The organism is Hymenobacter properus, from assembly GCF_015694735.1.
GTDB lineage: Bacteria > Bacteroidota > Bacteroidia > Cytophagales > Hymenobacteraceae > Hymenobacter > Hymenobacter properus.
Genome location: NZ_JADQDP010000002.1, coordinates 1,036,562 through 1,151,904, shown reverse-complemented (window position 1 = coordinate 1,151,904; position 115,343 = coordinate 1,036,562). Strand labels below are relative to the sequence as shown.

Sequence of the window (115,343 nt, the reverse complement as noted above, 5' to 3'; positions counted from 1 at the left end):
CGAAACGGTGCCGCCCTGTCCAGGCGTTTCGGAAGCTTTGCCTGCTTGAGCCTGGCCCACAGGCGCCGTATTCTGGGCGTCGCGGGTTTCGGTAGAGTCGCTGGTGACGGTACTGCTGGGGCCGCTAGCCACCAGCTTGCTCAGGGCATCTGGACCTTCGCCACGCTGAAGCACGCGCACATACATGGCGATTTTCCAACGCTCCTCAGGGTTCACGATGGAACCGTGCGGCATCATACGGTTGCGGCCCCACTGGATGACGTGGTAGATGTGGCCGTCATTCATTGTCTTGTAAGCGCCTGCCGAGTAGTTCGGCACACCTTTGAACTTGGCGCCTACCGGTCCCTGGCCATCACCTTGCTCACCGTGGCAGTGCGAGCAAATGCGCGTGTAGAGCACTTTGCCTTCTTCCAGATTGGCTTTGGTGTAGGGGAATGGGTTGCGGAGCATCCGTTCGGCCATCCGCACGCTGTCCTTCGGAATGTGGTCGAAGTAGTTCAGCTTGCCGCGCGGAATGGTGCCGTTGGCCGGCGTGCGCTCGTTGATGCCGAACGAGTTGATGGTGTTAAAGCTGGTTTGGCGCAGAGGCTCGTACGGGATAGACTCGTACATCTCCGGGGCGTATTCCACGCCGGGGTCGTTTCCGTCGTGGGTGCAAGCCGTCGTGGCCAGCCCCAAAGACAGCAGCAGCGCCGAAACGCGCAGGCTCAGGTTCAGCGAATGCGTCATTAGTTATTGGTCATTTCTTTTTGGTTGACTTCCGAAGCGCCGTTGTCGCGCAGCAGCTGAGTCAGCCGAGAATACTGCGAGCCGGTTTCATCCAACTCGATGGCCATGACAAACTTGTCGTCGGTGGCGCGCACGTCCATCACCGGCACCTTGAAGCGCGGGTACAGACCAGTAATCGTGAAGAAGGTAAGGGCCATGCCGTGGCAGGTGAAGAACACCGTGAGCTCGAACGCTACAGGCACGAAGGCCGGCAGGCTGATGTGGGGCTTACCACCGATAATCATCGGCCAGTCGACTCCCAGCATGTAAATCTGCATCCACAGCGCGAACGACAAACCGGTCAGGCCGAAGAAGAAAGCGGCGATAGGCAGGCGCGAGCGTTCGATGCCAAGGGCATCATCGATGCCGTGCACCGGGTAGGGCGAAAACACGTCGTAGATTTTCACTCCCGCCGCGCGCACGTTTTCAACGGCGTGCAGCAGCACATCTTCGTCGTCGAAGATGCCGAGGGCATATTGCTTAGTCATGCTGGTTGTGGGTTACAGGTGCCGAAGCCGGAGCCCCGTGTGTGGCCGGATGATGAGCGTGGGCAGCGTGGGCCTTGGGATTGTATGTGGGGCCGTTGTCGCCGGTGTACTTCAGGATGGTTTTCACTTCAGCCATGTTAATCACAGGGAAGAACTTGGCGAAGAGCAGGAACAAGGTGAAGAACAAGCCCAGCGTGCCGAGGTACAGGCCGATGTCGATAATGGAGGGCGAGAACATAGCCCAGCTCGACGGCAGGTAGTCGCGGTGCAGCGAAGTCACGATGATTACGAAGCGCTCGAACCACATCCCGATGTTCACGATGATGGACAGCACGAAGGTGAGGCCGATGCTGTAGCGCACGCGGCGCAGCCACACCAGCTGCGGCGTAATCACGTTGCAGGTCATCATCGACCAATAAGCCCACCAGTAAGGACCGGTAGCGCGGTTGATGAAGGCGTACCCTTCAAACTCTACCTGCGAGTACCAGGCAATGAAGAACTCCGTGATGTAAGCCACACCCACGATGGAGCCGGTCACCATCATGATTTTGTTCATCAGCGCAATGTGCTCCAGCGTAATGTAGTCTTCGAGGCGGAACACCACGCGGGTAATCAGCATCAGCGTGAGTACCATGGCGAAACCAGAGAAGATAGCCCCGGCAACGAAGTAGGGCGGGAAGATGGTAGTGTGCCAACCCGGTACCACCGAGGTAGCAAAGTCCATCGATACGATGGTGTGTACCGAGAGTACCAGCGGAGTCGAAACGCCGGCCAGAATCAGCGACACGGTTTCGTAACGCGACCAAGCTTTTGCCGAGCCTTTCCAGCCGAAGCTCAGCATGGAGTAGCTGAAGCGAGCGATGGGGCCCTTTGCGCGGTCACGAATCGAGGCGAAGTCGGGAATCAGACCGATATACCAGAACACCAGCGACACGGTGAAGTAGGTCGAGATGGCGAATACGTCCCAGAGCAGCGGCGAATTGAAGTTGGCCCACAACGAACCGAACGTGTTTTGCAGCGGGAATACCCAGAAAGCCAACCACGGACGGCCCATGTGCAGCACCGGGAACATGGCGGCGCAGATTACGGCGAAGATGGTCATTGCCTCGGCGGCACGGTTGATGGAGCTCCGCCACTTCTGACGAAACAGCAGCAGTACGGCCGAAATCAGGGTGCCGGCGTGGCCGATACCTACCCACCATACGAAGTTGGTGATGTCCCAGGCCCAGTTAACTGTTTTGTTCAGACCCCACTCGCCGATGCCGTACCACACGGTGCGGTACACCGAGTAGAAGAAAACGCCGAGGAAGAAGAGGGCCACGCTCAGGGCCGCCATCCAACGCAGGTTGGGTTTGGCCTCTACCTGATAGCAAATGTCCTGCGTGACGTCGTGTAACGTCTTACCGCCGGTTACGAGCGGCTCGCGTAAGGATGATACGTGCTGCATATATGGTAAGAATTAAGCGTTTTCTTTAGCGAAGAACTCCGACTCGGCGTTGCGAATCTTCGTCAGGTACGTCACGTTCGGCTGCACGTTGATGGAGTCGAGCGAGTGGAAGGCGCGCTCCCCGTCTTCACGGCGCAGCAGTTGGCTGATGCGGCTGTTGGGGTCCTTCATGTCACCAAATACGATGGCTTCAGTGGGGCAGGATTGGGCGCAGGCCGTCACAATCTCGCCGTCTTTCGGACGACGCTTCTGCTTCTTGGCTTCGAGCTTGCCGAGCTGAATGCGCTGCACGCAGAACGAGCATTTCTCCATCACACCGCGGGCACGAACGGTTACGTCCGGGTTCAGCACCATGCGGCCGAGGTCCGTGAACATGTGGCCGTTCACGATTTCGAACTTCTCATTCGAGTAGTACGAGAACCAGTTGAAGCGACGCACTTTGTACGGGCAGTTGTTGGCGCAGTAGCGCGTGCCGATGCAACGGTTGTAGGTCATCTGGTTGAGACCTTCCGAGCTGTGCGTGGTAGCCAGTACGGGGCACACCGTTTCGCAGGGGGCGTGGTTGCACTGCTGGCACATCATCGGCTGGTGAATCACCTGCGGGTTTTCCGAAGGGTCTTCCATGGCCGCGTAGGTGTCCAGCTTGCCTTTGGTTTCGAACGAATCCTTGTGCGTGTCGGAGCTGTAGTAGCGGTCGATGCGCATCCAGTGCATTTCGCGACGGTTAATCACCTGCTGCTTGCCCACTACGGCCACGTTGTTCTCCGTCTGGCACCCAATCACGCACGAGCCGCAGCCGATGCACGAGTTGAGGTCGATGGCCATGCCCCAGTGGTGGTTGTTGTACTGGTAGTCCTGCCACAACGACACCTTGTTCGGAGCTTCCAAGCCATCAGGCGTGGAAATTTTCTCGTACTCGGTTACCTCCTTGGGGTTCTCTTTGTACTTGGCCAACGTGTTTTCCTGCACCACCGGGCGGCGGTCCATCAACGTCTGGTGCGTCTGGGTCTGAGCGATTGGCGAGGTAGCACCGGTCTTGGCCAGCGTCACCACATTCATGTACTGAATGCCGTTGTTGGTCATAGCCAGCACAGCGGCGTTCTCCCCTACTTTATCGCCAGCCTTGCCAGCCAGCGTGCGACCGTAGCCGAGGGCGATGCTCACCGTGCCATTGGCTTGGCCGGGCTGAATCAGCACGGGCAGCTCGATGCTGCGGCCGTTGGCCGTAATCTTCAGCACGTCGTTCTGCTCCCACTTCTGCTCGATGGCCATCTTGCGCGGCACGGCCACGTAGTTGCCCCAGGTCGCTTTCGAAACCGGGTCGGGCAGCTCTTGCAGGAAGGGGTTGTTGGCTTCGCTGCCAGCAGCGCTGATGCCTACTTTCTCGTACAGTGCCAGCTCTACACCACTCGGCTTGGCAGCACCGCTGAGTTGCGAAGCGGCGGCGGCTGGGCTCATGGCCGGTGTGGCTGGAGCCTGGGCGGCGGGCAGGGCGGTGCCCATCAGCACGCCATCGTGCACGGCCTTATCCCAGGCGGCATCCGTCGGGGTGATGCCACGCCAGTTGGCGCGCAGGTATTTGTAGTAAGAGGTGTTGTTGCCGGCCCATTTCAGCAGGCTTTCCTGGGCCTGACGCGTAGTGAAGATGGGCGTGATAACCGGCTGCGATAGGCTGAGGTAGCCTGCTTTGGGCTCGAAGTCGTTCCACGACTCCAGCCAGTGGTTGTCGGGAGCGGCGTATTGGCAGAGGCTGCCGGTTTCGTCCAGACGGTCGTTGAGCGAAATGGTCAGCGGCACTTTGGCAATGCCCGACTTCACTTTGTCGCCCAGCGGATGGTTGTATACCGGGTTTGCGTTGTAGAAAATAACGGCGCCTACAGCCCCATTATTCATGTCATTCACCAGCGCAGCCATGCGAGCATCGTCGCCTTGGCGCACGTTGCTGGCGGCGGTACCAATGGTGGTACCAGCATTGCCCAGCGACTGGTTGATGGCGGTAACCAGCGTTTGAACAGCCGGGTCGTTCGAGCCCGATACCACCAAGCCGGTGGCACCAGCGGCTTTCAGCTCGGCGGCGGCCATGCCCAGTTTGGTTTTGGGGTCGGCACCGGCGCCGCCTACTACGGCGTTATACAGGGCCAACGCGGTGGCGCCCATTTCCGAAGGTTTCACCGGGACGCGCACGTCGGCGTTGGTGCCGGTGAGCGACATGTTGGTTTCGAACTGGAAGTGGCGCGACATCGTGCGCTTGTTCGTGTTCACCTTGCGGTTTACCACGTACTGCTTAGCGTACTCAACCGGCGAAATCCAGGTACCGAGGAAGTCGGCGCCGAGGCTCACAATCACCGTGGCTTTGCTGAAGTCGTAGCCGGGTACCACGCCGCCGTTGGCTTGCAGCAGGGCGCTGGCCGACTGCGCATCGTACATCACGTGCGTGGTGTTCGGGTAGCGGCTGGCGAACTCGGCAATGGCCTTCTTCGTGCTGGGGCTGATGATGGTGGGCGACACGATGGCGATGCGACCCGTGGTGCTGGCCAGCTTCGTGCGGATTTCCTGGTCTACTTGACTCACCTCGGCCTTCTGGCCCTTGATGGCGAAGTGTTGCAGGCGACCACCATCGTAGAGGCTCAGCACAGCAGCTTGCGCGCGGGCCGATAAACCACCTTTGGTGATGGGCGACTCGGGGTTGCCTTCGAGTTTGATGGGCCGACCTTCGCGCGACTTTACCAACACGGAGTTGTAATCCGCTCCCGTGAAGTAAGTAGAAGCGTAGTAGTTGGCAATGGTCGGGTCAATTTCCTCCGGCTTGTTCAGGTAAGGAATGGCTTTGCGGACGGGCGTCTCGCACGAAGCCAAGGTGGCGGCAGCCACCCCGAAACCCATGAGCTTGAGGAAATCGCGGCGGGGAGCCGACGTCGCATCTTTGCTTTCGTGGCTCTCCTTCACCGGCATGAACTCGGCGAATGCCGACTGCATGAACTCCGGGGTATTGTCCAGTTCCTCAATTCCTTTCCAGTACTTCATTTGAAATGGTAATCAGTAGTCAGTAGTGGGTAGTCAGTAATCGATATCAAGTAGTTTCAATACTGACTACCCAGTACTGATTACTAAGAAAATGATGCTTAGTAGTGGCACTTCGAGCACTCGGTGCCGCCGTTCGACGACACGGTGAAGGGCGCACCGGCGTTCTTGGTGTCGTGCAGCTTCACGAGGTTGTCGTAGTACTTGTTGTCCTTCGTGTTGAGGGGCATCTCGCGGTGGCAGTTGATGCACCAGCCCATGGTGAGGGCCGAATACTGGTATACCACTTCCATGTTCTGGATGGGGCCGTGGCAGGTCTGGCACTGGAGGCCGGCCACCTGCGTGTGCTGCGAGTGGTTGAAGTAAGCCAGGTCGGGCAGGTTGTGCACGCGCACCCACTGGATGGGCTGCTTGCGCTCGATGGCGCGGTAGATTTTCTTGATTTCGGGCGACTCCGTCTTAATCTGCGAGTGGCAGTTCATACAGATGTTGGCCGAAGGAATGTTGGCCGACTTGGCCTTGTAAACCGAAGTGTGGCAGTACGCGCAGTTAATCTGGTGCTCGCCGGCGTGCAGCTTGTGCGAGAAAGCAATGGGCTGGGTGGGCTGGTAACCTTGGGTCAGGCCCACGGCCATTACGCTTTGCACACCTTCATAAAGTAAAACCAGAGCGAAAACCGTCCCTACAATACCGCGCATCACGGGCGAGCGGTACAGCTTGCCCCAGTCGAAGCGCTGCTCCAGGATTTCGATGTCGCGGCCGTCGAGGTCCTTGCGGCCACGCAGCACGTCTTTCATCAGGTTGCCAATGATAACCAGCGTCACCACCAGCACAATCAGCACTACAACTAGGACAATCAGCAAGATGTCTACATACTTGCCAGCACCTTCTTCGGCGCCAGCTGCATCAGCCTTGCCGTCGGCAGCGGCTGCGTTGCCAGCAGTTGGGCCACCGGTTGCGGCAGTAGCTTGGCCTTCTTGCGAAGTCACATAAGCCAGAATCGAGGTGATTTCCTTGTCCGACAGGGCGAACGAAGGCATCTGCTGCTTGTTGAACTTGTTGAATAGGGCCACGGCGTAGTCATCGCCGCTGGCCACCACTTTGCTGGAGTTCTTTACCCACGGAATGAGCCAGGAAACGGGGCGGCGCTTGGTGATGCCAGCCAGGGCAGGACCTACTACTTGCTCGTTCACGGCGTGGCACTGGGCGCAGTTGCCTTTGAAGAGAGCATCGCCGGCAGCAATGGCAGCGGCGTCACCACCGCCAGCGGCGGGAGTAGTGGCCGTTGCCGGGGTGGCAGCAGCGGTCGCACCAGGGGCAACCCCTTTTTTATTCACGTCGGCGGCAGCACCTTGGGCCGAAGCCTGCTGAACGCCGGCAAAAGTGAGCACGAGGGCCAGCAACAGATGAGGTAACGAACGGAGTCGAAGGCTATTCATACGGGAAATAGACGGTAAAACGAAACGCTAGGGGCATTTCAAGGCCACAAATGTAGGTCAGGAATCGTAGGCGGCAAAAAGCAGGATGGCATTTTTGGCTCTAGCGCATGCCTTGAAAGCTTATTTAGAATGATGCTAAATAGCTCACTGCTGCATCTTCCTGAAATGCTTATTGATAGTTAAATCAGCACTCCCCTATGCTATGAACGGCGCACTGCCTGGTGCTGATGCTGTTTGGGTTGGTGCGCCGTTGGGATGGATTACCTATGCTTCCGGCCAAGTGCGACTCTGGCAAGCATAGAGTATACCTTATAAGTATAGGGTGCGGAGTTCGAAGCTTTAAAAGCAAATACCTCCCGGGTGCACTTGGCAATCTAACGGAATGTCAGTACATTTGCACCCCAATTCATTTTTTCAATCCCCACAATTCACCACCATCGTAATGGAAGTTAGAAATTACGAGACGGTCTTCATTGTGACTCCCGTGCTGAACGAGAGCCAAGTGCAAGAAACGGTCGAGAAGTTCACCCAGGTGCTTAAGGAAAATAGCGCCGCCATTGTATCCACCGAAGCCTGGGGCCTGCGCAAGCTGGCTTACCCGATTCAAAAGAAGAGCACCGGCTACTACTTCTGCGTCACCTTCACGGGTGAAGGCAACGTGGTAGACACGCTGGAGCTGGCTTTCCGTCGCGACGAGCGGGTTATCCGCTTCCTCACGACCGTGCTCGACAAGCACGCTGTGGAGTACAACAACCGTCGCCGCAATGGCGAAATGAACCAGCAGAAGGCGGCCAAAGAAACCGAAGCCGTAGCCCAATAATCTAGCAACGACATGGCATCTCCCGCATTCAACCGCAACAACGACCGCGGCGCTACCAACAAGCCCCAGGACAACCGCAAGAAGTACTGCCGCTTCAAAAAGAACGGCATTAAGTACGTGGACTACAAAGACCCGAACTTCCTGCTGAAGTTTGTGAACGAGCAGGGCCGCGTGCTGCCCCGTCGCCTCACCGGCACCAGCCTGAAATTCCAGCGCAAAGTGACCCAGGCCATCGCTAAGGCCCGTCACCTCGCCCTGATGCCGTACGTAGCCGACGCCCTGAAATAAATTTTGAATGTTGAGGGTTGAGTGTTGAATGTTGAGCGTGGATTTTCCAACTCAACCCTCAACATTCAACACTCAGAATTTCTGCAAGACATGGAAATCATCCTCAAAGACGACGTTAAGGGCCTCGGGTACAAGAACGACATCGTGACCGTGAAATCCGGTTATGGTCGCAACTACCTGCTCCCGCAGGGTCTGGCCATGCTGGCCGACAAGACTAACAAGAAAATTACGGCCGAGAACGTGCGTCAAGCCGCTCACAAAGCCGACAAAATCAAAGGTGACGCGCAAGCCATTGCCGACCAAATCGGCGAAACCGTGCTGGAGATTCCGGCTAAGGTGGGCGAAAGCGGCAAAATCTTCGGCCGCGTGACCACCCTGCAGCTGGCTGACGCCCTGAAAGCCAAAGGTGTGGACGTGGACCGCAAGCGTCTGTCGTTCGACCAGGAGCCTTCGGCTGCTGGCGACTACACCGCTACCGCCAACCTGCACAAGGAAGTGAAGCACACGGTGAAATTCCGCGTAGTAGCTGAGTAGTTTCAGCGCTGCACTTTGTTTGAAAAGCCCTGCCAGCCGGCAGGGCTTTTTTTATGCTGCCCCGGCGCTATATGGCCCGGCGGGCTATTTTTGCTTTGATGTTTAGAACTGAACTTTCTATTGCCCCGGCCACCGACCAGCTTGCGCGCACGGCGCGGGTCCTGACCATGGGCTCCTGCTTTGCCGACAGCATCGGCTCACGCCTGCTAGCCAATAAGGTGGATGCACTGGTGAACCCGTTTGGCACCGTGTTTCAGCCGCTGGCGCTGGCGCAGCTCTTGCGCGCAGCTGCTGGTGAGGATGTGGACTGGCAGCAGCACATAGTGGAGGCACGCGGCCGCTGGCAGAGCTACGACCTGCACGGCAGCATTGGGGCCGAGTCGCCGGTGGAATTGCTGCAGCACATTCAGGAACTGGTGCGGCGCACTAGTGAGTATGTGCGCAACGCCGATGTGGTACTCCTGACACTGGGCACGGCCTGGGCCTACCGCCTGCGCGAAACCGGCGAACTGGTGAATAACTGCCACAAGCAGCCCGCCGACCTGTTCGTGCGCGAGCTGCTGACGCCGGATGAAATTATCAATGCGCTGGCTGAAACCCATGCTTACCTGCGCCGCATCAATCCCAAAGTGCGCTTTGTGCTGACGGTGAGCCCGGTGCGGCATTTAAAAGAGACCTTGCAATTGAATGCAGTTAGCAAATCGGTGTTGCGGGTGGCCACGCACATTGTGAGCGACCTGCTGCCGGGCGTGGCTTATTTCCCGGCGTATGAACTGCTGGTGGACGACTTGCGCGACTACCGTTTTTATGCGGCCGACATGCTGCATCCGTCGGAAGTGGCGGAGGATTACATCTGGGAGAAGTTTGCGCGTGCGTATTTCGATGCTGATTTCGGTCGCTTCCGCAAGGAATGGGCTTCGGTGCGGCAGTCGCTGGGTCACCGGCCGCTGCATGCGGGGGCGCCCGAGCACCGGCAATTCCTGGAAAGCACCTTGCAGAAGCTGGAGCAGCTGAGCCTGCGCCGGGTAGAAGTGAGCGACGAGCTGCGCACAGTGCGTACGCAGCTGGCAGCCTTGCCCGAGCCGCGGCAGCCAGAGCTGGTGGCCGAACTGGAGGACGACGAAGAGCGGATTGATATCGGCGAGGGCTCCCAAGTATCGGCGGTGGAACGCAGCAGCTCTGATGCGACAGAAGTAGCCAGGGCCGCTGATGCCACGTTGGCCGCCGCAACCCAACCGGCCAGCTCAGAAAACCGCCCGCGCTTGTCGCCGGAAGAGTTTCGGGCACAACGGGGGCAGCGCCCGGAGCGGGGACGGCGCGATGGACGCGGCCGAAATCGGCAAGGTCAGCCCACGGAGAACGAGCAGTTCCAAACGGCCGCTTTTGCTGGCGAAACGGCAGATGCGCCGGTTATTGTGCCGGAGGCACGGGCAGAAGCCGTGGCTGCGCTCGAAGCGAACCTGATGGAGCTGGCACCTGCGCCTTTGGCGGCTGATTTGGTGGCCGGGGCTGACACGGCGGCCAACGCCGAGCCGGCGAAGAAAAAGAAACGCCGCTCGCGGGGTGGGGCCAAGCGCACGGCGCGCAAGCACGCGCTGCGCCTGGCGGCTGAAGCCGAAAACCAAGCACTGAGCAGTGCCATGCCAGGAGACGACTCGGCTGAGCCGGACAGCCCGGCGGCAGCTGCTGCCGTTGGCCAACCGTCTGAGACAACAGAGCCAAAGAAATCCAGCGTCATTGTTAAATCGGTGCCGGTGAAACGGGGGGGCCGTCGGGGGCCGCTGTTTGCGGCACCGTTGGAGCCCAGCGCAGAGACCACAGCGCCCGTGGATGCGGCGCTGCCGTTGCCGACGCCTGCCATTCCGCCGTTGGAAATACCTGCAGTATCGAACGAGCCCTCTCCTGCCCCATTGGCTTCTGAGGCTAACGCACCGGCGACGCGCAACAGCCGCAACCGGAAGAAGAAAAACGCGGCAAAGGCCAATCCGGCCATGGGCACTGCCGCACCAGCAGCAGAAGTCACTGAAAACGAAGCACCAACCCCTGCGGTTGGCAGCGCAGTAATTGAGACTACCAGGCAGCCGGCCGGCGAAGAAGTGGCTCCCGCCATTGCGTCCAACGAGCTTGCTCAAACGGAGAGCCCTGTTTCGGCAATAAATGCTGACGTAACGCCCTCTGGCGACGGCAATACGCCTGCTCGCCGCTCGCCGCGCCGGGCCAAGGCCCGTGCAATCAGCGGGGCGCGGACGGAAAAGCCGGCAGTCGACACGCCGGTTGTGCCCGTGCCCGATGCCTCCCAGGTACGCACGCAAGTGGCCGCAGGCCGTATGAAAGGCTCATCGGCTTCTTTGGTGGCGCCTGCGGCGCCGTTGGAAACACCAGACGCTGCCACAAACGCTAACCCCACCAAGGCGGAGCCCAAAATGAAGGCGGCAAAGAAGCCAACGGCCACAAAACCCAAAGCCAAGCCGGCGCCCCTGGCACCATTGCCGGAAATAGTGGAGGCAACTTTGGAGATTGCACCGCCTGTTTCGGCTGCAAGCGCCGCTCCTGAGCCTAAGCCGGCGGCTAGAGCTAAAAAGGCGCCCAAAGCTCCTGTGAAAGCGCCGGCCAAGCCCAAAGCGGCTAAAACGGGTACTAACAACGAAAAACAAGCCGCCAAACCCAAAGCGGCCAGGAAGCCAGCCAAATCCGCTGAATAAATTACAAACCCGGCCCTTTCCGCCGGGTTTGTCGTTTTAAGGCTCTCCCCTTCTTTTTGCTATGACTCACGCTTCGTTCTTCTCCAATCGTCTTGCCCAAGAAACCAGCCCTTACCTGCAGCAGCATGCCCACAACCCCGTGGACTGGTATCCTTGGGGCCCGGAGGCGCTCAACCGGGCCAAGGCCGAACAGAAGCCCATTCTGGTGAGCATTGGCTACGCAGCCTGCCACTGGTGTCACGTGATGGAGCGCGAATCCTTCGAGAATGTAGCGGTGGCCGAGGTAATGAACCAGCACTTCGTCTGCATCAAGGTAGACCGCGAGGAGCGTCCCGATGTAGACCAGGTGTACATAGAGGCCCTGCACGCCATGGGCCTGCAGGGCGGCTGGCCGCTAAATGTGTTTTTGACCTCAGAAGCCAAGCCGTTTTACGGCGGCACGTATTTCTCGCCGGGCAACTGGACGAAACTGCTGGCCAACATCGGCGAAGCTTACGCGGGTGAGCACCGGGCTGAATTGGAACAGTCGGCCGAGCGGTTTATGGAAGTCATCGGCGCCAGCGAACTGCAGAAATATGGCGCGTCAAACGGGCACGCAGCGCAGGAAGCCCTTGGCGGCACGCCAGAAACCGGTCCGGCCGGTGTATCGGACGACGAATTCAAGCTACTGGTGTACAACCTCAGCACGCAGTTTGACCGGGAACGCGGCGGGATGAACCGCGCGCCGAAGTTTCCAATGCCCGGTATCTGGCGGCTTTTGCTGCGGGCCTACGCCATCAGCGGCAGCCCGGCGGTGCTCAACCAAGCGGTACTGACGCTGCGCGAAATGGCCTGGGGCGGTATTTACGACCAGGTGCACGGCGGCTTTGCGCGCTACTCAGTGGATGCCGAGTGGCTGGCCCCGCACTTCGAGAAGATGCTGTACGACAACGGGCAGCTGGTGAGCTTATACAGCGAAGCCTTTCAACTCACGCAAGATGAGCTGTTTCGGGAGGTGGTTTACGATACCATTGAGTTCGTTCGGCTGGAGCTTACGAATGCGGAGGGCGGCTTCTATTCTTCCCTCGATGCCGATAGCGAGGGCGAGGAGGGTAAGTTTTACGTCTTCACGAAGGACGAGCTGCGCGATATTCTGGGCGACGAGGAGCCGCTGTTTTCGGCTTACTACAACTGCACGGCGCTGGGCAATTGGGAGCACGGGCGCAACATCCTGCACCGCCGCCAAAGCGACGCCGATTTTGCCGCCGCGCACCAGCTCACGGCTGGTATCGTGCCCGAACTGATGGCCGGCTGGAAGCAGAAGATTATGGCTGTGCGTGCCACCCGCGTGCGCCCCGGCCTCGACGACAAGGTGCTCACCGGCTGGAATGCCCTAATGCTGCAAGGCCTGACGGACGCCTACCGCGCCTTCGGCGAGCCCGAATTCCTGGTAATGGCGGAGCACAACGCAGCATTTATCCAAAAAAACCTACGCAACGGCGCGGGCTTGTTCCGCACCTGCAAAAACGGCCGCGCCAGCATCAACGGCTTTTTGGAGGATTTTGCGCTGGTCATCCAGGCCTACATCAGCCTCTACGAAGTCAGCTTCGGGGAAAGCTGGCTGCGCGAGGCGGAGGCCCTGACTGAGTACGTGCTAGATAATTTTTTCGACCCCGCCGAAACGCAGTTTTTCTACACCGACCGCCGGGCCGAAGCCCTCATTGCCCGCAAAAAGGAGCTAATGGACAACGTCATTCCAAGCTCCAACTCGGTGATGGCGCACAACCTGCGCCGCTTGGGCCGCCACCTCGAAAACCCGCGCTACACCGATTTGGCGGCCAACATGCTGGCCCAAGTGCGGCACTTAGTGGTGAGGGAAGCGCAACACCTGGCCAATTGGGCCTCGCTCTACGCGGCACTGCTGCGGCCGGGCGCCGAAATTGCTATTATCGGCCCCGACGCCGAAGATTTCCGGCAAGAGCTGAGCCGGCATTTTTTGTTTGATGCGGTGCTGGCCGGTGCCGAAAAATCGTCGGAACTGCCCTTGCTCAAGCTGCTAAAGGCCCCCGAACAAGGTCGCACCGCCATTCATATCTGCCGCAATCAGGCTTGCCTAGCGCCGGTCTATAGTGTGGCAGAGGCTCGAAAGCTCCTGGCCGAATTTTAAATACTTTTCAATAAAGCAAAGCACAAAAAAAGAGCCGGCCTTGGGGCCGGCTCTTTTCCATTTTCTGCTGGCTCGTTTATTCCAGCACCACTTTGCGGGTCAGCACTTCATCACCTACCACCACGCGCAGCGTGTAAAGGCCAGTGGCAAAGCCTCGCGTGTTCAGCACCTGCTCGGTGGTGCCGCTGGGCAGGCGCTGCGTGTACACTACCTGCCCCAAGGCATTGAGCAAAGTAGCTTGCATGGTGCCGCGCAGACCCCTGAGGCGCAGGGTGAGCTGGCCGGTATTGCTGGGGTTGGGGAACACCAGCAGGCTGCCCGACTCGGCCTGAACACGCCCTGCCGTGACCGTAGCGCCGGCAATGGTGAAGGCTCCCGGCGTGTCACTGTTGCCGTAGCCGCTCACAGCCACGTAGTAGCGTTGGCCCGCCGTGAGGCCGGTTAGGTTCACGGTGCCCACAGTGGTGTTGGCGGCCCCGCTGCTCTGGCAGCTTACCAGCGTAAACGGCCCACTCGTGCAGTTGGCCGCCGTGAATACCCGCACCATGCCCGCCGGGGCCCCAGTGAGGGTGAGGCGAACCGACGTGATGCCCGCTGCGGGCGTCATGCTGAACCAGACATCGCCGGGCGCGGTGGCTGGCGCGCAAGCCGGCAGCGAGATACCCGGCTGAGCGCTGGTGGTGGCTCCCACAGTGGTACCCGACACCGGCTGCAAGGGGCCGCCCGAAGCCGACAGCGTTAGCGTGACGGCACCGCAGGGGTCGTCGTTGGCGGGCGCAGGTGGCGTGGCCGTAGTTTGGAAACAGAACGGCCCGGCGAAGGCGCTGCTGCCGGACGGGGCCGGGCAGTTCTGCCGCACGTAGAAACAATACTGGGTGGCAGCTGTGAGGCCGGTAATGGTCAGAGTCGTGCTGAGGGCCGTCACCGTTGTGCCCGTGCCCTGCGTGAAGCCCTGCGGACCGAACTCAACGGTATAGGTGGTGCCTGCCGCAGGCGTGCCACCCGGCTGCCAGCTCAGCACCGCCGAGTTGAGGCTGCCTGCCCCTGTGCCACCGGTGGGCACCGCGCACGGCAGCGCCGTGGTGGTGAAGCAAGTAGGCCCAACTTGGGTGCTGCTGCCGTTGCCGCCAGGGCAATTTTGGCGCACAATGAAGCAGTAAGTGGTGCCAGGGCTCAGAGCCGTGAGTTGGGCACTGGCGCTAGTGAGGCCACCAAGGAATGTACCCGTGCCGGGCGTGAAGCCTTGCACGCCATATTCAAGGGTGTAGGTGGTGCCCGTGGCGGGTGTGCCGCCGGGCTGCCAACTCACCTGGGCCGTGGTGGTGGTGATGTTGCTCGAAGCTGGCGCCGTGGGCGCCGCGCACACCGGGGCAGCAGTGGTGAAGCAGGTGGGGCCTACCTGGGTGCTGCTGCCGTTGCCGCCGGGGCAGTTCTGCCGCACGTAGAAGCAGTAGGTGGTAGCAGGAGTCAGCGCGGTAAGCTGGGTGCTGGCGGTGGTGAGGCCGGTGACGGTGGTGCCCGTGCCGGGTGTGAAGCCCTGCACGCCGTATTCCACGGTGTAGGTAGTGCCCGCGGCAGGCGTGCCACCCGGTTGCCAGTTCAGCTGCGCGGTGTTATTCGTGACATTGCTCGAGGCCAACGCGGTGGGCGCGGCGCATACCTGCGGCGTGGTGGCGCACACGGCATAGGTACCCACAGCATTGACATTGAATGCCCATACACGCACGTAAAGCACTTCGCCGGGCGTGCGGCCATTGAGGGTGAGCAGCGACTTGAGCGCGCCGCCCTCGTCGTCGCTGCAGCCCAACAGGCTCAGGTTGCTGCAAGTACCCGAGTAAATGGCCATGCCCGTGTCGCCCACGTCGGTGCCCGTGGTGGGCACCACGGTGCGCACCGTAAGGGTGCCCGTGGCCGGCACGGTCACCTGGAACCACACGTCGCGGCTCTGGGTGTTACCGGCACAGCCGGGCGCGGGTGCACCAGTACTGGCGGTGGCGGTGGTGTTGTCGGTTGTGGTTTGGCTGGTGCAGGTGGTGCCCACCTGTACGGGTAGGGTCAGGGCGCCGGCGCAATCGTCGTTGGCGGGCGGCGGGGGCGGCGTGGAGAGGCACAGCGTGAAGCCGGCGGCCGTGCCCGTGGGCGGCGTCAGCGCAGTAGAATACACCCGAATAAAATAAGTTTGGCCGTTCGTTAGGCCGCTTACGGTCACGGGCTGGGTGCCATTGGTAAATACCGTATTGCACGACAGGTTGGATGAGGCCGCGCACGTGCCCGAGCGCACCTCAAACGTGAGAATACCTTGCGTTGGCGTGAGCAGCACGGTGTGGGCCGAACTACTAGCCACGAAGCTGTACCACACATCGCCGGCGCTGCCCGAGCCCCCGCCACAGCCGGCGGTGCCCGGCAACGACTGCGAGGCATTTTCTACGGTGCCGCTCACAGAGGTGCCGCAGCTGGTAGTAGTCGACGCCGTCACCGGCACAGCGTTGGCGCACTCATCGTTGGCGGGCGGCGGCGGGCCAGGGCTGATGCACAGCGTAAACGTAGCGTTTATGGCAGTGGGCTGCGCGGTGCCAGCGGCGTACACGCGCAAGAAATAGGTTTGGCCATTGGTCAGGTTGCCCACCAGCGTACCCACGGTCACGGTGGCCAAGGTGGTGTAGCACGTTACGCTGGTACTGGCCGCGCAGGTGCCACTGCGCACCTCTACGACGGCGGTGAAACGGGAATTTATGGTAATCAACTGGGAGCTGCCACTGGCCACGAAGCTGTACCACACGTCCTGGGCAATGGGCGTGTTGGCGCTGTTGCAGCTGGCCGGAGCCAACGACTGCGACGCTGCATCGACGGTGCCACTCACCGGCGACGCGCAGGTAGTAGTAACGGGCACGGCCACCGCGTTGGCGCACTCATCGTTGGCGGGCGGCGTGGGCGCCGGGCTAATGCACAGCGTGAAGGTGGCATTGGCCGGCAAGGGCTGAGTGGCCCCGTTGGCATAAATGCGGATGTAATACTGCTGGTTGGTCGTGAGCCCCCCCACCACTGTGCCACTGGTTGAGCCGGCAAACACATTGGTGCAGAGCAAGCTGGTGGAGCTGGTGCAATTGCCCGAGCGAATGTCCATCACGGCGCCGAAGCGCGTGGTGAGGGTGATGAGCTGGGTGGGAGCGCTGGCCACGAAGCTATACCACACGTCGGCGGCCGTGGTCACGTTGGCCCCGCAATTGGCCGTGGGCGGCAGGCTCTGCGTGGCATTGGCCACCGTGCCGTTGGTGGAAGTGGCGCAGCCCGCCACCACCGCCACGGCCACGGCCGTGCTGCAGTCATCGTTCACCGAAGGCGGTGGGCCGGACGTAATGCACAGCGTGAAGGCCGAATTGGTCGGCGGCGTGATGGCATCGGCGTACACCCGAAGGAAATACGCTTGCCCATTTACCAAACCCGTCGCCGTCACGCTTTGCCCCCCAAAAGTAGAGGTGCAAAACACGCTGGTCGAATTGGCGCACGTGCCCGTGCGCACATCCAGCACGGCCCGGAAGTTTCCGGCCACCGCAAGCGTTTGGGAAGTGCCATTAGCCACGAAGCTGTACCACACATCGTTGACCACGGTGGCCGACAGGGTGCAGTTAGCAGTGGACGGCAATGACTGCGAGGCCCCAACCAGTGTGCCGCTCACCGGCGCAGAACAGCTAGCGCCAACGGACACCGCTACGGCGCCCGTGCACTCGTCGTTGGCCGGGGGCGTGGGGCCGGGGTTGATGCACAGCGTGAAAGCCGGGTTGGCGGGCGTAAAAGTGCCGTTCAGGTACAGGCGCAAGTAGTAAGTCTGGCCGTTGGTCAGGCCGCTCACCGTCAGGGGCTGCGCGTTGAAGGCGGTGCCGCAGAACACGCTGGTAGAACTGGCGCAGGTGCCCGAACGCACGTCGACAAGGGCCGAGAACCCGGCCGTGAGCGTGACAAGCTGCGTGGCGCCGCTGGCCACAAAGCTGTACCATACGTCGTTGGCGGCGGTACTACCTCCGCAGTTGGCAGTGGGCGGCAGCGACTGCGTGGCGCCCTGGATGGTACCGCTTACCGGCGCGGTGCAGGCCGTGGTAACGGGCACCGGCACGGCCCCGGCGCAATCGTCGTTGGCCAAAGGAGGCGGCGAAGTAGCGCACAGGGCAATGTAGCCGCTGCGGTTGTTGTTCCACGACCACACCCGCACGTACAGCACCTCGCCCGGTGTGCGCCCCGTGTAGGCCAGCATGGATTTGGTGCCGCCGCCCTCGTCGTCGCTGCAGCCCAGCTGGGTGAGGCTCCCGCAGGTGCCCGAATAGATGCTCATGCCCGTATCGCCCACGTCGGTGCCGGTGGTGCTCACCACGGTGCGCACGGTCACGTTGCCGCTGGCAGGCACCGTCACCGAAAACCACAGGTCGCGGCCGTTGTAGTTGGCGCAGGTAGGCTGGGGCACGCCGGCGCTGGAAGTGGCCAGGGTATTGTCGGCACTCACCTGGGTGGTGCAGGTGCCGGTGGTGCTCACCGGTATATCGATGGCACCGGCGCAGTCGTCGTTGGTAGGCCCCGTGGTGCCCTGCCCAATGCACAGCGCAAATGTGCTGCTGATGCCAGTGGGCGGCGTGTTGCTGGCCGGGTATATCCGCACAAAGTAGGTTTGGTTGGCAACCAAGCCACCCACCGACACCGCTGCGGTGTTGTTGTTGGCAATAGTGGTGCAATACACGCTGCTGCTACTGGCGCAACTCCCGCTGCGCACGTCCAGAATGGCCGCAAAGCGCGGGGCCAGCGTTACTAAATGGAGGGAACTGGTGGCGGTGAAGCTGTACCACACGTCGGTGGCGGTGGTGAGGCCCACGCCGCAGCTGGCCGTGGGCGCGAGACTTTGGGTGGCGCCGGCCACGGTGCCGTTCACGGGCGTGGTGCACACGCTGGACGTGGCCAAGGGCACGGCCCCACTACAATCATCGTTGCTTACCTGCGCCAGGGCCCGGCCGCCGCTCAGCAATAAGAGAAAGGTCCACACCAACGGGAGCCGTTGGAGCAGCAAGCGTATCATTTGCTTCATAAGTGAGGAGGAAAAGGGTGAGAGAATAGGGTGAATGCAAGCGTGCGGTAGCTAGACCAACCAGCTGACGATTAGGCTGCTCAAGCTATAACTTTTCGCGCAAAAATCCAGCCACAACCTAAATATTTAAACACTTATACATTTCAGACCCGGCCCGGCTGTATTGTTTTGGGCAAGTGCTGCTAAAGCTGTGAGCGGGGCACCCGTGGCCGGCTCTCCCCGCCAGCTAGCCCATGCGGCGGGCAACTTATGCTCCTGCTTAGGGGTTGGGCTACGGGAGCCGGCGGCTTTATCTTTACTATTCGCCCCACTCCTGTTGCTGTTTTGAATCTCGCGCTTGATTTTATTTCGCCCGCCGCGGCCCCGTCGGCCGACCGGGTGACGCTGTTTGCCGACGTCATTTTGCCCCTACCCCTGCCCCGGCTCTACACCTACCGGGTGCCGTATGAGCTCAACGACAACGTGGTGATTGGCGGGCGCGTCATCGTGCAGTTTGGGGCCAAAAAAACGCTCAGCTGCATTGTGGCCGCCGTGCACGAGCAGGCGCCCAAAGACTACCAGGCCAAGTACATTCTGGAATTTATCGACGACGCCCCCGTCGTGACGCAGCCGCAGCTCAAGCTGTTTCGCTGGATGGCCGACTACTACCTCTGCACCATCGGCGAGGTCATCAACGCGGCCCTACCCTCGGCCCTGAAGCTCAGCTCGGAGTCGCGCATTCAGCTGCACCCTGGCTTTTCGGCCGAGGAAAACGAGTATCCGCTTTCGGCACAGGAGCAACAGATTGTGGACGCGCTGGGCACCGTGGAAGAAGGCAAGGCAATGACCTTTACCGAAGTGGGCGAGCTGCTCGGCATTACGTCCTTCCACAAGGTCATCAAGTCGTTGATGCACAAGGACGTCATCTTCCTGTTCGAGCACACGGCCGACAAGTACGCGCCCAAGGTGGTGAAGAAGGTGCGGCTGGCCCACCACTTCGTGTCCGAAGCTTCGCTCGAGCAGCTGTTTATGCAGCTCAGCACCAAGCCCAAGCAGCTCGACGTGCTGATGAAGTACCTGCAGCTCGTGCCCGTGTACCAGAACGAGCACGCCAATCTGGCCGGCCTCGAAAAGCCCTACCTCACCAGCAGCCCCCACCTCTCGGCTTCGGCTGTGAACACGCTCATTAAGAACGGCGTGCTGGAGCAATTCGACCAGATTGTAAGCCGCTTTCCGTTGGAAAATGAGGGTGCTATTCAGATCCCTTTCAGCCTCAGCGAATCGCAGACGGCGGCGCGCGATGAAATCATGGCGCACTTCGGGCAGAAGGATATCGTGCTGCTGCACGGTGTGACGGGCGCCGGCAAAACGGAAATCTACATCGACCTCATCCGCACGGCCTTAGATAGCGGCGGGCAGGTGCTCTATTTGCTGCCCGAAATTGCCCTCACCGCCCAGATTGTGACGCGCCTCATGCGCGTGTTCGGCTCGCGGCTGGGCGTGTACCACTCCAAATTCTCGGATAATGAACGGGTGGAAGTGTGGAATGGTGTGCTCTCGGGCCGCTTTCAGGTGGTGATTGGGGTGCGCTCGGCGGTGTTTCTGCCGTTCGACAACCTCTCGCTCATCATCGTTGATGAGGAACATGAATCTTCCTACAAGCAGTACGACCCCGCCCCGCGCTACAACGCCCGCGAGGTGGCCCTGATGATGGCCAACTTCCAGGGCGCCAAGACACTGCTGGGCTCGGCCACGCCAGCCGTGGAGACGTATTACCAGGCCAAGCAGGGCCGCTACGGGCTGGTGACGCTCAGCAAGCGCTTTGGCGAAGCCGGCATGCCCGACATTGAACTGGTAGACACGCGCAAGGCCCGCGAGCACAAGACCATGCACAACCACTTCTCGGCCGATTTGCTGGGCGAGATTGAGCGCAAGCTGGGCGCCAAGGAGCAAGTGATTCTGTTCCAGAACCGGCGCGGCTACGCCCCCGTGGTGGCCTGCCAGGACTGCGGCTGGATTCCGAAATGCACCAATTGCGCCGTGAGCCTGAGCTACCACAAGCACAGCCACGAGCTGCGCTGCCACTACTGCGGCTACCACGACAGCATGGTGACCAAGTGCCCCGCCTGCGGCTCGCGCGCCGTGAAAACCCAGGGCTTCGGCACCGAGAAGATTGAGGACGACCTCAAAATCATGCTGCCGCAGGCCAACGTGCAGCGCATGGACCTGGACACCACCCGCGCCAAAAACAGCTACCAGCAAATCATTGCCGATTTTGAGAAGCAGGCCACCAACGTGCTGGTAGGCACCCAGATGGTGACCAAAGGCCTCGATTTTGCCAACGTGAGCCTCGTGGGCATCATCAACGCCGACAGCATCATTCACTACCCCGATTTCCGGGCGCACGAGCGGGCCTACCAGATGTTTGTGCAGGTGAGCGGCAGGGCCGGCCGCAAGGGCAAGAAAGGCAAGGTCATCATTCAGACCTCCGACCCCACGCAGGTGATTTTCGACAAGGTCATCCGCAACGACTACGTGGAGTTTTACAACTACGAAATCGTGCAGCGGCACGAGCACGGCTATCCGCCCTTCATGCGCGTCATCAAAATGACGGTGAAGCACATAGACCAGAACGTGGGGCAGGCTGCGGCCATTATGCTGGCCCAAGAGCTGGTGGAGCGGCTGGGCCAGGCCGCCGTGTTGGGGCCGGAGGCGCCTTATATCTTCCGCATCCGCAATTTCTTCCTGCAGGAAATCACCATCAAGCTCGACCGCGCCCACACCGTGCTCAAGCATGCCAAACAGCAGATTCTGGAAGCCATGGACGTGGTGCGCGACCAGAAGGAGTTCAAGCAAGCCCGCCTGGTGGCCGACGTGGACCCCATGTAATGCGCATGATTGCGCCATAAAAAAAGCCCCGCTCAGCAGCTGAACGGGGCTTTTTTTATGCTGAATCCGGGGGTTATGCCTGGTCGAGCACCCAGAGGAGCAGGAACAGCACGCCCACGATGAAGACGATGAGGCCCAGCACGCGGAACAAACCGGGTAGCAGCGCGATGAGCGCACCGATAACCATGAGAATGATGCCCAGCCGCAGGTTGCCGCTGACGCCACCTTTGGCCGTCGAAGCCGTGTTGTCGTGCTGGCGGGCAGCTGCTTTCTGCACCATTTTATCTACTTTTTTCGTCACCTTATTCAGCACCAGGCGCTGAATGCCGGTCAGCTTGCGGGCGGATGCGGCGTCGGTGCTGGCCGTGCTGGCTGTGGTGATTTCCGCTGGCGTAGTGCTCAGCTGAGCTGCGGCTGCAGGTGCAGGGGTTGCCACTTTGGCGGGAGCAGGCGTGGAATGGGCTGCTACAGCGGCGGGCGCTACGGCGGCAGGCGCTACAGTGGCGGTTTCGGCGCTTGCGGCTGCTTCGGTGGTGGCAGCAGCGGCTTCTGGCTTGGCCGGTACGGGGGTGGCCGCGCGCGTCACGCCATGGTAGGAGGCGCCTTTGGGGAGCATGGCGTACTCGGCGCGGTTGCAGCTGCCAAACGTGAGGGCGCAAAGGGCCACGGCCGCAGCTTTGGCAAACGAGGGAAACAGGTTTTTCATAACTGAAAAAGGTAATTGGGTAAGCGGAATGCGCGTTCTACGGCGAAAGTCGGAAGCAGGTGGCTGCTTTGCACCATTTTCCCGGTTTAATCAATTCTCTTCTTTCTTTTCACCCCTGCCGGCCGCTACCCGCGATGGGCTTGATAATTGCTGAACGCACTGCCGGGAATTGCTGTTGATGCCTTGGGTGTGCTTACTTGCGAATTGATATGAAGTATCGTTTTTCATCCTGGCAACGGACCTTGAACGCCGTGGGAACCGGCAGCAGTGCCGGTTTGCTGCTGTGGGGCTGCACCCAGCTGCCCGCCGAAACACGGCCGTCGGCTTTTGCCACGCAGCGCCTGCAGGCTGTGGTGCAAGCCGATACCAGCGGCTACGAAACCGCGCCACCGCGCGACCCCAACGGCATTGGCACCTATTACATGGGCCGCCAGATTGCCCACGTGATGGGCCACGAGGGCGCCAGTTGGCTGGAGCGCACCGGCCGCCGCCAGGAAGAAGGCACCGACCTGCTGCTGAAAGAGCTCCAGTTGAAGCCCACCGACGTGGTGGCTGATATTGGCGCCGGCACGGGCTTTTTCTCGTTCCAGCTGGCCAAAAAAGTACCCAAAGGCGAAGTGCTGGCCGTCGACATCCAGCCCGAAATGATAACGGCGCTGCAAGCCAACAAGCGCAAGCTGAAGGCCGCCAACGTGCGCCCCGTGCTGGGGACCACCACCAGCCCCGCCCTGCCTGCCGACAGTGTGGACCTCGTGCTCATAGTGGACGCCTACCACGAGTTCGACCACCCACGCGAGATGGGCCGGGCCATCCGCCGCGCGTTGAAGCCCGGCACTGGCCGCCTGGCCCTGGTGGAGTACCGGGCCGAGGACGCTAACGTGCCCATCAAGCGCATTCACAAGATGAGCGTGGAGCAGGCCCGCAAGGAAATGGCCGCCGTGGGCCTGGAATTTATCGAAACCGTGGAAACGCTGCCGCAGCAACACCTGCTGCTGTTCCGGAGAAAGTAGCCGTCTTTTAAAAGATAAAAAGCCCGCCTGAATCGTCAGGCGGGCTTTTTATCTTTTAGCACTCAACTTTTAACGGCACCCAACCCGACCTTTGCGGGCCTATGACGACCCCCGACCCGCGCCAGCTTTCCATCCACGACTTCACCTACCCCCTGCCGGCCGAACGCATCGCGCCCGAGCCCCTGCCCGACCGGGCTGCCAGCCGCCTGCTGCTGAGCCGCCACGGCCACATTGCGGATAAGCAATTTCGCGACCTGCCCGGCGAGCTGCCGCCCGGTGCCCTGCTCGTTTTCAACGACACGCGGGTGGTACGGGCGCGGCTGCTGGCCCGGCGCCCCACAGGTGGCCAGGTCGAGTTGTTTTGCCTGGAGCCGGTAGCACCACACCGCAGCCTGGAACTGGCCCTGCAGCAAACCAACCACGCTACCTGGCGCTGCCTCGTGGGCAACGGCCGCCGCTGGAAAGAAGGCCCCGTGACGCTGGAATTCACCACTGCCGACGGCCAAACCGCCACCCTCACCGCTGTGCGCCAAACCCAGGAGGCGGGCACCGCCCTGATTGACTTTAGCTGGGAGCCCGCTGAGCTACCCTTTGCCGAGGTGCTGCGGGCAGCCGGCCACTTGCCCCTGCCGCCCTACATCGACCGGCCCGACACCGCTGCCGATGCCGTGCGCTACCAAACCGTGTATGCCGCCACCGAGGGCGCTGTGGCAGCTCCTACCGCCGGCCTGCATTTCACACCGGAAATACTGGCCGAACTGCAGGAGAAAGGCTTCGAAATTGGCCACGTCACGCTGCACGTGGGGGCGGGCACTTTCCAGCCCGTGAAGGCCGACCGCATGGCCGAGCACCCCATGCACACCGAGCCCATTCTGGTGACGGCTGCGCTGCTGCGGCAGCTGCTGGCGCACCGCCCGCGGCCAGTCATCGCGGTGGGCACCACCAGCCTGCGCACCCTCGAAACGCTGTATTGGCTGGGCGTGGGCTTATTGAAAGAACCGGCTGCCCGCCACGCAGAGCTGCTGGTTACGCAATGGCAACCCTACGACTGGGCGGATGAAGCCGCCAGCATTACGGCAGAAACGGCCCTAACGGCATTGCTGAAGCATCTGGAGCAAAGAGGAACCGACACGCTAGAGGCGCGCACGCAGCTGCTCATCGCGCCGGGCTACCGATTCCGGCTCATCGACGGGCTCATCACCAACTTTCATCAGCCCGAAAGCACCTTGCTGCTGCTGGTAGCCGCGTTGCTGGGGCCCGGCTGGCGCCAGGTGTATGAGCACGCCCTGGCCCACGGCTACCGCTTTTTGAGCTACGGCGACAGCTCGCTGCTGCTGCCGTAGCACCTGGCAGCCGCTTCCAACCGCGGTTGTTGGGCCGACAACTATTTGCGGCACGGCTCTTGTCAGAACCTTTGAAAACGGGGCCCGTACAACGCCCCACTTACCCTTAATTCAACTTCTGACCATGAAAAAAGTAACCTTGCTGCTCGCCCTGTGCGCTTTCGCTACCGCCAGCTTCGCACAAACCACGCCCTCGACCGAAGTGAAGGTGCGTGACAACGGCACCACCAAAGTGGTAACCAAAACCGGTAAAACCAACGTGGGCCAGGCCCTCGACAACACCAAGGACGCCGCCGGCAACGTGGCTCACAAAACCGGCCACGCCATCAAGCGCGGCGCCAAAAAGACCGGCCATGCTGTGAAGCGCGGTGCCAACAAAGTAAGCGGCAAAGCCGCCGAAGGCTCGGCCAAAATGGAAGCCAAAACCGAATAGGTTCGACTAGCTTAAGCTTTTCCTTTCGCATTTCCCAAAAAGCCCCGACCTTAGTAGGCCGGGGCTTTTTGTGTCTTCAAGGGTAGAGCTAAGGAGGTGTTAAGCTTCCTTCGTTTTCTCGCGCACCTCGTGCAGCACCCGCTCCACCACGCCCTGCCCAAACAGGCTGACGCCCGCGTTGAACACCGTGAGAGCTGCCGTGCCGGCCAACACCCAGTCTTTGGTGGGCGCGCCTTTTTCTTTCAGATTGCCGGCCCACTGCACCAGGCAGGCGCCCGCGCCAATGGTGACCAGGCCCAGCGGAGAAAACAGCAGCCATTTGGATTTATGTGTCATCAGAGAATATGGTTGGAAGTGAAGAAATAACCTGCGTTTGCGGTGGATGTTGCGGCCGCAGAAGGTCGAGGGCCCGGCTGTGGCGCGTACCTTGCGGCTTTTAGCTTACGCACCGAACAAGGCCTTGTTTCGGCCCCTGCCCTTCTCTATGTCGCCCTACGAACAGCTGCTGCACCTCGCCTTCACCGCGCCCAACGACGTGCGCTACTACCTCACGCCCACGGCCCGGCAGGCCCACGACCAGCTGCGCACCGCCCCGCCGGCCCAGCGGCCGTTCCGATTTGAGCAGGTGCGCCTGGGCCTGGCCATGAGCCTGCTGAAACTAGTGAGTGAGCTGGGCGACCACGACGCCAGCCGCCAGGTGCTCGACCTGCTGCACCGCGCCCTGAACGAAGCCCGCTCGCCCGAGGACATCGACCGCATTGTGAGCCGCGACGCGAAACTGTTCGACCGCATGTACGAAAACCTGTACGTGAACGAGGAGGGCGAAGAGCTGCTCAACCTCTTCGGCCGCACCCTGGACGCCGACGCACCGGAGCTGCTGGAAGAAGTGGCGCAGGAAGGCGTTGACTTGGCCCGCACGCTCGACTTCTCCCGCGACGAAGACGAAGAGTAGGAAGTCGCAACCCAACAAAAGCCACGCGCCGGCCGCGGGCGCGCAACGCCCCAAACCAATTAGCCGCCGGTAGCTGTTGGCATATCGGCCCGCGGCGTCGTTTGCCTGCCGCCGGTGCCTACCTTTACCGCGCCAGCCGGGCCCGGCCCGGTACCGGCTCCGCCGCTTTGCTTTCTATTTCAATGCCCACCATTCATTACCTGACCACCGCCGAGGCCGTTGTTTCCGCGGCGGCGCACTTTGCCACCCTGCCGCGCATCGGCATCGACCTGGAGTTTGACGACATGCGCCACCGCTACGGGCGGCACCTGGCGCTCATTCAGGTGTTCGACGGCCTGGAGGTTTACCTTATCGACCCGCTGCCCCTGCCCGACATGGCCGCCGGCCTGGAGCCGCTGTTTGCCGTGCTGCGCAATCCGGCCGTGGCCAAGGTGTTTCACTCGTGCAAGTCCGATATTCTGCTGCTCGATGAGCTGTTCGGCGTGCACTGCCGCAACATCGTGGACACCAGCGTGCAATTCACGCTGCTAGCGGCTGAAGACAACAACATTTCGCTGGGCCGCCTCATTCAGGCCGAGCTGGGCTTTGAAGTGGACAAGGGCGAGCAAAAGTCGAACTGGCTGAAGCGCCCGCTCACCGAAGCCCAGAAGGAGTACGCCGCCAACGACGTGCTCTACCTGTTCGAGCTCACCGACCGCCTCAGCGCCCGCCTGGCCGAACTGGGCCGCTCCGATTGGGCCGCGCAGGAAAACATTGCCCTCGAAGCCGTGCGCTACGGCCGCGACGACCCGCGCCCGTGGTCGCGCAACGCCGCCAAGTATCGCATCACGCCGCAGGAAATGCCCATTTTCCGCGAATTGTATTTGCTGCGCGACGCCGTGGCCCGGCAGCTCGACCGCCCGCCCTACCACGTGCTCAGCAACGACAAGCTGGCCGAGCTCACGCGCAACCCCATCGAAACCACGCTGCAGCTGCGCACCGCCAACGGCCTGCACCCCGAGCTGAAGCGCCCGCCTTATGCCGAGCAGCTGCTGGCCATCGGTACCACCGACCTGGCTCCCGAGGCCCCACTGCCGGCCGACCAACGCAAGTTCCCGTTCCGCCGCCGCCTCAGCGGCCCTGCCGCCACCCGCGCCGAGGCCCGCGAAACCCTGCTCAACGCCCTCAAAGCCCATCTCGCGGCCGACCACGGCACCACCATGGCCAACATGGTGCTCAGCAACCGTCTCATTGCCGACATCATCGAGCTGGGCGCCGACGCGGCCCTGCGCCCTTGGCAGCAACAACTCCTGCGCGAGTCGGCCGAGCGCCACGGCGAGAGCTACGAGCAGATTGCCGCGCCATTTCAGTCTTAATAAACCGGCGGCAAATTCCGCCTCTACGTCATGCTGAGCGCAGCCGAAGCATCTCTACCGCGTAACTAATCAGATTTAGTGTTGCAGTAGAGATGCTTCGGCTGCGCTCAGCATGACGTTCTTTTATTTTGTTCAATCAAACTGCGGATAGACCTCCTTTGCACGTTACAAGTCCGATTTCTAATCAACGCCGTTCTTAATGCAGAAAGGCTGGCTCATAAGCGGGATTTTGCTGCTGGTGCTGCTCGCCGGGTCCTATGCGGCATGGCGCGTGGCCTACCGGCCCAACGTGCGCGCCTTTGCCGAGGGCCCGGCCTACCTCTACATCCGTACCGGTACGGGCTATGCCGCCGTGCTGGACTCGCTGCAGAAGCACGACCTGTTGCTGGAGCCCGCCACGTTCCGCTGGGTGGCCGAAACCCACGACTACCCGGCCCATGTGCAGCCCGGCCGCTACCGCCTCGACCCCGGCCTGGGCAACGTGGACCTGGTGCGCCGGCTGCTGCGCGGCGAGCAGGACACGGTGAAGTTCGAGCTGAACTCGTTTCACTACCTCGACAAGCTGCCGCGCCAGGTGACGCGGCAGCTTGAGGCGGATTCCTTCAAGCTGGAACTGCTGCTCGGCGACAACGCCGGCCTGCAGCGGCGCTATGGGCTCGACACCTGCACCATTCGCACGATGTTCATTCCGGGCACCTACCGGCATATGTGGAACACCAGCGCCCAGGTTTTTCTGGATTCGACAGCGGCCCGCTACCGCCGGTTCTGGACCAGCCAGCGCCAGGCCCGGGCCGATTCGCTAAAGATGAGCCGCACCCAGGTGAGCGTGTTGGCCAGCATTGTGCAGCGTGAAACGGCCCAGCCCACCGACAAGCCCCTCATCGCCGCCGTGTACCTCAACCGCCTACGCAACGGCCAGCCCCTGCAGGCCGACCCCACCCTGCTGTGGCCCCTGCACGGCTTGGGCACCCGCAAGCGCGTGCTGAACGTGGACAAAAAAGTCAACTCGCCCTACAACACCTACCGACACAAGGGGTTGCCGCCCGGTCCCATCACCACGCCGCGCCCGTCGAGCCTGGACGCGGTGCTAAAGCCGGCCCACAACAAGAACCTCTTTTTCTGCGCCCGGCCCGATGGCAGCGGCTTTTCCGACTTTGCCGAAACCTACGCCCAGCACCTGCGCAATGCCCGCCGCTACCAGCGCCGCCTCGACAGCCTGGGCGTGAAGCGGTAGAAGAATTGGGCAGCCCGATAATCATTTCATAACCAACGCCCAGACCTTGCAGACGCACGGTTTGGGCGGTTGGCCAGGTTATGGCGAGCATGGGGGTGGGCCGCTTGCGCCCGGCTGCGTACTTTTGTAGTCCCAATTTTCCGCCAAACCGTCCGTATGCGTGCACGTCTGCTTTTTTTACTTCCTCTCTTCTCCGGCCTGACGGCCACGGCCGGCGGTTTCGACTCCGGTCCGCAGGGCGCCCGGGTGCTGGGCCTGGGCGGCGCCAGCACGGCTTACATCGGCAGCATTGCCGGCCTGAGCGTGAACCCCGGTTTGCTGGGCCAGTGGGGCGACTCACTCACCCGCCTCAGCTTTGGCGGCTTTGGCCAGGTGCGGCGTTCTTCCTTCATTGGCCAAGACACCTACCGCCGCACCGACCAGGACCTGGCCGTGCTCCCCGGTGGCTACTTCTACGCCACCCGCGCAGTGAGCAAGCGCGTGAGCGTGGGCCTGGCCCTCACGTCGCCCTACGGCTACCACACCAAGTGGCCCGACAACTGGGAAGGCCGCTCCGTGATTCAGGAAAGCCAACTCAATACCTATTTTGCCCAGCCCACCGTGGCCTTTAAGCTGAACGACAACTTCAGCGCCGGCGTGGGCTTTGTGTATGCTTTTGGCAAGTACAGCCAGCGCCGCGCCCTGGGCCAGTACGACGATGCCAACGCCAGCTACCGGCTGAGCAGCAGCGGCTCGGGCTACGGCGTGAACCTGGGCCTCTACGGCCGCTCCGGCGACAACCTGGCCTTCGGCATCAGCTACCGCAGCGGGGTGAAGCTGAAAATGAACAACGGCACAATCAGCACCACCGGCGTGCCTACCCGCGACGGGGCCCTGTACCCGGAATCGGCTGGCTTCAAAACCCAGATTAACCTGCCGAGCTCGCTGTCGGTGGGCCTGGCCGACCGCATCACCAAGAACCTGCTGCTCACCTTCGACTTCACGCTCACCGGCTGGAGCACCCTCGATTCGCTGAAGCTCGACGTGGCGGCCAGCGGCGCCGCTCCCGCCCAGCGCCTCAGCACCGCCCGCCGCTACGAAGACGCTCTGGCGTTCCGCGTGGGCGCCGAGTACCAGGCCAGCCCCAAGCTCACGCTGCTTGGAGGCCTGAACTACGACGAGAGCCCGATTCGGGACGAATACATCAACCCCGAGTTTATCGACGCCAACCGCATTGGGGCCTCGGCTGGGGTAAGCTACCAGCTCACGCCGCGTTTTGCCCTGGAAGCTGCCTACGCCTTTAGCTACGGCCAGCAGCGCCTGGCCCGCGCCAACCCGCTCAACCCGACCGTGTCGAACATCGGTGGCTCTTACCGCACAGCCACCAACACGGCGTCCATTGGCTTGGCAGTGGCCTTCTAAAACAGGTCTGCTTATCATTCCGGCTACCGAAAAACCTGAGTGAATACACCCGAGAGCTATTTCTCAGATTCCTTCGTTTGTCGGAACGACAGGCCTTTCCCCTTCAACTTTTCTCGCTGATTTCGTTTTCTGAGATGAAGAATTTTTGCCTGAATACGTGGAGCCGCACGGGCCTCGCTGCCGTGGCTGCCCTGGCGCTGAATGCCTGCGCCCCGGGCCAGGACGCGCCCACGCCCACCGTGGGCACCATCAACGTGAGCCGCTACCTGGCCGTGGGCGACAGCTACACGGCCGGGCTGAGTGCCGGCGGCCTCACGCTGGCCAGCCAGCAATACTCCTACCCCAACCTGCTGGCCCAGCAGCTGCAGGGTGCCCAGCCCGGCGCGACCTTCAGCCAGCCGCTGCTGGCGGCCGGGGCAGGCACCGGTTACTTCGACCTGGCCGGCTTCTCGACGCTGGGCTTTCCGCGCACGCGCCGCGTGCCGGGGCCAGCCGTGCGGCGCCAGGTCATCAACCCCGCGGCCTGCGGCGGCGCCGACACCGTGCGCCTCTTCACCCGCACCGATGCCCCCAACAACCTGCCCCAGAACCTGGGCGTGCCCGGCCTGCGCCTGGCGCAGCTGAATGTGGCCAACCTGGGCAACGAAACCAGCGCCACGCCCACCGGCGCTTTCAACCCCTACTTCGAGCGCATTTTGCCGGCCAACGACAGCCGCACTTACCTGCGGGTGGTGACGGATGCGGCCGCGTCGGCCACTTTCTTCACGTATTTCCTGGGCCTCGACGACCTGATGCCCTACGTGCGCAGCGGCGGCCAGTGCGGCACGGCGCCCAATAGTACGCTCACCAACCAGCTGCGCACCAATGCCAAGACGCTGCTGGATGTGCTCACGGCCGGTGGCCGGCCGGGCATCATCGCTAGTCTGCCCGACCTCAACACGCTGCCGCTGCTACGCACCGGCCGCGGCTTCAGCCTGCAAAAACGCCTGCAAGACAGCTACCATGACAATGCCCTCCTGTACATCGAAGACCCCTTCGGCAGCGGCGTGGGCCAGCCCATCACCAACGATGACTACGTGCTGGCTACCACGCTGCCCCGCATAGGCCAGCTGACGCCCGTGGTGGTGGGAGGCTCGACCCTGATGCTGCCCTACGGCCGCGACGAGCGCAACCCGCTGCGCGATGCCGACGTGATGGACTACGACGAGATGAACCGCGTGAGCGGCGTATTGAGCAGCTACAACAACGAATTGAACCGCCTGGCTCGCGACGTTTACAAAATGCCGAGCCTGAATACCAGCCCCCTGCCCTACTTGCTGGACACGAGCGGGGTAATGCCCGGCTACGTAGGCGAGTCCATTTCGGTAGGCGGCGTGCAGTATTCGGCCGAGCCCGTGCGCGGCAACTTCTTCTCGCTGGATTACTACTCGCTCACGCCCCGAGGCAACGCCTTGTTGGCCAACGCTTTCATTTCGGCCCTCAACCGCGCCTACAACGCCAAGATTCCGGCCATCGATACCAACAGCCTGCCCTCTGTAGCCCAATAGCCGGAGGCACGTTTAAGCCGGGAGCCGTTTCAGCGCAGCCGGTAGAGCCGCAAGGGCAGCGAGTCAGCTGCCGCGGCTCTACCGGCTGCCAGCGTTTCGGCGAAACCCCGCCCGGTGTACTCGGAGTGCTCCAGAAACAAGAGCGGTTGCTGCAGCTGCGGGGCCGGCCAGGCAGCCACGGGCACTTGGCGGCGTAAGGAATCGAAGCGCGCCACCCCGGCCACGCGCCAGTAACCGTCCAGCAGCACGTAGTCGTAGCCTTCCTGGCGCAAACGCGACAACGCTTTCTCGTCGTTAATAACGGTCAGCTGCACTTTGTCATTTAGATAGGGCGCCAAACCCAGCCCCACCGTGCTGGCCACTTTGCGGGCGCCGTGTTGCTGCAGCCAGGCCGCCACCTGCGCATAAGGCGTGGGCAGCGATGCATAAATAGTCTGTTCAATCCTGAACACGTTCAGGCACACCGCGGCGGCCAACACCGCTAGCAGCGCCCAACGCGGCAGCACCCGCCGTCCCGCCAGCACGGCCAGGGCCGCGAGAGGCAAGTAGGCAAACAGGAGCCCGCGCGGGGCTTTCAGGAGCAGCGACATGCCGGCCAGCAGGCACAGGGCCCAGAACAACAGATAAGGCAGCAGCCACGGCCGGTCCTGCGGCCGCCAGCCGCGGCGCCACTCGCGCCACACCAGCCAAGCCGCCAGCGCCAGGCCCGCCAGCAGCAACGGCGACTCGAATTCGGCTAGATAGCGCAGGTAGTAGGTAAAATCGATTTTGAGCGTGGCTTGGCGCCCCGCCGCGTTGGCCGTCGTGGGCGCCACGGTGCGCACGTAGAAAGCCAGCCAGCGGTACCACGGCAGCCCGGCCGCCACGCCCACCGTCCCAAACAGCACGTAGGGTGCGGCCAGCACGGCAAGCACGCGCGCCCACACCCGGGGGGTGCGCCATAGGCCGTCGGCCTGTAGCACTTCCAGCACCAGCAAAATGGGCAGCGCAAACAGAAACTTGTAGCTAAAGCTCAATCCCAACGCTAGCCAGACGGCCACCCGTACCAACGCCGCCAGGCCGGGCCGCGCCAGCCGCGCCAAGTGGCTCCGAAACAGGCCCGCGCACAGCAGCAGGCTCACGGAATTGGGGGTAAAATCGCGCCCGGCGAAGGTGAGCAGCAGGCCAGTGCCGCCCAGCAGCACCAAGCCGGCCGCCTCGGGGCCCGAAAGGCGGGCTTTGCGGGCAACCCACGTGGCAAAGAAGCCCAGTCCCGCCACGCCCACCAGCGCGTTGATGGTTTGGAATACTAGAAAGCTGCGCGTGAACAGCGCCACCAGCGCGTACGACAGTAGAAAAGCCGGGCAGCCAGGCACGAACAACCGCGAAAAATCGCCTTGCGTCAGGGCCAGCACGGCCTGCCAGTTGCGCACCGAGTCGTAGTCGGGAGCGCCGGCTTCGGGCAGGCGCCACAGGCGCAGCCCGGCCACCACGAGCAGGGCCGCCACTAGCCACCAGCGGCGGCTTGACGGACTGTGTTCGTTCTTTGTGGCGTTGGCGGGAGACATTCGCGGGATTGGGACTGGCGCGAAGGTCGGCAGCCCCCGGCGAACATTCCTCCCCTGCCGCGCGCCGCCATGAACATTCTGCTGGTAGAAGACGACCCGCGCCTGTCGGCCCTCATACGCCGGGGCCTGGAAGAAGAGCAGCTAACCGTGCAAGTCGCCTCCGACGGCCAAACGGGCCAGGAGCTGGCCCTCGCCCAGCCTTTCGACCTCGTCATTCTGGACGTGCTGCTACCCCAGCGCAGCGGCCTGGAGGTGCTGGCTGCCATCCGCCAGCATAACCTCGAGGTGCCCGTGCTCATGCTCACTGCCCTGGGCACCACCACTGATAAGCTCAACGGCTTCGACGGTGGCGCCGACGATTACTTGGTGAAGCCCTTTGATTTCGCCGAGCTCGTGGCCCGGGTGCGGGCCCTCACGCGGCGCGGCAGCACCAACCCTAAGGGCTCACGCCTCACCTTTGCCGACGTGGTACTGGACATTCCCAGCCGCACCGTGACGCGCGCCGGCCAGCCACTGCGCCTCACAACCCGCGAGTTCAACCTGCTGGAATTGCTCATGCGCCACCCCGGCCGGGTGCTCAGCCGCAGCCAGATTGCCGAGCACGGCTGGGACGAGGCCTTCGATGCCGGCAGCAATGTCATTGACGTGTACGTGAGCTACTTGCGCAAGAAAGTAGACCACGGCTTTGCCTCCAAGCTCATTCATACGGTGACGGGCACGGGCTACGTGTTGCGGCAAGAGTAATGATTTATCGTGAAGTTTTTTCAACTTATGTCATCCTGAGCGCAGCGAAGGACCTTTTCACCACTGAACAGTTCCGGTAAATCAAGCGGCGCAAACAGGAGAAGGTCCTTCGCTGCGCTCAGGATGACAAAATTTAAAAGCTCCCCCACGCCCATGACCATTCGTAATCGCCTCATCTGGTTGTTTGTGGGGCTGGTGGCGTTCATTTTGCTGGTGGTGCTGGGCACGGCTTTTCTGTTGCAGCACGACTACAGCCAGCGCGAGTTTCGGCAGCGCCTGCGCGACCGGGCCGAAGTGGCGGCTTACATTTTCTTGGAAAAAGACGAGCTGCGCAGCTCTGTTTTTCAGGAATTTCAGAAGCGCTACCAGCGCACACTCACCGAAGAAATCATTCAGATTTATGACGTGAAAGGCGAAGTGCGCTTCGTGCGCGAAGACGTGCGGCTCGAAGTGCCGCCGGCGGTGCTGGCCCGCATAGTAGCCGGACACGAGGAATATTTCACCGATGGCTCGCGGCAGGCGGTGGGCATTTTCTATCGCGACAACCAGGGCTCTTTTGTGGTGGTGGCCGGGGCCGAAAACCTCTCGGGCCAGGCCAGGCTGCGCTACGTGGCCTCCATCCTGGCTTCGCTGTTTGTGCTGAGCTTGCTGCTGATTTACGTGGCGGGGCGCGTATTCGCGGGGCGGGCGCTGGCCCCCATTGCCGCCATGAATGACCAGCTGGAGCGCATCAGCGCCCACGACCTGCACCTGCGCGTGGCCGAAGGCGCCCCAGACCGCCCGAAAGACGAGCTGGCGCGCCTGGCCCAAACCTTCAACCGCCTGCTCGACCGCCTCGAAGGAAGCTTTGAGGCCCAACGCTCCTTTGTGCGCTACGCCTCGCACGAGCTGCGCACACCGCTGGCCGCCAGCATCGGCGAGGCGCAGCTGGCCCTGGCCCGCGAGCGGGAGCCCGCCGCCTACCGGACCTCCCTGCGCGACCTGCTCGCCGACCTCACCCAGCTCAACGCCCTGCTCAACCACCTGCTGGAGCTGGCCCAAGCCGACGTGCATTTGCCCGAGCACGACGCCTGCATTCGCGTGGATGAGCTACTGGCCGAGGCCTGCGCGGCCGTGGACCCCAGCCAGCGCCCGCGCCTGCAGATGTACACCGGCCGCCTGCCTGACGAGCCTGAGCAGTTGGAGCTTACCGGCAACCGGGCCTTGCTCGTGCGGGCGCTCAGCAACCTGCTGGAAAATGCGCTGAAGTACTCGTCTCCCCACCCGGTACGCATTGAGCTGGCCTACGCGCCGGGCGAGGTGCAGCTGCGCATCCGCGACGAAGGCATTGGCATCGCTCCAGCCGACCTGCCGCAGGTGTTTCAGCCGTTTTATCGGGCAGCCAATGCGCGGCCCGTGGCCGGGCACGGCGTGGGCCTGGCGCTGGCCCGCAAAATCATTGAGCAGCACGGCGGGCAGCTGCACCTGCATTCCGAATTGGGGCGAGGCACCACCGCGCTGGTGCATCTGCCCACGGCCTAAGCAGCTGGTGGAACGGTATAGAACCAGCGCCCGCGCCCATGTGCCCGAGCGCCCGAGCTGCCACCACGATTCCGTTCGCCGAGGGCGAGATGAGCACCGCCCCTGCCTCGTTCAAAAGTCAAAAAAAAGTACACATTTAAGGTTTTCTAATCAGATTCTAATACCTCGCCAGTAGTCTTGCGGCTGTCATCAACGCCGCAACACTATGAGAAAGCCTAATCTACTGCCGGGTTTTGCCTGGAAACCGAGCCTGCGAAATGTGGGCTGGCGCGGGCTGCTACTAGGCGCTTTGGCCTTGGGCGCCTGTTCCTCGCCACAGTCCGAAGCGGCCGAAGAAATCACGCCGGCCCTGCCGGTATCGCAGCGCCAGAAGGCCGCCCCAACTGCCGACTTAGCCACGCCAGTGGAACTGGTGCTTAGCGGCGAAATAGCCGCCGACGCCGACCATACGGCCCGGGTGTTTCCGCGCGTAGGCGGCGAAGTGCAGCGCATGGGCGTGGACCTTGGCGACGAAGTGCGCCAGGGGCAGGTGCTGGCCGTGCTGAAAAGCAGCGAAATAGCCGACTTCCAGAACCAGCACACCACCGCTAAAGCAGACTTGGCCGTGGCCACCAAGAACCTGGCCGTGACCGAGGAGTTGCACCAGGCCGGCCTCAGCGCCGGTCAGGACGTGTACAAAGCCCGCAAGGAAATGGAGCGCGCCGCCAGCACGGCCGCCAACAGCCGGCAGCAGCTACGAACCTACGGCGTGGCCCCCGGTACCACCTATAGCCTCAAAGCGCCATTGGCGGGCTTCATTATTGAGAAAAAGCTGAGCGCGGGGATGCGCTTCAACGCCTCCGACATGGACGCGGCTTTCACCGTGGCCAACCTGGACAAGGTGTGGGTGCTGGCCAACGTGTTCGAATCGGACCTGAGCCGGGTTCACGAAGGCCAAGCCGTGGAAATTACCACCCTGAGCTACCCCGATGCCCCGCTGCGCGCCACCATCGACCGGGTGTACCACGTGCTCGACCACGAAAGCAAGGTAATGAAAGTGCGCTGCGTGCTGGCCAACCCCGGCCACCGGCTCAAGCCCGGCATGCACGCCCAGGTGCGGGTACTGCCCGAAGCCGCCACCTTGGATGCCGCAGCGGCACTGTAACGCTATCCGTCAACCAACCCTTTTTGCAATGGAAGTTCTCTTAGTTGAAGCAGAGGCGCGGCCGCGGCAGCAGCTGCACCGCTTTCTGCAGCGCGCCCAATACGGGGTCGACATAGCTACTACCATGGCCGAAGCCACCGCTTGCCTCGACCGCCGCCCCTATGACTTTGTGCTCTTGGCGCAGGACCTGCCCGACGGCGACGGGCTGGACCTCATCTGCTTGGCCACCCGCCACGAAGCACACCCCACGTCGTGCATCGTTTTCACGGCCACGCCCGACGTGGAGCCCCGCCTGCGCGGCTTCGCCCTGGGCGCTGACGAGTGCCTGGCCAAACCCGTTTCGGTGGCCGAGTTGGAGCGCCGCATGCGCGTCATCATCAGGCAGCGGGTGGGGCACAAAAGGCCCGCCATTCACTTCGGGCCGGGCTTTGTGCTCGATTTGGCCGCCCGCCGGCTCTGCCATCAGGGACAGTATGTGCACCTCAGCCGTATGCAGTTCGACGTGCTGCACCACTTGCTTTCGCACCGCGGGCAGGTGCTCACGCGCGAGCAGTTGGGCGCCTACATCAGCCGCCGCCCGGTCGCAGCGCTGGAATCATCGAACTTCATCGACGTCCACATCATGAACGTGCGCCGCGCGCTGGCCCCCTATGCGCCCACCGATTTTCTGGAAACGGTGAACGGCGTGGGCTACCGGGCGGCTTAGCCCGGTTCCGAAATGCGCAAAACAGACCATGGGCGCCGTAGCTTCGCGGGCAATTGCCACCATTGGCTATTCACGTCTACCCTTATGCGCCTCGTCATTCAGCGCGTCCGCAGCGCCCAGGTCACGGTCGATGCCCAGTTTACCGGCCAAATTGGCCCGGGCCTGCTGGTGCTGGCCGGCTTTGCCCCCACCGATACCCCCGCGGCCCTCACCTGGATGTGCCGCAAACTGGTGCAGCTGCGCATTTTTGGCGATGAAAACGGGCAGATGAACCGCAGCGTGCAGGACGTGGGCGGCCAGGTGCTGGTGGTGAGCCAGTTTACGCTGCTGGCCGATGCACGCAAGGGCAACCGCCCCAGCTACATCGGGGCCGCCCCGCCGCCCATTGCCGAGCCGCTATATGAGCAGTTCGTGGCCATGGTAGCCGCCGAACTGGGCCAGCCCGTACCCACCGGCATCTTCGGGGCCGACATGCAGGTGAGCCTCGTGAATGACGGACCGGTGACCATCGTGCTCGACTCGCCGGCTTAACCCATCAGATGAACCTGTCCCCATGACCATCGAAGAAGCCCAGCAAACCGTCGACAATTGGATAAAAACCAACGGCGTGCGCTATTTTAATGAGCTCACCAACATGGCCATGCTCACCGAAGAGGTGGGCGAAGTAGCCCGTATTATTGCCCGTCAGTACGGCGAGCAGTCGTTTAAGGACTCCGACAAGGGTAAGGACCTCGGCGACGAGCTTGCCGACGTGCTATTTGTCCTTATCTGCCTCGCCAACCAAACAGGCGTGAATTTGACAGAAGCTATGACCCGCAACCTGGCTAAGAAAACACAGCGCGACAGCCAGCGCCACCACGACAACGAAAAACTGAAGTAGCCCACCTGTCATTGCGAGGCCGCAGGCCGAAGCAATCCGTCCTGTCAAACTTAGACGCGCCCTTTTACCAGTAAGCCCCGGCATCACTATGAAGCCGGGGCTTACTGGTAAAAGGCTTTATCACAACTCTGGGTTAGTCGCGCTTGAGAGGATGGATTGCCACCGCTGCGCCTCGCAATGACAGACAACTGCGACAGACCGTTCTCACCCCTGCGCCACCAGCCGGTCCTCCTGCCAAACGGGCAGCACGTTGGCGTAAGCATCCACCCGCAGGCAAAACTCAAAATCCTTACTGGCCTCCAGCGAATTCAACCGGCGCACATGCGCCGATTGTAGCAAATAAGCCGACAAATCCTTTTTCCCCTGTTGCCATAGATGCAGCCCCGCCAGCGTGGCATCGGAGCTGCGCACGTCGAAATCCGGCGCCAGCCGCTCGGCCAGCGCGCCCCCAAACACCGTGTCTTCGAGGCAGAACTGCCCCTTCCAACCGGCGCATACCACCAGCACGTCGCGCTGCTGCTGACGCGCAAAAGCGGCTACGGCTTCCAGGTTGAGAAAGGAGCCCACCACCACGGCCTCGGCGGCCAGCGAGCGGCGCAGCGCCGCCGTGCCGTTGGTTGTGCTGATGGTGAGGGCGCGGCCGCGCACCGGCCGCGCCGCGTCCAGAAAGCCGAAAGGCGAGTTGCCGAGGTCGAAGCCAGGGGCGGGCAGGCCTTCGCGCTCGGCGGCGGTCATACAGCCGTGCTCCTGGCCGTAGGCCGTACACTCATCCAGCGAGGCCACGGGAAAAACGTGCGTCACGCCCTCCCCCAGCGCCGTAACAATGGTGCTGGAAGCCCGCAAAATGTCGACGATGACGGCCACTTTGCCGCGCAGGTCATACAGCGGAAGCAACTCGGGCGAGAAGCAAATATCTACTTTGGGCACTTGTTGAGTTAAGTTAATTCAGGTGTTAAACTGTCATGCCGAGCGGAGCCGAGGCATCTCGCGTGCAGCAGCAACTCCTAACTTCAGGATTACCACCACACGCGAGATGCCTCGGCACCGCTCGGCATGACGTTCTTTTTAGAGCTACTCTTCCGTGCCTTTGGTCAGCGGCAGCTTGCTCACCGTTGCGGGCAGGTTTTTGCCGCGAATCTGCACGAAAATCTGGGTGCCGGGGGCGGCAAACTCGGTCTTCACGTAGCCCAGGCCGATACCCTTGCTGAGCGAGGGCGACTGGGTGCCGCTGGTCACGTCGCCGATTTTCTGGCCGTCGGCGTCCACCAGCTCGTAGTGGCCGCGCGGGATGCCGGGGCCGTCCATCACGAAGCCCACCAGCTTTTTCGTCACGCCGGCTTCTTTCTGTTTCTTCAGATTGTCGGAGTTGGTGAACTCCTTGGTAAACTTCGTAATCCAGCCCAAGCCGGCTTCCAGGGGCGAAGTGGTGTCGTCGATGTCGTTGCCGTAGAGGCAGTAGCCCATTTCAAGGCGCAGCGTATCGCGCGCGCCCAAGCCAATGGGCTTGATGCCGTAGGGCTGGCCGGCCAGCATGATTTGCTCCCACACCTGCGCCGCGCTTTCGTTCGGGATGTACAGCTCGAAGCCCCCCGCGCCGGTGTAGCCGGTGGCCGAGATGATGACGTCGGGCGCGCCAGCGAAGGTGCCCTGCACGAAGGAGTAGTAGGGAATGCTGCTCAGGTCCACATCCGTCAACTTCTGGAGCGCGGCAGCGGCTTTCGGGCCCTGCACAGCGAAGAGGCTGGTGCGGTCCGAAATGTCTTCCATTTCCACGCCTTTGGTGTTGTGGTGCTGAATCCAGTTCCAGTCTTTTTCGATGTTAGAGGCATTCACCACCAGCAGGTAGTCCTCGTCGGCCAGCTTGTATACCAGCAGGTCGTCCACAATGCCGCCATCGTGGTTGGGCAGGCAGGAATACTGCGCTTTGCCGTCGGCGAGCTTGCTGGCGTCGTTGCTGGTCACGCGCTGAATGAGGTCGAGGGCCTGCGGGCCGCGCAGCCGGAACTCGCCCATGTGCGACACGTCGAAAATGCCCACCGCGCGGCGCACCGTGTGGTGCTCATCGAGGTCGGAAGAGTAGCGCACCGGCATGTCGTAGCCGGCAAAAGGCACCATTTTGGCACCCAGCGCGCGGTGCGTGTCGTTGAGGGTAACGGTTTTCAGGGAAACAGTCATGGGTGGAGTGGCGGGTTGGTGGGTTAGCGGATTCTGGCTACAAAGGTGGGGCAAAAAAGAAAAGCCGCTTCAAGGCGAAGCGGCTTTATCAAAACTTCTGTCATTCTGAGCGCAGCGAAGGACCTTATCATGACTGAACGTCCTGCAGTAATTCAATCGATGCAACCGTGAGAAGGTCCTTCGCTGCGCTCAGGATGACGAATGGCTACACCCGCACCATCCAGTTGTGCACGTCGGCACCTTCGCCGGTGCGGATGGCATCCAGGGCCGCGGCCACGCGCTTCGAGAAGGCGTTGGAATCGGTAGCGGGCAGGTCGTAGTCGTGTCCCTCGTAGCCGATGGTGGCAATGGGCGCGATGGTGGCAGCCGTACCCACACCAAAAGCCTCCTGGAGCTTGCCAGCGGCCAGGGCGTCCATCACCTCCCGGCTGCCCACTTTGCGCTCTTCCACGGTCATTCCCATGTCGCGGGCCAGTTCCAGCACGCTGCGGCGCGTGATGCCGTCGAGAATGCTCGTGCTCAGGGCGGGTGTCACCACCTTGCCGTCCATCACAAAAATGGCGTTCATCGTGCCCGACTCCTCCACGTACTGGTGCTGCGAGGCATCGGTCCAGATGAGCTGGTTGTAGCCTTCGTTTTGGGCCACTTTGGTGGGGTACATGGCCGCGCCGTAGTTGCCGGCGTTCTTGGCGTAGCCCGCGCCGCCCTCAGCCGAGCGCACGTACTTCTGCTCGAAGCGCACGCGCAGCGGCTTGCTGAAGTACAAGCCCACCGGGCAGGTAATTATCATAAAGCGGTAGGTATCCGAAGGGCGCACGCCCAGCAGGCCGTCCGTGCCGAACATGAAGGGCCGGATGTAGAGCGCCGAACCCGGCTCGGTGGGTACCCAGGCCGCGTCGAGCTTAATCAGCTCGCGCAGGCCCTGCATAAACAGCTCTTCCGGGATGGTGGGCATGCACATGCGCTCAGCCGAAGCGTTGAGACGAGCCCAGTTATCGAGCGGGCGGAACAGGGCCACGCCGCCGTCAGCCTGGTGGTATGCCTTCATTCCCTCAAAAATGGCCTGGCCATAGTGCAGGGCCGAGTTGGCCGGGCTCACGGCCATGTCGCCGTAGGGCACTATCTGGGGCTCCTGCCACTCGCCGTTGACGAAATCAACAACAAACATGTGGTCGGCGAAAACTTTGCCGAATTCCAGCTGCGAGAGGTTGACCTGCGACAGGCGCGAAGCCGTGGTGGTCTGGGTCCGAATCGGAAGAATGTCAATCATGAGCGAGTGCGTTCAGGAAACTATGAGTGGGTGGGATTTTAGGGGGGAGTGCAGAAGTGCTGCTAAGCACCAGTAAGTTATACGGAGAATATCGAGGCACGCCCGATGCGTGCAGCCTGGCTCTATCAGCCAGACACCGTTTCGGTCAAAGTCGTGCCTGCCAGGTCACTTCTTCTACGCCCAGCTCGTGGGCCATGGCCCGGCTCAGTACAAACAGGAAATCGGACAGGCGGTTCAAATACACGACCACTAATTCGGCTACGAAGGACTCTTCGCCCAGGTGAATGGCTAGCCGCTCGGCCCGGCGGCACACGCAACGGGCCACGTGCGCGTGGCTCACAGCCGGGTGCCCGCCCGGCAAAATGAAGGCGCGCAACTCGGGCAAATCCAGGTTCATGCGGTCCATTTCGGCTTCCAGCAGTTCCACATCGGCGGCGTGCAGGTCAGGCAGCTTCATGCGCGACTTTTCCGGGTCGGCGGCCAGAGCCGAGCCGATGGTAAACAACCGGTCCTGAATTTCCTTGAGCAAGGGCCGGCGGGCGGCATTCACCTCTTGGTCGCGCACCAAGCCAATGTGGGCGTTCAGCTCGTCCACGGTACCGTAGCTCTCGATGCGCAAGCTGCTCTTGGGCACCCGCGTGCCCCCAATAAGCGAGGTAAGGCCCTTGTCGCCGGTCTTGGTGTAGATTTTCATGCGGTGCAGGAATGGATTTTAGAGCGTCATGCTGAGCGCACCCCAAGCATCTCTACTGCTAGAGTATTTATTTACTGCTGCGGTAGAGATGCTGCGCTCTGCACGACGGGCTTTTTCAGCTTAAGACTTAATTAGTGCCCGGCCACGGCGTGGCGGGTGATTTCGTGGTTCACCTCATCCGTCTCAATCAGTCCGTCGCGCAGGCGCACGATGCGGTGGGCGTAGCGGGCAATGTCCTCCTCGTGCGTCACCATAATGATGGTGTTGCCTTTCGAGTACAGTGCCTCGAAAAGGTCCATGATTTCGTGGCTGGTTTTGGAGTCGAGGGCGCCGGTGGGTTCGTCGGCCAGCAGCACGCTGGGGTTGTTGACGAGGGCACGGGCAATGGCCACGCGCTGGCGCTGCCCGCCCGAAAGCTCGTTGGGCCGGTGCGAGGCGCGGTCGGCCAGGCCTACCGACCGGAGCGACTCCAGGGCGCGCTCGTTGCGCTCTTTTTTGCTCAGGCCGGCGTAGATGAGCGGCAAGGCCACGTTGTCGAGGGCCGAGGCGCGTGGCAACAGGTTGAAGCTCTGAAACACGAAACCGATTTCCTTATTGCGCACCTCGGCCAGCTGGTTGTCGCTCATGCGACTCACGTCCTGCCCGTTGAGGATGTATTGCCCTTTGCTGGGCGTATCGAGGCAGCCCACGATGTTCATCAGCGTGGACTTGCCCGAGCCCGACGGCCCCATGAACGCCACGTACTCGCCGCGCGGAATCTGGATGCTGACCGAGCGCAGGGCGTGAATAACCTCGGTGCCCATCACGTAATTTTTGGCGATGTCCGTGGTTTCGATGACGTTGGAATTCATGGCGCGAAGAACTTATTGCAGAGAAGGAATGGTGGGAGCAACGGAAAAGGCATCGGAAGCCGCAGCCCGGGCCGCCCGGTGCGCCGCATATTCCGCTGCTAAAGTAGCATAGGCGGCCGCTGGCAGCCGACGTTGCAACTCGGCCAGCGCATCAGCTGCGTATTCGGTCAGGCCCGCGTCAGCAGCCGCCAACACGTAAGCCCTCAACAGCGGCAAGGAAGCCGGGTTTTCATCGAGCCCAGCCCGCAGCGCTTCGTAAGCCGCGGTGAAGTTTCGTTGGGCCGTGTAGTAGCGTCCTGCAGCCAGAATGGCTGGCTCGTTGAACGGAGCCTCGCGCACGATGCGCTGGTAATTTTTAGTGGCAGCTCCCGCGTTTCGGGCTTGCTCAGCCTGCTGCGCCTGCGTCAGCCAATTGTTACCGAGTCGTTCGGCAGGCGAACCATCCAAGGTAAGTTTGCCGCTGGCTAGCTGCGCTTGCAGGCGGCGCCCAGCTTTTTGCGAGGCGGTATCGGGGGAGCTAGTCAAGCGGCTGGCCACTGCCTGAGCTGAATCCAATTGCCCGCTCAGCGCCAAAGCATAAGTACGTGCCTCTGGTGCCAGTCCGGCCCCGTGCGAGGCGGCCAAAGCCAGTTGGTCGGCAGCTGTGGCGTACTGGCCTTGCTGCAGCTGCCACAGCCCCAGCAGCTGCTGGAAGTAACTCGCCGTGCCGGAGGTGCCCGCCGCCAGCGGCAACAGCAGCTGCCGCGCCGCCATTTCCTGGCCCAGCGCGTGCCGCCCCAGCGCCTGTAGAAACTGCAGCTGCTCCGCGTAGGGGGCGTTTGCTTCGGCAGCGGCCAATTTGGCGAGCTGGGGTAGCTGCTGTTGGATGCTTAGATGATTGCGAAGGCGAATGTTGGTGAGCGTTTGGTGATAGAGCTGCGCAAACGTGGCATCATTCAATACCGTCGGCGTTGCCGGGCTAGCAGCACTCGCGGGCTTCGTGAGCAGCCCGAGCAGCAGCTGGTTCGCAGCCAGGGCCGGCTCGGTTTCCGGGTTGCTGCCCGGTTTCTGCTTTTGCGCCACGTCCAGCAGGTTCTGGCTTATCAGGAAGCCTAGTTGGTTGGTGCGACTGGAGTAGCTGCCCGGCGCCAGCCGCTCGGCTTGGTCGAGGTAGAAGCCGACGGAATCGTTGAGAGCCGTTTGGGTGAACAGTTGGGCCAGGTCGCCGGCTAGGGCGGCACTGTGCGGCTGGGCTTTCAGCCCACGTCGCAGAATATCGAGGCCATTGAATAAATCCTCGGGCGCGCTGTTGAGGGCCGCCAGACGCAGCGACACTTTCTCGTTGGTGCCGCGCTGCAGGGCCCGATTCAGGGCCACCAGTTCGTTGCCGCGCTGCTGCCGGAAGCGGTAGAGCGCCGCCCGGCCAAACTGTGCGTGCAGGTTGGAGCGGTAGAGCACGTCGCCGCTTTCGGCATAGTAACGCTCGGCCAGGCCGGCCAAGCCCAGCTGGTCGGGCTCGGCCTCGCTTTGCTGGCGAGCCAGGTCGCCGAGGTTGTTGTATTGGCCGGCTTGCACCTGGTCGGGCAGCGGGTAGCCCGTGCGCAGCTGAATGGCAATCAGCCCGCCAATGCCCAACACGTACACTACATAAAGCGGTAACCGGCGCGGCTCGAACACCACCCGATACACCCGCAGCCGCTGCTCGATGAGCGGCATGAAATTGATGAGCACATACAACCAAAACAAACCACCGACTAGCAGGAGCGCCTGCCCGCTGAAGCTGCGGGCTGCCGCTAGCAGGGGCGTGTTATCGGTAGCAAATGCATAGGCCAGCGCGGCCGCTGCAGCCGTTACGGCCAACGCGTAGAGCACGCGGGCATTGGCATAGGGCACCCAGGCTGCATAGCTGGGCGCGCGCAGACGCAAACCCAGCCCGCCAGCCAGCGCGGCCGGCAGCAGCATCACCAGCGGGTCGAGTTCTAGTCCAGCTAGCAGGGGCACGCTGCCATTCCACACGTACAAAAACAGCACACCGAGGTACAGCAGGCTCACCGCCGCGAAGGGCCAAAACCCAAACCGGCCGCTCGGCTGCTCGGCCTGGGTGTTGAACCACAGCAGCCCCCGAATATTCTCTACGCTTACCCACAGCACCACCAGCGCCACCAGCACCGCGCCACCCGGCGTGGCATAAGCCGCCAGCTGCAGCACCGTTTCGGAAGCCGACAATTGGCTTTGTGAGAATAGTACGCCGCACACAATGGCTACTACACCGGCCATTACCCCCACACGCCGTGCCAGGGACATATTTTCGGCAAAGGCGTGTAGCACGTAAGCCCCCCCTCCTATCAGGGCTAGCATCACGTACAGGAAATACCGCTCGCTGGTATTGAAAATTCCCAGCGACTCGGTATTAAGGGAGAGCAGCAGGAAAATAACCGGGACCATGCCCACCACGAAGGGCAGGCGCGCGAGCGCGCTCACGGCCGCCGTCCAGCCCGCCAGTGCCACCACCAGCAGCGCCAGGAAAATAGCCGCCGCCACAGGCTGTGTAAATGGCCCGGCCACGTCATGTGTCAGACTCACCGCGTAGCCGCTCACCTGTACGGGCAGCTGCACCGGGCCAGCCGCCACTTGCTCCAGCGTAAGCGGCACGGGCTGCAGATGCGGCACCAGCTGAATGGGCAGCGTGCTGTCGGCCCCCGTGAAATAATAAAAAACCGCCAGCCCTACGGCCAGCGTGGCCAGCACGCCCAGCCAGCTGGGCCGCCAGGTGCGCGTCGAAGCAGGTTTCGGATTCAACTATTCCAGCACTTTGGGCACCCGGAAGTAGTCCGAATCTTTGCGCGGGGCATTGCGCAGGCCATCCTGGTGGCTCACGGTGTTGCGGGCCTCGTCGTCGCGCAGCACGTTCACCTCCTGCGAGAGGTGCACCAGCGGCTCCACGCCCGTCGTGTCGAGGCCTTCGAGCTGGGCCACGAAGTCGAGGATGTTGTTCAGGTCGCCGAGCATCTGCTGCTCGCGGGTGGCGTCAAATTCGAGGCGGGCCAGGTGGGCCAGGCCACGCAGAGTGCCAAGGTCAGTGCTCATATTGAGTAAAGAGTTATGAGTTTAAAGTTAAGAGTTGACGCCTTGCGGCGCTTCTTCGGCCACAACGTTGGCGGGGTTGCGCCAAGTACTTGGGCCGGGTTTCACGGCGCCCTCGGGTAGAAAATCGCCGGTGAGCAGGGCTGCTACCCGCTCCTTCAGGGCCGGGATGTCGGCCAGAGTGAGGCCTGTGGTGGGGATGGGCTTGTGGAAAACGATTTTGAGGCGGTGGTAGCGCACGCGCAGGCTGCCCTTCACATCGGGCATGAACATGTGGTTCAGGGGCTGACCTACGGGCACGATGGGCACCCCGGCCTCGATGGCCATTTGGAAGGCGCCATCCAGCAGCGGCAGCAGTTCCTTGCCGGGCAAGGGCGAAATACGACCCTCGGCAAAAATGGCGATGCTTTTGCCCGCCGCCAGACTGCGCTTGGCCTGCACCATGGCTTTGCCCCGGCTCACAGCGCTGGCCCGGTCCACGGTGATGTAAACGCGGCCGAAAATGGGGCCCCACACGGGCGTTTTAGCTAACGAGGCCTTGCCCATCATGTTCAGAAACCCCGGAATGTACTTGAACATCATCATGATGTCGATGTACGAGCCATGGTTCGACACGTACACGCAAGGCTGCGGGTTCGGCGCTGTAGTTTCGCGCACCACTTCTACGGGCACGCCCCACATGGTGATGGACAGCCACGACCACCAGCGGTTGATGGCGTGCACCACGTATTCGCCCCCCGGCCGGCGGCTATAAAACCACTGGATGGGAAACGTGAGCACAAACGGCAGCACAAACCAGAATGTGGCCCACGTAGTGTAGAGGCGCTGGCCGATATAACGAAGCAGATGGCGCATGCCCACAAAGGTAGGTTATTGGTGATTCGCATGTCATCCTGAGCGGAGCGAAGGACCTACAGACGTTAGAACATTAATTGCTCAGACTTGAGAAGGTCCTTCGCTCCGCTCAGGATGACATGGGTTTCCTATCCTATTTTCCTCGCTCCGCTAGCACACGCTCGGCCTTGAGCAGGCCCGCCACGCTGATGGCGTCTGTAATGCGGTCGGTCATACACATGCGCACGGCCTCAGCCAGCGGCAGCTTCCAGAGGCGCAGGTCTTCGGTTTCTTCGGGCTCCACGTCGCTCTGGGTCAGGTCTTCGGCCAGGAACACGAAACCCTCCTCATCCGTCACGGAGTTCGACGTGTGCAGGCGCGCAATGCGCGTCCAGCGGGCAGCCAGCAGTCCGGTTTCTTCCTTTAGCTCGCGCTGGGCCGATTCCAATACGTCGCGCGCCACGGGGCCGCCGCCCATCGGAATTTCCCAGCTGTACTCGTTCAAGGCGTAACGGTACTGCCCCACCAGCCAGGTGTTGCCCTCGGCATCGAGGGGGATGATGCCAATGGCTTTGTTTTTCATGCTCACCACGCCGTAGATGCCGCGGCCGCCGCTGGGGTTCAGCACCTGGTCTTCGCGCACCGAAATCCAGGGGTTGTGGTACTTCACCTCCGTGCTGAGGGTCTGCCAGGGGTTGTGGGTTTCGTCAACGTTAGGCGCAGCGGGTAATGACATAGCGAAAAAGCGATAAAAGGGCGCGTAAAAGTACGCCGGAGCACGCCGGGGCGGCCGGTCAATCGTCGTCTGGATGCCGTCATCCGCCGTGTCAAAGGTTTCGTTGGGCGACTAATCGGCATCATTAATCCAAAAAATCTTGCGCTCGGCCCTCCCAGCCTAGTATCTTTGACCCATAAGTACCCCCGCACGGGCTGGAAATGTGGAAAGGAAGGACCTCTCGTGCGGCGGCGCTCTGGCTGAACAGGTGGGGTAGACACCTCTAAGCCGGACCCGCCACTTTAAGGCCGTCGCACTTGTGCGGCGGCCTTTTTTGTTGGTTTCAGCCGTCCGCCACGGCGGCGCTTTCAACCCGAAGCCGGCCGCCACCGTACCACCTGGTACCCCGGCCGCCCACATCCCGGCCGGCACCTACCCTCCCATGGCCCAGTCCAATTCGAAGCCCAACCAAAACTCCAAGCAAGACGAGCACGACCCGCTGTTCAACCTCAAGCATGCCCAGGCCGAAGCCGACCTGGCCCAGAACACTAACGGCCTCGGCCCCGTTACCAACGAATACGTAACCACCGACGAAGACTCGGAACTTGATGAAGGCCCGCGCGACAGCCAGGGCCAGCGCCGGGGCGAAAATGACCCGACCGCGGACACGGGCAGCACCGCCGGCCGCCACTAAGCTGTCCGACGCGCTAAAACGCGCGGAGCGCAAATCCAGCCTTTATTTTGGGCTGGATTTGCGCTCCGCGCGTTTTTTATTCGATATGCTACTTGCCAATTACTCCGGCTTTGCCCTCGAAGCGGGTCTCGACGAAGCCGGGCGGGGCTGCCTGGCGGGCCCGGTTTTTGCCGCCGCCGTCATCCTGCCGCCCGATTTTAACCCGCGCTTTCTCAACGATTCCAAGCAACTCAGTGCCAAGCGCCGTGAGGCCCTACGGCCCGTAATCTGTGCCGAAGCGGTGGCCTGGGCCGTGGGCCAGGCATCGGAAGCCGAAATCAGCAGTCTCAACATTGCGCAGGCCAGCTACCTGGCCATGCACCGCGCCGTGGCTGCCCTCAGCATCCGCCCCGAGCATTTGCTGGTAGATGGCAACCGGTTTCGGCCGCTGCCCGGCTATGAGCACACCTGCATCATCGGGGGCGACGGCTTGTACCGCAACATTGCCGCCGCATCGGTGCTCGCCAAAACGTTTCGCGACGACTACATGAGCGCGCTGGCGGCCGAATTTCCGGAGTACGGCTGGGCACAGAACGCGGGCTACCCCACGGCGCAGCACCGCCAGGCCATTCGCACGCACGGGCCCAGCCCACACCATCGCATGGGCTTTCGGCTGCTGTAGAAAGCTGAAAAATGGCGCGAGAAGCTAGTTTTTCAGCTTCAACAAGTCCAGAAAGAGGCTAAAGCCGTCGACGCTGGTGCCGCCTTCGCCAAACTTGTCAAAGCTCAGCGGCTTGATGATGTAACCACTCACGGCCAGCTCCTGGGCTTTGAGGCGGTCCGATTCCAGGTCGGAAGTCGTCATAATGAACACGTTCAGGCTCACAAACTCGGGGTCGGAGCGCAGCACTTCGAGCAGTTCCAAGCCGTTCATGCGGGGCATGTTGATGTCGAGCATCACTAGGCTGGGACGGGCAATTTTAGGCTCGCCGCCTTCGCCGCGCAGCATTTTGAGCGCATCGCGGCCGTTGCGGGCATGAATGAGGGGCACATCAATATTCTGGCGGCGCAATTCGCGCTGCACGTTCATGACGTCCATCTGGTCGTCTTCCACGAGCAAAATGCTGGGCGTGGGATAATCGGCGGACATAAGCTAAGCACTAATCAACGCGGGAATATGCCCGCAAGAACGGTCGAACGCGGCCGTTAGGTAGCAACAGATACGGAAGAACTGGCAGTGGCGGCCACCGTCGCGCCGGCTTTTTTGACTTTAGGCGGCACCTTGGGCCAGGTGAAGATGAACTTAGCGCCCTGGCCTTCCGCCGATTTCACGCCAATTCGGCCGCCTTGGCGCTCCACAATTTTCTTCACAATGGCCAGCCCCACGCCCGTGCTTTCAATGGTGTCGCGCTCGGTCAAGGTCTGGAAGATGACGAAAATACGGTCGTGGTACTCCGGGGCGATGCCGGGGCCATTGTCGGCCACGGAAAAAAGGTAGAAGTCGCCGGCGTCGTCGCAGCTGATGTGCACGACGCCGGTTTCGGGGTGGTCGTGGTATTTAATGGCGTTGCTGATGAGGTTGGTGAACACCTGCTGCAGCTGCACGGCATTGGTGGTGAGGGTGGGCAGGAAGAACGGCAGCTCGACCTTGAAGCCCCGCGGCGGATTCAGCGTGTCGATGACTTCGCGCAGCAGGGTGCGCACAAATACCGTTTCGTCGGCCTGCGCCACCCGGCCGATGCGGGCCAGGTCCAGAATGCCGGTAATGAGCTTTTCCATGCGGTGCACGCGCTGCCGCATCAGCCCCAGAAACTCACGGATGTGGGGCGGTAGCTGCTCGGTGCCCATGTCCTCCTCAATCCAACGGGAGGCACTTTCGATGCCGCGCAGGGGTGCTTTCAAGTCGTGCGATACCACGTAGGCGAACTGGTCGAGCTCCTGGTTGCGGTTTTCAAGCTGGCTGATGTTGGCGCCCACGGTGCGGGCCATCACGTTCAGGGCCGAGGTCAGCTCGCTCACCTCATCCTGTTCGGTATCCAGAATCTGGCTGGTGTAGTCGCCATCGGCCATGCGCCGGGCCAGGTCGAGCATACTGCGCAGGCGGCGACTGAACACGCGCACAATGTAAATGGCCCACAGCAGTCCCAGTATGAGCGCCGCAATGGCCAGCCCTGCCGACAACCACTCAGCCCGCACAATGCTGGCGTCCAGTTCGTGGCGCAGCCGCGCGCGAGTGTCGGATTCGCGGCTTTCGAAGGCCGCCAAGCGTTCCCGGATGTTGTCCATCACCTGCTTGCCGGTCAGGCCCTCGGTCAGCCGCCGATGGGCCAGGCCATCCAGGCCCGTCTGGGCAGGCAGGCGGCGACGGGCTTCGCGCTTTTCGGCCACCATCAGGTGGCTGTAGCCCGACCATTGCTGAAAAAGCCGCTGCGTTTGCTCAATCAGCTTTATCTGTTCGGGCGAGTCCTGTACCAAGTCGCGCAGCTCCGAAAAACGCCCGATGAGCTGCCGTTCGCCATCATAGTAAGGCTCCAGGGTTTGCTCATTGCCAATGAGCAGGTAGCCCCGGAAGCCGGTCTCCATGTCGATGATGTTGCGTAGCAGGTTCGACGCCCGGTTCGTTATTTTTTGCGAGGCTTCTACCCGCTGCGAGTTGCGCAGCACTTGCCCGGCCAGTTGGTAGTAAAACACCACCACCACCGCAAACAACGCCAGCAGCAGCACAAATCCCGCAAAGAGCTTGGTGGTAAGCGTAATTTTCATGCAAAGGCGTCCGGGCGCGTGGTTTAGGCCTCCCTACGCATCTTGGCTTCCATTGTTTGCAGAAGGGCCTGCATTTCGTCGGCAATGGCCTGCACCGTGCCAAGGCCCGCGCTGGCTTCGTCGGTACGCCCCGCTGCTTGCAAGTCCATCAAACGGTTGGCTTCCTGGTGCATGAGTACGTGCTGGCGGTCGAACTGCCGCGCTTCGGGCAGGTGCGCGTAGGAACCACGGCCGCGCAGGCGGTCGGCTATCCACTGGCCGAGGCTACAGGCTTCGGGGTCGCGCAAAGGACCTTCCTCGCCCCCGTTGCCAAACATGTACGAGCGTAGCCGGCTCTTGAAGTGAACGTGCCTGATGCGCGCCGAATCAAAATCCTGCTTCAATTCCTCAATTGTCATACACAAAGTTAGGCACCGCATCCGCTCATCCGGGCAGCTATACGGCTGAGCTTTCCAAACCGCCGGGTTCCATTCGGGTCGGGCTTGGTTTGGCATCAGCGCCAAGCTATTTCCACCTTCCGGCGCAGAAATAGGTACTTTTGCGCTTCACTTTTTGCCCGGCAGCGGTGTTTGCGCATTTCGCGCCCTGCACCCTGTCGCGCTTTTCTTTATTTCCCCACCCATGACCCAAGACCAGATTAAGGACTTGAAGGGCCGCGCTGAGGCCCTGAGGAGGTATCTTTGACTACGATGCCCGCAAAGAACAGCTAGCCGCCTACGAGGCCAAAACCACTGCGCCCGGCTTCTGGGACGACTCCAAGGCTGCGGAAGCCACGCTGCGTGAAATCAAACCCATCAAAACCTGGACCGATGATTTCGAAGCCGTGCAGCAAACGCTGGCCGACACCGAAGTGCTCTACGACTTCTACAAGGAGGGCGAGGTGACCGAGGCCGAAATGCAGGCCGACTATGACGCCACGGTGCAGAAAGTGGAGGCGCTGGAGTTCAAGCGCATGCTTTCTGACGAAGAGGACCAGCTTTCGGCCATCATCGAAATCAACCCCGGCGCCGGTGGCACCGAAAGCCAGGATTGGGCCGAAATGCTCATGCGCATGTACATCATGTGGGCCGAAGGCCACGGCTTCGGGGTAAAGCAGCTAAGCTACCAGCCCGGCGAAGGCGCAGGCATCAAGTCGGCTTCGCTCGAAATCGACGGTGATTTCGCTTACGGCTACCTCAAGAGTGAAATTGGGGTGCACCGGCTGGTGCGCATCTCCCCCTTCGACAGCAGCGGCCGGCGCCACACCTCGTTTGCCTCCGTCTTCGCCTACCCTGTGATTGATGACACCATCAACATCGAAATCAACCCCGCCGACATCTCCTGGGACACGTTCCGGGCCGGCGGCGCCGGCGGGCAGAACGTGAACAAGGTGGAAACCGCCGTGCGCCTCACGCACGCGCCCTCCGGCATCATCATCGCCGTGCAGATTGAGCGCAGCCAGCTCATGAACAAGGAGCACGCCCTGCGCATGCTCAAGTCGCGCCTCTACCAGATTGAGATGGACAAGCGCCACGCCGAGCGCGACAAAGTGGAAGCCTCTAAAAAGCGCATCGACTTCGGCTCGCAGATTCGTAACTACGTGCTGCACCCCTACAAGCTCATCAAGGACCTGCGCACCGGCATAGAGCGTACCGACGTGCAAAACGTGCTGGACGGCGACCTCGACGAGTTCATCAAAGGTTTCCTGATGCAGAGTTAGATGGCGCTTGCTGTGGCGAAGTAAGCCGGCTACGTTGCGTAACAACAAAAAAGGGCTGCCCAATTTGGGCAGCCCTTTCTTATGCATCTAAAACGGGTTAGTCAACCACGTCCCAGAAAATCTTGGTGTATTGCGTCACACCAGCCGGCACGTTGCCCGAGTTGGTGCTGGCCTCGCTCAGCGGGTACAGCAAACGCGTCGGGAATTTGCCCTGAGCCGCCGTAACGGGCAGCGGAATGCGGGGCAGGCCGGTACGACGGAAGTCATCCCATGCCTCGGTGCTGGCCACCGAGTTCAGAGCCAGGTACTTCTGGAAGATGATAGCAGCCTGTTTGCCCAGCGCACCGTTGGTGGTGGCAATGTCATAGTTCACCAGCGGGTTGGCGGTGTTAGCAGCGATGTAGGTGTCGTACTGCGTAACGCCGGGCGTAGCCGACGTAGTGGTGGCCAGCGTCGAGGAGTTGATGGCAGCCAGCGACGTGGTGCCTGCACGGTAGAAGTAAATGAACGACGCCTTGATGCCATTGAGGAAATCCTGCTTGGCATCGCCAGTGAACAAATTGCGGGTTTCAACCTCGGCTTTGTTGAACAGGTGCTCCGACAGCAGCATCAGCGGGGTAGGCGCCGAAACGCCCTTGAAGATGCCACCGGCCGTAGCTGCGCCGGGCGAAGTGGTTTCGGCACCGCGGAAGCGCGAAGCCTGACGGGTGCTGGCCGTGGCCGTGCCCGTAGTGGGCGGGTTGGCCTCGCCCAGCACAGCCCCTACGTAGCCGGGGGTGTTCACGCCAGCAATTACCCGGGCGCCCATCGTGTAGAGCTGCGACACGCGGGGGTCGTTGTTGGTGGTATACTGGTCGAGAATGAACTGCGTGGGCACTTGGTAGTTACGCTCCGTGGCGCTGGTACCAGCGGCGGTGTAGCCGTAACGGGTGAAGAAGGGGTTCTGCTGGCCCGTGTTCTGGGCATAGCCGGGCTGCACCACTACATCGGACGTAATGAAACCGTCGGGAGCGGTTTGCAGAGCCTGCAGTTGGGCGCGCACGTCGGAGTCGATAGCCGAGTTGCCGGTTTGCGACTCGCGCAGCAGGATGCGCAGCTTCAGGCTGTTGGCAAACTGCTTCCACTTGGTCATGTTGCCAGCAAATACAACGTCTTCAACACCTACCGAGCGTGCCCCGGCCGGAGCGGCGTTGATGTCGGCGATGGCACCCGTGAGCTGCACCAGCAGGTCTTTGTAGATGTCCTGCGCCTTGTCGTACACTGGCGTTACGTTGGAAGCGCCCTGCAAAGCTTGGGTGTAGGGAATGTCACCGTACTGGTCAACCAGCAGCAGGAAGCCGTAGGCTTTCATGATGCGGGCAATAGCAGCGTGACGGGGGTAGTTGGCCGCACCGCGAGTCTGAATGATGTTGTAGTCATTCAGGTTGTCGTAGGTGTTGTCGAACAGGCCCGCGTAGTAGGAAGTCCCGTAGTTGTAGGTCTGCTCCTCGCCATAGCCGCTGACGGTGTTGGTTTTGGACCAGTAGCCCACTGCCCAGCTGGAATAGCTGTTGTAGCTGGGGGTGTTGCCAGAGTAGATAGCGGCCGTGTTGGTCAGGGCCTGGGCCAGCACTACGTCGGGCGTTACCGATTCCGCCGTGAAGGCGTTCGGGTTTTGGTTGATGTCGAGAAACTTCTCGCAACCGGTCGTAGCAGTCATCAATGCTGCCGCGAACAGGGTTCTATACAGTAATTTCATGGATGAATAAGCGGCTTAGAGAGTTACGTTCAGGGTCGCGCCGTAGAACTTGGTCGGCGGCGTGTTCAGGTTCGAGTTGATTCCTTGAGCGTTGGAGCTCGAAGTACCAAAGCTAAATTCCGGGTCGGTGTAGATGTTCTCTTTCGGCACCCAGGTGAAGATGTTACGACCGAAGAAGTTAATCGAAGCACCTTTCACGAAACCAGTTTTCGTCATCAGCGAAGCCGGCAGGGTGTAGCCCAGCGATACCTCACGAATCTTGAAGAACTTACCCGAAGTCACGTAGTTCTCAGCTACCGTACGGTTCCAGGTCGAGTTCTGGGCCCAGAACTCAGCACCGCCGGGGGTCAGGCCCGACGTGTTGGGCACGTAGGTAACAGCACCCGTGGTCGGGTCGGTACGGGGGATAGCCGAGTTGGGGTACACAAAGTTCTGACGGTCATACATGGTGCTGCGGGCGCCGCTGCCGGTGAAGTCGAGGTCTTCGCCGATGGCGTTATAAACCACATAGCCCGTGCGAAGTTCCCCTTGGCCAGCCAGCGTGATGCCTTTATAGCTGAACGAGGTGTTGAAGCCGTACTTGTACTTGGGGTTGGTGGTGCCGAAGGTCATCAGACCAGCGTCTTTCACCGGGTAGTAGTACTGAGTCGGGTCGCCCGTGGGGTCAGCCGTGTTCTTGGTCGGCGCCATCACGATGAGGTTGCTGCCATCGGTGGTGCGGGTGTAGAACGAGCCACGCAGAACCGGGAAGGGCTGGCCGGGAATGGCATACAGCTGAGCGTTGCCACCCGTCGACAGGGCCAGTTGGGTCAGGCCGTCAGGCAGCGAGATAACCTTGTTGCCGTTGTAGCTGAAGTTGCCGCCTACCGTCCAGGTGAAGCCGTTTTCCTGGCGGATGGGCGTCAGGTTCAGGTCGATTTCAACACCTTTGTTTTCCACTTCACCAGCGTTAATCGTGCTCGAAGCATAGCCCGTAGCACGCGAGATGCTGGTCGGAATCGTTTGGTTCTTGCTGTTCTGCTGGTAGAACGTCACAGCCGTCGACACCCGACGCTTCAGGAAGCTCAATTCGAGGCCAGCCTCATACGAGAGCGTGGTTTCCGGCAGCAGCGCGGGCGTTACCAGGCCGTCGCCAGCCGTGTACGAAGCCGTAGCACCGAAAGGATAGCCAGCACCCAGACCAAATACGGGTTGCAAAGCGTAAGCACCGAAAGTGGAGTATACACCAATGGTGCTGTTGTAAGGCTGCGAAGTAGTGCCGCCCAGGTTAACCTGGCTAACCTTGGTTGCACCAGCGCGAATCTTACCGTAATCCAGGAACGAATTCTCTTTCAAAGCCGGAATGGCATTGGTGAAGATGAAAGATGCGTCGATGGCGGGATAGAAGAAGCTGTTGTTGCCGGAGCTCAGGGTCGACACGTTGTCGTAACGGCCCGAACCGTGCACATACAGGAAGTCTTTGTAACCCACGGTAGCGTCAGCGTAGAACGCGTAAGAGCGCACGCGGGCGCTAGCATCAGCACCCGACAGGTTGCCTACGCGGTTCGACAGGTTGTACAGGCCCGGGGCCGACAGGCCGGTCGAGGCCACGTTGCGGTAGTTCGAGCTGAACTGCTGCACGTTGTTACCCAAAATGGCCTGCACCGAAATGTCGCCGAAGGTCTTGTCGAAGCTCAGGTAAGCATCGGAGTTGATGCGGTTCTGGTTGCTGGCGATGTCGCGCACAAAACCACCCGGCTGGTAGGTTTTGTAGGTGTTAGCCAAGGTATAGGCGCTCAGGTTGAGCTTGTTCTGGTACTGCAGGCTCGACTGGTCGATGTTGGTGATACCAATGCGGTAGATGGCGCGCAGCCAATCGAAAACTTTGTAATTCAGGTCAACACTGCCGATGAGCGTATTGCGCTTGTCGTTGGTGCGGTTGTTGTCGAGAATGTAGTAGGGGTTGTGGTAGAAGTTGTTGTAGTAGCCGTCGGGCGAAGCGTACTTGTTGTTCTGCCAGTCTTTGTACTCGGTGAGAGGCACCTGTACGCCGGTGTTGAACCAGTTCCAGTATACCGTTTCGTCACGGCTGATGTTCGACGTAGCGTCGGTACGGGCCAGCGTGTACGAGATGTTGGTGCCCACCGTGAGGCGGTTGAACTCGTGCGAAGCGTTGATGCGGAACGTGTTGCGGTCGAACACGTCCTTGGGCACGATGCCGGTGTTGTGCAGGTTCTGGTACGAAGCGTAGTACTTGGTTTTCTCATCGCCACCCGAGAACGTCACCGAGTTCTGCATCTGGTAGCCGGTGTTCCAGAAGTTGCGCTTCTCATTGGGACGAGCAACGTAGGGCAGCAGCTGCGTGGTGCCGTCCGACAGCACGTTGCCCAGCGGACGCGTCACGCCGTCGAAACGGGGGCCGAACTGCTGGTTTTCGAAGCTGTTGTACTGGTAGTCTTCGTTCGTGTCAACTGCGTTGTTCGGAGCGAAGGGCTCGCGGGTCTGGTTCCAGGAGTTGGCACCCAGGCCAAATTGGTCCTGGAACTTGGGCAGGAACGAAACCGATTCGAACTGCGAGGTTTGCGAGAACGTCACCTGCGACGTGGTGCTGCCTTTCTTGGTGGTAATTACCATAGCACCGTTCGAAGCCTGCGAGCCATAAAGAGCGGCGGCGTTAGCACCTTTCAGCACCGAGATGCTGGCCACGTCGTCGGGGTTCAGAGCGAGCAGGGCGTCGTTGGTCGAGATGTTGCCGTCGATAACGATAAGGGCTTCGTTGTTGCCCAGCAGCGAGCGGTTGCCACGCAGCGTCACGCGTACCTGGGGGTTGATGCCCGAGTTCACGGTCTGAATTTGCAAGCCCGATACCTTACCAGCCAGGCCGTTGGTCACGTTGGTCACGCGGGCCTGGTTGATTTCTTTGGTGTCGAGCGTAGCGGTGGCATAGCCCACCTGGCCCGACTGGCGCTGAATGCCCAGCGCACCCGTTACCACAACTTCGCCGAGTTGCTTCACATCGGGCGCCAGGGCTACGGTGTAGGTGGCGCTGCTGCCAATGGCCTGGTCAACCGAAGCATAGCCAATGGAGCTAATGGTGAGGGTCGTGGCCGAAGACGGGACGCTCAGGCTAAAAGCACCGTCTGCATTTGTTGAAGCTCCTACCGTGGTGCCCTTCACCAGCACGGTAGCGCCGGGCAGGCCCTGACCGGAGGCCCGGTCAGTAACACGCCCGGATATCGTCCGGTCTTGGGCATAGACCTGCTGCAACAGGCCGGTCATTAGAAGCATGACCATACATAAGAGTTTTTTCATTTGACTGTTTGGTTGGTGAGTGAAAAGGTTGAAGAATGAATGGTGAGTGAAGCGGCAATTATACAAGAAAATTAGCTTCAAACAGGGCAGCAGGCGGAGCAAAAGCATATTCCGCCTGGCCGAATCACCCGTTTGGCAGCAACAAAGCCACTGGTTGCGAAGGGCTCAACGCCGAAGCCAGGGTCCTGCCACGCAAGCGTGCTTAATGGCATTTTAGGTCAAATCGGGTCGGTATGGGGCATAGGCAAATGGTATAAATGAATGAATGTTACTGCTTTAAAGAGCAGAAGGAATTGCTACAGAAGCCCAAACGCAGTCCGCTTCGCAAATCCAATTTTCGGCAAGGTATCACAGGTTTGCATTACCGGGCCATTACGCAAATAAAACCTAAATATGATTTATGGATGAATTATGCGAAAAAAGCTGCGCTCAAAAAACGCCCGCAAAAGTCATCTAAACTAGGTTTTTCGCTTGTAGCTACTGCCTGAATGCCCCCGCGGCATTCTGCAGCATTAAAGTAATAAACCAATTTATACAGGAAAAATCAATTTTAAAAGCCCGTAAGTCACATTTCAGCAAAATCTAAAAGGAGTTGCCGAGCATTAATTCATAGTAATACATGCAGCAATTTGTTTTCATTTTAGCAAATGAAATGGTTTTAGCAGTGCATGGTTCGCAATTGGGGTAACCAACCTATGGGAACATCGGCATAGCCAAAGCCTGCCATTGGTCAATAAAGTCGCTGTGCGAGATTGACTATCGGCCTTGTGTAATCCGGCCATCTCTGGCATCATCAGAGTCGAAAGAAGGGACCAAGAAGAAGGCTGCCGCTTTAGGAGAAATTCTGATTTATAGTGGAAATTTTCGCGGGCGGCAGTACTTTCAACTTTTAAAATACCACCCTTCTGTTTCTTTTTCCCTTTTTCTCAATCACACCCACTTTACACAACTCAATGAAGAGAACCTTACTAATGAGCCTGCTTCTGCTCCTGACCCTGGTTGGGCAGAGCTGGGCCCAGAGCCGTTCCGTATCTGGACGCGTGCTCGACAAAAGCACCAACGAAGGCTTGCCGGGGGTAAGCGTCATCGTGAAAGGCACCAACACCGGCACGGCTACCGACGCCGACGGTCGCTTTACGGTAACGGTGACGAACTCGACTACCGTGTTGCAATTCAAATACCTGGGCTACCTCACCACCGAGCAGGCGGTGGGCAGCTCCGATAAGGTAGACGTTGCCATGGCTGTTGACAACAAGCAGCTGGACGAGGTGACCGTAACGGCCCTGGGTATTTCGCGCGAGAAGCGCGCCCTGGGCTACGCCGTGTCGGAAGTAAAGTCCGAACAAGTGGTGCAGAAATCCGAGCCGGACATTTTGCGCACGCTCACGGGCAAAGTGCCGGGCGTGAACATTGTGAGCTCGAGCGGCGTCCCAGGGGCGTCGTCGCGCATCACCATCCGGGGCAATACGTCGTTCTACGGCGAAAACCAGCCCCTTTTCGTGGTAGACGGCGTTCCGTACGACAACTCCCAGACCGAGTCGGACAACCCCATCACCAACGGTGCCTCTTATTCGAGCCGCACCGCCGATGTTGACCCCAACAACATCGCCTCCATCAACGTGCTGAAAGGCGCAGCTGCGGCAGCGCTTTACGGCTCGCGTGCAGCCGGCGGCGTTATCGTTATTACGACCAAAACCGGCGGTGGCGGCCAGCGCGGCCCCAAAGGCATTCAGATTGGCTACACCACCGGCTACTCGATGGAGAAAATTGCCGGCCTGCCCGACTACCAGAACAAGTACGGCGCCGGGGCCAACTTCGTCAACTCCAGTGCAAACGGCTCGTGGGGCCCGGAGTTTGGCAATCACGACCAAGGCGCGCCCGATTCCATTGCGCACCCCCAAGCCGGTGACCCCAACTTCCCCAATATCCCCCTCGGCACGAAGATTCCTTATAAGGCCTACCCCAACAACGTAAAGGACTTCTTCAAGACGGGCCACGTGTTTGAGAACTCAGTATCGTTGAACAGCACCAGCGACAACGCAACGTTCACCACCATTCTCTCGCGTGCCGACCAGCAGGGCATCATCCCCAACTCGTCGTTTGTGCGTAATAACATCAGCACCGGCGGTTCGGGCAAGTTCAATAAGTTCACCATCAGCGGCAACGTTGCTTACACCAACACCAACCAGCAAGGCCCTCTGGGGGGCGCCAACAACCTGCTGGCCGGCAGCGCTTCGGCGTTTTCGCGCACACTGTTCCTGACCCGCAGCCTCGACCTGCAGGGCCTGCCCTACATCGACCCGGTGACGCACGCCTCGACCTTTGCGTGGCTTTCGCGCCAGGCCGACAACCCGCTGTGGTCGGTTGAAAACGCTATCTATACCTCGCGTGTCGACCGCGTAGTGGGCAGCGTGGGCCTGTCATATGCCATCAAGGACTGGTTGACGGTGACGTACACCGGCGGCTTCAACACCTACACCGACAGCCGCCGCACCACCATCCGGCCCGGCTCCAACGCCAACTTCCGCATCAGCTCGGTGCTGGAAGACAACCTCCAGAACCTGGAAATGGAGCAAACCCTGCTCCTGAACTTCAACAAAAACATCACCGAAGACCTGAGCCTGACCGCCAGCGTGGGCCAGAACATCAACGCCCGCAAGTTTGACGGCCGCTCGAACATTGGCTACGGCATTGTGACATTCGGCATCGACAACATCGAAAACACCAAGGAGAAGAGCACCTACGGCTACGCTTACTCGGAGCGTCGCCTGATGGGCCTGCTGGGCAACGCCACCCTGGGCTATAAAAACTTCGCCTTCCTGACGCTGACGGGCCGCAACGACTTCTCGTCGACGCTGAACAAAGACGGCGTGATTGGCAACACGGGCCGCTCGTTCTTCTATTCGAGCGCGGCCGCTTCGCTGGTTCTCAACGAAGCACTCAAGCTGGACTACCGCTGGCTGGACCTGGCCAAGTTGCGCGTGGCCTACGGCCGCGTGGGCCGCGATGCGCCGGCTTACCGCTCAGGCCCCACCACGTACTACATTCCTTCGGGTAGCTTCCCCTTCCTGGGCCAGCCCGGCGTTTCGATTAGCAGCACCATCAACAACCCCGGCCTGACGCCGGAGTTTACGAACGAACTGGAACTTGGCGCCGAGCTGGCCCTGTTCCGCAACCGCATCTCGTTCAACGGTACTTATTATAACCGTCGCTCAACCCAGTTGATTGCACCGCGCATTCTGCCGGCAGCTACAGGCTACAGCGACTACTGGACCAACTTCGGTGCGATTAAAAACGAAGGCACTGAAATAGCGCTGACGGTGGTTCCGGTCGAAACCTCTGGTTTCCGCTGGAGCAGCACTTTCAACTTCACGCTCAACCGCAATATTGTGAAGCAGACTCTGGACGGCGACACCCTTACGCTCGGGGGCGCTTTCAACCTCTTGTCGCTGCTCATTCCCGGCCAGCCCTACGGCGTGCTCTATGGCACTACCCCCAAGCGCACCGAAGACGGCCAGCTGCTGGTTGACCCCGTCAGCGGCCGCTTGGTGCCCGGCGGCAACAAGATTATTGGCAACCCGAACCCGGATTTCATCATGGGCTTCATCAACCAGTTCACGTACAAAGGCTTCACGCTGAACACCCTGATTGACTACCGCAAAGGCGGCTCTATTTACTCGACGACCCTGCAGGAAGAGCTGGGCCGCGGCGTAACGAAAGACACTGAGGACCGCAACCGTCTGGTTATCATCGACGGCGTGCGCTACAACCCCGTGACCAAAGGTCCGGCTACGGATACCAACGGCAACTTCATTCGCAACACCACCGCCATCAGCCTCAACGACTATTACTTCTCGAGCGCTGGCGTGGGTGGCGGTGCCGCTACCAACGGCTACAACGAACAGTCGATGTACGACGCCACCACCGTGCGCTTGCGCGAAGTGACGCTGGGCTACGACCTGCCCAAGTCCATTCTGGGCAAGACGCCGTTCAGCGTGGTCAACATCTCGGTATCGGGTCGCAACCTGTACTGGTACTCGCCCAACCTGCCGAAGCACTCCAACTTCGACCCCGAGACGAACACCTTCGGCTCGAGCAACGTGCAGGGCATTGAGCTGACGAACGCGCCCAATACCCGGCGCTACGGTGTGAACCTGCGGGTGACGTTCTAATTCTGACTTACGCCTCTGGGCTCCAATTTCATCCATGAAAATTCATCAGATTTGCGCGACGCTGGCCTTGGCCGGTACGTTCGCCGTCGTTTCCGGCTGCAAAGACTTCTATGCCGTCAACGTCAACCCGCTTTATCCTACGTCCACCACGCTGAACACGCTGCTGCCCGTGGCGCAGGTGAGCATGGCCAGCGACCTGGGCGACAACGTGGGCGGCCTCAGCCAGTACACAATGGGCTTGATGCAGCAGCTTTACAGCACCCGCGGCATCGGCAACTTTGCCCAGACCGGGGGCTCGTTTGGAGGGCCGTGGTCGGACCTGTACACGTCGATGCTCACCAACAACCAAATCATCATCGACCAGGGCACCAAAGAAGCCCAATGGGGCTACGTGGGCGTGGCGCAGCTGCAAAAGGCCTACGTGTTCAGCCAGATGGTGGACCTGTGGGGTGACATTCCCTACTCGGAAGCTTTGAAAGGCGCGGCCAACCTGGCACCTCGCTTTGATAAGGATTCTGACATCTACAACGGCTCGGCCGATGGCTCGATTCAGGGCTTGTTTTCGCTCATCGACGAAGCCCTGGCCAACCTGGCCAAAGCCCCCAGCAACGCTACACTGAACGATGCCGACCTGATTTACAAAGGCTCGCTCGACAAGTGGGCCCGTTTTGGCCGCACGCTGAAGCTGAAGCTTTACAACCAAATCCGCAAAACGAATTCGAACGCCACGGTCATCAGCCAGGTTACGCCCCTGCTGAACTCGCAGCTGATAGAGGAAGGTGGCGACCTGCAGTTGGCGTATTCGACCAGCATCAGCCCCGACAACCGCAACCCCGGTTACGTGATTGATTACAACTCCAACCCGGAGAACCACATCGGCCGCTACTTCTACGAGGACATGAAGACGAAGAACGACCCGCGGGTGCGTTACTACTTCTTCAACCAGCTCAAAGACAACGCGACGACGACCAACCAGGACTACATCAACGGCAACTTCGTGACGGTGCGCCCCGGCTCGACGGGCCAGTTCACGAGCTCGGCCTCGACGGCAGCGGTTCAAACCCTACAGGGCCTCTACCCCATCGGCGGCCGCTACGACGACGGCAACGGCAGCACCGGGGTGCCCACTGCCAAGGGCGTGGCACCGCAGCGCCTGCTCACCTACTACGCCCGCAAATACACGGAGGCAGAACTGCAGCTCATGGTGCTCAACAACACCGCTGCCGCCCGTGCCGCGCTGGTAGAGGCCCTCAACGCCTCGTTCAACAAAGTCAACACCATTGCTGCCGTCGATGGCAGCCCGGTTATGACTACGGCCCAAATCAATGGCTACATCAACCGCGTGGCCACGCCGCTCAGCAACTCGGGCCCGCTCGACCGCTTCGACCGCGCTACTAATAATGAGGACCGTTTGGAAGTGATTATGTACGAAAAGTACGTGGCCAGCTTCGGCTATGGCGTCGATGTGTACACCGACTTCCGCCGCACGCACCACCCGCAAATTCGCGTGTCGCAGCAAGCCGCCGACCCCAGCCGCGGCCTGCTGCCCGATGATGGGGGCACGCTGTCGCAGGGCATCTTCCCCTACCGCTTCTACTACCCCACCAGCGACCTGATTCTGAATCCGAACTCGCCGCGGACGCAGGCGCCCCTCACCAGCCGTATTTTCTGGGACCGCTAGGCCGTTCCGTTCATTCACCAGCCTTTGAACATCCCCATGAACAAGTATTTCACCCGTTTTTTCCTGCTTCTGGTGGCGGTAGGCTCCCTAGCCTCCTGCCGCGAATCCAGCAAGATACCCGCTCCGGCCATCGAGAGCGTTCCGCTGATTATCCCGGTAATCAACCCCCAGAAATCGTACTTCGACTACACCACCAGCCGTCCATCGACGAACACCATCAAGGCTTCGGGCGCTTCCCGGCCGGTGTTTGAGTTTGTGGTTAACCCCTCGGAGGGTTACGCTGAGATTCAGACGGTAGAGGTTTACAAAAGCATCCGCCGCGGTACCATTCTCGGCCCTCGGGTGAAGTTCAGGGAACTGACGTCCTTTCCAGCAACAATCACGATTGACAGCCAGGAAGCACTCAGAGACCTGTATTACACGAGCCCAATTGCCCCAACCCCTGCAAACCCCAATCCTACTGCTCCGGTTGCAGCGCTCGCGCCCAACGATGCCACCATCAACCGGATACTGAACGGCGACGCGGTGGTCTTCACCTTTGAGTACGTGATGAAAGACGGCCGCCGCATCATCCTTACCCCCCTCTCTACTTCGTCGGGGTCGGTAGGTGCGCCCACGGGCACGCAGGTAAACGCTCCCTACGCCGCTATTGCGGAATTCCGAATCTAATCAAATCACACCGGCCTGAAGCACAGGTCTAACTGCAGCGGCAGTAAGAGGACTTCACCGTCCTTTTACTGCCGCTTTTTTGTAGTTCAATGCAAGACAGCCTTTTATAAAATGAGTTACTTATTACAATTTCAACTCATTTGTGAAATTTTCATGAGTAAAGCTTGTTTTCATTGCGTTTATTTAACTAGCCTGATGTATTTTTGAAATGTAAACTCACCATTACCATTTTAATTTTTAACCTTTTGTCCATGAAAAAAATCTTACTCATGAGCCTAATGCTCATGTTTACTCTTCTACACGGGGCGATGGCACAGACGCGCACCGTTACTGGCCGGGTGACCGACCAGGCCACTGGAACCGGCCTGCCCGGTGTCACAGTGTTGCTTAAAGGCACCACCAACGGTGTATCCACGAATTCGGACGGTGCTTTCAGCCTTTCCGTGCCCGAATCTGGCGGCACGCTTGTGTTCAGCTCGGTGGGCATGACCACGCAGGAACGCGCCATTGGCTCCGATTCGCAGTTCTCGGTGGCGCTGGTAACGGATACTAAGCAACTGAACGAAGTAGTGGTAACCGGCTACGGCGCCCAGCAAGAGCGTCGGAACGTGACCGGCGCCATTGCTACGGTGAGCTCGGCTCAGTACCGCGACCAGCCTATCATCGGTGTTGACCAGGCTTTGCAGGGCCGGGCCGCTGGTGTTCAGGTGACGCAGAGCTCGGGCACGCCCGGCTCGGGTATCAGCGTGCGGGTGCGCGGCGCGGCATCGATTGGTGCCAGCAACGAGCCGCTTTATGTAGTGGACGGTTTGCCCGTTATCACCGGCAACACGACCCAGCTTGCATCGGGCAACCAGCTGACCAACGGCCTGAACGACATCAACCCCAATGATATTGAGTCGATTGAGGTGCTGAAAGACGCCTCTGCGGCGGCCATTTATGGCTCGCGTGCCTCCAACGGCGTAGTGCTGATTACCACCAAGCGTGGCAAGTCCGGCAAAGCCCGCATCGACTTGGATTACTACACGGGCGCCCAGTCGGTGTGGAAAAAGCCGCAGGTGCTGAACGGTGAGCAGCAAACCCAGCTGTTCCTGGATGCCGCCGCCAACCGCTACCCGGCCAACGCCAACGGCAACTACCCTGCTTTCGGTTATGTATTCCGCACAAACGCCGACCTAGCCGCATATATCTACGGCCCTGGCGACGTTGGCCCCGCTGACGCCGCCGGCATCCGGAACTATGTGACCCCGGCTGGCAACCCCATCCGCCCGCTGACCCAGTTCCAGAACCCCAGCACGGCCATCAGCACCAACTGGAGCAACGAGGTGCTGCGCACCGCCCCCATTAGCAACTACGGCCTGACCTTCTCGGGTGGTTCGGACGCCAGCCGCTACCGTTTGGCCTTGAACTATTTCGACCAGCAAGGCACCGTGGTTGGCTCGGGCTTCTCCCGCGGCAGCGCCCGTTTGAGCGTGGATAACAAGTTGTCGGAGAAGGTTCGGATGGGTACTACCCTCGGCCTGACCCAGAGCGTGAACAACCGCATCAACAACGACAACAGCATCTACGGTGTGCTCACGACGGCCCGCCTTACGCCTGCCGACTACCCCATTTACAATGCGAACGGCACCTACTACAAGGATGCCAGCTCGTTGGAAAACCCGGTGGCAGCTGCTAAAGAGCCTTACATCAAGTCGACCAACAACCGCTTGATTGGCAGCCAGTACACCGAATTCGAACTCATCAAAAACCTGAAGTACCGGGCCACCTTCGGCATTGACTTTACCTATGGCCGCGATGACCGTTTCTATTCGACGCTGACCCGCGCCGGCGCCACCTCGAGCGGCGACGCCACGGCTGCTACGCTGCAAGACCTCAACTACAACCACATCAGCGCCTTCAACTACTCGAAAACCTTCGGCGAAGACCACACGCTGAGCGCTTTGTTGGTAGCTGAATTCCAGCGCGACCGCGAGAGCGACATCTTTACGAACGTGACGGGCTTCCCCAGCAACTCCATCCGCGAACTGGCTGCCGGCGCTACGAAAGTGACCTCGACTTCTTCTACGACCGGCAACGCGCTGTTCGGCACGCTGGCTAAAATCGATTATGCTTTCAAGGGCCGCTACCTGCTGAGCGCATCCGTACGCCGTGACCAGTCGTCGCGCTTCGGTGCCGACAACCAGGTGGGTTACTTCCCGGCTGGCTCGGTGGGCTGGCGTGTGCTGGACGAGGCATTCCTCAAAGACCAGACGGTGGTGAGCGAACTGAAGCTGCGCGGTAGCTACGGCGAAACCGGCAACCAGCCCACGGCCAACTTCGGTTCGCGCGGCCTGATTGGCCCCGGCGCCAACTACCTGGAGCGTGGCGGCCTGGCCTTCACGCAGCTGGCCAACCCCAACCTGAAGTGGGAGCGCACCCGCCAGACCGACATCGGTATTGACCTGGGTTTCCTGCAGAACCGTTTCTACGTCTCGGCAGACGTTTACGAGCGTAAAACCGATGACCTGCTGCTGAGCCAGAACCTGCCCTCCGACACCGGCTTCCTGAGCTACAGCTCGAACGTGGGTGCCATTCAGAACAAAGGCCTCGAATTCGCCCTGACGACCATCAACTTCCGCAACGAAGGCACGGGCTTCAACTGGGAAACGAACTTCAACATCAGCTTCAACCGCAACGAGGTAACGAAGCTGTCGGACCCCAACCCCCTCGGCTTGGCGCAGGGCTTCGCCAGCCGCCTCATCGTGGGCCAGCCGCTGGGTGCGTTCTACGGCTACCGCGTCGACCACATTTTCCAGACCCAGGAAGAAATCAATAACCTGGATGCCGCTGCCCGCGCCGCTACCGGCCTGTCTAGCGCAACCTACCAGACGGCCCTCACGCGCCCTGGCGACATCAAGTTCAAGGACCTGAACGGCGATGGCCGTATCACGGTTGCTGACCAGGAAATCATTGGCACCGCCCAGCCCAAGTTCTACGGCGGCATCACCAACACCCTGCGTTTCAAAGGCTTTGACTTCAACGTGTTCCTGCAGTACAACGTGGGCAACAAAATTCTCAACGCCTCGGCTACCAGCACTCAGGGCATGAGCACGAGCTACGGCCAGGACGCCATTGTACTGAACCGGTGGACGCCCACCAACACCGATACCAACGTGCCCCGTGCAGTATACGGCGACCCCAACACCAACGCCCGTTATTCGGACCGTTTCCTGGAGGATGGTTCTTACGCCCGCTTCAAGAGCGTGACCCTGGGCTACACCCTGCCTAGCACCCTCACCACCCGCGCCCACTTGCGCACGGTGCGTATCTACGCGCAGGCGCAGAACCTGGTGACGTTCACCAAATACACGGGCCTCGACCCCGAAGTAAGCACATTCAGCAGCTCTAACACCTCGCTGGGCACGGACTTCTTCACCTATCCGCAAGCGCGCACCATCACCGGTGGCGTTACTCTGGGCTTCTAATCTTTTGCTACACGTAAACCATGCAACTATTTAATTTTCGTCAAATTGCTACCCGTTCGGCCTTGCTTTTAAGCATGGGGCTGATGGTAGGTAGCTGTGATAAGGCGGTGAACGTAGAGCCCTCGAACAGTGTCAGCTCCGACACCGGCTTTACGACCAAGGAAGACGCTGCCGCTGGTTTGTTGGGCTGCTACGATGCCCTACAATCTGCCGATTACGATGGCTTGGCTTTCCCAACCATCGTTGACTTGATTTCCGGCGATATCCGCTTCTTGGGTACCTTCACGACGACCTATGGCGTGATTGGACAGAACCTGGCCGCTCCGGACAACATCCAAATTGGCAACACCTGGAATGCCATCTACGTTGCCATCAACCGGACCAACTACTTGCTCCAGCAAAGCGACAAGATTTCAGACCCGGCTTTCCCGAAGGCAACCACGCAGGCCCAAGCCCGGGCCCTGCGCGCCTTGCACTACATGAACCTGCTGGCCCTTTGGGGTGGTACTACCCAAGGCTACGGCTATGCGGGTGGCCTTGGGGTGCCGTTGCGCCTCACGCCCACCACGGCCATCGGTCCGGAAACGGCCGCAATTCCCCGTGCTTCCGAAGCGGAAGTAGCCGCGGCAATCCGCGCCGACTTGGATTTTGCTATTGCAAACCTCCCGACCACGACCACTGCCATCCCTTCTACCACGGCAGCGGCCAACGTGGTAACCCGAAACGCCGCATTGGCGCTGCGGGCCCGCTTTGAGTTGCGCATGCGGCAGTACGCCGACGCACTGAGCTTTGCTCGCATGGTGCCGACGGTGGCTAACTTTGGCAGCACCACTCCCGGCTACTCCGTTACGCTGAACGACGCCATCTGGCAGCTCTACTTCTCGACGACCGATAAAAACCAGTATGCTTTCTACTGGTTTGGTGGCCGCAACGAGTTTGACCCGGGCCTGACCATGGCTGCGGCTCACCCCACAGGCGACCGTCGCTTGCCCATCAACGTGGCCACGGGTGGCCAAACGCTGAAGTACCAACGTTCATCTACCGGTGATGACCCTTTCCCGGTTGTGCGCTACTCGGAAGTGGTGCTGACCATTGCCGAAGGCCTGGCTCAAACCGGCGACCTGGCCAATGCCATTGTGCAGTTGAACCTTATTCGCAGCCGCAACGGCCTGCCGGCCACGACGGCTACCACTACCAGTGCGGTATTGGCAGATATTCTGCTGCAGCGCCGTTTGGAGTTTGCTTACGAGGGCATGTACTGGTTTGACTTGCGCCGGACCAACACCGTGCAAACGGCACTGCCAACCTACACGCAGACCTACCGCAATCTGTTTCCCATTCCGTTCCGGGAGGTTAGCACCACCAACGGCGTGATTGCACAGAACCCGCTTTACTAAGCGCTAGCGTTCTAGCCATTAAAAAAGCCCCGGCCATACGGCTGGGGCTTTTTTTTATAACTGCGGCCTTAGAGACTACAAAATGTATTGGCTCAGGTCGCGGTTTTTCACCATGTCGCTCAGCCGTTCGTCTACCAGCGCGGCCGTAATCTGGACGTGCGCATGGGCCCCAATCTTGTCCGGCACGTCGTAGAGAATATCGTTGAGCAGGCGGCTCATTACCGTGTGCAGGCGGCGGGCGCCGATGTTTTCGACTTCGGCATTCACTTCAGAGGCAATTTCAGCCAAACGCTCCAAGGCCTCGTCGTCAAAGGTTAGCTCCACATCTTCGGCTTTAAGAAGGGCCTCGTATTGCTTGGTGAGAGCGTTTTTGGGGTCTTTCAGGATGCGGAAGAAATCGGCCTTTGTCAGGCTTTGCAGCTCGACGCGGATGGGGAAGCGGCCTTGCAATTCGGGAATGAGGTCGGATGGCTTGCTGACGTGAAAAGCACCGGCAGCGATGAACAGGATGTGGTCGGTGTTGACGATGCCGTACTTGGTGCTCACAGCCGAGCCTTCCACAATGGGCAGCAGGTCGCGCTGCACGCCTTGGCGGCTCACGTCGGGGCCACCTTTGCCGCTGCCGCCGCTGGTGGCCACCTTGTCGATTTCGTCGATGAAGATGATGCCGGCGTTTTCGGCCTGGCGAATGGCTTCGTCCTTCACCTCGTCCATATCGATGAGCTTGGCCGCTTCCTCATCGAGCAGCAGCTTGCGGGCTTCGGCCACGGTCACTTTGCGCTTGCGGGTTTTCTTGGGCAGCATGTTGCCCAGCATGTCCTGCAGGCCCGATAGCGTGCCCTCATCCATGCCAGGAGGTGCGCCCATGATGCCCACGCTGGGCCCGGATTGCGCCACCTGAATTTCGATTTTGCGGTCTTCGAGCTCGCCGTTCTTGATTTTCTGACGGAACCGCTCGCGGGTGCGCTCGTTCAACTCGGCATCGGAGTGGGGCACCTCGTCGGCCCCTCCCCCACTGCCGCTGCCGAAACCTAGGCCGCTTTTAGCGCCGGCCGGCTGGGGAATGGCCGGAATGAGGGCGTCGAGGATAATTTCCTCCACGGCGTCGGCGGCTTGGGCTTTTACCGCTTCCTGGCGGCGGGCTTTCACGCGGTTCACGCTCTGTTCGGCCAGGTCGCGCACCATGCTTTCCACGTCGCGGCCCACGTAGCCCACTTCAGTGAACTTGCTGGCCTCCACTTTCACGAAGGGGGCATCGGCGAGGTGGGCCAGGCGGCGGGCAATTTCGGTTTTGCCCACGCCGGTGGCGCCAATCATGAGAATGTTGTTGGGCACGATTTCGGCCTGCATGGCGGCCGGGGCGTGCAGGCGGCGCCAGCGGTTGCGTAGGGCAATGGCCACGTGGCGCTTGGCGTCGTGCTGGCCGATGATGTACTTATCGAGTTCGGCCACAATTTGGGCCGGGGTCAGGAAAGAGTCGTTGAGCATAAGGTAGTGTACGAGGTTTGGAAGGGTATTGGAAACAAAAAACTGTCATCCTGAGCGAAGCGAAGGACCTTTTCACCATGGAACGAAAACCGTTCTAGCTTGAAATGGTCCTTCGCTTCGCTCAGGATGACAGTTGTTATTCAATCCAACAAAGTTGCTATTCCTTCTTCTTAAACAATGAATTCAAATTGCGAGACACGGTGATGTACTCGCTGGAGCCCGCCGCCTGCAGCGTAGCGTGAGTGTAATCAATCTGGAAGGAGCTGATTTTGAGCATGGCGCCAAAGCTGAGGCCGGCGCTGCCGCTGGTGTTGTCGAGGCGCAGCTCGCGGCGCTGCAGGTGGTTGTAGCCCACGCGCAGGTTGAAGCCCTTGCCCAGCACTAGCGCCGCACCCACCGTGAAATGCCGGGCTAGGTTGTCGCCGAAGCTTTTGGTGGGCTTCTTTTCCTGCCCGCTGGCATCCTGCACCCCACGGGCATTGGGGTCGAGGTATTGGATGTCCCACTGCTGCAGGTGGTGGATGGTGAGCGACAGGCGCAGGGGCATGTGTTCCGGCTTCACCGTGGCGCCAATCTGCACGTCGAGCGGCAGCTGGCCCCGGTCGGTACCCGGGTAGGTGATGAACTGGTAGCCCGCATTTTTCACCGCCAGACCCGCCGTGAAATCGGTGGTGGGGTGCTTGTAAAGTATGCCTGCATCGGCCACGCCCGCCAGCGAGCGGCTGCCGGCAATGCTGCTCACTGCCAGCTTGGCGGTGGCGCCAAAGGTGAACTTGCCCTTGGTGTAAGAATCGGACAAGCCGGCGGTGTACTCGTTCACGCCAAACGTACCCAGACTGTTGCCGGCGGCGTCGTAGCTCTGAAAATCGCCGTAGTTGAGGTAGGTGACGCCCACGCCGAAGCGGCCGTACTTCTCGGTGTTGAAGGCATAGGCGGCTGTGCTCTGCTTGATGTCGGCCACGTAGGCCACGTAGCTCAGCGCCAGCCGACCGTCCATGTCGGCGTTGAGCAGGGCCGGGTTGCCGAACAGCATGGTGGGGTCGTCGGTACGGGTCGAGACGTTCATGCCGCCCAAGGCCGCCAGGTGGGCGCTAGGCGGAAGGTCCAGGAACGGAAAGACAGTGCGGCCGCCCAGTTGTTGGGCCGCCGCCGTCTTCACCCCCAAAATGCCCAGCAAAAGGCCAAGCCCGGCAAGCCGACAAGCGGAAAAATGCTTCATATAGCTAAGATAAGGGACACCCGCGCCCCCGTTGGCAGCCTAACGCACAGCCAGTGCAAATAAGTACCCCGTCCCAGCATTTTAGCTGCTACTGGCTTTTCTAAACGATGCAGGGACGGGGACAAGCCCCGCCCCTGCATCGTTTAGCCTATTGCACCTCCACGCTGGGTCCTACCACGGGCAGGGGCTCGTCGCGCACGGGCAGCTTCTGCGGGTGCGGCACCAGCTCGTCGAGCAGGGCCACGCGCAGCACATCGTCCACTCGCTCGGCGTAGTGAATGGTGAGGCCTTTGAGGTAATCCTCTTGGATTTCCTCAATGTCCTTGCGGTTTTTGGGGCATAGAATGATGTCTTTCATGCCGGCGCGACGGGCGGCCAGCAGCTTTTCCTTGATGCCTCCCACCGGCAGCACCTTGCCACGCAGGGTGATTTCGCCGGTCATGGCCAGCTTGGCGCGCACCCGGCGCTGGGTGTAAGCCGACGCAATGCTGGTGAAAATGGCGATGCCCGCGCTGGGCCCGTCCTTGGGCACGGCACCTTCGGGAAAGTGAATGTGCAGGTCGTACTGCTCAAACAGGCGGTAGTCGATGCCGATTTCGTCGGCCCGTGAGCGCAGGTAGCTCAGCGCCGTGATGGCCGATTCCTTCATTACATCGCCGAGCTGACCCGAGAGCGTGAGCTTGCCCCGGCCGCGGCTCAGCAGGCTTTCCACGAACAGAATGTCGCCGCCTACCGAGGTCCAGGCCAGGCCCGTTACTACGCCGGCGGTGTCGTTGTCCTGGTACTGGTCGCGGTCGAAAATGGGCGCGCCGAGGATTTTGCGGATTTCGGCGGGTTCCATCACGGCGGGCAGCTCTTCCTTGCCGGCCTTGCGGCGGGCCAGGTTGCGCGTCACGGCGGCTAGCTTGCGCTCCAGGCCGCGCACGCCGCTTTCGCGGGTATAGTCGTCGGCCACGCGGTGCAGCGAGGCATCCGTAATTTTAACTTCCGCTTCACCCAGGCCGTGCTCCTTGAGCTGCTTGGGCCAGAGGTGCTTGCGCGCAATCTGCACCTTTTCCTCCTGGGTGTAGCCGGTCAGGTCGATGATTTCCATGCGGTCGCGCAAGGCGGGCTGGATGGTATCGAGCGAGTTGGCCGTGGCAATGAACAGGACCTTCGAGAGGTCGTATTCCACCTCCAGGTAGTTGTCGGTGAAGGTGGCGTTTTGCTCGGGGTCGAGCACTTCGAGCAGGGCCGAACTGGGGTCGCCGCGGAAGTCGCTGCTCACCTTGTCAATCTCATCGAGGATGATGACGGGGTTGGAGGCTCCGGCCTTCTTAATCTGCGAGATAATGCGACCGGGCATGGCGCCCACGTAGGTTTTGCGGTGCCCGCGGATTTCGGCTTCATCGCGCACGCCGCCCAGGCTCATGCGCACATACTTGCGGCCCAAGGCCGTGGCAATGCTGCGGCCCAAGGAGGTTTTGCCCACGCCGGGAGGGCCGTAGAGGCACAAAATGGGCGCCTTCAAGTCCTGCTTCAGCTTGAGCACGGCCAGGTATTCGAGGATGCGCTCCTTCACTTTTTCGAGGCCGAAATGGTCGGCGTCGAGGATTTTCTTGGTTTGCTTGAGGTTGAACTTGTCCTTGGTGTATTCACCCCAGGGCAGGTCGAGCAGGAATTCCACGTAGTTGACGCTCACCGAGTAGTCGGGCGCCATGGGGTTGGTACGAGTGAGCTTCTCCATTTCCTTTTTGAAGTGGAGCGCCACGTTTTCGGGCCACTTTTTGGTTTCGGCGCGGGCGCGCAGGCGGTTCACGTCCTCGTCGGGGCCTTCCTGGCCCAGCTCATCCTGCAGGGTTTTGAGCTGCTGGCGCAGGAAATATTCGCGCTGCTGCGCGTCGATACCGGTGTGGGTTTTCGAGCGGATGTCCTGCTTGATTTCCAGCAGCTCGGCCTGGCTGAGCAGGGCTTCGAGCAGCTGGCGGGCCTGCTGCTCGGGGTCGGCCAGCTCCAGCAGCTTCTGCTTGGCGGGCAAGTCGAGCTGCACGTTGCTGGACAGGAAGTGCGTGAGGAAGGCCGGCGACTGAATGCCGTCGAGCATGGCACGGGCCTCCATCGGAATCTCGGGCGTGAGCTCTAGCACCTTGGTAGCCGCCTCGCGCAGGGCCTGCAGCAGCGCGAACTCGCCGGGAATGTCAGGGTTCAGGGCCACCTCCGAGAAATAGCTCACGCGGGCCACGAGGGGCGCGAAGCTCAGCTCCTCTTCAATAGTGAAGCGCACTTGCCCTTGCAGGATGATGGTAATCTGGCCGTCGGGCTGTTCCAGCAACTTCAGGATGCGGGCCAGGGTGCCCACGGGGTGCAGCTCGGCCACGGTGGGCTCGTCGGCGTTGGGGTCTTGCTGGGCCACTACGCCGAGGAGCTTGTCGGCGGCGTAGGCTTTGCGCACCAGCTTCACGCTTTTTTTGCGCGTCACCGTCACGGGCAGCACCACGCCGGGAAACAGCACGGTGTTGCGCACGGGCAGCAGCGAGAGGGAGGGCGGGGCGTCGTCGCCGCGCAGGAGGTGGTCAGGGTCGGCGGCCATGATGGCAATGGCTTCGGGTTGGGAATGAGGGTCGCTGAGGGCTTGCAGGGGCTGCAAAGCCGAAGAAAAAACGGATGCCAGGCGCATGGACGAGAATAAAGCCGGAAACAACGGCGGCGGGTGCCACATTGGCAGCCCACGGCTTTGTGAAAGGGGGAATACAAGGTACGGCTTCCCACCGCGTTTGGACGTCAAGCGCCGTGCCAGCCGCCGGATTCCGACAAAGCGGCGCACTGCTGGGCCAAGCGCCACTCCTTCACGCGGCATAAATCGCTAAATTGGTGGCAACTTGCGCCTCCAATTATTTTTATTACTCTACTAATGCCCTTTTTATTGCGTCGGTGCACGATGCTTTTTCTACTCCTTGCCGGGCTGCTGGCGGCGCAAACGGGCTGGGCCCAGCGCCGGCCCGTGAAGCGCATTCCCGCTGCGGCCTCCCCCTCGGCCGATACCACCAGCGGCGGGGCCTCGGCGGCTCCTAAAAAGCTGGGCAACAAGCCTGCGCCTGCCAAAGCCGCGGCGTCCAAACCAGCCATTGCGCCGGGTACTTACCGGGTGCGCGGCCTCAACAGCCGCGTGAGCCGCAAGCTGCACCTGCGCCCCGACGGCACGCCTGACTTTGTGTTCATCAACCGCTACCCGCTTTTTGAGGATAAGAAGGCTCTGAAGGCCATTGACAAGGCCGAAAAGCGGCGGCAGTACCACGCGGCCCGGCTGCTGCTCGAAGACTACGTGGCCAAGTTCGGACCGGTCAATTTCGAGAAGAACACCGACATGCTCTGGCGCCTGGGCCAGCTGCTGGAGCGCGACAGCCAGAACGTGAAGGCAAAGGCTTATTTCCGCCTGGCCCTCAAGCACAGCCGCAAGGACATCACCAAGATTCAGCTGTACTACGACTCGCTGGAGCAGAAAAACACCGACTTGTACGTGCCTCTGAAAACGTACTACGAGCTGGTGGAATACCGCAAGAACCTCAACACTTTCCACCCGCCCAAAGGCGTGTACACCACCATGGGCGACGCCATCAACAGCAAGGCGCCCGACTATGGGCCCGCGCTGGGTGGCAACGACTCGCTCCTGATTTTCAGCAGCAAGCGCAAGCGCCGCGGCATCACCGGCGTGGTGGATGAGGACCTGTATACCTCGCGGCGCGAGGGCGTGAGCTGGACCGACGCCGAGCCCCTGCCCAAGCCCATCAACTCGCCCAACAACGAGGGCTCGGCCTGCCTGAGCAAGGATGGCAAAACCATCTACTTTGCCCGCTGCGAGTGCAGCACCTGCCACGGCAACTGCGACCTCTACACCGCCACCCGCGGCAAAGACGGCAAGTGGGGCACGCCCAAAAGCCTGGGTCCGCTGGTCAATTCCTTTGCCTGGGACTCGCAGCCCACGCTCTCGCAGGGCGAAGACACGCTGTACTTCGCCTCCGACCGGCTGGGCGGCTTTGGGCTCTCGGACATCTACTTCACCCACAAGCTGAAAAACGGGCAGTGGAGCCCGGCCGAGAACATGGGCCCGGTCATCAACACCCGCGAAAACGAGGTGAGTCCGTTTTATCACCCGCTCTACCACGTGCTGTACTTCAGCTCGCGCGGGCAGCTGCTGAATTTCGGCGATTTCGACATCTACAAAACCTACCGCGTGGGCGGGCGCTGGCAGGAGCCCAAAAACATTGGCCCGCTGGTGAACGGCAAGGGCTCGGAGTACTACTTCACCATCGACCGCGAAAGCAAAAACCTCTACTACGCCCGCTCGGAGGCCCAGGAAATCAACAACCTTGACCTTTACTCCTTCCCGCTGCCCATGGAGGCGCAGCCGCTGGCCACTACCCGCGTGGAGGGCACGCTGGTGGATTCGGTGAGCAGCAAGCCGCTCAAAGGCATCGTGAGCATCATCGATACCGATAATGGCATCGAAGTGGCCAGCAAGTTCATCCGGCCCGACGGTACGTTTGATTTTGAGCTGATTGAGGGCTCGCACTATGCCATGCTCATTCAGAGCCCGGACTTTTTCTCGGTAGAAAAGCAGTTTGCGCTGAAGGGCGACACGGTAATGACCCTGCTTACCAACAGCATCGACTACAAGCTGCCGCTCATTTTCAAGAACCTGGAGTTTGAGCCGGCCAAGGCCAACGTGCTGCCCAGCATGTATCCCACGCTCGACCGCATTGCGCTGTTCCTAGTCGACCACCCGGCATTCCGACTCAGCATCACGGGCCACACCGACAGCCGCGGCGACCCGGAGGTGAACGAAAAGCTGTCGCAGGACCGCGCCGAGGCCATCCGCAAGTACATTGAGCGCAAAGGCAAGCTCGCGCCCAACCGAATCGAGAGTTTCGGCTATGGCTCCAGCAAGCCCCTGAAAGACGAGTTGACCGACGACGACGCCAAGGTGAACCGCCGCGTGGAGTTCAAGCTCATCCGGCCCGATGGCGATAAGCCCGCCGACGGCGGCGCGGACTGGAAGTAACTATTCTATTGCCAGCACCCGCACCGTTTTCCCGTTGAAAGCGGCCTTCTCCCCCACCCGTAGCCCCTTGAGGGCCACAGCCACCGGCGCGGCAGGCGATACGGCAAACACGTCCGTTCCGTCCAGCTTGCCGGCGCTGATGCTGATATAAAAACGGCCCAGGCTGGTGCTCACGAGGGCGCCGGGGCGCACGGTGTCGCAGGGCGCGTCGGGATTAATGCGGGCCAGCTCGGCTTGCAGCTGCTGGGCCTGCTGCATCTGGGCGGCGTTGCGGTCGCGCTCGGCATTGGCCATTTCGCGGCCGGTTTCATACTTGTCGCCTGCGCTGCTCTTGGTCTCGGAAGAGGAAGACTCCTGGGCGGCCTGCATGGCGGTGCGGGCGGCGGCTATGCGCTGCTCGATGAATGATTGGCAGAAGGCGTGAAGGGCGGGTTTGGTCATGGATTGGGGTGAATCTGAATCCACGAAATACGGCCGTTGGGCGCAGTTAACTTGGTGGGTTCGTCGGCTACCACGTATTTAGCAAGTGCCGGCTGCTTGGAAAAGATGTATTCTATACCCGGTTTCTCGACGTCGCCCACAAAGGCAATCTGAAACGTCGGCAGCATCATGTTGGGCACCACGCGCACGGTGGGCAGGGCCGTTTTCAATTGGCCCGACGTGGAGCCCGGGTGGATGCCTTTGGCCGTTTTGTAGGACGGGTGAAATGCCAGCAAGCCGGCCACTTTCTGCTTGGTCTGCCAATCGGGGAAATACAGAAACAGCTGCTGGCTGCCCTTTTTCACCATCACACCGCCGGGTTTGGCGTTGGTGTCATCAAAGCCGTAGGCCAGCAGGTGCACCGGCGTGAAGGTGCAGCCTTTGTAAAGCTGCCGGAGCTGCGCAATGGGCATGCCGATGCGGGCTCGCCCAACCGAATTTTCAGTTATCGCGGGCGTATCGGGGAACGACGAGGGCGGCGCCTGGCTGATGCTGCCGGAAAGCAGCCAGCCACAGAAAACGCTAAGAAACTTGAGCACGGAGCGAAGTTAGAATGAATCCAGCACGGCACGCAGTTTCGCCGCCCACCGCTCATCTTCCGGCTTCACCACCAGCACCCGAAAGCCGTGCCGTTCGCCTTCGAGACGCACGCCTTCCGAGTCGTCAATCAGCAAATCGATGCCGAAGCTGGGCGGATGCTTGGTGCAGCGGGCCCGCGCTTCGCGGTCGTGCCGCGGCTGGTTCACCACGCCATCGAGCCGGATGCCGTGCAGCCAAAAGATGCGCCGGATGCGCCAGGCACTGCGGTACGAAGTGGTGTACACCCACACTTCCCAGCCACGTTGGCGGCAGTAGTCGGTTAGCTCTTTGATGCCGTGACGCAGCGACTCGGGGCGCAGCAGCTTTGCCCAGAAGCGGCGCTGAGGCTTTTCGAGCGGAAAGTCATGGCTGCAGCGGATGAGGGTGTTATCCAGGTCGAAGGCGAGGCGCATCAGCTATGCAGTAATCCCTCCGCAACCTTTCTATCATTCCCCAGCCGCGGCACCTTGTTCTGCCCGCCTAGGCGGCCCAGGCTTTTCATGTAGCGCTGAAAGGCCCCGGCGGGCAGCGGCGTGAGGAGTAGCGGCACCAGGATGTTGCCCCGGCGCAGGTCGTCGTAGTAGGTGTTGCGCTGGCGCAGGGCCGCATCCACCGCAGCAGCGAATGTGTCGGCGTCCTGCGGCGCGCGGCCGAGTTCCACCAGCCACTCATGGCGCGAGGGCGTGGCGGGGTCGTCGCTCACCAAAGGGGCCACGGTGAATTCGGTGACTTCGACCTCGGGAAACTGTCGCATGGCTTCGCGCAGGGCCTGCTCTACCTCCTCCCCTATCACGTGCTCACCGAAGGCCGACAGGAAGTGCTTGATGCGCCCCGTGACCACCACGCGGTGCGGCCGGAGGCTCACGAAGCGCACCGTGTCGCCGAGCGAGTAGGCCCACAGACCGGCGTTGGAGGTGAGCACCACGGCGTAGTTGCGGTCCAGCTCCACATCGCCGATGGTGAGGCGGGGCGCGTCGGGCTCGAAAAACCGCTCGGAAGGAATGAATTCGTAGAATATGCCGCTGTTGAGCAACAGCAACAGGCCCGGGTTGCCGGGCTCGTCCTGGAAGGCCAGGAAGCCTTCAGATGCCGGAAACAGCTCGATGCTGTCCACCGGCCGGCCAATGCTCTCGAAGAGCTTGGCGCGGTAGGGCTCGAAGTTGACGCCCCCGTATACGAACAGGTTGAAATCCGGAAACAGGTCCTTGACGGGGCGGCCGGTGCGGGCCGTGAGCCGGTCGAAGTACATCTGCACCCAGGGCGGAATGCCGGAAATCAGCGTCATTTTTGCGCCCAGCGTCTCATCTACGATGCGCTCCAGCTTGGTTTCCCAGTCTTCGATGACGTTGGTCTGGTAGGTGGGTAACTGGTTGCGGCGCAGGTAGGCCGGCACGTGGTGGTTGGCGATGCCCGAAAGCCGGCCCGTGCGGATGCCGTGGTGCATTTCCAACTCCGGGGAGCCGGAGAGGAATATCAGCTTGCCATCGAGAAACTGACTGCGACCGGTGCGATAGATGTAATACAACAGCGCATCGCGGGCGCCATCAATATGGTTGGGGATGCTGTCTTTGGTAATGGGGATGTACTTCGTGCCGGAAGTGGTGCCGCTGGTTTTGGCCAGGTAAAGCGGCCGGCCGGGCCATAGCACGTCGGCCTCGCCGGCCTGGGTGCGGTCGAACCAGGGCTTGAGGGCCTCGTAGTCGCGCACGGGCACCTGCCGGGCAAAATCGGCCGGCGTGCGGACGCCCCCCAGTTCATGCGCCCGGCCGAAAGCGGTGCCAGCGGCCGTGGCCGCGAGCCGGGCCAGCAACTCGCGCTGCGTGGTTTCGGGGCGGTGCTGCCAGCGCTGGTAGCGCCGGGCAATGTAGCGGGCCAGGGGCCGGCTCAGCGTGGCTTTCAATCCCATAATTCCGAGTAAAAACGTCGTTGGCAGGGCCGCGAAGGTACGTTGGGCGTTTTCTTCGGCTACTGTCCAGGCAACCTCTCTACTTTGCCGTCGTTACCACAACTTACCAATTCACCAAACCTCAAATTCATCACATCATGGCAGACCACAAAGGCACCGCCGTCTGGAACGGCGACATCAAAGGCAGCGGCACCCTCACCACCGAAAGCGGCGCCCTCAACGCTCCTTATTCCGTGGGCAGCCGCTTCGAAGGCAAGCAGGGCACCAACCCCGAAGAACTCATCGGCGCGGCCCACGCCGGCTGCTACACCATGTACCTCACCAGCGTGCTCACCAAGCACGGCCACCAGGTGCAGAACATCAAAACCACCAGCACCGTGACGATGAACCCCAACAACGGCCATCCCGTCATCGAGCACATCCACGTGAGCACCGAAGGCCACGTCACTGGCGGCAACATCACCGCCGACGACTTCCAGAAGCACGCCGAGGATGCCAAGGAAAACTGCCCCGTTTCAAAAGTGCTCAGCGCCGTGCCCAAAATGACGCTGGAAGCCAAGTTTGTGGGGTAGCAGCTGTCACTCAGCTCAAGCCTTAAAGACGTCATGCTGAGCGCAGTCGAAGCATCTCTGCCGCATAACTAATCCAGCCGATTGGGTTTACTATTGCAGTGGAGATGCTTCGACTGCGCTCAGCATGACGTTCTGCTTTTGAGCCGGTGCCTCCTATACAAAAAATCTTCGCCCTAAATTTGCAGCTATGCCCACTGGTACCACCCGCATCCGCCTCCGCCCCGCCAACAACTCCCGCGTCCCGTTCTGGGGCCAGATTGCCATCGGCGTCTTCTGGCTGGCCTACGTGCTGTTTGGCATCCTGAGCAACAGCGGGGCAACGGACTTCCATTTCCTGCACTGGGTATTTTTGGTTTTCACCCTCGTCTACCTGGGCTATGTGCTGGTAAACAACGCGCCTGTGTTCGGCACCCAGAGCTACCTTGAGTTTACGCCCGGCTACATCGTGCACAAAAACGGTCTGTTCCGCCCCAAGCAGGTATTCGCCGCCGAAAACATTGCCGCGCTGGAGCTGAAGCCCGCCGTGCTGCGCGTGCGCCAGAAAGACGGCGAAATCTACGCCCTCAACCTGCGCGAGGTAAAAGGCAAGCGCCGCAAGCTGAGCTTTCGCGAGCAAGTGCGGGAGTTTGCCGCCAAGCACAACGTGCCCCTGCAGGAAGTAAGCCCAACAGCGGCGTCCTGATTACCTCTCCCCGAAATTAAAAGAGGGCTGAAGACACACAGGTTGTCTTCAGCCCTCTTTCTTTTAGGCAGAATTTGCCTATTTCTTGGCGAACTTCTTCCGCAGCTCGTCCACTTGGTCGCGGAATTTCTTATCCGAATCCACCAAGTCCGACACGGTTTGCACCGAGTGCATCACGGTGGTGTGGTCGCGGCCGCCGAAGTGGAAGCCAATGGTTTTCAGCGTGTGGGCCGTGTGGTGCTTGGCAAAGTACATGGCCACCTGCCGGGCCGTCACCACTTCCTTCTTGCGGGTCTTGTCCTTGAGCAAATCAACCGAGATGTTGAAATACGCGGCCACAGTCTTCTGAATGAAGTCGAGGTTCACCTCGGCTTCTACTTCTTCGATGATGTGGCGCAGGGCCTGCTTCACCATTTCCAAGTCGATGTCGCGGCGGCTGAGGCTGCTCTGGGCCACCAGCGAGGCAATGACGCCTTCCAGCTCGCGCACGTTGGTGTGCACCGAATTGGCCAGGTAGTCCACCACGTGGTCTGGCGGAATGTCGATGCCGTCCTGCTCCATCTTGTTGCGGATGATGGCCACCCGCGTCTCGAAGTCAGGACTTTGCACGTCGGCCGTCAGGCCCCATTTGAAACGATTCAGCAGCCGGTCCTCCAGGCCCTGCAGGTCTTTGGGCGGCCGGTCGGAAGTCATCACAATCTGCTTGCCCGACTGGTGCAAGTGGTTGAAAATGTGGAAGAACATCTCCTGCGTCTTGCCCTTGTTGGCCAGAAACTGCACGTCGTCCAGAATCAGGGCATCGACCTGCAGATAGAAGTTTGCAAAGTCCTGCACCTGCGCACGCTGCACGCTGTCGATGAACTGGTTGGTGAACTTCTCGGCCGACACGTAGAGCACAAACCGCTCGGGCGCCGTGGCCTTAATGTGGTTGCCGATGGCCTGCACCAAGTGCGTCTTGCCGAGGCCCACGCCGCCGTACACCATCAGCGGGTTAAAGCTGGTGGTACCGGGCTTGTTGGCCACGGCGAGGCCGGCCGAGCGGGCCAGACGGTTGCAGTCGCCCTCGATGTAGTTGTCGAAGGTATAAGAGCCGTTGAGCTGGGAGGGCACGATGTTGCCGTCCATGGGCTTGGCCTGCTCGAAGGGGTTGCGCGGCGGGGCCACGGTTTCGACGCCGGCCAGGGTATTGGTGCCGAAGTTGCTGCGCTGCGCAGCCCGCACCGCGCCCGAGTTCACGTAGCGGGCCGAGCCGGCGCGGGCGCTGCCTGCCAGCGGGTTGCTGACGGGTGCGGGCTGGGGGGCCGGCGCCTGGGGCGTGTCGCGCGGGTCGGGAGCAGCGGCTTTGCGGGGCGGGGGCAGGTGCAGCGTTTTGGGCTGCGACTGCGAGTTGCCCTGGTCTACCACTACGCTGTATTCGAGGCGGCCTTCGGGGCCCAGCTGCTGGAAGAGGGCGCGGCGCAGTTCGTCCACGTAGTGCTCCTCCAGCCAGTCGTAGAAATAGGCGCTCGGCACCTGAATGGTCAGCACGTTGCCTTTAAGCTCCACCGGCACAATGGGCTGGAACCACGTCTTAAAGCTCTGCTCCCCGATTTCCGCCGAGATGCTGCGCAGGCAGCCAGCCCAAACCGTGCGAAAATCCTTGAGCATGAGAGCAGTTAGACAATAATCCGGCGCAGGCCGGCAACAAAAACGGAAGCCGAAATAGCTCCATAGAAGGAGCTTTATTTTTTAGGGGGGGACAAAATTGTGGAAAACTTCGCGAGAAAAAAAGCGTGTTTGCCCTTGCTTTTTCGCTAGTTCTAGCAGGACCGTACCACATTCGGTCAATGCCATTTTTTTCTGGCCAAACCCATCGAAAGCTTCCTCAGACTTTTTAACGGGCGCTTGCCATTGGTGTGGTAGCTCAGGCTGAAAAAAAATAACAAAAGGCACTCCGGCCAATTGCCGAAGTGCCCTTTAACGTCAGCACCGTCCGGAAATGATTCCCGGTTAACCAATTATTTCGCGCACCGGCAATACCGCCGCCTGCGCCAGCCCGGCCCGCTTGGTTTTGGGCGAAAATTCGTAGTCGAGCCGGCCCAGGTTGATGCCCGACCAACCCACCTGGTTGATGAGCGTAGCGCGGCCGTCGGGGCTGGTGATGGGCTCCGGGGCGTCCATAAACGTGTGGGTGTGCCCGCCGAGGATGAGGTCGATGCCCGACACCTGAGCGGCCAGCTTACGGTCGTCGAGCTTGGCATTTTCGTACTTGTAGCCGAGGTGTGAGAGGCAAATAACCAGGTCGCAGCGCTCGGGGCCGCGCAGCTGGGCGGCCATCTCCTTGGCTTTGGCCACAGGGTCAAGGTACACGGTCTGGCCAAAGTTTTTGTCGGCCACCAAGCCGCTCAACTCAATGCCCAGCCCGAACACTCCGATGCGGATGCCTTGCTTCTCAAACACCTTATAGGGCGCGAAGCGGCCGGCAAGCGGCGTTTTCGAGAAGTCGTAGTTGGCGATGAGGAAGGGGAAGGTGGCGTTGGGCAGCTGTTTCTGCAAGCCTTCCAGGCCGTTGTCGAAGTCGTGGTTGCCGAGGGTACTGGCGTCGTAGCCCATCTGGCTCATGAGCTTGTATTCGAGCTCGCCGCCGAAGAAGTTGAAGTAGGGCGTGCCCTGGAAAATATCGCCCGAGTCGAGGAGCAGCACGTTGGGCTCTTTGGCCCGAATGTCCTTGATGAGGGCCGCGCGCCGCGCCATGCCGCCCATGCCGGCCCACTGCCCGCCGTTGTCGGGAAAGGGCTCGATGCGCGAATGCATGTCGTTGGTGTGCAGGATGGTGAGCTTGAGCGGGGCCTTGGCGGCTTCGGCCGAGTTGGTAAGGCCGCCCAGCACAGTGAGGCCGGCGGTGCCTAGTAGGGAATTGCGGAGGAATTCGCGGCGCTTCATAAAAGCAGTTATCAGTTAGCAGTGAACAGTTAGCAAAGAATTAGAAATCCTTGTACAGCCAACAGTGAACTGCTAACTGTTCACTGCTAACTGCTAACTGTTTAATTGGCCTTTATCCGGCCTTCGATGCGGGCCGTGACCGGCTGCCCGGCTTTGGTGAGCGCACGGATGTGGTCGGCAATGGCGGTGCGAAGCAGCACGTTGGTGTGGCGGGGCACAATGGTTTTGAAAAACGCCATGTTATCGCCGCCGGTGGCCAGGTAATCGGAAATGGCAATGGGATAAGTGCGGTTTTCGTTCACGTCGAAGGGCTGGCCGCCGATGCGGATGTCTTTGGGCTGGCCATCGAAAGTGATGGTGTAGGTGGCACCGGACACAGCCATTTTGTTGTGGGCAGCGTAGTCGAACAGCTGCTGCACCACCGGGCCGGGCGCGTCGAGCACCACCAGCTCGTTCTCGAAGGGCATCAGCTCAAATACTGAACCCAGCGTGACAGGCCCGGCCGCGAAGCCGGCGCGCAGGCCGCCGTTGGTCATCACGCCCAACGGGATGGGCTGTTTCAGCTCCTGGCTGGCGCGCGTGCGCTGCAGGTCGGCCACGAAGTTGGACAGCAGGTTTTCGCCGGGGCCTTTGGTGAGCGGGGCGGGCGCGGTGCCCAACACGGCGGTCATTTGGGACGTCACTTTGTCGTGGTAGGGCGCAATGAGGGCCGCCACGGCCGGGTCTTCGACTTGGGCTTTGCCCACCGGCTGGCTGGTGACGGGCGCAAAATGAGCCGTGGGCGCGTAAGCGGCGCGCTGGCAGCCGGCGGCAAGTGTCAGGGCTAGCAGGCCGGAAGCAAGGGCAGTCCGAAACGAATGATGCAGCATGAAAATAACGGAAACGGGCCCGGCACGTAAGGCCGGAGCAAGGTTTCTGCAAAGCTACGCGGTGAATCCGCCTGCCGTATGCCGGCACGGGCGGCTTCGCACCAGCGGCGGTATCTTTCGGCCTGTTTTCGGCTGGCTCTGGTTTCGCGAAGCCAGCAGCAAGCCCCCGCGAAAAGTTAATTTAATGTCCATGTCCGATACCCCGGTCGCGCCTTCTGTTTCATTTGCTGAATTTCCGGCCGTGACCACCGCCGAATGGCAGGCCCGCCTCGCCCGCGACCTCAAGGGCCAGGACCCAGCCGCCCTGCGCTGGCCCTTGCCCGATGGCTTCACGGTGGAGCCCTTCTACCACCGCGAAGCCCTGACGGCGCTGGGCGGCGCGCCCGCGCCCCTGCCCCACCCCGTGAGCCCCTGGCTGAACGTGCCGGCCATACCGGTGCCGGCCGGTGACGGCCGCGCGGCCGTAGACCAGGCCGTGCTGGCCCTGGCCGGCGGCGCCGACGGCGTGCATTTCCTGTTGACCGACGCCACGGCGTTCGCCGCGCATTACCTGGCCGAGCAGCTGCCACTGGCCCGCACCTTTGTGGGCTACACCGTGGCCGACAAGCCCGATGTGCTGCTGAGCCAACTCGTGGATGCGGCGCCCGGCACGGCGTTTCGCGGCTTCCTGCGCTTTGCGCCGGGCCCCGTGCCCGAGGGCGCCGAGCTGGCCGACTACCGTGCTGCCCTGCGCCGTTGCGTGCGCCTGAGCTCGGGCATGCCCGATTTCCGCGCCCTGGCCGTAAACGGAGCGTTTTTTGGCAACCGCGGGGCCACCACTGTGCAACAGATTGCCTTCACGCTGAACACCGCCGCCGCCCTGCTGGCCGAGCTGCCCGACGCCGAAACCACCCTGGCCGAAGTGGCTGCTGCCCTGCACCTGCACGTGGCCGTCACGCCCAGCTACTTCCCCGAGATTGCCAAGCTACGGGCCCTGCGCCGGCTGTGGGCCACGTTGCTGCACGGCTTTGGCCTGCCGGCTTCGCTCAATGCCAACCTGCGCATCCATGCCGCCACGGCCTCCTGGACCATGACCACGTTGGACCCGCACACCAACCTGCTGCGCCACACCACCGAAGCTATGAGCGCGGTGCTGGGCGGGGCCGATTCGTTGAGCGTAGCCCCCTTCGATGCCTTGTTTGCCGAAGCCAACGACTTTTCGAGCCGCCTGGCCCGTAACCTATCCATTTTGCTGCGCGAGGAATCGGGCCTGGGCCAGGTGCAGGACCCGGCGGCCGGCTCCTATTTCATTGAAACCCTCACCGACCAGCTGGCCCAGGAAGCCTGGCTGCAATTTCAGCGCGTGGAAACGGCCGGGGGGCTGCCGGCGGCGCGGGGGCAGATGCTGGACGAAATCAAGGCCGTGACCACCGAGACGTTCCGGCGCATTGCCAGCGGCCAGCAGGTGATAGTGGGCACCAACCGCTTCCAGAACCAGCGGGAACAATTCAGCTTTCACCCCAAGAAGCTGCTGCGCTCCTCGACCTTCGACGTGACCCGCGCGGCCTACCCCACCGAGGTGCTGCGCCTGGCCACGGCCCTGCACTTCGAGCGCCGCGAGAAGAAAAGCAAGCGCGCCGCCGTGGTGCTGCTGGGCACCAACACCAACCAGGTGATTATGGAAACCTTCGTGCAGATGCTGATGCCGCACGAACGGCCCGAAATAGCGGCCAGCCACCCGCCGGGCACGCTGTCGGTGCTCTACTCCTCGCCCGAGGAGGCCACACTGATGTATGCCACGCCCGAGCAGTTCCAGAAGTTTGCCCGCTTCATCTACCAGATTCCGCACGAAAAGCAGCACTTCATCCCCCCCGCCCTGCTCAGCTCCGACCTGGCCACCCTGCACGAGGCCGTGCGCGTGTTCGGCTTCAAGGAAATGAAGGTGCAGGGCTATACCACGGAGGAAGTGCTGGCACGCCTGCAGGGGCGGTAAGCGCCCCGCCTGTCATTGCGAGGGCGAAGCCAGCAGCAACCGAAGGACAGCGTAGCTAATCCGTTCTGTTCTCAGCGACCAACCTAATAATGTGACAAACTCTTTCACGAGAGTCAGACCTTTTATTTAAACAAAAGAAGCGTCTCCAAAAAGCGCTTCTCACATCTCGGGGCTTAGCGCATTGAGAGGACGGATTGCCGCGTTGCGCTGCGCTCCACTCGCAATGACAGACGTTCCACCTGCCGTTTCCCACCTATGAAGCCCGACTTCTCTTCCATTCCCTACAACGCCGCCGCGGCGCCCGCCGCTACCGCCGCTTCGGAAACTGCCGCTACCACCACGCCTGAGGGCATTGCCATTAAGCCCGTGTACACGGCGGCCGACGTGGCCGGCCTCGACCACCTGGGTTTCGGCGCGGGGCAGGCGCCCTACCTGCGCGGGCCCTACGCCTCGATGTACACCCAGAACCCGTGGACCATCCGGCAGTACGCGGGCTTCTCGACGGCCGAGGAATCAAACGCGTTTTACCGACGCAACCTAGCCGGCGGGCAGAAGGGGTTGAGCGTGGCTTTTGATTTGGCCACCCACCGCGGCTACGACTCCGACCACCCCCGCGTGCAGGGCGACGTGGGCAAGGCCGGCGTAGCCATCGACTCGGTGGAGGACATGAAAATCCTCTTCGACCAGATTCCGCTGGACCAGATGTCGGTGAGCATGACCATGAACGGGGCGGTGCTGCCGGTACTGGCCTTCTACATTGTAGCGGCTGAGGAGCAGGGCGTGAGCCCGGAAAAGCTGTCGGGCACTATTCAGAACGACATTCTGAAGGAATTTATGGTGCGCAACACCTATATCTACCCGCCCGCGCCGAGCATGCGCATTATCGCCGACATCTTCAGCTACACGGCGGCGAAGATGCCCAAGTTCAACAGCATTAGCATCTCGGGCTACCACATGCAGGAAGCCGGCGCCACCGCCGACCTGGAGCTGGCCTACACCCTGGCCGACGGCCTGGAATATGTGCGCGCCGGCCTGGCCGCGGGTATGAAGATAGACGAGTTTGCCCCGCGCCTGAGCTTTTTCTGGGCCATTGGCATGAACCACTTTATGGAGATTGCCAAGCTGCGCGCCGGCCGCCTGCTCTGGGCCAAGCTCATTAAGCAGTTTAACCCGACCAATCCCAAGAGCCTGGCCTTGCGCACGCACTGCCAGACTTCGGGCTACTCCCTCACCGAGCAGGACCCTTACAATAACGTGGCCCGCACGGCCATTGAGGCTCTGGCCGCGGCCTTGGGCGGCACCCAAAGCCTGCACACCAACGCCCTCGACGAGGCCATTGCCCTGCCCACCGACTTCTCGGCCCGCATTGCCCGCAACACCCAGCTCTACCTGCAGCACGAAACCGACATCACTAAAGTAGTGGACCCCTGGGGCGGCAGCTACTACGTCGAAACCCTCACCCACGAGCTGGCCGATAAGGCCTGGGCCCTCATTCAGGAGGTAGAAGCCCTTGGCGGCATGGCCAAGGCCATCGAAACCGGTCTGCCCAAGCTGCGCATCGAGGAAGCCGCCGCCCGCAAGCAGGCCCGCATCGACTCTGGCAAGGAAATCATCGTGGGTGTGAACAAGTACCAGACCACCGAGAAAACGGAGGTCGAAGTGCTCGACATCGACAACGATGCCGTACGCACCAGCCAGATTACCCGCCTAAAGCAAGTGCGTGCCAACCGCGACGAGGTGGCAGTGAAAGTGGCCTTGGCCGCGATTACCGAAGCCGCGGGCACCCGCCTTGAGGACCTGGGCAATTCCAGCCAGAACGAAACTCAACCCTCAACCCTCAACTCTCAAAACTTACTGGCCCTGGCCGTGACCGCCGCCCGCGCCCGCGCCACCCTCGGCGAAATCTCTGATGCCTTGGAAGCCCAGTTTGGCCGGCACCAAGCCACCACGCGCACCGTGGCGGGCGTTTATTCGCAGGAAATGTCGCACAACGAAGCCTTCGAACAGGCCCGCGCCGCCGCCGATGCCTTTGCCGCCCGCGAAGGCCGCCGCCCCCGCATGCTGGTAGCCAAGATGGGCCAGGACGGCCACGACCGCGGCGCCAAAATCATTGCCACCAGCTTCGCCGACGTTGGCTTCGACGTCGACCTCGCCCCCCTGTTCCAAACGCCCGCCGAAGTGGCCCGCCAGGCCGCCGACAACGACGTGCACGTGGTGGGCGTGAGCAGCCTCGCCGCCGGCCACAAAACCCTGCTGCCCCAGCTGCTACAGGAGCTGAAGCAGCTGGGCCGCGAAGACATTCTGGTGATTGCCGGCGGCGTCATCCCCGCCCAAGATTACCAGTTCCTCTACGATGCGGGCGTGGCCGGTGTGTACGGGCCGGGCACGGTCATCGCCACCGCGGCGCTGGAGATTCTGGAGAAGCTGGGGGAGTAGGTAAACAATAGGGCGTAACCAAAGCCACCTTTCAAGCGGCAGTACATGAAGCCCTACTACACTTCCAGAAGCCTGCTCGTCACGTTTCTCCCTCTGCTGGTATTTTTTCTGTTATACAAAGGGTTTGTTTACCTCTATCTGCGGCAGCACGAGTTTTGGGCTGAACAGGATTGGGGCTACTTGGTTCTTCTGATTGCAACGCTGGCCCGCGTAGGCAGGCTATGCAAAGTAGAACTCTCAACGTCCGCCGATGCCATAAACTACCTTCGGTTGTTACACTGGCGTGCCGTCGCCTATGATGCGCTTTGTGGCGTATTGGGCCCAGGAGTGTTGCTGCCAGTGGTAGGGTTTGTTGTAGTAGCACAGACCGAGTATTTGCTGATGCTATTCAGCTATTGCAGCATAGCTGTCGGCATCAGCCTGTTTCTTGAACTTCGCTGGGCCAAGCATTTCGTGAACTAGCCCGCGTTTTCGGTAGCAACTCGCTTCTTCTCATCTGGATTGCAGCCTCCATCCCCATGCTCCTCCTCGCTGCCCTCAACCGCCTCAACGCCGACCTCGACGCCTTGCGCCCCTGCCCCCGGAACGGGGGCAACGGAGGCTGCAACAGGCTCAGTAGCGACTATCTTTCCTCCAGGCCCACCCCAACCGGCGGGCCTTCTTTTTGCCCGTTGCCCCTCCCCGACCGATGCCGGCTCCCGGCTTGCCACTGGGGTTGCTTGAATGCTCAATGCGCCCACCACTCCCGCACCCACGCGACCGGCAGGGCCAAACCTACTCCAGTCAACTGAACCGCATCGGCTCACTGCTGGCGGCGCTTAAAAAGCGGCTTGGAAATACTTCCAGGCCGCTTTGGTTTTATACAGGGCACCTCCAGGCAGCCAAACGCCTACGCACACCACTTAGCACACCAAAAAAGTCGAAGTTTAAAGTCTCTTTTCACAATTGCTTATTCAGTCATATTTTCATTATAATTCAGTAAGTTACACGCATAAAAGCAGGGAAAATTACTTAATTCAAAAGTCCCAAAAACCCAAAAGTTGATTGGCAAGCGGGTATACGGCTCCTGTACGTTTGCCAGCATGGAAACCAACCTCACTCCCGCCACGCGCCGGACGCGCTTCTTCCCCCTGGGCCTGCTGTGCGCGGCCCTTTTCAGCAGCCCGTTGGCCCACGGGCAGGAAGCGCCGCAGCGCGCCACGTTCATTGGCCTCTCGGCCGGGCTGGGCAGCAGCCTGGCGCCCGGCGCCATGCAGCAGTTGGATATGTCGCAGGGCTCGTACCTGGCCCCCACCGGCGGCCTCGGCGGGGCAGTGTCGGCGGCCCTGCTCACGCGGGTACAGCGCGGCCGTTGGTTTGCCCAGCCCGAGCTGCGCTACCAGGAAGTTTTTTCGGCTCCTTTTGAATACCCCGGCGGCGGCGGGGGCTACGGGTCGCTGTTCAGTGGCCGGCCAAAAATCAGTTTCCACGCCCGGCAGTTTGCCGGCAGCGCGCTGGGCGGCTATTATTTCGGGCCCCAGCAACAATACTATGCCTTGTTTGGGCCCGCCGTGGCCTTCCGCCACGGCAACGACGCCGTGCCCGCTCCCAACCCCACCGACGGCGCCAACAGCAGCTACGCCTACGTGATGGACCAAGCCCCAGAGAAAACCCAGTGGCAGCTGCACGGCGGCGTGGGCCGCTGGGGCAAGCACTTCGACGTGGAGCTGCGTTACGCCTATGGCCTCACGCCGCTGGTGCGGCAAGTGGAGTTCAACAACCAGGCCTACGATTACAAGGTGCGCGCCAGCACCCTCACGCTCACGCTGGGCTACCACCTGCCGCTGTAAGCGGCCCCGGCCACGGGCGAAGCCAGAGATAATAGGGGCCTCGCGGGTTTCCCGGAAATAACCGTAAGTTGGCCCATCCTAACCACTTCGCCCCCGCTATGCACCTGCTCGCCCAAGTTCTCATCGGCCTCGTAGCTGCCATTCACTTTTATATCCTGTGGCTGGAAATGTTTGCCTGGACCACGCGTGGGCCAAGAACTTTTCGCTCGCTGCGGCCCGAGTTGTTTGAGCCCACCAAAGTGCTGGCTGCCAACCAAGGCTTGTACAATGGCTTTCTGGCCGCCGGCCTGGTGTGGTCGTTGCTGATTGCCGACCCAGCCTGGCACCGCTACGTAGCCACGTTTTTCCTGGGCTGCGTGGCGGTAGCGGGGCTATATGGAGCGGCCACGGCCGGCCGGCGCATCCTGCTGGTGCAAACCCTGCCCGCGCTGCTGGCGCTAGCGGCGTTGTGGCTGGCGTAGCAGCGCACAAACAGCTTTACCTTTGCAGGGTGAATTCAACCCTGCGCTATTTCAGCAATCCGGCGGCGTCTATTTCCTACTTATCAGCCGGATACGTGCGGCTCGACTGGCAGCCCCTGACGGCTTCGGTCGCCGAGCTGCGCGCCATTTACGAGCACGTGCTGCAGGCCATGCAGCAGCACCGCTGCACTGCCCTGATGACCGTGCACAACCAGCGCCCGCCCATGCCGCTGGAGGTACAAACCTGGCTGGCGCACGACTGGATGCCCCGCGCCGTGGCCGAGGTGGGCTACAGCCGCTGCGCCATTGTGGAGGCTACCACGCCGCTTAGCCGGCTGGCCGCCCGGGCCGTGGGCGCCGACATGGGCCCGGCCCTGCAGTTCCGGTACTTCGACACCGCAGAAAAAGCCGATGCCTGGCTGCGCGGCACGGCGGCTGGCTAAAAGGAAGCGCAGCGCTCAATGTTATTGGCACGGGGCAGCATACTATTCCGGGGTTGGTTGGTTTAGGAGTGAATTTCATTTTCTCCTGGCTATTTCATGGATTTGCAACTCACCGATAAGCTGGCCCTTGTCACGGGCTCCACTGCTGGCATAGGGCTGGCCATTGCCCGCCGCCTGGCCGCCGAGGGCGCCGAAGTCATTATTACGGGCCGCACCGAAGCACGCATTGCGGAGGCCCGCGCCGCCATTCTGGCCGAGACGCCGCAGGCCCGGGTGCGCGGCGTGGCCGTCGATTTCGGTAAGGCCGACGAAGTGGCGCACCTGCTGCGCGAGGTGCCCCGCGTCGACCTGCTGGTGAACAACGTGGGCATTTTCGAGCCCAAGCCTTTCGCCGACATTCCTGACGAGGATTGGATGCGCTTCTTCGAGGTGAACGTGCTAAGCGGGGTGCGCCTCTCGCGCCAATATTTCCCGCAGATGCTGGCCGCGAGCTGGGGCCGCATCCTGTTTATTTCGAGCGAATCGGCCCTGCAGATTCCGCAGGAAATGATACACTACGGCACCACCAAAACGGCCCAGCTGGCCGTGGCCCGCGGCCTGGCCGAGCTCACCAAGGGCACCGGCGTCACCGTAAACTCTGTGCTGCCCGGCCCCACGGCCTCGGAGGGGGTCGAGGAATTTATTGCAAAGCTGGCTGGGGAGGGCAAGAGCAGAGAGGAAGCCGAGCACGACTTCTTCCGCAACGACCGTCCCACTTCGCTGCTGCAGCGTTTCATCAGCACCGATGAGGTGGCCAGCATGGTGGCTTTTCTGTGCAGTCCGCTGGCGGCGGCCACCAACGGCGCCTCTGTGCGGGTAGATGGCGGCGTGGTGCGCAGCATCGGCTAAGCATTCACTAACAATTTTTTAGCGGCGCCGGGCAACCGGGGCCGCGCAGCGTGCATCTGGCGCTGTGGTACCGGTCTTGCGCGTGCGGGGCCGGCGCCACAGCGCTTTTTTCTGGCACGCTTCACCTTTCTGCAAATGCTCAAATCAATGTTCTTATTAGCCGGCGCCCTGCTGCTGGGCCGCGCGGCCCAGGCCCAAGCCCCGGCAGCGGAGGTAAAAGCCCTCACGGCCCGGCTCAACCAACTCATGGCCGACCCCAAATCCAAGGATGATGATACCGAAGTGCGCGTGTCGCTGGCCGACTGCGGCTTCCGCCAAACCATTCGCAAATTCCGCAAGCCCGACAAAACCAGCACCACCAACATTGCGATAAGCAACAGCAAAAACGGCAGCAGCTGGGGCTTCCGCAGCGACGAAAACGTGGAGCTGGAGCTCACTCTGGCCCAGGAATGGGCCGAAGTGGGCTCGGTGACCTACGCCGCCAAGGAGCACGAGAAAGGCGGCGGACGCTACTACGAGCTCACCGTAAAGCGCCGCGAAAACCACAAGGGCAAGGCCGCATCGGGCCTGGCGGCCACCATCACCCTCTCGCTCAATACCGATAACGAAAAGGAGGTGGCGGCCCTGGCCAAGCGCCTTGACGAGGTGCGGCAGCAATGCACCAGCCGCCGGGGCTAGGCGTCATCATTACTAAAAACGTCATGCTGCGCGCAGCATGACGTTTTTATTTCTCTCAGATTATAAGCCTTTTAGAGGCCCTATGCTTCCGGCGGGGCGCCGCCGAGCAGCGTCCAGGCTTCTTCGTTGCCTTGCTGGCCGGCCAGGTGCAGGGCGGTGAGCCCACGCACGTCTTTGATGGTGGTGTCGGCGCCGGCTTCGAGGAGGAGGCGCACCAGCGCGTTGCGGCCAAACATGGTGGCAAACATGAGGGCGGTGCCGCCGTTGCCGTTTTGCAGGTTGAGGTCGGCGCCGCGCTCGATGAGCAGGCGGGCCACGTCGGGGTAGCCCTTGAAGCTGACGCCCATCAGGGCGCTGTTGCCGGTGACGTCCTGAATGTTGGGATCGGCGCCGGCGTTGAGCAGCATTTTCACGGCGTCGTAGTGGTCGTCGTAGGAAGCGAGGATGAGCGGCGTAAAGCCTTTGGCGTTGGCCGTGTTGACGTCGAGGCCTTGGCCCAGCAGCTCATGTAGGGTGGCTACATCGCCGCGGCGGGCGGCATCAAACAGCAAATCTTCGGGCTGCGCGGAAGTGAATGACATGAAAAACTGAAAACAAAAGGGTGATATCCGGCTGCAAGTACGGCAAAGCCCGACGGCGGGCTACGCGTCCAGGGTGGTTCTACGTCAAAAACAAAGGAGAATGACGAGTGTAAGCACGGTTAATAACCCGCTCACGACAGCCGTGTTCACGTAAGTTTCGGCTCGCAGGCCTGGCCACACGCCCACGCCGGCCACCGCCCCCAGCAGCACTGGCAGCAGAAAAAACGTGCCGTAGATGGTGCCCGCATAAGGCTGAAACGGCGCCGGCCCATCGGGCGACTCGGCCGAGCTGACCTTGCTTACCACCCCTAGCAGCGGCGTTTGCCACACCTCGATGGTTTGCCCGGACCGCACCCGGTGGCTGATGGCACTAGGCAGCCGGAACACGGCGTGCTCGGTGCGCACGCGGTAGGCAATCTGCGGGTCGGACAGCGACACCGATACCGAAATAGGGAAGCGGCTGCGCACGGTTTCGTGGGCAAGGTGGCGCAGCGGCAGGCCCCAGTCGAGCCCCAGCAGCAGGCAGCAGGCCAGCACGGCTACGTTGAAGCTGCGGGCCAGGCGCGCTAACCGGGCCAGCCGCATTTCATCGCGCTGCCGGTCCGACGGTGGCGCGGCGGGCTCTTGGGTGAGGAGCAGGTCGTAGGCCACACGGCGACGTGCGTGGCCCAGGATTTCGTAGCCGGTTTCGACCTCGGCCAGGCGGGCTTTCATGGCGCGGTCGTGGGCGGCCAGGCGCTTGAGGCGGGTGCGCTGCTGCAAGTAGCCCTGGGTGATTTCCTGCGCCGTGGCCGTGGGGGCCACGCCCAGCAGGCGGTAATAATTCTGCATAAGTGAAAGCGCGGCAAGGCCCTAAAATACAGGTAACCGGGCTATTTCGAAAACGTGATTGGGCCGTTGGGTATTGCTTTCCATGGCGAGACCTGACGGTAGAATAAGCTGGGAAAGGCAGCGAAACGCGAATTATAAAGTGCGCGCTCCACGCTACCAGCCAAACTCTCACCAAAAGCCAGGAATCAGAATGCTGGGCAGGCGGGCTGGAAGGCCGTACTTCGCAGCCTTATGACTGTTGACTCGGCCACCTCTCCCCTTTCGCTAGCCCTTCCTTCGCCCGCCGCCCCCGCCTGGAGTGTGCTGGACGTGGCCGAGGTGCGCGGCCGCTCGCGGCTGGTGGCCTGCCAAAACATCCAGCCGCTGAAGCTGCTGCAACCCGCCTCGCACGGCCGGGCGGCGCACGTGGTGCTGAGCAGCTACGGCGGCGGCCTGGTGGCCGGCGATATTATTCGCCTGCGCGTGTCGGTTCAGGCGGAGGCGCGGCTCATTATCAGCACGCAGGCCAGTACCCGGGTTTTTCGGTCCATCGATGGGGCCGTGGCCGAGCAGCACACCGTGGGCGAGCTGGCCGAAAATGCCCTGGCCGTGGTTTTTCCCGACCCGGTGGTGCCGCAGGCCGCCAGCCGCTACCGGCAGGTGCAGGAGTGGCAGCTGCATCCATCGTCGCTGCTGGTACTGGTCGACTGGTTTCACTCCGGCCGCATGGACCAGGGCGAACGGTTCGCCTTTACGTCGCTGCATTCGGAGCTGCGCGTGCGGGTGGGCGGCCGGCTGGTACTGCTGGACCGGTTTGCGTTTCAACCCGAAGACCACATTGCCGCTTCGCCAGCCAATTTCGCGGGCTATCAAACCTTCTTTTCCGTGTTTGTAGTGGGCAGCGCCCACGACGCACGCGTCCAACTCCTTGCCGAGCTGCTGACGCGCCAGCAGATGCCCGGCAGCACCGAGCCCCATTTCACCCTTGCAGGTCAGGAATTTATGGTATCGGTGACGCGTGCGCGGGAAAACGTATGGGTGTTGCGGGCCGCCGCGCACAGCCGCCTGGCCCTGCAGCCGCTGTGCGATGCACTGCTGGCTGGTCTGGCCAATGAATGGCTGCTGGGGTACAATCCACTGGCGCGGAAATACTAGCGCCGGTCTTCGCGCACGGCGGCCAATGCCCGCGCTTTGGCGTCTTTAATGTGGGCAATAATCTCGTCTAGCCCGTGCCCGTCGATGGCGCGGGCGAACAGGAAAGGGCCCTCACCGCGCATCTTCTTCGAGTCGCGCTCCATCACGCCGAGGTCGGCCTTGATGAGGTCTTTGAGGTCGATTTTATTGATGATGAGCAAGTCCGACTGCGTGATGCCGGGGCCGCCCTTGCGCGGGATTTTGTCGCCACCCGACACGTCGATGACATAAATGGAATAATCGACCAGCTCGCGGCTAAAGTGGGCGGCCAGGTTGTCGCCGCCGCTCTCTACGAACAGGTACTCAAGTCCGTAATCGAAGCGCTGCATCAGGCCTTCCAACGCGTCCATATTCAGGGAAATGTCCTCGCGAATGGCGGCGTGCGGGCAACCTCCGGTTTCGACGCCCACAATGCGGTTTTCATCCAGGGCGCTGTTGCGAATGAGAAACTCGGCGTCTTCGCGGGTGAAAATGTCATTCGTCACCACGCCCAGCTCGAACTCGTGGCGCATGCGTTCGCACAAGGCCTTGAGCAGCGCCGTTTTGCCCGTGCCCACTGGCCCGCCGATGCCCACCGTGAAAGCCCGCTTGCGAAAGTTGCGGTGGCTGGGCAGCCGTCGGGTTTCGCGCTCGTTGAAGTCGCCGGGCGATTCGTAGGCCTCGTGCTGGTGGCCGTGGAGGAGAAGGGCAAGTTTTTCAACAAAAGCCATGTTTATAATGGTTAACGGTTAGTGGTTAATTCAACACGTCATGCTTCGCTACGCTCTGCATGACGGGCAGGCTAGTTTTGAAACAGCCGCGAATAAAGGTCCTCGTGCAGCACCTGCGCCGTATCGAGCACAAATGCCGAGCGGCTGGCCTCACGGTAGCCCTTTCCCTCCTGCCCCGCCAGCAGGTGCTCGAACACCGCGTAGAAATCGTGCTGCAAGCGGTGCCCCTCCAGCGGCCCCAGAAACCCGAGGCGGATGGCAGCGCTGAGCTGGTCGCGCAGCAGCATGTGCAGGTACATAGTACCGGTTTCGGCCAGCGCGTAGCCCGCCGCCCGCAGCCCCAGCCCAAACGCCAGCGTGAAGTGCGGTGGCACCTCCCCGGCCGCAAACCAGTGGCTGATGCGTTCGATGTCGGCCGCCGGGTAAAAGCCGGCCAGGAGCTTCAACCAGGTGCGGCCCTGCACGGCGCTGGCTCGGTGTAGGGCGGGCACCAGCAACTGGGCGTCGTACTCGGCGGCCATATCGGCCCGATTGGTGTCGAGGTGAAAGCAGGCGTTCAGGAACGGAATTTCAAAGCTGGCGGCCTGCTGCAGGTAGGCGTAGAGGTGCTGGCGCAACCCGGCATCGTCTCGGATAAGGCCCAGGCTGATGCTGCTTTCCAGCCCATAGGAATAGGCGAACGAGCCGGTGGGAATGGCCGAATCGACGAGGTGCAGGAGGCGGGCGAAGTGCATAGGACGTAGCGTGGACTCTGCGAGTCCGCGCATTGCAGGACGTTCAATTGGGCGCGGACTCGCAGAGTCCACGCTACAGTTCTAAAACAAGTTATACAGCTGCGCCAGCGGCAGCTTCGCGGCTGGTTCGCAGGTCAGATGCACCCTATCTACCATCACGCGGTATGTTTCGGGGTCGACGGAAATGTTGGGCAGGTAGTCGTTCAGGGCCATGTCCTTTTTGCCGATGTTACGGCAGTTTTTCACGGCTACTACCTGCTTCGTCAGGCCATACTTGGCCCGCACCTTTTCAACCGAGGCGGCCGATACGAACACCATCGAACTCTTGCCGATTGCCCCGCCCAGCGCGCCGAACATGGGGCGCGAGAACGAGGGCTGCGGCGTGGGAATGGAGGCGTTGGCGTCGCCCATCTGCGCCTGCGCGATGATGCCGCCTTTGAGTATCATCTCGGGGCGCGAGCCGAAAAAGGCGGGTTTCCAGAGCACCAAATCGGCCAGCTTGCCGATTTCGACGGAGCCGACTTCATGCGAGATGCCGTGGGCGCGGGCCGGGTTGATGGTGTACTTGGCCACGTAGCGGCGCACGCGGAAGTTGTCGGCCTGATGGTGCGCATCTTCGGGCAGGGCGCCGCGCTGCTGCTTCATTTTGTGGGCCGTTTGCCAGGTGCGGGTGATGACCTCGCCCACCCGGCCCATGGCCTGAGAATCGGAGGAAATGATGCTCAGCGCGCCCAAGTCGTGCAGGATGTCTTCGGCGGCAATGGTTTCGCCCCGGATGCGGCTTTCGGCGAAGGCCACGTCTTCGGGGATGTTGCGGTCGAGGTGGTGGCAGACCATGAGCATGTCGAGGTGCTCGTCGATGGTGTTCACCGTGAAGGGCCGCGTGGGGTTGGTGCTCGACGGAATGACGTTCGGCTCGCCGCAGATTTTGATGATGTCGGGCGCGTGGCCGCCGCCCGCTCCCTCGGTGTGGTAGGAGTGGATGGTGCGGCCCTTGAACGCGGCCGTGCTGGTTTCCACGAAGCCGCTCTCGTTCAGCGTATCGGTGTGGATGCAGACCTGCACGTCGTACTCCTCGGCAATGCTCAGGCACTGGTCGATGGCCGCCGGCGTGGTGCCCCAGTCCTCGTGCAGCTTGAAGCCCAGCGCCCCGGCCTCGGCCTGCTCGCGCAGGCCCTCGGGCTTCGAGGCATTGCCCTTGCCCAGGAACCCGAAGTTAAGCGGGTAGGCCTCGGTGGCCTTCAGCATGGTTTCGAGGTAGAAGGCGCCGGGCGTGCAGGTGGTGGCGTTGGTGCCCGCGGCCGGCCCGGTGCCGCCCCCAATCATGGTGGTGACGCCCGAGGCCAGCGCCTCCGGAATCTGCTGGGGGCTGATGAAATGGATGTGGCAGTCGATGCCGCCGGCCGTGAGCAGCTGGCCTTCGCCGGCAATGACTTCGGTGGTGACGCCCACCACCATGCCGGGCGTGACGCCGGGCATGAGGTGCGGGTTGCCGGCCTTGCCGATGCCCACGATGCGCCCGCCCTTGATGCCGATATCGGCCTTGTAAATGCCGGTGTAGTCGACCACCAGCGCGTTGGTAATCACGAGGTCCAGCGCGTCGGCTGGCCCGATGCCGGCGGCCTGGCCCATGCCGTCGCGCAGCACCTTGCCGCCGCCGAACTTGCATTCCTCGCCGTACACGCAGTAGTCTTCTTCTACCTGAATCAGCAGGTCGGTATCGCCGAGGCGCACCCGGTCGCCGGTGGTTGGGCCGTACATGTCGGCATACGCGCGGCGGGAGATGGGGAGGGACATATTTCCGGAGTTTATGTTGTCAAGGAGGCACTAAAATGTCTGCATCAAGTCAGCCACAATAGCAGCAGAATCAGCACTTAGTCGGCGATAATGCCCTTGCAAAGCGACGTGAGACAATTTGCCGTCTTTACTTTTTGAAAGGCCTTTTTCCTGACCAGCTTTTGGTCCTAAAAGCAGCTTATCAGCTACTTCTGTTGGCACGCTAAAGTCAAACCTAAATTTTGTTCCATTGCCTGTTGCGACATTATCGATGCAGGTTCTTGGAATACGAAGCCCCAAATCAGGCCGCGTCTTCAGCAGCTCAGTAGCTAAAGTGTCCCACATTTCACCATAGGGCCTGATTATATTCTGCTCTTTCAAATAGACATCAGCTTCTGTAATGCGCTCAACCTGCATTCGACCGAGGATAAATAACTCCCCGTTTTTTATTGAAACGGGATAAATGAAATCACCAGCAGCAACCTTGCCTAGAGAGGGTACAGAAGTGTGCGGCCCACCATAGACTACTTCAAAAGGGCCGTAATCATTGACCTGTACCAACCGTTTGCACCAGTCAGTAGGCCAAAGGATAAAATATGAATTCATAATTAGCTGCTGAATTTTTCTACTGCTATTTCTTTCTTTCCCGCCTCATCCAGCGGCCCATCAATCCAGCCATTGCCGCCGTACACGATGCGCTCGCCGCTGAGGGCCACCAATGTAACGCGCTTGCGTTCGCCGGGCTCGAAGCGGACTGCGGTGCCGGCCGGGATGTTGAGGCGGAACCCGTAGGCCGCCGCGCGGTCGAAATGCAGCGCGGCGTTGGTTTCGAAGAAGGGGTAGTGCGAGCCGACTTGCACGGGCCGGTCGCCCATGTTCACGACGTCGACCGTCACCGTGGCGCGGGTTTCGTTGAGGATGATGTCGCCGTCGGCCAGCAAGTATTCGCCGGGCGGCGGCGGGCCAGCGGGCGCGGCGGCCGGGGCGGTGGCGCGGGTCAGGCCGGAGCCGTAGAGGGCCAGGGCGGCATCGCCGGTTTCGCGGCAGATGGGGTGGTGCACGGTCACGAGCTTGGTGCCGTCGGGGAAGGTGCCTTCAATTTGAACTTCGTGGAGCAGGTCGGCCACGCCGGGCAGCACGTCGGCCAGGCCCAACAGCTGCTTGCCCTTGTCCATGAGCACGGCCACCCGCTCGCCGTCGCGGATGAACTCCAGCAGCTGCGTGGCGATGAGGGCCAGGGCTTCGGGGTAGTTCAGGAGCAGGCCGCGGGCGTAGCGCTTCTGCGCCACAAAACCGGCCTGGTGGAGGATGAGCTTATCGAGGTCTTTGGGGGCGAGGTGCATGGGCGAAGAGTGGTAAGGCTAAAGAGCGTCAGCGGGAGAGCGTCATGCAGAGCGCAGCGAAGCATCTCGCGTGGGGGAGTAATTCAATCGTCGCGATGTCATTATTTAGTGCTGCACGCGAGATGCTTCGCTGCGCTCTGCATGACGTTTTGAGCTGACGTTCTACCATCGCACGTTCCCGTAAATCATCCAGCCGCCATAGCCAATGCACAGCAGCGAGGACAAGGTAACGGTGCTGACCTTCAGCACCCGGCTAATGCGCATGCGCTTCGTGAAGGGCACACTGCACAGCCCAGCTACGATGAACATGCCCAGAATGGAGCCGATACCAAACACCGCGAAGTAGAGCACGCTAAGCCACGGGTCGCGGATTTCGCTCATCACCAGCAGCACCAACGCGCCGCTACCGGCCAGGCCGTGGAGCAGGCCCACGGCGTAGGCGGCGCGCGAAGGGGCCACGCCGGGGCGCACCCTGGCGGGCGGGCGGCGCTGGTCGAGCAGGCGGCTGATGCCCATGACGACGAGCATGAGCCCCACGGCAGCTTCGAAGTAACCGGAGGTGAGGAACGTGACGCGGCCCAGCAGGATGATGCTGCCCACGACCACCAGCGTGGTGGTGTGGCCCAGGCCCCAATAGATGCCGTCGCGCATGGCCTCGGCCAGGGTATCGCGACGGGAAATAAGGTTGCTTACGGCCAACAGATGGTCGGGTTCGAATGCATGCCCCATTCCGGCTACCGAAGCGAATAAAATGGGCACCAGGCCTTGCATTAAGAGGCTATTTGTTCAGAATAAATAGCCACAAACGTTTGAGGCCCTTATATCTGAGGTCAAAAAATAATTTTGCGAAAATGTAATCTGAATTTCTTGCATGAAGCTAAAATTCCTGCGGCTTCCGGTGTAACTTACTTTTCCGCACCAGCAATTGGCGCGGATAATCCGTTCACCTTGAACTTGTTTCGCATGAACCCCAACGCCGCCCAGGGCCTCTACCGCCCCGAATTTGAGCACGACGCCTGCGGAACCGGCTTCATCACTTCCCTCAACGGCCGCAAAACGCACCAGACTATCGGCGATGCGCTGACCATGCTCGAAAACATGGAACACCGCGGCGCCTGCGGCTGCGACGCCGACTCTGGCGACGGGGCCGGCCTGCTCATCCAGATTCCGCATTGGTTTCTGCTGCAGGAATGCGTGGCGCTGGATATTCGCCTGCCCGAGCCGGGCAGCTACGGCGTGGGCATGGGCTTTTTGCCGAAGGATGAAAAGCTGCGCGAAGCCTGCCGCGAGGTCATCAACGGGGCCGCCGCACGGCTGGGGTTTCCGCTGCTGGGCTACCGGCCGGTGCCGGTGAATCCGACCGGCATCGGTCCCACGGCGTTGGCGGCCGAGCCGGTGATGGAACAGGTCTTTTTCGGCCGGCCGGCGGGCATTACCAATCCGGAGGACTTCGAGCGCAAGCTCTACGTGCTGCGCCGCCTAATTTTTAAGACGGTGCGCGAGACGGTGACGGCCGCGATGGACGTGTTTTACTTCGCCTCGCTCTCGTGCAAAACCATTGTGTACAAGGGCCAGCTGACTACTTACCAGGTGCGCGGCTACTTCCCCGACCTCAGCGACGAGCGGGTGGTTTCGGCGTTTGGGCTGGTGCACTCGCGGTTTTCGACCAATACCTTCCCGAGCTGGAAGCTGGCCCAGCCGTTCCGGTTTTTGGCACACAATGGGGAGATAAATACGCTGCGCGGCAACCTGAACTGGTTTTATGCGGGGCTGCGCAGCTACGTGTCGCCCTACTTCTCGGCCGAAGAGATGGACATGCTGCTGCCGGTGGTCGACGCCGGACAATCGGATTCCGCTTGTCTCGACAATGTGGTGGAAATCCTGCTGCACTCGGGCCGCCCGCTGCCGCACGTGATGATGATGCTGGTGCCAGAAGCCTGGGACGGCAACACCCAGATGGACCCGCTCAAAAAGGCTTTCTACGAGTTCCACGCCACGTTTATGGAGCCCTGGGACGGCCCTGCGGCTCTCATTTTCACCGACGGCCAGCAGATTGGGGCCATGCTCGACCGCAACGGCCTGCGCCCGCTGCGCTACCTCGAAACCACCGACGGCCGCGTGCTGGTGGCCTCCGAGGCCGGCGTGCTCCACATCGACCCGGCCACGGTGGTGCAGAAAGGCCGCCTGCAGCCCGGCAAGATGCTGCTGGTCGACACCGTGGCCGGCCGCATCATCACCGACGAGGAGCTGAAAGCCCAGGCCGCTGGCCGCCAGCCCTACGGCGCGTGGCTAAACGAATACCAGATTCGCCTCGAAGAGCTGCCCGAGCCGCGCCAGATGTTCACGGAGCTGGCCGCCGACGCCGTGTTCAAGTACCATCAGGTGTTCGGCTACACCCGCGAGGACATAGACGTGCTCATTACGCCCATGGCGCTGGACGGCAAGGAGCCCATCGGCTCGATGGGCGTAGACGTGCCGCTGGCTGTGCTGAGCGACCAGCCGCAGCACTTGAGCAGCTACTTCAAGCAATTTTTCGCACAGGTGACCAACCCGCCCATCGACCCCATCCGGGAGCGGCTGGTGATGAGTCTGGCGACTTTCCTGGGTAACAACGGCAACATCCTCGACGAGGACAAACACCACTGCCACTGCGTGGCCCTGCGCCAGCCCATCCTCAGCAACCTGGAGTTGGAGAAGCTGCGCAGCATCGACACCGGCATGTTCAATGCCAAGACTTTGCAAACCTATTTTAAGGCCGACGGGCTGCCCGGCGCGCTGGAACGCGGCCTCGCCCGCCTGTGCCGCTACGCCGAAGACGCGGTGCACGACGGGTTTGAGGTGCTGATTCTATCGGACCGCGCGGTGGACTCGCTGCACGCGCCCATTCCCTCGCTGCTGGCGGTTTCAGCGGTGCATCACCACCTCATCAAGCTCGGCTGCCGGGGCTCGGTGGGCCTCGTGGTGGAGGCCGGCGACGTGTGGGAAGTGCACCACTTCGCCTGCCTGCTGTCGTTCGGGGCCACGGCTATCAACCCCTACCTGGCGCTGTCCACGGTGCGCACTATGCGCGAGGCGGGCCACCTGAACACCTCGCTCGACCAGGCGCAACTGACTTACAATTATATAAAAGCCGTGTGCGACGGCCTGCTGAAGATTTTCTCGAAAATGGGCATTTCGACCCTGCAGAGCTACCACGGCGCGCAGGTGTTCGAGATTCTGGGGCTGAACCAGGCCGTGGTGGACGCCTATTTCTGCGGCGCGGTAACGCGAATCGGCGGGCTGGGGCTCGATGAAATTGCCCGCGAAACGCTCTACAAGCACTTTCAAGGTTTCAAAACCACCACGCCCGAGGAGCAGACCTTGCTGCCCGACGGCGGCCTCTACCACTGGCGGCGGCGCGGCGAGGCGCACATGTTCAACCCCGAAACCGTGCACCTGCTGCAGCTGGCGACGCGGACGAACAACTACGCCACCTACCAGCGCTACGCCAAGCTAGTGAACGAGCAGCCGGAGCGCATGTTCACCCTGCGCGGCCTGCTGGATTTCGCCCGCCACCGTGACCCTATTTCGCTGGAGGAAGTGGAGCCGGCCGAGGGCATCATGCGGCGGTTTGCGACCGGGGCCATGTCGTTTGGCTCGATTTCACACGAGGTGCACAGCACCCTGGCCATTGCCATGAACCGCATCGGCGGCAAGAGCAACACCGGCGAGGGTGGCGAGGACCCGCTACGCTACGAAGTGCTGCCCAACGGTGACTCCATGCGCTCGGCCATCAAGCAGGTGGCATCGGCACGCTTCGGCGTCACGGCCCACTACCTCACCAACGCCGACGAGCTGCAAATCAAGATGGCTCAGGGCGCCAAGCCCGGCGAGGGCGGCCAGCTCCCCGGCCACAAGGTAGACGAGTGGATTGCCAAGGTGCGCCACGCCACGCCCGGCGTGGGCCTGATTTCGCCCCCGCCCCACCACGACATCTATTCCATCGAGGACCTGGCCCAGCTCATCTTCGACCTGAAAAACGCCAACCGCGCCGCCCGCATCAACGTGAAACTGGTGAGCAAGGCGGGCGTGGGCACCATCGCCGCCGGCGTCGCCAAAGCCCACGCCGACGTCATCCTCATTGCCGGCTACGACGGCGGCACGGGCGCCTCGCCCATCAGTTCCATCAAGCACGCTGGCCTGCCTTGGGAGCTGGGCCTGGCCGAAGCCCACCAGACGCTGGTGCGCAACCAGCTCCGCAGCCGCGTGGTGCTGCAAGCCGACGGCCAGCTGAAAACCGGCCGTGACCTGGCCGTAGCAGCCCTTTTGGGGGCCGAGGAATGGGGCGTGGCCACGGCCGCGCTGGTGGCCGGCGGCTGCGTGATGATGCGCAAATGCCACCTCAACACTTGCCCCGTGGGTGTGGCCACCCAAGACCCCGAGCTGCGCAAGCTCTTCACCGGCCAGCCCGAGCACATCGTGAACCTGTTCCGCTTCCTGGCCGAAGAATTACGCGAAATCATGGCCGAGCTGGGTTTCCGCACCATCAACGAGATGGTGGGCCGCCCTGAATTCCTGAAAGTGCGCGAGGGCATCACCCACTGGAAAGCCCGCCACCTCAACCTGGCCGACATGCTGCACCCCGCCGTGAACATCTCCGGCGGCACGCTCTACAACAGCGAGGTACAGGACCACGGCATCCGCGGCATCCTCGACTGGCAGCTGCTCGACCACGCCCAGCCGGCCCTGAACGAGCAGAAGCCGGTTTTTGCCGAGTTCGAGGTGCAGAACATCGACCGCACCATCGGCACGCTGCTTTCCAATGAGATTGCCAAGCGCTACCACGCTGCCGGCCTGCCTGCGGGCACCATCAACTACCGCTTCCGTGGCTCGGCGGGCCAGAGCTTTGGCGCGTTTAGCGTAGCGGGGCTGTCGTTCTCGCTCGAAGGCGAGGCCAACGACTACGTGGGCAAGGGCCTGAGTGGGGCGCAACTGGCTATCTTCCCCTCCCCCGCCGCCCACTTCGTGCCCGAGCAAAACATCATCATCGGCAACGTGGCGCTGTACGGGGCCACTTCCGGCGCGCTGTTCGTGCGCGGGCAGGCCGGCGAGCGGTTTGCGGTGCGCAACTCCGGCGCTACGGCGGTTGTCGAAGGCGTAGGCGACCACGGCTGCGAGTACATGACCGGCGGCCGCGCCCTTATCCTAGGCCAGACGGGCCGCAACTTCGCCGCCGGCATGAGCGGCGGCATTGCCTGGGTGTACGACCCCAACGGCACCTTCCCCGCCAATTGCAACCCCGAGATGGTAGAGCTCGACCCGCTGGACGCCGACGACGAGGACCAAATTCAGGAGCTGCTCCGGCAGCACGTGGCGCTGACAGGCAGCCAGGTAGCGGCGTTTTTGCTGGGCAACTGGCAGGAGGAAGCCGGGAGGTTCGTGAAGGTGTTTCCGAGCGAGTACAAGAAGGTGCTGCAAAAGGCTAGGTATGCGGAGGTGGGATAACACGGCAGGCGCGCGTCTCCGACGCGTGACGACTGAGTTCGAGCCTTTGGCTCGCCGCCGCACAAGTGCTTGCACGCCCTGCATTACCATCGTTCCATCCCCGAGCCTGAGGCTCGAAACCAGTCGGCATGCGTCAGAGACGCGCGCCAGCTGAACAAGATATTAAGACCATGGCCAATCCTACCGGTTTCAAAGAATTCGCCCGCCAGCTGCCGCCCAAAGCCGCGCCGCGGGAGCGCGTGGCCCACAACCACGAATTCGTGGGCACCTATAGCGAGTCCCAGCTTACCCAGCAGGCCAGCCGCTGCATGGACTGTGGCATCCCGTTCTGCCATTCGGGCTGCCCACTGGGCAACATCATCCCCGAATTCAACGACGCCGTGCGCGAGGAGAAGTGGGAAGACGCCTACCAGATTCTCAGCGCCACCAATAACTTCCCGGAATTCACCGGCCGCATCTGCCCCGCGCCCTGCGAGGCGGCCTGCGTGCTCAGCATCCACAGCAGCCCGGTCGCCATTGAGGAAATCGAGAAGCACATCATCGAAATTGCTTTCGCCAAGGGGTATGTGCAGCCCACCGCCCCGGTCCTAAAATCGGGCAAGTCGGTGGCCGTGGTGGGCTCCGGGCCGGCGGGGCTAGCGGCGGCGGCGCAGTTGGCGCGAGCTGGCCACACCGTTACGGTATTTGAGCGCGACGACCGGCCCGGCGGCCTGCTCCGCTACGGCATCCCCGATTTCAAGCTCGATAAATGGGTCATTGACCGCCGCATCGACTTGCTAAAGGAGGACGGCGTCAGCTTCCGTTGCAACACCGAAATCGGCCGCGACGTGTCGCTGGCCCAGCTCCGGCGCGATTTCGACGCCGTGGTACTGGCCGGCGGCGCCAGCGTGCCGCGCGACCTCAACATTCCCGGCCGTGAGCTGCCGGGCATCCACTTCGCCATGGACTACCTCACCCAGCACAACCGCCGGGTGAGCGAACTGGCGCTGACCGATGCGCCCATCTGGGTGGAGGGCGAGGACGTGGTAGTCATCGGCAGCGGCGACACGGGCTCCGACTGCGTGGGTACGGCCAACCGCCAGCGGGCGCGGTCCATCACGCAGTTTGCCCTCATGCACCAGCCCGGCACCGAACGCCCCGCCCACACACCCTGGCCGCAGGAACCGCACATTTTCCGCAGCAGCACCTCGCACGAAGAAGGCTGCCAGCGCTACTGGGGCATCAACACCAAGGAATTCCTGGCCGATGAGGCCGGCCGCCTCCGCGCCCTGCGCGTGAGCGACGTGACCTGGGAAACCGACGTGCTGGGCCGCCGCATCCGCTTCGAGGAAGTGCCCGATTCCGACCGTGAAATTCCCTGCCAGCGCGTGCTGCTGGCCCTGGGCTTCACCGGTCCCCGCATGGACGGGCTTCTGAACGAGTTGGAAATCGACCTCGACCCGCGCGGCAACGTGCTGGCCAACGATAAAACCTTCGTCACGAACCAACCCAACATATTCGTGGCCGGCGACATGCGCCGCGGCCAGTCGCTGGTTGTCTGGGCCATCTCGGAAGGCCGCGAGGCGGCGCGGCAAGTGGATTTGCTGCTGACTGGCAAGACCGCGCTACCGAGCAAGAATGCGGTGGGGATGTTTGCGTGAATTGACCGGCCTCAATACGCCCGTTCCTCCCCCACCACGGCGTACTGCGGGTCTTCCTCCACGTTCACCTCAATCAGTGCCCCCGCGTTACTCAGGAGCTGGCGGCAATCGGGGCTGAGATGGCGCAGGTGCAGGGTTTTGCCGGCGCGGTGGTAGCGCTCGGTCAGCTTGTGGAGGGCGTCGATGGCCGACATATCGGCCACGCGGCTGTCGCGGAAGTCGATGATGACTTCGGCCGGGTCCCGGGCCACGTCGAACTTCTCGCCGAAGGCTTGCACTGAGCCGAAGAAGAGCGGGCCGTAGATTTCGTAGTGCTTCACGCCGGCCGCGTCGAGGTGGTGGCGGGCGCGGATACGCTTGGCGTTTTCCCAGGCAAAGGCCAGCGCCGATACGATGACGCCCAGCAGCACGGCCAACGCCAGATTCTGCGACACGGCCGTGACCAGCGTCACGAGCAGCATCACCAGCACATCGGTGCGGGGCATGCGACGCAGGATGCGCAGGCTAGCCCACTCAAACGTGCCGATGACAACCATGAACATCACGCCCACCAGCGCCGCCAGCGGCAGCCGCTCAATGACGGGTGCGCCCACCACCACGAACAAAGCCAGCGCCACCGCCGCCACCACGCCCGACAGCCGCCCGCGCCCTCTCGATTCGAGGTTGACCATGGTCTGGCCAATCATGGCGCAGCCGCCCATGCCGCCAGTCAGGCCCGAGGCCACGTTGGCCAGGCCCTGAGCCACGCAATCCTGGTTGCCGCGGCCTCGGTTGTCGGTCATCTCGTCCACCACTGTGAGGGTGAGCAGGCTTTCGGTGAGGCCCACCAGCGCCATGATGAAGGCGTAGGGCAGCACCAGCGCAAACGTGGCCCAGGTGAAGGGCACCTGAGGCAGGTGCAGGCTGGGCAGCCCGCCCGCGATGGAGGCAATGTCGCCCACCGCCTTGGTTTGCAGCCCGCCGAAAATCACCAGCGCCGACGTAACGACGATGGCCACCAGCGAGGCCGGCACCGCCTTCGTGAGGCGCGGTAGAAAGTACACAATGGCCATCGTGAGGGCCACCAGCCCCGCCATCAGCAGCAATGCGTTACCGGTGAGCCAGTGCTCGGCCCCAGCCGCATCACGCACCTTGAACTGCTCCAGCTGCGCCATGAAGATGATGACGGCCAGGCCATTCACGAAGCCATACACCACCGGCTGCGGCACCAGCCGAATGAACTTGTCCAGCTTCAGCAACCCGATGGCAATTTGAATCAGACCCATGAGAGCCACGGCCAGAAACAGGTATTCGGCCCCGTGCTGCTCCACCAGCGCCACGATGACCACCGCAACCGAGCCCGCAGCCCCCGAAATCATTCCCGGCCGGCCGCCGAATACACTTGTGATTAAGCAGATGACAAAAGCCGACCCAATGCCCACCAGCGGGCTGATGTGGGCCAGCAGCGCAAAGGCTACTACCTCGGGCACTAGGGCCAATGCGGTGGTAAGGCCGGCGAGAATTTCGTTTTTAGGATTGGCTTTGTATTGCGAGAAATAAGCGGAAAGCGAAGACATTAATAGCGGAGAAAAAGGCAAAAGAAAAGCCGCACGCTTCCGGGGGGAAGCGGCGGCACGGGGGTTTCGGGCCTATTCTCAGGGTGGGGTGAGCTTGAAAATAACGCGAGGCAAGAAGGGTGTAGGTGCGCGCAAAGGTACGGTTACCGGTTTAGCTGAAGTGGATAAATAACGCCAAGCCAAGCGCAGCCGAGGTATCTCGCTTGGGCTAGCAATCCAAATATTAGGGGTTGCTGCAGCACGCGATAGGCCTCAGCTGCGCTTGGCATAACGTACTCTCATCATTACAGCATCGAGCCATGCGGCGCCCCAAACAGCTCCACCAGGTACCCCAGCGCCCCTGGCGCGTGCAGCCGCTCGGTCTGCTCCAGGGTTTCCTGGGCCACGGCCGAGGCACGCTGGCGCATGTGCTGCTCGTAGTGGGCAATGGCTGCCTGCACGGTTGGGAACTGCTCGCAGGTCAGGCACTCACTTAACTCCAGGGCGTCAAGCATGGCCATGTTCACGCCTTCGCCGGCGTAGGGCGGCATGAGGTGGGCGGCGTCGCCGAGCAGCGTGAGATTGGGCTGGGCGGGCCAGGTTTGGTCGAGGGGCATGCAGTACTGCGGCCGCGGCACACAACGGGTGGTTTCGCTGGCGAACAGCTCCTCCCAGATTTTATCCCAGCCCGCAAACTCCTGCCGGAACCAGGCCCGCACCTCGGCCGCGTCGGCGAAGTCGATGCCGCTGTCGCGGGCCCAGGTTTCGGGCATTTTGCAGCCGGTGTAGAAGGTCAGGCTGCCGTCGCCTTTGGCGCTTACCACCAAAGTTTTTGCATCATCAAGCGCAAAGATTTTCCCGCCCTTCGTCAGCGCGTGCAGTTGGGGCGCGTTTTGCACCGAGTCGTACACGGTGCCTTCCACGATGGTCACGCCCGAGTAAAAGGGCCGAATGGGCGTGAGCAACGGGCGGATTTTGGAGTTGGCCCCGTCAGCCCCGATGAGGATGTCCGCCGTGGCCGTGGCGCCACCTTGGAACGTGAGCTGCCAGCCGGCGCCTAGCGGCTGCACTGCAACCAGCTGGCTATCCCACACCACCGTGCCGGGCTGCAGCGAGTCGAGCAGAATGTGGCGCAAGGGGCCGCGGTCGATTTCGGGCCGGAACGCCGCGTCGCCGAACGTGTCGGCAGATGCATCGGCGTGCTGGTCGAGGGCTACGGTGGCGTGCTTGTCAGTCAGGCGCAGGCGGTCGGCGCCGGGGCGGTAGTGGGCCCGGAAGGCATCGAGTAGGCCCGCGGTGCGCAGGGCGGCCAGGCCCGATTCATCGTGCAAGTCGAGGGTGCCGCCCTGCACCCGCTCGCGGCGGCTGCGGTCGCGCTCGTACACGCGCACGGCGGCGCCCTGCTGCTGGAGCAGGCGGGCCAGGGTGAGGCCGCCGGGGCCGCCGCCCACAATGGCTACTTGTTTGTTTTGCAATAACATGGCTGAACGGATTTCGTAAGTTCAGCGCAAAATTATTTTGGGGGCAAAGCCGATAATTGTATAAATCGGTCGTCTTCGTTGCGGGCCAGCTCTTTGGGCACCACGCCCGCGTATTTCTTGATTTCGCGGATGAAATGGGCCTGGTCGGCAAAGTTTTCCTCCGGGAATAACCGGCCCGCTTTGAGCTGCGGCAGCAAGGCCCGAAACCGCAGAATGTTGGCGTAAGCCTTCAGCGAAAGGCCGAAGTGCTGGGTGAAGTACCGATTGATTTGCCGACTGCTCCAGCCCGCTGCTTCAGCCAGGGCCTCCACTGTCATGGTCCCGTTGCTGGCGTAGAGCTGCTCGAACAGCTTCCGCTTCCGGGCATCAATTTCAGCGGGCAGCTGCTGCGCAATGTGCGCCGCGGCTTTGGCGCAGAAACTGTCGAAATCGTGCAAGTCGGCCGCGCCCATGCCCAGGTAGTTGGGCGGCAGCAGGCACCCGCTTTCCAGCAAGCCGGCCAGCCGAACGGGCAGCAGGTATTCTGCCGCCAGCAGCTTCAGGCTAATGGCAAACACGGGCCGGTGCGGCGGAATGACCTGCGCGCTGGGCTGGGTGTCAAGCCCCCGGAGCGTCACCTGGTAGCCCTCGGGGGCCGAATCTGTAAAGAATAGGTCAATCCGGCCGTCGGGGATGAGCACCATGGGCTGGGCTGCATCGGCATGGTTGGCCAGCATCCAAAAGCTCTCCACGAACCCGGCCAGCGCCGGTGGCGGCTGGCACTCCAGGTGCTCAATGTCGCTAAAAGCCATAGTAGTGGTAATCAAATTTCCGGTGATGGCAGCGGCTGCCCAGCAACAGGGGCCGGCCCAACGACGGAACGCAGCACCACAACACCGCCCTTGTGCATCGGCCGGCCACCAGCCAGCTGACGCACAAAGGCGCATTTTACTTCTTGAGCCAGGTTTTAAAACACCGCTTTGACAATGCGGAAGCGCGGGGCCGTGGCGCTGTACGGGTACAGCACGTAGGCATCGGAGCCGCGCTTGGTGATAGTGGTGGAGCTCACGGCCCCCGTGGCGAAGCTGCCCGTGGCCGTGGTGCTAACCCAGGCGTCGGAACTGGCCATGCGGAACACGGTGCCCTGGCTGCCGGCCACCACCAGCAGCGTGCTGTTGTCGAACAGCAGCAGACCGTCGGCCCCCACGAGGCTTTGCGTCTTGGTCACCGCCGTGAAGCCGGCGGGGTTGCTGAGGGGCACTTTGTACAGGGTGCCATCGCTCGTTTTGGCCGTGAGCAGGTAGCCGTCGGGGTGGTACACAATGCCGTTCAGGCCGAAGCCGGTGCCGCCGCTGAGCTGGCTATTTTCCAGGAAAACCGTGGCGTTGCCCTGCAAATCAACCTTGTAGATGATGGGCGCCATGCTGTCGGTGATGTAGGCGTTGCCGGCCGCGTCCACGGCAATGTCGTTGGCGAAGTGCATCTGGGTGGGGCGCAGGGCGCCCAGGTCCACGAAGCTGCTCACAGCGCCGGTGCCGGTATTGAAAATGGCCAGGGCCGCTAGCTTGCGGTAAGTGGCTTGGTTCTGCACACTGGGGTTAAAATTGTTGTCGGACACGGCGGCCAGCAGGCGCGAGCGCGAGGCATCGAGGTTGAGGCCGATTGTGGAAACCAGGCGAGAATCCCGGCCGAACTCAGCGTAGGTGCTGTCGTCGCGCACGGTGCCCACGATGCCTTTGGCGCGGGAGCTCACGAAGAAGCGCTTGTTGGCCTCGTCCCACTGAATGCCTTCGGGGTAGACGCCGGCCTGCGGCACGCTGATGCGGCTGGGATTGGTGACGGCCGGCATGGCAGGCGTGTCGTCGTCTTTGGAGCAACCCGGCAGCAGGACCAGAAGTCCGGCTGCGACCGTCAGCCGCGCGAAACGGGGCAGCGAAGCAAAGCCGGCGGCAGCCGGTGAGAATCGATTAGCCATAATGAGCAGGAATAAGGAACAGTGGATGAGGTTCCTGGTTGTACGAACCTCATCCGTACGCGGCTGCTCAAAACGGCTTATTCTTAGCCAAAACGGATTAAAAGCGAATTAAAACTGTCGCTGTGATATGGTCCACCAACTTCGGCCTGCTACCCAATAGCTTTCTGCACCCAGGGCTTCAGCCCCGGCACCCGGGCCAGGCGCACGGCCGCATTCACCAGCCACGCCTTGTTGCTGAGGAAGCGCATGAGGCGGTAGCTTTTGGCCAGCTTCCGGCCGATTTTATGCTCTACGCGCGCATCATACTGCCGCATAAATTCGGCGCTGAAATCCTGCTTTTCAAAGCAGGACGCAGCCTGCGCGCCCGCTAGTATTCCGCTCTGAATGGCCGTATCGATGCCGTGGCCCTGAAGAGGGTCAATCAGCGAAGCCGCGTCGCCGCACAGCATAAACCGGCCACCACTAATGGGCCGCGTGCGCCCCCCGCCCAGCGGCAGACCGAAGCCGACGATGGGCCCCAACTGCCGGGCCTGGGCAAAGCGGCCGGCCAGCTCGGGGTGGGTGGCCAGCACCCGGGTTAGCGTTTCCTTGAGGTCGACTTTGTGCGCCGATACAATTTCGGACAGCATGCCCAGGCCCACGTTGCAGCGCCCCTCCCCCACCGGAAACAGCCACACGTAGCCGGCCAGGTAGTCGCTGCTTAGGAAAAACTCCGTGGTGCCGCTGCTGGCGCCGCCCACGTTTTCGTAGTAGGCCCGCACGCCGGCGCAGTGGTGGGCACGGTCGAGCGGGGCGGGCAGCAGTTTGCGGCCCACCACGGAGTTGGCGCCGTCGCAGCCCACCACCACGCCGCAGGTCAGCTCGGCGCCTTCGGCCAGGTGCAAGTGCACGGCTGCGGGGGTTACCTGCAGGCTTTTGAGCACCGTGTTTTCCAGAATGGTGGTGTCGGAATGCGCACGCACCAAGCCCAGCAGGGCCGCGTCGAAGGTTTCGCGGGGGCTGTTGAAGCTGGGCAGCTTCCACTGCAGCGTGAGGCCGGCGCCGCTGGGGGCCACAAGGCGGGAGTCGCGCACATCATCGCGCGGCTGCAATTGCCAGAGCTGCTCCACGAAGGCAGGGTCGAGCTGGCGCAGGGCCTTGAAGGCCTGGCCCGGCACGGCGTCGCCGCACACCTTGTCGCGCGGAAACTGGGCCTTGTCGAGCAAGGCCACGCGCAGGCCGCTGTGGCGCAGGGCTAGCGCGCAGGCCGTGCCCGCCGGCCCGGCGCCGATAATGGCGACGTCGTAGTCAAGAGTATTTTCGGGAAAACCAGACACGACGCCAAAGGTAACCGGTGGCGCCCGGCGGGCCTTCAAGGACGCGAAAGGCTCTTTTGTGCGCAGCGAAGCCGCTTCGCGGTTTTCCCAATTTGGTTCTGGTCAAAACAGGCGTAGCCAACCGTCCTGTTTTTTCGTTAGCTTGCTACCGACCATTCCATTCTACCGGACTGTGAACCCGCTCCTCACTTCTCTGATTCCGGCCGATGACGAGGCCCGCTTGCGGGCCCTTGAACGCTATCAATTGCTCGACGCCCGCAGCGAAAAAGTGCTTGATGACGTGGTGGCTACCATCGCCAGTCTGTTTCGGGTATCCAACGCCATGCTTTCCATCGTGGAGAAGGACACGGTGCTGGTGAAATCGCCCTACAACCTGCCGGCCCCCATCGAGCGGGTGCCCCGCGGGCAAAGCGTCTGCTCGTCCACCATTTTGCAAGACGATACGGCCGTGTTCGAGGACCTGGAGAAGACCGGCGTGCCCGGCGTCGACCTGACGCTGGTGCGGCAACTGGGCCTGCATTTTTACGCCGGCCACAGCCTGCGCACCCCCGATGGTCACAACCTCGGCACCCTCTGTTTGCTCGACGGCCCGCCGCGTCGCTTCACCTCCGCCGAACGCTCGTTGCTGGGCCTTTTGGCGGCCATGGTGATGCGCCTGCTGGAGCTGCGCCGCGCGCTGGGTCCCCACGCCGGCTTCACGTCCTCGCTCTGGGAAATTGTGTACCGCGCCATCGGCGAGCAGCTGAAACGCCTGACCGACCTGGCGCAGCGCACCAGTCACGCCACGGGCCGGCAGCTTTCCCCGGCCGCCGCGCAGGAGGCCGGGGCCATCGTGGGCATCATCGACCAATTTCTGGCCTCGACGCTCCAACGCCGTTAGCCCCGCGACCACGGGGCCGCTCGGGGCGCCATTAGAATTGGTGGCAGCTACAATTGCACAATACCGGACAACGCACGCAACCCTGCCCCGCTGCCTGCGGTACAAGTAGCAGGTGGCCTGGCAGCCTGCGCATCTGGCTTGCGGCCAGCAGGGTTTGTTTTTTTACTGGCCAGCCTTTT

General features: G+C 61.6%; 89 protein-coding genes (1 of these 89 cut by a window edge). 43 read left to right on the top strand and 46 right to left on the bottom strand.

Translation table 11 applies throughout. From position 1 onward, the window contains the following. The 5 genes from I2I01_RS11035 to I2I01_RS11015 all read right to left on the bottom strand — a co-directional run. Nucleotides 1–729: the 5' portion of a c-type cytochrome gene (locus tag I2I01_RS11035; RefSeq protein WP_196286493.1), read on the bottom strand. It extends 42 nt beyond the left edge of the window; 729 of the gene's 771 nt are visible here — the first part of the coding sequence; it begins with the start codon at nt 727–729; its stop codon lies off the left edge, out of view. Further along, entirely contained in the window at nt 729–1,256 is a 528-nt protein-coding gene (locus I2I01_RS11030) for a DUF3341 domain-containing protein (RefSeq protein ID WP_196286492.1), read from the bottom strand. The genes I2I01_RS11035 and I2I01_RS11030 overlap by 1 nt, the downstream gene beginning before the upstream one ends. Beyond that, nucleotides 1,249–2,703 carry an NrfD/PsrC family molybdoenzyme membrane anchor subunit gene (nrfD, locus tag I2I01_RS11025; protein WP_196286491.1) on the bottom strand — a complete coding sequence of 485 codons (1,455 nt, stop codon included), beginning with the start codon at nt 2,701–2,703 and terminating at the stop codon, nt 1,249–1,251. Before nrfD ends, I2I01_RS11030 begins: the two co-directional genes overlap by 8 nt. A 12-nt stretch (nt 2,704–2,715) precedes the next feature. Continuing rightward, complete coding sequence (locus I2I01_RS11020; RefSeq protein ID WP_196286490.1) at nt 2,716–5,727, bottom strand: TAT-variant-translocated molybdopterin oxidoreductase; 3,012 nt, start codon at nt 5,725–5,727, stop codon at nt 2,716–2,718. A gap of 98 nt (nt 5,728–5,825) precedes the next feature. Next, nucleotides 5,826–7,163: a cytochrome c3 family protein gene (locus I2I01_RS11015; protein WP_196286489.1), complete on the bottom strand. Its 1,338-nt coding sequence runs from the start codon at nt 7,161–7,163 to the stop codon at nt 5,826–5,828. A gap of 442 nt (nt 7,164–7,605) precedes the next feature. Between I2I01_RS11015 and rpsF the strand changes: the two genes are divergently transcribed. The 5 genes from rpsF (at nt 7,606) to I2I01_RS10990 (ending at nt 13,653) form a co-directional block, all read left to right on the top strand. After that, a complete protein-coding gene (rpsF, locus tag I2I01_RS11010) occupies nt 7,606–7,983 on the top strand; it encodes a 30S ribosomal protein S6 (RefSeq protein WP_196286488.1) in 378 nt (125 codons plus the stop codon). A gap of 12 nt (nt 7,984–7,995) precedes the next feature. After that, on the top strand, nt 7,996–8,271 hold the full coding sequence (rpsR, locus tag I2I01_RS11005) for a 30S ribosomal protein S18 (protein ID WP_196286487.1): 276 nt from the start codon (nt 7,996–7,998) through the stop codon (nt 8,269–8,271). A gap of 90 nt (nt 8,272–8,361) precedes the next feature. Continuing rightward, nucleotides 8,362–8,805 (top strand): 50S ribosomal protein L9, encoded by a 444-nt coding sequence (rplI, locus tag I2I01_RS11000; protein WP_196286486.1) that lies wholly within the window; start codon nt 8,362–8,364, stop codon nt 8,803–8,805. Between the two features lie 98 nt (nt 8,806–8,903). After that, complete coding sequence (locus I2I01_RS10995) at nt 8,904–11,507, top strand: GSCFA domain-containing protein (protein ID WP_196286485.1); 2,604 nt, start codon at nt 8,904–8,906, stop codon at nt 11,505–11,507. Nucleotides 11,508–11,568: 61 nt separating this feature from the next. After that, the gene (locus tag I2I01_RS10990; RefSeq protein WP_196286484.1) at nt 11,569–13,653 is read left to right on the top strand and encodes a thioredoxin domain-containing protein; all 2,085 of its coding nucleotides are present in this window, start codon (nt 11,569–11,571) and stop codon (nt 13,651–13,653) included. Between the two features lie 76 nt (nt 13,654–13,729). Here the strand turns inward: I2I01_RS10990 and I2I01_RS10985 are convergent, their stop codons facing one another. Then, on the bottom strand, nt 13,730–18,721 hold the full coding sequence (locus I2I01_RS10985) for a fibronectin type III domain-containing protein (protein ID WP_196286483.1): 4,992 nt from the start codon (nt 18,719–18,721) through the stop codon (nt 13,730–13,732). Between the two features lie 324 nt (nt 18,722–19,045). On the opposite strand from I2I01_RS10985, the gene priA reads away from it, so the two are divergent. Further along, complete coding sequence (priA, locus tag I2I01_RS10980) at nt 19,046–21,589, top strand: replication restart helicase PriA (RefSeq protein WP_211537908.1); 2,544 nt, start codon at nt 19,046–19,048, stop codon at nt 21,587–21,589. Between the two features lie 73 nt (nt 21,590–21,662). Here the strand turns inward: priA and I2I01_RS10975 are convergent, their stop codons facing one another. After that, entirely contained in the window at nt 21,663–22,295 is a 633-nt protein-coding gene (locus I2I01_RS10975; RefSeq protein ID WP_196286481.1) for a hypothetical protein, read from the bottom strand. 209 nt (nt 22,296–22,504) lie between these two features. Between I2I01_RS10975 and I2I01_RS10970 the strand changes: the two genes are divergently transcribed. From I2I01_RS10970 to I2I01_RS10960, 3 genes are all read left to right on the top strand, one after another. Beyond that, the gene (locus I2I01_RS10970) at nt 22,505–23,305 is read left to right on the top strand and encodes a class I SAM-dependent methyltransferase (RefSeq protein ID WP_196286480.1); all 801 of its coding nucleotides are present in this window, start codon (nt 22,505–22,507) and stop codon (nt 23,303–23,305) included. A 101-nt stretch (nt 23,306–23,406) separates the two neighbouring features. Beyond that, entirely contained in the window at nt 23,407–24,648 is a 1,242-nt protein-coding gene (locus I2I01_RS10965) for an S-adenosylmethionine:tRNA ribosyltransferase-isomerase (RefSeq protein ID WP_196286479.1), read from the top strand. A gap of 124 nt (nt 24,649–24,772) precedes the next feature. Continuing rightward, nucleotides 24,773–25,081 carry a hypothetical protein gene (locus I2I01_RS10960; RefSeq protein WP_196286478.1) on the top strand — a complete coding sequence of 103 codons (309 nt, stop codon included), beginning with the start codon at nt 24,773–24,775 and terminating at the stop codon, nt 25,079–25,081. Nucleotides 25,082–25,180: 99 nt separating this feature from the next. Here the strand turns inward: I2I01_RS10960 and I2I01_RS10955 are convergent, their stop codons facing one another. Further along, a complete protein-coding gene (locus I2I01_RS10955) occupies nt 25,181–25,417 on the bottom strand; it encodes a hypothetical protein (RefSeq protein WP_196286477.1) in 237 nt (78 codons plus the stop codon). A gap of 148 nt (nt 25,418–25,565) precedes the next feature. Between I2I01_RS10955 and I2I01_RS10950 the strand changes: the two genes are divergently transcribed. From I2I01_RS10950 to I2I01_RS10930, 5 genes are all read left to right on the top strand, one after another. Further along, nucleotides 25,566–26,033, top strand: a complete 468-nt coding sequence (locus I2I01_RS10950) for a hypothetical protein (protein WP_196286476.1) — start codon at nt 25,566–25,568, stop codon at nt 26,031–26,033. 182 nt (nt 26,034–26,215) lie between these two features. After that, a complete protein-coding gene (locus I2I01_RS10945; RefSeq protein ID WP_196286475.1) occupies nt 26,216–27,388 on the top strand; it encodes a ribonuclease D in 1,173 nt (390 codons plus the stop codon). Nucleotides 27,389–27,587: 199 nt separating this feature from the next. Beyond that, nucleotides 27,588–28,622, top strand: coding sequence for an endolytic transglycosylase MltG (gene mltG, locus I2I01_RS10940; protein ID WP_196286474.1), 1,035 nt, complete (start codon nt 27,588–27,590; stop codon nt 28,620–28,622). 156 nt (nt 28,623–28,778) lie between these two features. Next, entirely contained in the window at nt 28,779–30,023 is a 1,245-nt protein-coding gene (locus I2I01_RS10935; RefSeq protein ID WP_196286473.1) for an OmpP1/FadL family transporter, read from the top strand. 134 nt (nt 30,024–30,157) lie between these two features. Further along, the gene (locus tag I2I01_RS10930; protein WP_196286472.1) at nt 30,158–31,570 is read left to right on the top strand and encodes a hypothetical protein; all 1,413 of its coding nucleotides are present in this window, start codon (nt 30,158–30,160) and stop codon (nt 31,568–31,570) included. 29 nt (nt 31,571–31,599) lie between these two features. Here the strand turns inward: I2I01_RS10930 and I2I01_RS10925 are convergent, their stop codons facing one another. Then, a complete protein-coding gene (locus I2I01_RS10925) occupies nt 31,600–33,117 on the bottom strand; it encodes a Rossmann-fold NAD(P)-binding domain-containing protein (protein WP_196286471.1) in 1,518 nt (505 codons plus the stop codon). Between the two features lie 69 nt (nt 33,118–33,186). Here I2I01_RS10925 and I2I01_RS10920 point away from each other — a divergent pair, with 69 nt between their 5' ends. The 6 genes from I2I01_RS10920 to I2I01_RS10895 all read left to right on the top strand — a co-directional run bounded on the left by I2I01_RS10920 (nt 33,187) and on the right by I2I01_RS10895 (nt 38,112). Next, nucleotides 33,187–33,861, top strand: a complete 675-nt coding sequence (locus tag I2I01_RS10920; protein WP_196286470.1) for a response regulator transcription factor — start codon at nt 33,187–33,189, stop codon at nt 33,859–33,861. 153 nt (nt 33,862–34,014) lie between these two features. Further along, nucleotides 34,015–35,382: a HAMP domain-containing sensor histidine kinase gene (locus I2I01_RS10915; RefSeq protein ID WP_196286469.1), complete on the top strand. Its 1,368-nt coding sequence runs from the start codon at nt 34,015–34,017 to the stop codon at nt 35,380–35,382. A 205-nt stretch (nt 35,383–35,587) separates the two neighbouring features. Then, on the top strand, nt 35,588–36,526 hold the full coding sequence (locus I2I01_RS10910; RefSeq protein WP_196286468.1) for an efflux RND transporter periplasmic adaptor subunit: 939 nt from the start codon (nt 35,588–35,590) through the stop codon (nt 36,524–36,526). A 28-nt stretch (nt 36,527–36,554) separates the two neighbouring features. Continuing rightward, the gene (locus tag I2I01_RS10905) at nt 36,555–37,232 is read left to right on the top strand and encodes a response regulator transcription factor (RefSeq protein WP_196286467.1); all 678 of its coding nucleotides are present in this window, start codon (nt 36,555–36,557) and stop codon (nt 37,230–37,232) included. A gap of 84 nt (nt 37,233–37,316) precedes the next feature. Then, entirely contained in the window at nt 37,317–37,763 is a 447-nt protein-coding gene (gene dtd, locus I2I01_RS10900) for a D-aminoacyl-tRNA deacylase (protein WP_196286466.1), read from the top strand. 22 nt (nt 37,764–37,785) lie between these two features. Then, nucleotides 37,786–38,112, top strand: a complete 327-nt coding sequence (locus tag I2I01_RS10895; protein WP_196286465.1) for a nucleotide pyrophosphohydrolase — start codon at nt 37,786–37,788, stop codon at nt 38,110–38,112. A gap of 204 nt (nt 38,113–38,316) precedes the next feature. Here the strand turns inward: I2I01_RS10895 and I2I01_RS10890 are convergent, their stop codons facing one another. The 9 genes from I2I01_RS10890 to I2I01_RS10850 form a co-directional block, all read right to left on the bottom strand. Next, nucleotides 38,317–39,039 carry a 2-phosphosulfolactate phosphatase gene (locus I2I01_RS10890; RefSeq protein ID WP_196286464.1) on the bottom strand — a complete coding sequence of 241 codons (723 nt, stop codon included), beginning with the start codon at nt 39,037–39,039 and terminating at the stop codon, nt 38,317–38,319. A gap of 144 nt (nt 39,040–39,183) precedes the next feature. Continuing rightward, nucleotides 39,184–40,287: a glycine cleavage system aminomethyltransferase GcvT gene (gene gcvT, locus I2I01_RS10885; RefSeq protein WP_196286463.1), complete on the bottom strand. Its 1,104-nt coding sequence runs from the start codon at nt 40,285–40,287 to the stop codon at nt 39,184–39,186. A gap of 205 nt (nt 40,288–40,492) precedes the next feature. Further along, the gene (locus tag I2I01_RS10880) at nt 40,493–41,557 is read right to left on the bottom strand and encodes a branched-chain amino acid aminotransferase (RefSeq protein ID WP_196286462.1); all 1,065 of its coding nucleotides are present in this window, start codon (nt 41,555–41,557) and stop codon (nt 40,493–40,495) included. Nucleotides 41,558–41,702: 145 nt separating this feature from the next. Next, nucleotides 41,703–42,251, bottom strand: a complete 549-nt coding sequence (locus I2I01_RS10875; protein WP_196286461.1) for a cob(I)yrinic acid a,c-diamide adenosyltransferase — start codon at nt 42,249–42,251, stop codon at nt 41,703–41,705. Between the two features lie 131 nt (nt 42,252–42,382). Continuing rightward, nucleotides 42,383–43,102 carry an ABC transporter ATP-binding protein gene (locus tag I2I01_RS10870; protein WP_196286460.1) on the bottom strand — a complete coding sequence of 240 codons (720 nt, stop codon included), beginning with the start codon at nt 43,100–43,102 and terminating at the stop codon, nt 42,383–42,385. A gap of 12 nt (nt 43,103–43,114) precedes the next feature. Further along, nucleotides 43,115–45,880: a tetratricopeptide repeat protein gene (locus I2I01_RS10865; RefSeq protein ID WP_196286459.1), complete on the bottom strand. Its 2,766-nt coding sequence runs from the start codon at nt 45,878–45,880 to the stop codon at nt 43,115–43,117. Beyond that, entirely contained in the window at nt 45,881–46,168 is a 288-nt protein-coding gene (gene gatC, locus I2I01_RS10860; protein ID WP_046245219.1) for an Asp-tRNA(Asn)/Glu-tRNA(Gln) amidotransferase subunit GatC, read from the bottom strand. Between the two features lie 27 nt (nt 46,169–46,195). Next, the gene (locus tag I2I01_RS10855) at nt 46,196–47,020 is read right to left on the bottom strand and encodes a lysophospholipid acyltransferase family protein (RefSeq protein WP_196286458.1); all 825 of its coding nucleotides are present in this window, start codon (nt 47,018–47,020) and stop codon (nt 46,196–46,198) included. 133 nt (nt 47,021–47,153) lie between these two features. Beyond that, nucleotides 47,154–47,735, bottom strand: a complete 582-nt coding sequence (locus I2I01_RS10850; RefSeq protein WP_196286457.1) for an NUDIX domain-containing protein — start codon at nt 47,733–47,735, stop codon at nt 47,154–47,156. A 421-nt stretch (nt 47,736–48,156) separates the two neighbouring features. On the opposite strand from I2I01_RS10850, the gene I2I01_RS10845 reads away from it, so the two are divergent. Both I2I01_RS10845 and I2I01_RS10840 read left to right on the top strand, forming a co-directional pair. Beyond that, entirely contained in the window at nt 48,157–48,408 is a 252-nt protein-coding gene (locus tag I2I01_RS10845; protein ID WP_196286456.1) for a hypothetical protein, read from the top strand. Between the two features lie 85 nt (nt 48,409–48,493). After that, nucleotides 48,494–49,069, top strand: coding sequence for a ribonuclease HII (locus I2I01_RS10840; protein WP_196286455.1), 576 nt, complete (start codon nt 48,494–48,496; stop codon nt 49,067–49,069). Nucleotides 49,070–49,093: 24 nt separating this feature from the next. Here I2I01_RS10840 and I2I01_RS10835 read toward each other — a convergent pair whose 3' ends face one another. The 3 genes from I2I01_RS10835 to I2I01_RS10825 are packed head-to-tail and all read right to left on the bottom strand — an operon-like array spanning nt 49,094 to nt 51,548. Further along, a complete protein-coding gene (locus I2I01_RS10835) occupies nt 49,094–49,537 on the bottom strand; it encodes a response regulator (RefSeq protein ID WP_196286454.1) in 444 nt (147 codons plus the stop codon). Nucleotides 49,538–49,593: 56 nt separating this feature from the next. Then, the gene (locus I2I01_RS10830) at nt 49,594–51,150 is read right to left on the bottom strand and encodes a sensor histidine kinase (RefSeq protein WP_211537906.1); all 1,557 of its coding nucleotides are present in this window, start codon (nt 51,148–51,150) and stop codon (nt 49,594–49,596) included. Nucleotides 51,151–51,173: 23 nt separating this feature from the next. After that, on the bottom strand, nt 51,174–51,548 hold the full coding sequence (locus tag I2I01_RS10825; RefSeq protein ID WP_196286453.1) for a CZB domain-containing protein: 375 nt from the start codon (nt 51,546–51,548) through the stop codon (nt 51,174–51,176). Between the two features lie 223 nt (nt 51,549–51,771). Between I2I01_RS10825 and prfB the strand changes: the two genes are divergently transcribed. After that, nucleotides 51,772–52,849, top strand: a protein-coding gene (gene prfB, locus I2I01_RS10820) for a peptide chain release factor 2 (RefSeq protein ID WP_196286452.1) whose coding sequence is annotated in 2 segments (ribosomal slippage) — nt 51,772–51,831 and nt 51,833–52,849 — 1,077 coding nt in all. Because the reading frame shifts where the segments join, the coding sequence is not laid out codon by codon here. 97 nt (nt 52,850–52,946) lie between these two features. On the opposite strand, the gene I2I01_RS10815 is transcribed toward prfB, so the two are convergent. Together I2I01_RS10815 and I2I01_RS10810 are read right to left on the bottom strand one after the other, a co-directional pair. Beyond that, nucleotides 52,947–54,548, bottom strand: a complete 1,602-nt coding sequence (locus I2I01_RS10815; protein WP_196286451.1) for a SusD/RagB family nutrient-binding outer membrane lipoprotein — start codon at nt 54,546–54,548, stop codon at nt 52,947–52,949. A gap of 54 nt (nt 54,549–54,602) precedes the next feature. Next, on the bottom strand, nt 54,603–57,860 hold the full coding sequence (locus I2I01_RS10810) for a SusC/RagA family TonB-linked outer membrane protein (RefSeq protein WP_196286450.1): 3,258 nt from the start codon (nt 57,858–57,860) through the stop codon (nt 54,603–54,605). A gap of 971 nt (nt 57,861–58,831) precedes the next feature. Here I2I01_RS10810 and I2I01_RS10805 point away from each other — a divergent pair. From I2I01_RS10805 to I2I01_RS10785, 5 genes are all read left to right on the top strand, one after another. Further along, a complete protein-coding gene (locus I2I01_RS10805; protein ID WP_196286449.1) occupies nt 58,832–62,050 on the top strand; it encodes a SusC/RagA family TonB-linked outer membrane protein in 3,219 nt (1,072 codons plus the stop codon). A 34-nt stretch (nt 62,051–62,084) separates the two neighbouring features. After that, the gene (locus I2I01_RS10800) at nt 62,085–63,731 is read left to right on the top strand and encodes a SusD/RagB family nutrient-binding outer membrane lipoprotein (RefSeq protein WP_196286448.1); all 1,647 of its coding nucleotides are present in this window, start codon (nt 62,085–62,087) and stop codon (nt 63,729–63,731) included. Between the two features lie 24 nt (nt 63,732–63,755). After that, a complete protein-coding gene (locus I2I01_RS10795; protein WP_196286447.1) occupies nt 63,756–64,400 on the top strand; it encodes a hypothetical protein in 645 nt (214 codons plus the stop codon). A 251-nt stretch (nt 64,401–64,651) separates the two neighbouring features. Next, nucleotides 64,652–67,867 carry a SusC/RagA family TonB-linked outer membrane protein gene (locus tag I2I01_RS10790; RefSeq protein WP_196286446.1) on the top strand — a complete coding sequence of 1,072 codons (3,216 nt, stop codon included), beginning with the start codon at nt 64,652–64,654 and terminating at the stop codon, nt 67,865–67,867. An 83-nt stretch (nt 67,868–67,950) separates the two neighbouring features. Further along, nucleotides 67,951–69,264: a RagB/SusD family nutrient uptake outer membrane protein gene (locus tag I2I01_RS10785; protein ID WP_196286445.1), complete on the top strand. Its 1,314-nt coding sequence runs from the start codon at nt 67,951–67,953 to the stop codon at nt 69,262–69,264. A gap of 75 nt (nt 69,265–69,339) precedes the next feature. Here I2I01_RS10785 and hslU read toward each other — a convergent pair whose 3' ends face one another. The 3 genes from hslU to lon all read right to left on the bottom strand — a co-directional run bounded on the left by hslU (nt 69,340) and on the right by lon (nt 74,540). After that, complete coding sequence (gene hslU, locus I2I01_RS10780; RefSeq protein WP_196286444.1) at nt 69,340–70,752, bottom strand: ATP-dependent protease ATPase subunit HslU; 1,413 nt, start codon at nt 70,750–70,752, stop codon at nt 69,340–69,342. Between the two features lie 157 nt (nt 70,753–70,909). After that, a complete protein-coding gene (porQ, locus tag I2I01_RS10775) occupies nt 70,910–71,971 on the bottom strand; it encodes a type IX secretion system protein PorQ (RefSeq protein ID WP_196286443.1) in 1,062 nt (353 codons plus the stop codon). 148 nt (nt 71,972–72,119) lie between these two features. Beyond that, complete coding sequence (lon, locus tag I2I01_RS10770; RefSeq protein ID WP_230679058.1) at nt 72,120–74,540, bottom strand: endopeptidase La; 2,421 nt, start codon at nt 74,538–74,540, stop codon at nt 72,120–72,122. A gap of 348 nt (nt 74,541–74,888) precedes the next feature. On the opposite strand from lon, the gene I2I01_RS10765 reads away from it, so the two are divergent. Further along, the gene (locus tag I2I01_RS10765; protein ID WP_196286441.1) at nt 74,889–77,009 is read left to right on the top strand and encodes an OmpA family protein; all 2,121 of its coding nucleotides are present in this window, start codon (nt 74,889–74,891) and stop codon (nt 77,007–77,009) included. Here the strand turns inward: I2I01_RS10765 and I2I01_RS10760 are convergent, their stop codons facing one another. From I2I01_RS10760 to I2I01_RS10745, 4 genes are read right to left on the bottom strand one after another with little or no spacing between them, the layout of a single operon-like run. Continuing rightward, on the bottom strand, nt 77,010–77,450 hold the full coding sequence (locus I2I01_RS10760) for a 3-oxoacyl-ACP synthase (protein ID WP_196286440.1): 441 nt from the start codon (nt 77,448–77,450) through the stop codon (nt 77,010–77,012). Continuing rightward, entirely contained in the window at nt 77,447–78,028 is a 582-nt protein-coding gene (locus I2I01_RS10755) for a hypothetical protein (protein WP_196286439.1), read from the bottom strand. The genes I2I01_RS10760 and I2I01_RS10755 overlap by 4 nt, the downstream gene beginning before the upstream one ends. A 9-nt stretch (nt 78,029–78,037) precedes the next feature. Continuing rightward, nucleotides 78,038–78,481 carry a hypothetical protein gene (locus I2I01_RS10750; protein WP_196286438.1) on the bottom strand — a complete coding sequence of 148 codons (444 nt, stop codon included), beginning with the start codon at nt 78,479–78,481 and terminating at the stop codon, nt 78,038–78,040. Next, the gene (locus I2I01_RS10745; protein WP_196286437.1) at nt 78,481–79,974 is read right to left on the bottom strand and encodes a GH3 family domain-containing protein; all 1,494 of its coding nucleotides are present in this window, start codon (nt 79,972–79,974) and stop codon (nt 78,481–78,483) included. The genes I2I01_RS10750 and I2I01_RS10745 overlap by 1 nt, the downstream gene beginning before the upstream one ends. Before the next feature lie 137 nt (nt 79,975–80,111). Between I2I01_RS10745 and I2I01_RS10740 the strand changes: the two genes are divergently transcribed. Then, nucleotides 80,112–80,546 carry an OsmC family peroxiredoxin gene (locus I2I01_RS10740; protein WP_196286436.1) on the top strand — a complete coding sequence of 145 codons (435 nt, stop codon included), beginning with the start codon at nt 80,112–80,114 and terminating at the stop codon, nt 80,544–80,546. Between the two features lie 187 nt (nt 80,547–80,733). Continuing rightward, nucleotides 80,734–81,228, top strand: coding sequence for a hypothetical protein (locus tag I2I01_RS10735; protein ID WP_196286435.1), 495 nt, complete (start codon nt 80,734–80,736; stop codon nt 81,226–81,228). A 78-nt stretch (nt 81,229–81,306) separates the two neighbouring features. On the opposite strand, the gene dnaA is transcribed toward I2I01_RS10735, so the two are convergent. The 3 genes from dnaA to I2I01_RS10720 form a co-directional block, all read right to left on the bottom strand. Further along, nucleotides 81,307–82,875 (bottom strand): chromosomal replication initiator protein DnaA, encoded by a 1,569-nt coding sequence (dnaA, locus tag I2I01_RS10730; protein WP_196286434.1) that lies wholly within the window; start codon nt 82,873–82,875, stop codon nt 81,307–81,309. 342 nt (nt 82,876–83,217) lie between these two features. Beyond that, complete coding sequence (locus I2I01_RS10725) at nt 83,218–84,150, bottom strand: bifunctional metallophosphatase/5'-nucleotidase (RefSeq protein WP_196286433.1); 933 nt, start codon at nt 84,148–84,150, stop codon at nt 83,218–83,220. Between the two features lie 101 nt (nt 84,151–84,251). Continuing rightward, nucleotides 84,252–85,019 carry a 5'-nucleotidase C-terminal domain-containing protein gene (locus tag I2I01_RS10720; protein ID WP_196286432.1) on the bottom strand — a complete coding sequence of 256 codons (768 nt, stop codon included), beginning with the start codon at nt 85,017–85,019 and terminating at the stop codon, nt 84,252–84,254. A gap of 190 nt (nt 85,020–85,209) precedes the next feature. Here I2I01_RS10720 and I2I01_RS10715 point away from each other — a divergent pair, with 190 nt between their 5' ends. The 8 genes from I2I01_RS10715 to I2I01_RS10680 all read left to right on the top strand — a co-directional run bounded on the left by I2I01_RS10715 (nt 85,210) and on the right by I2I01_RS10680 (nt 93,726). Next, a complete protein-coding gene (locus I2I01_RS10715; protein WP_196286431.1) occupies nt 85,210–86,991 on the top strand; it encodes a methylmalonyl-CoA mutase family protein in 1,782 nt (593 codons plus the stop codon). A gap of 255 nt (nt 86,992–87,246) precedes the next feature. After that, a complete protein-coding gene (scpA, locus tag I2I01_RS10710; RefSeq protein ID WP_196286430.1) occupies nt 87,247–89,427 on the top strand; it encodes a methylmalonyl-CoA mutase in 2,181 nt (726 codons plus the stop codon). Nucleotides 89,428–89,472: 45 nt separating this feature from the next. Next, nucleotides 89,473–89,889 carry a hypothetical protein gene (locus I2I01_RS10705; RefSeq protein WP_196286429.1) on the top strand — a complete coding sequence of 139 codons (417 nt, stop codon included), beginning with the start codon at nt 89,473–89,475 and terminating at the stop codon, nt 89,887–89,889. A 620-nt stretch (nt 89,890–90,509) separates the two neighbouring features. Then, the gene (locus tag I2I01_RS10700; protein WP_196286428.1) at nt 90,510–91,256 is read left to right on the top strand and encodes a hypothetical protein; all 747 of its coding nucleotides are present in this window, start codon (nt 90,510–90,512) and stop codon (nt 91,254–91,256) included. A 98-nt stretch (nt 91,257–91,354) separates the two neighbouring features. Then, the gene (locus I2I01_RS10695; RefSeq protein WP_196286427.1) at nt 91,355–91,717 is read left to right on the top strand and encodes a DUF1304 domain-containing protein; all 363 of its coding nucleotides are present in this window, start codon (nt 91,355–91,357) and stop codon (nt 91,715–91,717) included. Nucleotides 91,718–91,746: 29 nt separating this feature from the next. Continuing rightward, nucleotides 91,747–92,160 carry a hypothetical protein gene (locus I2I01_RS10690; protein ID WP_196286426.1) on the top strand — a complete coding sequence of 138 codons (414 nt, stop codon included), beginning with the start codon at nt 91,747–91,749 and terminating at the stop codon, nt 92,158–92,160. A gap of 96 nt (nt 92,161–92,256) precedes the next feature. Then, nucleotides 92,257–93,048 (top strand): SDR family NAD(P)-dependent oxidoreductase, encoded by a 792-nt coding sequence (locus I2I01_RS10685; protein ID WP_196286425.1) that lies wholly within the window; start codon nt 92,257–92,259, stop codon nt 93,046–93,048. 135 nt (nt 93,049–93,183) lie between these two features. Further along, entirely contained in the window at nt 93,184–93,726 is a 543-nt protein-coding gene (locus I2I01_RS10680) for a hypothetical protein (protein ID WP_196286424.1), read from the top strand. Nucleotides 93,727–93,806: 80 nt separating this feature from the next. Here the strand turns inward: I2I01_RS10680 and I2I01_RS10675 are convergent, their stop codons facing one another. Both I2I01_RS10675 and I2I01_RS10670 read right to left on the bottom strand, forming a co-directional pair. Beyond that, nucleotides 93,807–94,307, bottom strand: a complete 501-nt coding sequence (locus I2I01_RS10675) for an ankyrin repeat domain-containing protein (RefSeq protein WP_196286423.1) — start codon at nt 94,305–94,307, stop codon at nt 93,807–93,809. Between the two features lie 84 nt (nt 94,308–94,391). Next, nucleotides 94,392–95,138 carry a J domain-containing protein gene (locus tag I2I01_RS10670; protein WP_196286422.1) on the bottom strand — a complete coding sequence of 249 codons (747 nt, stop codon included), beginning with the start codon at nt 95,136–95,138 and terminating at the stop codon, nt 94,392–94,394. 231 nt (nt 95,139–95,369) lie between these two features. Between I2I01_RS10670 and I2I01_RS10665 the strand changes: the two genes are divergently transcribed. Then, complete coding sequence (locus tag I2I01_RS10665) at nt 95,370–96,272, top strand: urease accessory protein UreD (protein WP_196286421.1); 903 nt, start codon at nt 95,370–95,372, stop codon at nt 96,270–96,272. Here the strand turns inward: I2I01_RS10665 and ureG are convergent. The 6 genes from ureG to I2I01_RS10635 form a co-directional block, all read right to left on the bottom strand. Next, nucleotides 96,269–97,021 carry an urease accessory protein UreG gene (ureG, locus tag I2I01_RS10660; protein ID WP_196286420.1) on the bottom strand — a complete coding sequence of 251 codons (753 nt, stop codon included), beginning with the start codon at nt 97,019–97,021 and terminating at the stop codon, nt 96,269–96,271. The two genes, I2I01_RS10665 and ureG, sit on opposite strands and share 4 nt — an antisense overlap. A gap of 71 nt (nt 97,022–97,092) precedes the next feature. Next, nucleotides 97,093–97,755: an urease accessory protein UreF gene (locus tag I2I01_RS10655; protein WP_196286419.1), complete on the bottom strand. Its 663-nt coding sequence runs from the start codon at nt 97,753–97,755 to the stop codon at nt 97,093–97,095. Nucleotides 97,756–97,836: 81 nt separating this feature from the next. After that, a complete protein-coding gene (gene ureC / locus I2I01_RS10650) occupies nt 97,837–99,552 on the bottom strand; it encodes an urease subunit alpha (protein ID WP_196286418.1) in 1,716 nt (571 codons plus the stop codon). Between the two features lie 30 nt (nt 99,553–99,582). Continuing rightward, nucleotides 99,583–100,137, bottom strand: coding sequence for a hypothetical protein (locus I2I01_RS10645; RefSeq protein ID WP_196286417.1), 555 nt, complete (start codon nt 100,135–100,137; stop codon nt 99,583–99,585). A 2-nt stretch (nt 100,138–100,139) separates the two neighbouring features. Further along, on the bottom strand, nt 100,140–100,874 hold the full coding sequence (locus I2I01_RS10640) for an urease subunit beta (protein ID WP_196286416.1): 735 nt from the start codon (nt 100,872–100,874) through the stop codon (nt 100,140–100,142). Nucleotides 100,875–101,036: 162 nt separating this feature from the next. Continuing rightward, nucleotides 101,037–101,573 carry an urease accessory protein gene (locus I2I01_RS10635; protein ID WP_196286415.1) on the bottom strand — a complete coding sequence of 179 codons (537 nt, stop codon included), beginning with the start codon at nt 101,571–101,573 and terminating at the stop codon, nt 101,037–101,039. Nucleotides 101,574–101,837: 264 nt separating this feature from the next. On the opposite strand from I2I01_RS10635, the gene gltB reads away from it, so the two are divergent. Both gltB and I2I01_RS10625 read left to right on the top strand, forming a co-directional pair. Next, on the top strand, nt 101,838–106,358 hold the full coding sequence (gene gltB / locus I2I01_RS10630) for a glutamate synthase large subunit (RefSeq protein ID WP_196286414.1): 4,521 nt from the start codon (nt 101,838–101,840) through the stop codon (nt 106,356–106,358). 170 nt (nt 106,359–106,528) lie between these two features. Beyond that, nucleotides 106,529–107,998, top strand: a complete 1,470-nt coding sequence (locus tag I2I01_RS10625) for a glutamate synthase subunit beta (protein WP_196286413.1) — start codon at nt 106,529–106,531, stop codon at nt 107,996–107,998. Between the two features lie 11 nt (nt 107,999–108,009). Here I2I01_RS10625 and I2I01_RS10620 read toward each other — a convergent pair whose 3' ends face one another. The 5 genes from I2I01_RS10620 to I2I01_RS10600 all read right to left on the bottom strand — a co-directional run bounded on the left by I2I01_RS10620 (nt 108,010) and on the right by I2I01_RS10600 (nt 114,284). Next, nucleotides 108,010–109,554: a SulP family inorganic anion transporter gene (locus I2I01_RS10620; RefSeq protein ID WP_196286412.1), complete on the bottom strand. Its 1,545-nt coding sequence runs from the start codon at nt 109,552–109,554 to the stop codon at nt 108,010–108,012. 284 nt (nt 109,555–109,838) lie between these two features. After that, nucleotides 109,839–111,014, bottom strand: coding sequence for an FAD-dependent oxidoreductase (locus I2I01_RS10615; RefSeq protein ID WP_196286411.1), 1,176 nt, complete (start codon nt 111,012–111,014; stop codon nt 109,839–109,841). A gap of 32 nt (nt 111,015–111,046) precedes the next feature. Further along, nucleotides 111,047–111,805, bottom strand: coding sequence for a helix-turn-helix domain-containing protein (locus tag I2I01_RS10610; protein WP_196286410.1), 759 nt, complete (start codon nt 111,803–111,805; stop codon nt 111,047–111,049). 155 nt (nt 111,806–111,960) lie between these two features. Then, a complete protein-coding gene (locus tag I2I01_RS10605; RefSeq protein ID WP_196286409.1) occupies nt 111,961–112,968 on the bottom strand; it encodes an SMP-30/gluconolactonase/LRE family protein in 1,008 nt (335 codons plus the stop codon). 149 nt (nt 112,969–113,117) lie between these two features. Beyond that, on the bottom strand, nt 113,118–114,284 hold the full coding sequence (locus I2I01_RS10600) for an NAD(P)/FAD-dependent oxidoreductase (protein WP_196286408.1): 1,167 nt from the start codon (nt 114,282–114,284) through the stop codon (nt 113,118–113,120). 172 nt (nt 114,285–114,456) lie between these two features. Here I2I01_RS10600 and I2I01_RS10595 point away from each other — a divergent pair, with 172 nt between their 5' ends. Then, the gene (locus I2I01_RS10595) at nt 114,457–115,164 is read left to right on the top strand and encodes a GAF domain-containing protein (protein ID WP_196286407.1); all 708 of its coding nucleotides are present in this window, start codon (nt 114,457–114,459) and stop codon (nt 115,162–115,164) included. Nucleotides 115,165–115,343 lie beyond the last annotated feature (179 nt).

What these genes read in the sequence shown, in the direction of transcription:
- I2I01_RS11030 (WP_196286492.1), bottom strand. Translation starts at nt 1,256, where the DNA reads ATGACTAAGCAATATGCCCTCGGCATCTTCGACGACGAAGATGTGCTG.
- nrfD (WP_196286491.1), bottom strand. Translation starts at nt 2,703, where the DNA reads ATGCAGCACGTATCATCCTTACGCGAGCCGCTCGTAACCGGCGGTAAG.
- I2I01_RS11020 (WP_196286490.1), bottom strand. Translation starts at nt 5,727, where the DNA reads ATGAAGTACTGGAAAGGAATTGAGGAACTGGACAATACCCCGGAGTTC.
- I2I01_RS11015 (WP_196286489.1), bottom strand. Translation starts at nt 7,163, where the DNA reads ATGAATAGCCTTCGACTCCGTTCGTTACCTCATCTGTTGCTGGCCCTC.
- rpsF (WP_196286488.1), top strand. Translation starts at nt 7,606, where the DNA reads ATGGAAGTTAGAAATTACGAGACGGTCTTCATTGTGACTCCCGTGCTG.
- rpsR (WP_196286487.1), top strand. Translation starts at nt 7,996, where the DNA reads ATGGCATCTCCCGCATTCAACCGCAACAACGACCGCGGCGCTACCAAC.
- rplI (WP_196286486.1), top strand. Translation starts at nt 8,362, where the DNA reads ATGGAAATCATCCTCAAAGACGACGTTAAGGGCCTCGGGTACAAGAAC.
- I2I01_RS10995 (WP_196286485.1), top strand. Translation starts at nt 8,904, where the DNA reads ATGTTTAGAACTGAACTTTCTATTGCCCCGGCCACCGACCAGCTTGCG.
- I2I01_RS10990 (WP_196286484.1), top strand. Translation starts at nt 11,569, where the DNA reads ATGACTCACGCTTCGTTCTTCTCCAATCGTCTTGCCCAAGAAACCAGC.
- I2I01_RS10985 (WP_196286483.1), bottom strand. Translation starts at nt 18,721, where the DNA reads ATGAAGCAAATGATACGCTTGCTGCTCCAACGGCTCCCGTTGGTGTGG.
- I2I01_RS10975 (WP_196286481.1), bottom strand. Translation starts at nt 22,295, where the DNA reads ATGAAAAACCTGTTTCCCTCGTTTGCCAAAGCTGCGGCCGTGGCCCTT.
- I2I01_RS10970 (WP_196286480.1), top strand. Translation starts at nt 22,505, where the DNA reads ATGAAGTATCGTTTTTCATCCTGGCAACGGACCTTGAACGCCGTGGGA.
- I2I01_RS10965 (WP_196286479.1), top strand. Translation starts at nt 23,407, where the DNA reads ATGACGACCCCCGACCCGCGCCAGCTTTCCATCCACGACTTCACCTAC.
- I2I01_RS10960 (WP_196286478.1), top strand. Translation starts at nt 24,773, where the DNA reads ATGAAAAAAGTAACCTTGCTGCTCGCCCTGTGCGCTTTCGCTACCGCC.
- I2I01_RS10955 (WP_196286477.1), bottom strand. Translation starts at nt 25,417, where the DNA reads ATGACACATAAATCCAAATGGCTGCTGTTTTCTCCGCTGGGCCTGGTC.
- I2I01_RS10950 (WP_196286476.1), top strand. Translation starts at nt 25,566, where the DNA reads ATGTCGCCCTACGAACAGCTGCTGCACCTCGCCTTCACCGCGCCCAAC.
- I2I01_RS10945 (WP_196286475.1), top strand. Translation starts at nt 26,216, where the DNA reads ATGCCCACCATTCATTACCTGACCACCGCCGAGGCCGTTGTTTCCGCG.
- mltG (WP_196286474.1), top strand. Translation starts at nt 27,588, where the DNA reads ATGCAGAAAGGCTGGCTCATAAGCGGGATTTTGCTGCTGGTGCTGCTC.
- I2I01_RS10935 (WP_196286473.1), top strand. Translation starts at nt 28,779, where the DNA reads ATGCGTGCACGTCTGCTTTTTTTACTTCCTCTCTTCTCCGGCCTGACG.
- I2I01_RS10930 (WP_196286472.1), top strand. Translation starts at nt 30,158, where the DNA reads ATGAAGAATTTTTGCCTGAATACGTGGAGCCGCACGGGCCTCGCTGCC.
- I2I01_RS10925 (WP_196286471.1), bottom strand. Translation starts at nt 33,117, where the DNA reads ATGTCTCCCGCCAACGCCACAAAGAACGAACACAGTCCGTCAAGCCGC.
- I2I01_RS10920 (WP_196286470.1), top strand. Translation starts at nt 33,187, where the DNA reads ATGAACATTCTGCTGGTAGAAGACGACCCGCGCCTGTCGGCCCTCATA.
- I2I01_RS10915 (WP_196286469.1), top strand. Translation starts at nt 34,015, where the DNA reads ATGACCATTCGTAATCGCCTCATCTGGTTGTTTGTGGGGCTGGTGGCG.
- I2I01_RS10910 (WP_196286468.1), top strand. Translation starts at nt 35,588, where the DNA reads ATGAGAAAGCCTAATCTACTGCCGGGTTTTGCCTGGAAACCGAGCCTG.
- I2I01_RS10905 (WP_196286467.1), top strand. Translation starts at nt 36,555, where the DNA reads ATGGAAGTTCTCTTAGTTGAAGCAGAGGCGCGGCCGCGGCAGCAGCTG.
- dtd (WP_196286466.1), top strand. Translation starts at nt 37,317, where the DNA reads ATGCGCCTCGTCATTCAGCGCGTCCGCAGCGCCCAGGTCACGGTCGAT.
- I2I01_RS10895 (WP_196286465.1), top strand. Translation starts at nt 37,786, where the DNA reads ATGACCATCGAAGAAGCCCAGCAAACCGTCGACAATTGGATAAAAACC.
- gcvT (WP_196286463.1), bottom strand. Translation starts at nt 40,287, where the DNA reads ATGACTGTTTCCCTGAAAACCGTTACCCTCAACGACACGCACCGCGCG.
- I2I01_RS10880 (WP_196286462.1), bottom strand. Translation starts at nt 41,557, where the DNA reads ATGATTGACATTCTTCCGATTCGGACCCAGACCACCACGGCTTCGCGC.
- I2I01_RS10875 (WP_196286461.1), bottom strand. Translation starts at nt 42,251, where the DNA reads ATGAAAATCTACACCAAGACCGGCGACAAGGGCCTTACCTCGCTTATT.
- I2I01_RS10870 (WP_196286460.1), bottom strand. Translation starts at nt 43,102, where the DNA reads ATGAATTCCAACGTCATCGAAACCACGGACATCGCCAAAAATTACGTG.
- gatC (WP_046245219.1), bottom strand. Translation starts at nt 46,168, where the DNA reads ATGAGCACTGACCTTGGCACTCTGCGTGGCCTGGCCCACCTGGCCCGC.
- I2I01_RS10855 (WP_196286458.1), bottom strand. Translation starts at nt 47,020, where the DNA reads ATGCGCCATCTGCTTCGTTATATCGGCCAGCGCCTCTACACTACGTGG.
- I2I01_RS10850 (WP_196286457.1), bottom strand. Translation starts at nt 47,735, where the DNA reads ATGTCATTACCCGCTGCGCCTAACGTTGACGAAACCCACAACCCCTGG.
- I2I01_RS10845 (WP_196286456.1), top strand. Translation starts at nt 48,157, where the DNA reads ATGGCCCAGTCCAATTCGAAGCCCAACCAAAACTCCAAGCAAGACGAG.
- I2I01_RS10840 (WP_196286455.1), top strand. Translation starts at nt 48,494, where the DNA reads ATGCTACTTGCCAATTACTCCGGCTTTGCCCTCGAAGCGGGTCTCGAC.
- I2I01_RS10835 (WP_196286454.1), bottom strand. Translation starts at nt 49,537, where the DNA reads ATGTCCGCCGATTATCCCACGCCCAGCATTTTGCTCGTGGAAGACGAC.
- I2I01_RS10830 (WP_211537906.1), bottom strand. Translation starts at nt 51,150, where the DNA reads ATGAAAATTACGCTTACCACCAAGCTCTTTGCGGGATTTGTGCTGCTG.
- I2I01_RS10825 (WP_196286453.1), bottom strand. Translation starts at nt 51,548, where the DNA reads ATGACAATTGAGGAATTGAAGCAGGATTTTGATTCGGCGCGCATCAGG.
- I2I01_RS10815 (WP_196286451.1), bottom strand. Translation starts at nt 54,548, where the DNA reads ATGACTGCTACGACCGGTTGCGAGAAGTTTCTCGACATCAACCAAAAC.
- I2I01_RS10810 (WP_196286450.1), bottom strand. Translation starts at nt 57,860, where the DNA reads ATGGTCATGCTTCTAATGACCGGCCTGTTGCAGCAGGTCTATGCCCAA.
- I2I01_RS10805 (WP_196286449.1), top strand. Translation starts at nt 58,832, where the DNA reads ATGAAGAGAACCTTACTAATGAGCCTGCTTCTGCTCCTGACCCTGGTT.
- I2I01_RS10800 (WP_196286448.1), top strand. Translation starts at nt 62,085, where the DNA reads ATGAAAATTCATCAGATTTGCGCGACGCTGGCCTTGGCCGGTACGTTC.
- I2I01_RS10790 (WP_196286446.1), top strand. Translation starts at nt 64,652, where the DNA reads ATGAAAAAAATCTTACTCATGAGCCTAATGCTCATGTTTACTCTTCTA.
- I2I01_RS10785 (WP_196286445.1), top strand. Translation starts at nt 67,951, where the DNA reads ATGGTAGGTAGCTGTGATAAGGCGGTGAACGTAGAGCCCTCGAACAGT.
- hslU (WP_196286444.1), bottom strand. Translation starts at nt 70,752, where the DNA reads ATGCTCAACGACTCTTTCCTGACCCCGGCCCAAATTGTGGCCGAACTC.
- porQ (WP_196286443.1), bottom strand. Translation starts at nt 71,971, where the DNA reads ATGAAGCATTTTTCCGCTTGTCGGCTTGCCGGGCTTGGCCTTTTGCTG.
- lon (WP_230679058.1), bottom strand. Translation starts at nt 74,540, where the DNA reads ATGGCCGCCGACCCTGACCACCTCCTGCGCGGCGACGACGCCCCGCCC.
- I2I01_RS10765 (WP_196286441.1), top strand. Translation starts at nt 74,889, where the DNA reads ATGCTTTTTCTACTCCTTGCCGGGCTGCTGGCGGCGCAAACGGGCTGG.
- I2I01_RS10760 (WP_196286440.1), bottom strand. Translation starts at nt 77,450, where the DNA reads ATGACCAAACCCGCCCTTCACGCCTTCTGCCAATCATTCATCGAGCAG.
- I2I01_RS10750 (WP_196286438.1), bottom strand. Translation starts at nt 78,481, where the DNA reads ATGCGCCTCGCCTTCGACCTGGATAACACCCTCATCCGCTGCAGCCAT.
- I2I01_RS10745 (WP_196286437.1), bottom strand. Translation starts at nt 79,974, where the DNA reads ATGGGATTGAAAGCCACGCTGAGCCGGCCCCTGGCCCGCTACATTGCC.
- I2I01_RS10740 (WP_196286436.1), top strand. Translation starts at nt 80,112, where the DNA reads ATGGCAGACCACAAAGGCACCGCCGTCTGGAACGGCGACATCAAAGGC.
- I2I01_RS10735 (WP_196286435.1), top strand. Translation starts at nt 80,734, where the DNA reads ATGCCCACTGGTACCACCCGCATCCGCCTCCGCCCCGCCAACAACTCC.
- dnaA (WP_196286434.1), bottom strand. Translation starts at nt 82,875, where the DNA reads ATGCTCAAGGATTTTCGCACGGTTTGGGCTGGCTGCCTGCGCAGCATC.
- I2I01_RS10725 (WP_196286433.1), bottom strand. Translation starts at nt 84,150, where the DNA reads ATGAAGCGCCGCGAATTCCTCCGCAATTCCCTACTAGGCACCGCCGGC.
- I2I01_RS10720 (WP_196286432.1), bottom strand. Translation starts at nt 85,019, where the DNA reads ATGCTGCATCATTCGTTTCGGACTGCCCTTGCTTCCGGCCTGCTAGCC.
- I2I01_RS10715 (WP_196286431.1), top strand. Translation starts at nt 85,210, where the DNA reads ATGTCCGATACCCCGGTCGCGCCTTCTGTTTCATTTGCTGAATTTCCG.
- scpA (WP_196286430.1), top strand. Translation starts at nt 87,247, where the DNA reads ATGAAGCCCGACTTCTCTTCCATTCCCTACAACGCCGCCGCGGCGCCC.
- I2I01_RS10705 (WP_196286429.1), top strand. Translation starts at nt 89,473, where the DNA reads ATGAAGCCCTACTACACTTCCAGAAGCCTGCTCGTCACGTTTCTCCCT.
- I2I01_RS10700 (WP_196286428.1), top strand. Translation starts at nt 90,510, where the DNA reads ATGGAAACCAACCTCACTCCCGCCACGCGCCGGACGCGCTTCTTCCCC.
- I2I01_RS10695 (WP_196286427.1), top strand. Translation starts at nt 91,355, where the DNA reads ATGCACCTGCTCGCCCAAGTTCTCATCGGCCTCGTAGCTGCCATTCAC.
- I2I01_RS10685 (WP_196286425.1), top strand. Translation starts at nt 92,257, where the DNA reads ATGGATTTGCAACTCACCGATAAGCTGGCCCTTGTCACGGGCTCCACT.
- I2I01_RS10680 (WP_196286424.1), top strand. Translation starts at nt 93,184, where the DNA reads ATGCTCAAATCAATGTTCTTATTAGCCGGCGCCCTGCTGCTGGGCCGC.
- I2I01_RS10675 (WP_196286423.1), bottom strand. Translation starts at nt 94,307, where the DNA reads ATGTCATTCACTTCCGCGCAGCCCGAAGATTTGCTGTTTGATGCCGCC.
- I2I01_RS10670 (WP_196286422.1), bottom strand. Translation starts at nt 95,138, where the DNA reads ATGCAGAATTATTACCGCCTGCTGGGCGTGGCCCCCACGGCCACGGCG.
- I2I01_RS10665 (WP_196286421.1), top strand. Translation starts at nt 95,370, where the DNA reads ATGACTGTTGACTCGGCCACCTCTCCCCTTTCGCTAGCCCTTCCTTCG.
- ureG (WP_196286420.1), bottom strand. Translation starts at nt 97,021, where the DNA reads ATGGCTTTTGTTGAAAAACTTGCCCTTCTCCTCCACGGCCACCAGCAC.
- I2I01_RS10655 (WP_196286419.1), bottom strand. Translation starts at nt 97,755, where the DNA reads ATGCACTTCGCCCGCCTCCTGCACCTCGTCGATTCGGCCATTCCCACC.
- ureC (WP_196286418.1), bottom strand. Translation starts at nt 99,552, where the DNA reads ATGTCCCTCCCCATCTCCCGCCGCGCGTATGCCGACATGTACGGCCCA.
- I2I01_RS10645 (WP_196286417.1), bottom strand. Translation starts at nt 100,137, where the DNA reads ATGAATTCATATTTTATCCTTTGGCCTACTGACTGGTGCAAACGGTTG.
- I2I01_RS10640 (WP_196286416.1), bottom strand. Translation starts at nt 100,874, where the DNA reads ATGCACCTCGCCCCCAAAGACCTCGATAAGCTCATCCTCCACCAGGCC.
- gltB (WP_196286414.1), top strand. Translation starts at nt 101,838, where the DNA reads ATGAACCCCAACGCCGCCCAGGGCCTCTACCGCCCCGAATTTGAGCAC.
- I2I01_RS10625 (WP_196286413.1), top strand. Translation starts at nt 106,529, where the DNA reads ATGGCCAATCCTACCGGTTTCAAAGAATTCGCCCGCCAGCTGCCGCCC.
- I2I01_RS10620 (WP_196286412.1), bottom strand. Translation starts at nt 109,554, where the DNA reads ATGTCTTCGCTTTCCGCTTATTTCTCGCAATACAAAGCCAATCCTAAA.
- I2I01_RS10615 (WP_196286411.1), bottom strand. Translation starts at nt 111,014, where the DNA reads ATGTTATTGCAAAACAAACAAGTAGCCATTGTGGGCGGCGGCCCCGGC.
- I2I01_RS10610 (WP_196286410.1), bottom strand. Translation starts at nt 111,805, where the DNA reads ATGGCTTTTAGCGACATTGAGCACCTGGAGTGCCAGCCGCCACCGGCG.
- I2I01_RS10605 (WP_196286409.1), bottom strand. Translation starts at nt 112,968, where the DNA reads ATGGCTAATCGATTCTCACCGGCTGCCGCCGGCTTTGCTTCGCTGCCC.